This is a genomic window from Escherichia sp. TW09308, assembly GCF_000208565.1.
Taxonomy (GTDB): domain Bacteria; phylum Pseudomonadota; class Gammaproteobacteria; order Enterobacterales; family Enterobacteriaceae; genus Escherichia; species Escherichia marmotae.
Map to the genome: position 1 here is coordinate 4,425,361 of NZ_AEME01000001.1, position 113,953 is coordinate 4,539,313.

The following is a 113,953-nucleotide window of genomic DNA, read 5'->3' on the forward strand; positions in this document are numbered from 1 at the left end:
AAGTAAAAATAAGTGGTCGGATGAGTAGTAAAATTACACAAAAGGCGGTACTATTTTCATCAGATAAACGAATTCATTTTTCCGGTGTCATTCACCGGGTAGATACAAAAAAGGGGGAGAAAAGTATGGAACTCTATAAAGAATATCCTGCATGGCTTATCTTTTTACGCCGTACTTATGCGGTTGCAGCGGGCGTTCTGGCGCTGCCTTTCATGCTTTTCTGGAAAGACCGCGCCCGCTTTTACAGCTACCTGCACCGCGTCTGGTCGAAAACCAGCGATAAACCGGTGTGGATGGATCAAGCCGAAAAGGCAACCGGTGATTTTTACTGATTGCTAGCACATTTAAGCCAGCCTTGTATACGGGGCTGGCTTAGGCGTTCTGTATCAACGGATCTCATGACGCCTTCATTTCATCACTGTTTTATTTTCAAGTTTCGCTAGTACCCTTTTAAAAGGGTAATTCAGAATGCGGTTATCCTCATTGTCTCTCTAAGCGGCTCTATCGTCAGAAATCTCTGGTTAGGTTGGATACCCCATTACACTCTTTCCTGTAACTTCAGTGTAAAGTGAGAAAGTCGCTATCACTTTTGCTCACTCCAGCATCTAAATAAATTCCGAATTTTGCTATTAATATCGCTACTTCAATAAAAGTAGATAGTAAAGAGAGTAATATATACTTTATTGATATATTAAGAATAATTCATTGTTAATGAATCTAATGCGATAAGGTGTATTGGTGTTAATAAAAAGATATTGTGTTTTTAGTTGATAATTAAAAACACACAATATTTCAGCCTTTTCTATGTAAGAACTCAATTTTATAAGGTATCCATTTTTATATGGAGGCGGTAGCGTGTCTGTTGTTGGTGGTTTTATTTACACGCTGAATATAATTGAATTATCGAATATATAACTATGTATCCGTTCCAGTCGTCGTAACTATTGATAATTATTTGATATTCTTAGTGATTGTTGCTGGAAAGATAAAAGTGAGCGACAAAGCATGGTAATGATGCGGTTTATCCCCTTTCAGAGGACATGCACCACCAAATCCGGCATAGCCAAAATCATTTCGGCCTTGAACAGCACCTGTCGGCAGTTTTGTACCATCACGTCTTCCTGCATCAGCAGGCAAATATGTTACTGTTGCTGGAATATTAACAACAGTCCAGTGCCACCAACCACTACCAGTAGGTGCATCTGGATCATAAACAGTTACGGCAAAACTTTTAGTGCCCTCAGGGGCACCAGACCAGGTTAATGAGGGCGATATATTGCCACCTTCACACCCAAATCCGGAAAAGATATGAGACTTTGTAAGTTGTTTTCCTGTTTTTATTTCACTACTTGTGACCTGAAACTCTGCGGCCTGCGCAGAAAATGTGATGAATACCAATACACTTGAAACGATAAGTTTTTTCATAAAAACCTCTTTGTTATGACCTATCGTTATTTTATTTGATATTCCTTTATCTCATTATGCATAAAGACGCAATGTTCATGCAAAAGCAATCATAATTATAAAATAGACCCCAGCATTAGCCATAATATGCACGAATCATATTGATGTTATCTAAATAGATTTTAGGTTTATTATTAGTCATGCTGGCATAAGTTAGTATGATTTATAGACGGCTATTCTTGAACCAGAATACGCGCAATTTCACTGACAAGGATTTTTTGCATCTTGTTGAGTTTCCTAAGATGCCTCCTGTTGTACAACTCTTAAGTTGCCGTTAAATTCGCTAAGAAAATTTCATCCGATAAGTCAAGGCATGTAAAATATGAAAATTAACAAAATACTATCATCCGCAACATTATTGTATGGTATGTCAGTAGTCATGTCGGTCGGGAATTGTTCAACAACTGTCCAGACTAATCTTCCTGGTTACACCCCTGGTGCAGATGTCATTAATGTTTCATCGACCAGAAACCAGGTCGATCTTATTGGTGATGTTGTTTATTCCCAGATAAAAGGGACCCGTTCTGTCAGACAGCTTCACATGTCAGTTCTTGTCCCGCGAACAAATGATTTGAAACCAGCCATTATTTATTATCCTGGCGGCGGATTCATGTCTTCTGAACATGACAAATTTATTGAAATGAGAATGGCTCTGGCAGAAGCTGGTTTTGTTGTAGCCGCTGTAGAATACAGAACAATTCCTGATACATTTCCAGCGCCAGTTGAGGATGGAAAAGCTGCAATACGTTACCTGAGAGAGCATGCCAGCGATTATGGGGTTGATCCTCAAAGAATCGGAGTTCTGGGTGACTCTGCCGGTGGATGGCTTGCCCAGATGATGGGAACTACAAATGGTGACAAAACCTTTGATAAAGGTGACTTTCTTCAGCAATCATCAGATGTTCAGGCAGTTGCCACACTTTATGGGATTTCTGACTTGTTGAATATTGGTGAGGGGTTCCCTGAATCAGTGCAGGAGGTTCATCGATCTCCTGCCGTAACCGAAGCTTTAATGATCAATGGCCCTGCATTCAGAAGTTTTGCGGGAGCCCCCATCACAGCGTCAAAAGAAAAAGCGCTAAACGCCAGCCCAATCGGACATATGAAAGGAGTAAAACCCCCATTTCTTATTATGCATGGTAGCAAAGACACTCTGGTTTCACCGGAGCAAAGTGCCAAACTATTCAGAATGTTGAAAAAGAACGGCAATAATGCTGAGTACGTGCTGGTAGAAGGGGCTGAGCATGGAGATAATACATGGTATCAGCCAATTATTATAAACAGGGTTGTTGAGTGGTTTACTAAAAATCTGGAAGTCCCTATGAAAACCACCACCCAACAACAAAACCCAAACGCTAACCTGTAAAAAGCAGCCCGCATTTACATGCGGGCTGACATATTCCATTTGATTAAAAAGAAATTATTTTTAATGTGGTGCGCTTCGTGACAACAAGTTAATTACCAACACTCCGGCACAAATCAATATCATGCCTATAATGGCTGGCAGATCCAGACGCTGGCCGAAAAATCCCCAGGAAAGTAAACTAATCAGGACGATACCGACTCCTGACCAGATAGCATAAGCAATCCCTGTAGGAATATAAGCCAATGTTTGAGCTAATAACCAGAATGATGCACAGTAACAAATAATTGTACCAACAGAGGGCCATAGCCGTGTAAAGCCATCTGAATACTTCATTAAGGTTGTACCAATCACCTCTGCAAATATTGCACCACCAAGATAAATATAAGGATTCATAGCATAGTCTTTCCTGTTAATACCGGAGAGAATTGTACTACAGTTTGAACTTAACTCACCGGTTTCATCCCGGTGCATTCATTGATGTTCGTTTATATACCATCGATAACCTGAATTCCTGTCTGCGCCACTTTAGCCGCTGCCTGATTTATACTGGTTACTGAAACAGAAAGCCACAGAGCAGAAGGTGGCGTCATGGCACCGGACATTATCCTGCTGCGTACCGGGATCGACGTGAGGGCTGTCAAACAGGGAGATAATGCGTGGCACAAATTACGGCTCAGCGTCATTACCGCTTCTGAAATTCACAACGTGATAGCAAAACCCCGTTCAGGAAATAAGTAGCCTGACATGAGAAGTACATGCCGAGTTTTGACGAGATGGTGCCGGAGTTCATCGAAAAAATGGACGAGACATTGGCTGAAATTGGTTTTGTATTTGGGGAGCAATGGCGATGAAGCATACTCACGATAATATCCGCGTAGGCGCGATCACTTTCGTCAAACCGATCGTTATCATGATAATTGAGGTAAAGAATGGCGCAAAGTAGCGTTGTGAAAATTTAAACGTCTCAACGCCTCCTTGAATTTCTCACCCCACATGAAAAAGAACCAAACAGCCCGCTTTGAGCGAAAAACGAACTATGATATTAGCAAGAAAGCATCACTGTTAATATTCGAACAATTAATGCTCAGCTATTTCTCTATTATTTACAATCAGAAAGGACGTGTAATGGGTAAGGTTGATGAACTAAAGATGAAATATCCGGACGCGAATGCCTGGCAAATGGGCGACAGCCCTGAACTGGCTAACGAGCTTGCAGCACTTATAGAAAAAGGGATTAAAACGGCCTCCTGTGGCTCTTATGCCTCTTATCAGAAGGAAGAATTTGCCCCAAGGATTGGGAGCTATAACATCATCCTTGACGGCCAGGATGTACCGGTATGCGTGACCAGGCTGGTGTCGATGCAACTGGTGTGTTTTTGTGATGTTACTGCCGAGTTAGCTCGCAAGGAAGGTGAAGGCGATTTGAGCCTTGAATATTGGCAGAGAGAGCATCAACGATTTTTCACCCAGGAAGGTCATTTTTCTGAAGATATGGAGTTGATTATGGAAGAGTTTGAAGTTGTTGAGGTTCTGTAAGATGAGATAAACGAGCTGACGTTATATCAATTGGCATTTATAACAATGTCCGCACCTGACACATAGCGGATCTAAATATTAACGAGCGTCCACCAAATAGAGGAATGTCTAATAGGAACCTGGCAGTAGAACTGTCATCTGACTGACCAACCGACCCCAAACAACTAAGAGGTTTTGATAACTTATTTTGATAACCGTTAGCAAACTAACATAAAACAACGGGCGTGTTATACGCCCGTTACAATATTTAACACATGTAGTAATTACATGTTCTTGATGATCGTATCACCAAACTCTGAACATTTCAGCAGCTTAGCGCCTTCCATCAGACGTTCGAAGTCATAGGTTACGGTCTTAGCGTTAATTGCGCCTTCCATACCTTTAACAATCAGGTCTGCGGCTTCAGTCCAGCCCATATGGCGCAGCAGTATATAAAAACATTAAGTTCAATTCATTGATATTTAATGATAAAAATTATTTTATTGTCTTTTTATTAGCCAAAATCAACTTTATTCAACCGTTTGATTTCATTGACGTTCGTTTTTATTTTGGGGAAAGGTTTTATCTACCATTTATATCAAAATTACAAGCCTACATTTTATTAACATCTCAATACATGTGAGGCCTTGCAGACCTTTGTGAGGCCTTATGTGTCTCAGTTTTGTCCCTCTTTTTTGTACTAAAAAACATAGTAATTGAGGATAAACCTCATGCTATTTTCGCTTATATGCCTCTAAAGGCATGGCACTTAAATAGATAAAAGCACCACAAAATCATAAAAAAACCACACAGTAAAACCGCAATATGAAACAATAACAGATAATTAAACCAAAAACAGATAGCGCATTGTGATAATCATTCAATACTAAACAAAATATAAACAGTGGAGCAATATGTAATTGACTCATTAAGTTAGATATAAAAAATACATATTCAATCATTAAAACGATTGAATGGAGAACTTTTATGCGGGCGAAACTTCTGGGAATAGTCCTGACAACCCCTATTGCGATCAACTCTTTTGCTTCTACCGAGACTTTATCGTTTACTCCTGACAACATAAATGCGGACATTAGTCTTGGAACTCTGAGCGGAAAAACAAAAGAGCGTGTTTATCTAGCCGAAGAAGGAAGCCGAAAAGTCAGTCAACTTGACTGGAAATTCAATAACGCTGCAATTATTAAAGGTGCAATTAATTGGGATTTGATGCCTCAGATATCTATCGGGGCTGCTGGTTGGACAACACTCGGCAGCCGAGGTGGCAATATGGTCGATCAGGACTGGATGGATTCCAGTAACCCCGGAACCTGGACGGATGAAAGTAGACATCCTGATACACAACTCAATTATGCCAACGAATTTGATCTGAATATCAAAGGCTGGCTCCTCAACGAACCCAATTACCGCCTGGGACTCATGGCCGGATATCAGGAAAGCCGTTATAGCTTTACAGCCAGAGGTGGTTCCTATATCTACAGTTCTGAGGAGGGATTCAGAGATGATATCGGCTCCTTCCCGAATGGAGAAAGAGCAATCGGCTACAAACAACGTTTTAAAATGCCCTACATTGGCTTGACTGGAAGTTATCGTTATGAAGATTTTGAGCTAGGTGGCACATTTAAATACAGCGGCTGGGTGGAATCATCTGATAACGATGAACACTATGACCCGGGAAAAAGAATCACTTATCGCAGTAAGGTCAAAGACCAAAATTACTATTCTGTTGCAGTCAATGCAGGTTATTACGTCACACCTAACGCAAAAGTTTATGTTGAAGGCGCATGGAATCGGGTTACGAATAAAAAAGGTAATACTTCACTTTATGATCACAATAATAACACTTCAGACTACAGCAAAAATGGAGCAGGCATAGAAAACTATAACTTCATCACTACTGCTGGTCTTAAGTACACATTTTAAGAACGCCAACTAAAATTTCCCCGAGGTGAAAATCGCCCCGGGGAATAACTAGCCATTTCAATGTAACAATTAACCCTTAAAATAAACCCAGAAGGTTATTAACTAAATCACATAGAAAACCATCAATTATAGTGTGTATAAAATAGGCGACAGCAACCCAATTACAAATTAATGGTTCCAGAATATCACATCAAAAAACACGCTATATAATATTATAATTAACATGTAGACAACTTGTAATAAATATTATCAGTCAATTGTTTTGTTTATTCCATCTGTGACGCCGATTATTTTCTCAAAATAATGAGATGGCGTGACACCATAATAATCTTTAAATGCACATATGAAATATGAAGTACTGTTATAGCCACATTTCTGGGCTACGACATTGATAGAATAAGAGTTTGAAGTTATGAGTTTTTTTGCATACCTCATCCTAGTATCTCTCAATATTTCAGTAAATGACGTTCCTTCATCCCTTAATCTTTTTTTTATTAAACTTTCACTCGTATAAATCAATTCCGCAATATCTTTTAAATGCCATTGCCGCTCAATATTAAAACTGATTATTCCAGTAATTTTACAGGTAAATGTATTTATATTTGTTAGTATAAATGAATTTACACTTTCGCGTTTTTTGAACATGGCAAGTAAGGATATACATAGTCTTTCTTTTAACCAAAGGGAGTGTGAGTCTGCTATTTTAATCCCTTCAAACAGAGAAAAAACAAGCGATAATGGAGGTTCCTCTTCAGCAATATAGCCATTCTTATCAAGAGTAAATTTGCCAGGCAACTCATTATTCACGTCGATAAAAAAGGATAAACATGTTTTCTTATCTATATCAACAATTCTTAGTTTAGAGGGGCATACTGGTAACTCTCTTCTAATTTTGTCGCTTACAATAAACAATGAATTTTTTTTGAACGAGATAACTCTCCTGTTTATAATTAAATCAAATGATTGACAGATGAAAACTACGGAGCAAACATAATCCATCTTGCACCTATCATAAAATTAAAACAAGTTGATAGTAGTCAAATAACAACCAATTAAATACACAATCATAATCAGGATGATGTGCATTTATATTTTTATACACAAAATTATAGTTTGCAAATTTTAATAAATTTCATTTAAGATTAAATTATTATATGTATATTGTTTTTTATTTTAACGTATTTCAAAGTTACATTTTTTCAACGATTACCATGCTTTTTATTAACATAAACTCACTACAACGCACCTGAAACCTCTTGCTATATATATGTCAACCGTTTGAATTTAAAATAAAAAGAGTATCATTTTTACTTGCATTTCTTATCAAGTCACATTCAACAACAGTAAAAAAACATTATTAGAACCATTCAATTAACAAAAAACCAACATTCAGCTTGCTTAATTTTTCTTTATTAAACGATATTGAAAATCAATTGATAAAATACATCTAAACAACCTTTTGGGGCGCAAAAGCATAACATCAAACAAACAAATAACACACCGAAAAAACTCACAATTAATAACCTATGATATACATACTGTTTATTATGGTTGAATAAGCCACTCGATATCTGGTGCTACGGAAGTGTCCACACGGTTTAGCAACACCCGATACTTTTTCCTGGCTTCCAGCAACGGGGTTTCTTCCTCCGTTGCATATACAGCTCACCTTTTTTCACCCACGATTAACCAACAGCCAGACCAGCAGACACGCCACCACCGGCACAGCAAAATCCATCAGGCTTGCCACATCCCAAGCTCGCGGATCAAAACCGCCCCACCACGGCATATTCATACGCTTGCCATGTCCGAACATTTCAATCCAGCGATATTCTGCCTGGGTGTGTTCACGCGCAATGAAGAACGTACAACCAGCTATCGCTCCGTAAGCCCAGTTTCCGGTAAAAAGACCAACCAGTATCTGCGCAGCCACAGCACAAAGTGCATGAAGTAAGGGGCTTATATCCATTATTTCCTCCTTTCAGCTCCATTCCCGAAGCGGTGTTTCCAGCTCCACGACATAATCAGAGAATACAGAAACATCAAACAAGTCATCAAGAATGCGAATGTTGACAAAATAACCGTCATTCCGGATACAGACAGGTTCTCCCTCTTCAGTTACCCCTGTTTCTGTGTAGGTGAAACCAATTTCATCGACTAACAGTTTATTCTGGAGGTCTTCATCTTCCTCCCAGTCAAGAGATGACAGGAAGGATTTAAACTCTCTGTTTCCAGGAAATTTCAAAGTTAAATCTTTCATACTGCCTCCTTGATTTGCCTGTCATTTAATTCTTTAAACCAGACTCTGAAATTTCTGATGTGTCCAAACAAATGACGCGTTCCTGCTGCGGTCTGCCCACCAAACCGGTACGATGTTGCTGTAACTCCAAATATTTTACCATTAAGGTTTGTTGTATAATTACCATTGCATATTGCATTTACTGATAAATCAGATTTAGCTCTCACACCCACAATGAACCTTTCTCCATCTGAGGCAATTTGTGGCTGAACCATTCCTACGTTGGCGCTTATCTTTCCTGTTGAAACAAACCCCAGCGATAAATAATTATCATCAATACTGTGCCCTCCAACATCAAATATCCTTGGCGCAACATTGGGCGGTGTACTCCAGTTCCTGCTTACTTCGCACAATACCGTAAAAGGCCGTGTTGACAGGTTATTCTGCGATGGGATAGTAACCACATCACTTGCGCGTGTTGTTGGCATTGTAGTTACAATAAATGACGATGCCGTATTGCCCAGTTCAATTTGCGGCGTCGTCATGGTTAATGTTGAGTCATCATAGAATGGCTCATTACTTATTTTATTTGTCATATAAAAAGCACAGTTAACGGTATCAATGTCCGTATTAGCTGTATAAGTGGCCTCATAGTAGGTCCACTCGCCCTGTTGTTCAGCTTTGGCTGTTATAAGGGATGTATTACCGCTTACTGTTGCGATCCGGGTATCCAGATCAAGATAAGAGTCAGCAGAGAAGGTATCTGTTCCACCAATAATAACTGAAACTCTTAACCTGCATCGTGCTTTAGCGCCTTTAACCCGGCACGAAAAAGTGAAACATTCACCACTTGCCAGCGGGAATCTGTCTGCTGCAACCACACCATGCACAGTATAGCCACCTGTTGTTCCCACTATACTTTCCGTGGGTGTCACCGTGGCATAATTGAACCCCTGTTTATCAGTGCCAAATGTTTTATTCAGTGCGGAATGAACAGTCCATGAGTCTGGTTTATTTGAGTTCCTCAGATAATTTGTCCTCTGTCCTTCAATCAATAAGCCATCGCGCTCAAATCGCGGTTCATCAACTTCAGCAAGCTTGAGTTGGCCGGACTTATTAATATACGTTGCTGTTGAAGCACGTTTAAACTTAACAATCTTGTCGCCTGGCATTGTTATTTCATCGTCACCAATAACAATCTTTTTATATGATGGCGAAAACCCCGTAATCATATCCAGTGTATCGTTAAACGGTATCCATACATCAGGCAGCGGCGGCACTATATTCGCATAGGGCTCTGCAGTCACTTCCGCTGCGGCTTCTGCGCGGTCTGCCGCCTTTTCTGCTCGTGTCGCTGCCGACAGAGCCTCATCCTTTTTCTGCCCGGCCTTTGTTGCGTCTGCTGCGGCCTCCCGCGCTTTTGTGGTGGCGATTCCGGCATTTTCAGCGGCTGACTCTGCATTACGGCGGGAAGCCTCTTCACTGTCTGCGGAGGCTTCCTCTGACGCACGGGCATTTGTCTCTGAATGTTCTGCCGCTGTTGCTGCATTTTGTGCGGCTGTTTTTGAAGAAGCTGCCGCTTTCGCGCTGTTACCTGCATTCGTCTCTGATGTTTTCGCCGCGTTCCTGGACGATGCCGCTGCTGTTTCTGATTTCTTTGCTGCCGCTGCGCTCTGAGAGGCGGCTTCAGCGTTGCGTGCCGCCTCTTCCACCATCTTTTCAAAACGATACAGTGCCTCCGGACGAACATCATCTTCTGTTGCAGCGCCCAGAAAATCATTCAATGTCCCCGGCTTAGAATCCTCATACACGGTGATGGTCCCGGCATGTGAAGGCGGAAAACCTTCAACCAGCAGGGCGACGCTGTACTGGCCATACTCAACATCCATGCTGTAACGTCCGGCTTCATCCGGATTTTCTGAGGCCACCGTGTTCACCACAACTGTGGTGCTGTTACGTTTTGCTTTGAGCTGAATGGTGCAGTTCTGTATCGGTTTTCCTGCACCGTCTTTCAGCACACCTGAAATCTGTACTGCCATATTCACTCCACAAATAAAAAAGGCACCATTTCTGGTGCCCGAATTTGGGGTTTTAAAATTCAACTGATACTGATGCCGGCTGTTGATTTCTTCATCACGACAACAAGAAGGTCGCTGATACTGGTCGTTGGCGTCCAGTTATTTGCACCATATGAAGAAACATTGAAAGTCAGGGTGACATGGCCGTGTCCGGCAGGCATATCAATGACTGATGAAAATACCCTGCTGACATCCGTCGCGGGTTGCTGAAAGATTTCCTGTCCGTTCTTCAGCACCTGCAGCTTACAGGTTGAATACCAGTATGACTGTTGGTTGTTGCTGTTGAAGTTTTCATGCTTACCACCGCGAAACAGAACGGGGGGGATTACTATCTGACGGTCAAAAGCCTGGTCATCGTACACCGTGACCGTTATTGTACCGCTGGCATAACTGCTATTTCTCGGAAAGGCTTTTCCCACCGTTTTAACAATATCGCCTTCAATCTGGTTGGCTGACAGTTTTCCCAGAATCCGGCAGTTCTGATTAATCGTGACATTGTTGAGCGTCCCGGAGTTCGCGTTCACGTTACCGCTGATATCCGCATTTTTCGCCGTCAGCCGCCCGTCCGGTGTCAGGGAAAATGCCGGAGGATTACCGCCGCTGGTAATGGTGGGAGCCGTCAGATATTTCAGGAACACTTCATTCATAAATATCTGATCGCCCTGACCAACAAACATCGGCTTTGTATTGCCATTCGCAGGATTAATCATCGCAATCCTGTCCGCCGCCAGCAGCACCTGACTCTGCATACCGTCAGGGGTATTCTCAATACCGGCACCAATACCCGCGATATAAAGGCGTCCGTCCTGCATCTGCTGCAGCTTCACAGCCCACATGCTGTTCAGGTTATTATTTGTATCAACCTGAACCTTCTGTATCTGCTGGATCGCTGCACTCTGGTCTTCCAGTTTCTTATTGACGGTCTGCGTGATTTCATTGCTGACATCCGTAATGGACGTCCTGATTTCAGCCAGGTCAGGCGCAAGCTGACCGTTATCAATCTGCGTCCACAACTCCTGAGCCAGATGGGTTTTCCCTATCTCTCCTTTGAAAAAATCCAGATAGCCGGATGCATCATCACTCGGCTGGCCAACAGCCTCCACAAATGCCGATTTGCCAACGGTGTTCACACTGCGAATGTAAAAATAATAATCATGGCCCGGTTTGATATTGATACTAGCGGCTATCCAGTACAGCGCCGTACCAAGATAACGCGCGCTGGCTTCAACCTGCCTGATATCCGCAATCCGCTTTTCCGAGAACCAGAACTCAAACTGTACCGTCGGATCATAAACGGCAAGATGCGGCGTTGCGGTTATCTGAAAATAGCCCGGCGTCAGCTCAATCCGCGATGGCGCTGCCGGTGCGGCAATCCGGAACGATACCGACGCCGGATCCCCCTGCTGCCCCCACGCATTTACCGCCCGGACTGTCAGCCTGTAGTTCCCCAGCGCCAGTTGCCTGAAGCGGTATGTGGTTTCCGTCGTCCTGGCCGTGCTGACCAGAAGAAATGTCCGGTGAAATGCTGGTTCTGGTGCCGGAAAGGCTGGAGATGCTGAAGGTGTTGCGAAATACCTGCCCGGTGTACAGCGGATGCATACCTCTGTCGGACCTGGAAAGAACAGTCCGTATTACACTGAACAGAAACACAGCCCGTACCGGTAAATTCTGCCTGACGTCCGGACAACGACTGGCACTGAAGCGTCTTTCTGAGAGAGGAAGAGATCGTCCCCTGAACCTGAAACAAAGTGAGCGGGGGCTGTACTGGCATTATGCCCGGCTGGCAGAGAATGTGGGCGTCAGGGATTTCAGGATGCTGTTGATGACCGGGCTGGACCGGGAGGTTCATAAAATGGAAGACCGACAGTATGGACAGTGATTTTTTATCCGCAGAGAGACAGATGCATGCGTTCAGTAAGGGGAGCGTGGACCGTATTTTCTGTTGCTCTGTTGTTGTCTCTGACGAAAAAAACTCTGAACCGTGCGGTGATAGGGCGGGCTTTCGGAAGTTAAAGCTATGCTGCCTCGTGATTTCCGGTTTGCAGTGAACGTGACGATGGCCCTGCTGTCTGGATGTGATGGTACAACAACTATTTTACATGGGGAGTCAGACTGAAAGGATACTGAACCAGTTGATTGATACCGGTGCTGGATTTGACCAGGATGATTCTGGATCCGGATATTCTGTGTTGTTGTTCCTGAAGTGCTTCCCGAACAGTTATATAAAAATGGACAACAGTTTCACACAGGGCATTCTGAATAAAGATACACCCTGGTTGTTGTCGGACTGGCAGAGATGCAGGGTGTTACTATGGTAGGTGAAAGTGCGAAAATACAGGAATCAGTGAATTGTTTGTGTTTTCTGAAGGGAGATTGTCTGCAGGAATTTGAGAGAAGTCCGGAGAGGGGGAGTCCATTTTGTTGTAAATATAATTAAAGTCGATCATGTAATTAGTTGGTTATTGCTGAAAAAACGAAACTTGGTGTGTCTGGGTGATTCTTTGATTGCTATCAGTTAGTGTCATTTTTTCAAAAAAATATGAATTCATGTTGGCCGGGGCATAACGATAATATCCGGAGGCAGTGATGTAATCTTTGACGAGTGCATACATCAGGTTGTGTAAAATTGACAGAAAGATCGTTTGTTATACATGCCAGTCAGCACTCCTGATAATCCACTGACGTTGTTAGCGGATGATTTCTTACTGTGATAAAGTAAAATCAATTTTATTCTAAGGAGGAGCACTGGCGTGAAGAAGGTTTGTTCTATTATTCTTGTCAATATACCATTTTGTATTGCCGGAGCAGAAATAATTGAGCCTTTTAATAAAGGAGAGCTTTTGTTAATTGACTTCGTCGCGCGGGAGAGGTTTTTGCCATATATGAATTTTGTGTCAGAGATTTTTATCAGTGAGAAGTTATTGGCAAGTTACATGGAAAAACATGGTGACTTATCGGGAAAAGAAAGAGGGGGAAGTTCAGGGCTCATGCGTGTATCCTCTCCTGATTATGAGTTAATAAATTCTGTTTTTAGCTATATCAATACAAACTCCCTGCGTTCAGCTGCCTTTTATGAAATGATAATATTTTCATGTGTTTCTTTATTTTCAACGCAAAGAGGATTTGTTTCTTTTGTGTTAAAAACAGTGGGTTCAACAGTTCAAAAAGTGAAAAGAATTATATGCACGGATTTGTCAAAGGCATGGAAAATAAAAGAAGTGTGTGCGCTGATCCATATCAGTGAGAGCTTATTGAAGAAAAAACTGAAGGCAGAAAATTCGTCATTTTCCAGAATAATGTTAGACATGAGAATGCAGAAAGCACATTCTCTTATAAAAAGTGGTCACTCTGTTTCTCAAACCGCTGCTTTATGTGGCTATGCAAATGCATCGTATTTTATATGTCAGTTCAGAAAGTATTTTAAAACAACACCATTCAGATTCAGGGTTAAATTTGATAATAATAGTTTGAATGAGGAGTAATAAGTAATAACCGGATGCACGGATACTGATGTTGTTGGTTGCTTTTTATTGTCAGGTGTTTTTGTGACAGGTGAATTGTTTGCAGGGTATTCATTATCCTCCTGGTTCAGAGCGGGATACAAGGGGGGGGCTCCCTTTAACGATGAGAAAAAGTTAACCATTCTTTTTCTCTTGTTTGTTTTTCATGTAGGATACGGTAATTTATACACGGCATGTAAGATGATTGCGATAGCATTATCACTGAGAGACAGAATGAAGTTTAAAACTCAGACAACGTCAGGTTTTATGAGTTTTGTCACAATGATGGGACTCTGGTTTGTTGTATGGTTTGCTACTGGCTGGTTACATAATTATTATTAAGGATATTACAGGATAAGTATTTTATATCTGAATATATGTCGGGGACTATAATAAAAATCAGAACAGGTGAAAATGTTTTGTCAGCAACTATTCACCGCATTGAATGGCTGCTTGATACATTCCCTTCTGTCTGTTTGTCCTTTTCCGGAGGAAAGGACTCAACCGTACTCTTCCATCTTGTGGCGGATGTGGCCCGCAGGAAAAACCATCGTTTCTCTGTACTGTTCATTGACTGGGAAGCTCAGTACCAGTGCACCATTGAACATGTTCATAAGATGCGGGAAATGTACCGGGATGTGACAGATACCTTTTACTGGGTGGCCCTTCCCCTGACTACGGTAAACGGCGTCTCGCAGTTTCAGCCGGAGTGGATATGCTGGGAGCCAGGAGTGACCTGGGTTCGCCAGCCACCGGAAGAGGCCATTACAGACATGACGTATTTTCCCTTTTACCGGTATGCCATGACGTTTGAAGAATTTGTTCCGGCATTTTCTTCCTGGTTTGCCGGTAACCGGTGTGGAGTGGCAATACTGACTGGTGTCCGTGCTGATGAATCGCTCAATTGCTTTATGGGACTGGTATCTCAGCGCAAACTGAGATATGCAGATGATAAACCCTGGACCACAGCGTCGCCTGAAGGGTTTTATTACACCATGTATCCGTTATATGACTGGAAAGCCCGCGATATCTGGATATATAACGCCAGAACCTGTGCCATCTACAATCCTCTGTATGACCTGATGTACCGTGCCGGCGTGCCGTTACGCAACATGCGTGTCTGTGAACCTTTTGGTCCTGAACAGCGTAAGGGACTGTGGCTTTACCATGTTCTGGAGCCGGAAACCTGGGCCAGGATGTGTGAACGGGTGTCAGGGGCTGCCAGCGGGGCGCTTTATGCCAATGAGAGTGGTGCCTATTTTGCCCTGCGTAAGCGTATCACGAAGCCGCCTCATCATACCTGGCGTAGCTATGCGATGTTCCTGCTGGATGTGATGCCGGAAAGAACGGCAGAACATTACCGTAATAAAATTGCTGTCTACCTGCGCTGGTATCAGACGCGGGGCTTCCCGGATGACATCCCGGATGAACAGGAGAATGACCTGGGGAGCCGGGATATCCTGTCCTGGCGACGTATCTGTAAGACACTCATAAAGAATGATTTCTGGTGCCGGACCCTCTCCTTCAGTCCGAACAAACCCCGGCACTATGAACGTTATCTGCAGCGTATGAAAGAAAGAAGGAAGGAATGGGGGATTCTGTGACAGCGGAGATACTGGGTAACATGATTCGTCAGTATTTCAGTCAGGTACGAACTGAAGAAGAGACCATACAGGCTCTGAATCATCTGCGCAGGGTGCTTCATGAGGTCAGTCCTTTTGCACAGGAGCCTGTGGACTGTGTACTGTGGGTGAAAGCGGATGAGGTGGTGGCCAACGATTATAACCCCAATGTCATGGCACCGGGTGAGAAGAAACTGCTGAAGCAGTCACTGGAAAAAGATGGTTTCACACAGCCAGTGGTGGTGTCAGAGGAGAAGGAGCATTATCTGGTCGTGGATGGTTTTCATCGTCAATTACTGGGCAGGGAAGCAGATACGGGAAAACGTCTGAAGGGCTGGTTGCCAGTGACTTGTATTAATCCGGAAAGAAAGGGACAGGCCTCACGCATTGCTGCAACCATCCGACATAACCGGGCCAGGGGGAAACACCAGATAACCTCAATGTCTGACATTGTCAGGGACCTCTCGCGTCTGGGCTGGACAGATGAGCGTATTGGCACAGAGTTGGGTATGGACCAGGATGAAGTGCTGAGACTGAAACAGATTAGTGGGCTGACGGAGCTGTTTCATGGAGAGGATTTCAGCCCTGCATGGACTGTGTCGGATAAAACAAAAAGCTAAAGGATACAGGATTACATGTTGACAGATATCACGGTTCTTATTCTAAATATTATAGAAAAATGGGGTGTGCAAGGAATATTGGGAATAGTTCTTGTTTTTTTAGCATATCGCTGGATTAATTCTGGTAATATTTATTTTATTTTTCTGTTTTTTTCAGGGGTAAGAAAGAAAAACAGGCTGAAACATATCATGAATGAAAAACACACATCACCCGAAACCTATGCTCGGGTACTACTGGAATTAAGGCAGCAAGATAATATGTGGCTGACAGGGATGCAGACGCCGACGCTTGCAAATATTGCTATGGAGTTAACAAAGCAAAATAATCTGCGCACGCGTTATTTTTATAACTGGAGGCGGTGGTTAACAGAAAATAAAGGTGTCGTTGTTTTTGATGAGAAGAAATACAATAATGCACGAAAAGAACATTATGCAATGAGTTTTATCGGTATGTTAAATGCCTTGATAATAAGTCTGGAGATATATCTACGTTTTAAACTGTCTCTGGTATACATGCCTTATGTTGTGTTTGTTAATATCTTTATATTTATGGGGGTGATGGTTTTTATTTCATGGGTTCCCGGGGTGAAGTTTACAGTAAAAATGAAATCTTATATAGAAAAGTATAATTCAGTACTCTTGTCAGAGTTGAGTAAGAAGCCTGGTGAAACCAGCTTAAATTAATGATTGCATGGCTGCAAGAACATTCTTATTAAATAAAAGTTTTCCTTAGGTGGGCGTGTATTCGTATTATGCTATCAGGAGAAGAGAGGGTAAGCATTGTCACTATCGGTTATTTAGAATTCTGATCTGTCACTATGATCCTTTATATCGTTCTGTCGGATCTATTTGCTGACAAGATAGTATATCCATTATTATAATTGCAGACGGAATGCCTGGAGCACACAGGATACGGAGCCAGTTTCTTCCAGAGTGAGGCAAGTGGCGCGCAGGTTTGCGCTCGTATAAGCGCGGCTCCCGGGGATTGCTGATTATTTTTTACTATTTAATATTGCTGGCGCGGACACTTTATGTGTTACCGAAGTATGTGATCAGCAATTCTCGCAGAGAAGTAATAATGCCAGTTTTTCCACTCAGGTCTGGCATTATTACTGTCAGTTGTTTAACTCTTATATTTATCCTTTTTTGGTCCAGCCATACTTTTTGAATACAAGGGCTGCTTCATCAGTTTGCAACCATGCTGCAAACTGGCGTGTTCCCGCATCTGCATCCTGACGTACAGCAATATTCATATCTCGCCAGATAACATAGTCCGGTGATATTTCAACTACATCTCCAATATCCGGGTGACTGGCTGCCCAGTCTGCCCAGGTAATCCAGACATCTGCCTCGGGTTGAGTTTCCAGTGCCTTACGAGCTGTTCCGCTATTAGGTGCATATAAGATGATGTTTTTCCGGATACCAGCGACTGTTTCTATATTGCCTTTACGTCCGGCAATATCTTCCCAGACTCCTGTTCCTGATGTATTACTGGTGCCTCCGCCATCATTAACGATGACTCCAGTACCAGGTTTTGTCAGATCATCAATTCCCCGGATTTTTTTCGGATTACCTTTTTTTACCAGTAAGATACTTTTACGCAGGTAAAGCGGCTGAACATCCTTCTCACTGAATCTATCTTTATGCTCCCGAATAATCGCCAAAGCAGATTGCTCGGAAGATCCAAACAAAATGTCTGCATTTTTTTTGGCCTCTTCATTCCATTTTTTTTGTGGGCCATAATGAACATTAACCGTGACACCGGTTTTTTTAGTATAAAGTTTGGCAGCATCGAGCAGAGCAGTGTGTGGACCTCCTGGCCCATATAAGTTGATATCCGCATATGCAGCAGAAGACATAAAAATCAAAAATCCTGTCAGCATGTTTTTCATAAACAACACCCTTATTGGATATTATGTTCGTTGAAACATGTAAAACATTGCGTGTAAATCAATGTATATGCATTAACTAAACTTAATTGCTTCATAGCTGATAAATCCACATTGTTTAATTGTCCGCATGTTCTCCTTATTGAAACTTCATTAAAGATCGGATTTTTATATTGTATTCACACTCAAAATAAACAAACCTTACATTATGATTACATTTTTGTCATGATTCTGCCATTTACGCTTCATTGGCTGAATTCTTATCAAGAAAAAGATTAAGCCTACATATTAATATATGAGGGAAGGATATTCCCCTGCTGATTTACCGCCATGTATCTGGCCGTTTGGTTTAAAATAGAGGTATGAAATGTGGGTTAAGATTCGATGGTCAGTAGGGGCTGCCTTCACAAAGTCACAACGACAATCAGCAATAATCACGCAATGATGGTCATTGAGGATTTGAAGGTCAGCCAGAATCGCTGATTCTGTCTGTGTCATGGGATTTACTGCGAAAGTTTGTTAATGGAAAGGAAGCCGCCAAAGTTGCCGACGTTATTGCGAAACTTACAGCCGCTCAGGCATTTGCTGCATTTATCCTTCGTGATATCGGACGTCGGCTGGTCATATTCATCCGCGACTGCCGGACCGTGATAACCGCACTCATCGCCGCGATAGGTCCAGGTGCAGGTGTTGGCCAGCATGATACGTCCCGGAAAAACAGCGCCGTCCGTTTCCGTCGGCGTGGACAGTACAAAAGAGGCACTCACCGCGCTCAGTTCGCTGCACTGCTCGATGCGCCAGCGGCTGATCACCTCCTGCTCCGGATCGGCGTCACTGTTTCCGTTGACGAAGTTCACCGCATCCAGAAAACGGGCGTAAACCTTACGCCGGACCACCGTTCCGCCGACCAGACTCTGCAGATCTTCCGCCATCCCGGTGACCATACCGTACAGGTTAGAAACCGTCAGCGTGGGGCGCGTACTGGTGCCTTTGCCATTCAGTTCAAAACCACTCCCCTGAATGGGATACGGCTGATACTGTCGCCCCTGCCAGGTGACCGGCTCACCTTTTTCGTTCTGCTCATTACAGAAAAAATAACGTTCTCCACCGACCTCTGTCAGGTCGATTTCCCAGAGCACCACGCTGGCCGACTGCTCCGCACGAATGCATTCATTCAGCGTTTCCTGTTGTATGTCCTGCATCAGATCACCACTTCGTCAAACTGACACGAAAAATCGGTATAGGTGATATGTTCTGTCGCTGACCACGTTCGACACACCACTCTGATTTTTCTGTTAATACCCGGCGGGCGCCAAAAAAAAGATTTATAGCCTTCATGCCGGGCTAAAAATTTTTCAAATGAATCACGTTCATTCGCCTCAACTTTGAAATCACAGGTGAAAACGCGCAGAGAATGATTAAGTCCATTTGGACTTCGTTGCTCATAACCATCACCAAATCTTACAGTTTTTATCGATGGTTTATTTTCTGTTTTCATTCCATCCTCTGGTAACCAGTGAAATTCTTCCGTATTAGCCACTTAACATTCCCCCATCACGTCGCATATTTAACAGATTGCCCTGCACCCGCTGATCAACCATCCCCATAAGTGCTTTTATTGCCTGAGGGCCAATCTCTCCATTCTGGCCGTCATTTTGAATAGTGATTTGGTATACAGGGGCATAGGTAATATCTCCGCCTCCATTACCACTTTTACTATTAATAGCTCTGACACCAAGAGAACCATCGGAAGTTCGTGTTAATGGCATAATGGCTTCCGGTCCAGCCTCACCAAAAACACCAGCCCCTTTTGCAAAAGCAAAAAATTGCGGGGAATCATAAATACCGTTCGAATACGTGCTCAATGACGGAGACTCATAAACACCGCCCTTTGCATTCGGAATAAATTTACTAATAGCACTCCCGATAGTTCCTAAAATCCCCCCAGAAGAACTGTTACTAATGCTGTCGAAAATCCCAGTAATTGAAGCCTTTAATGCTATTCGACTAAGATCCGAAATCACGGAAGTAGCGAAAGAACGAAAATTTGCCTTGCCTGTCGTGACAAAATCACCCAGCGCATCGGTCATTCCATCAAACATCTGAGTCGTGGTTGATTTTATCTGCTCACTGATATCCTTAGTGTCATCCAGCCAGTTATTGAATCCCTGGGAGGCACCACTAACCCAGTCTCCTGCCTGAATATCGAGCTGCTCGTTTTTCTGTCTGACAATTTCTTTTTCCCGTTCCAGAGCATCATTCAGAGCCTGCATTTTCTCTTGAAAAACATGATCTGACATTCCACGGGATTTATCTGCATAGTCACGTTCAAGTTGCAGACGCTGATTGTTATATCCATGTTCAATCCGCAGTAATTCCTGCTGGCGTTGCTGATTTTTATCGCCAACCCCATAACCAGCAATCTGAATATCATACCCCTGCTGACGATTATCAATCGAAGCCTGCAATGAATCACGCCATGCTGTTATTTCGGCGGATTCCTTGATTAGCCTGTTATTTTTTTCAATCGCAACATTTTTCTCCATCAACGTGGTTATTTCTTCCCGGTGTAAGAGAAGCGATTTCTGATCCTGGGTTAATTTCGATGATGGTCGTGACTCTAGGTCGGCAATCCGCTGACGCCACTTAACCAGTTCCTGTTCAGAGGAACTTAATTTAACGGTCAACTCAGCTTGTGAACTTAGTAACGCATTCTGTTGATTCAGATGATCAATCATTCGTTGGGCTGCATCATCAGAATAATCTTTCGCCTTTGGTTGCTTTGGATCTTTATAACGCTCATTTATTTGAGCGATAAGATTATTATATTCTTCCTTTGAATACTGATTCTTTAGCTTTTCCAGTTTTGCAAGTTCACTAGCTCTCTGCTGCTCCCGGGTCTGATATTGTTTTGAAAAGGCATCTGCTCTCTGTCTGAGTTCAATTCCTTCCTGTTGTCGCTTGTTGTAATCGTTTATTGATGAATTTAGTACGTCCTGAGCAATTTTTTCTGCTTGAAGTACGCCCAATTGCTGCTTTAATCGTGCCAGCCTTTTATTTTGAGCTCCGCCATCTCCAATGCCACCTAACCCGAAAACTCCGGGTCGGGTATTTTTTTCTATTTCATCAATTTGACGGAGAACATCTGAGATTTTTTGATCAAGGGAGGCCTCACGGCCAATATCCAGCATGGAATCCCATGCCCATTTTGCGGAGTCTGCGACAGCTTTCCATGCAGTCTCAAGATAACCAAGATTTTCTTTAATCTGGTTGGTGCGCTGGATCATTGAGGATGAGTATTCTTCTGTCGCAATGCGGGCGGCCTCCTGCTGGTTCCCTTCATCCTGTAGCGCCTTAATCTGGTTATAAGTCGCAAGTGTCAGAAAATGGTACTGATCATTAAGTTTTGATATGGCACTGACAGGATCCTTTGCAATTTCATTGAAGTCATTAACCAGTTGTTCGGTTGATATTCCTGTTACTTCGCTCGTTTTTACTATCGCTGTCGTCACTTGCTCCAGCGAACTGCTCGCTACCTTTCCCGAACGCACAAGCTGATTTAATACTGCCGCCGCAGCACCAGTTGTCGAATCAGCCGCATTCCCGGCACGTTGAGCTATATCGCCCAATTGCCCGCTGGTTGTCCCCAACTGATTTCCGGTAAGAATAAGAGATTTATTAAATTCGTCCTGCTCCTGAGAGCCTTTATAGTAAGCCAGTCCTAAGACCCCAACGGCTGCTGCGGCCAGGGTAAAAGGATTAATTAATCCCAGCACATAAGAACCTACACCTTTGATCGCCGGGCCAATCCCACCGAACATATCTTTTAGCTGGCCGCCCTGCTGCATTAACACCATAAATGGCGACTGACCAGTGGACAACCCAACAACAATATCCGTCATTTGTGCAGGCAACATGCGCATAGCAAAAGCCGTTTGTTTTGCCGACATTCCGGTTTTGCTTAATTGTGATTGAGTAACCTCAAGCTCACTCCGCATAGCACGAAGTTTTCCAGAAAGCTCCTCATACATTTCAGGAGAAAGCATCCCCTTAGCTTTTGCTTCATTGAGCTGTTTCTGTTGTTCTACCAGACGATTAAAAGCAGTTCCGACAGGATCAAGTTGAGCAATCAGACGTTGCAAAGCAACAACCTGTTCATCATGCGCTTTTGCTGCTTCTCGCTCTGCCTGAGCCTCTCCAGTAAGCTCTCGCCGTGTTTCCTGTATTTTTCGGCTATAATTCTCAAACTGAGAACCATTTATTTTCCCGGATGCAAACGCAGCATTAAGTTCATCATGCTGTTGTTCAAGATTTCTTAGCGCCGCAGCCAGAGGGTCGATCTTGTCCAGCATTCTTTGAAAGGCCTGAGCCTGCGCTTCCTGCTGGGCGGCAGCAAGTTTTCCGGCCTTCTCGGCTTCTCTCTGCGCTTGCGCAACCCCGCTCAATTCCTCTGTGGTTTCATTAAGTTTACGGACAAGAAATTCATATTCTTCTTTATCAATAAGCCCTTTATCGAAAAATTTCTTTAATTCAGAATAGCGTCGACCGACAGTATCAATTGCGGCACCAACTGGATCAATAGCTGCTTTTAATTTTGCGAGCGCGTTCTTCTCATCTTCTGTTGCCTTAGTCACTTTCCCTGCGCTATTTGCAGCAGTTTCCCCAGCCTGCGTCATTTTGACTAATGAGGAGGTCAGATTGTCAGCATTATTTTTCGCTCCAGTGCTATCAATAATTATTGCGAGACGCGAGGTTTGCTCTGCCATTTATTAAAACTCCTGACAACAAAAAACCCACCGCGAAGTGGGTTTCAGGCGACATAATAGTAGATATAGCGATTACGAGGCCACGCAATGCTTTTCTCCAGGAGCATCATCGATTTAATTAAAGACACCATCACATCTCTGTAACAGAGTGTACGTAATTAACAACTACACACACTGCTCCTGAAAATACTGGTCATCCAGTGCAAAGATCACTGCTTCAAATTCATCGCGCTCAATCAATACCGGATGAGTGGCTAAATATTCATTTATCTCTGTCAGAGATAAAGGCAAAGGCACCCCAGCCATTCCAGCATAACGTCGGGCACGGGATATTACCGAATAGGCGTACAACAACTCCTTAAGCACCGGGTCTATTTCTGGTTCCGGTATCGGTGGCAACCTGAGTTTTTCCGCTTCCATCTTGCCTTTTCCCCCTTTCTCCCCCGAACTCCGATAACCACCGCTGGGCAGCTATGGCTTTTTTATCGTATCCTGCTTCTGCTGCTCTTTACCCTGGGCGATGCTGGCTGCTTCTGCAAGGATCTGCCAGTACAAATCTGGATTCTGCTTAAGCAGCGCGATCCCTCGTTCTGCCGTATATTCCAGTGCAACCTCAACACCATTAACCAGTTCACCAACCCCTTTCCAGTCTTTCAGCAGATAACGAGCGGCATTATCAATGAGTAAATCATCAACAGAATCCACCTCGGAAACCTTTGAAATATCAAACTCCTTCGTTCCGACGTGCAAACTGGCATCCATTTTCTCAATGTGGCGACGGATTAATGCATTACGGGAGCGATACTGATCGTTATCGCTGCTTGCCACCAACAGTTTTAACCCGTCTACAGGTTTTAAGTCCTTCATTGGCGTAAACCAGCGTTCTCCACCAATGAGAATTTTCTGATTAAGAATAAACATCCATAACCTCATTCAATGCGTCCCCCTGTAGGGCAGTACCACAGGAGGAATAACGGAAAATCAACTAATCGCCTCAGCACTGGCTTTTGCGATCACGGCAGCCGGGGAATTTTTTTTTCTGGTTATCGTAGGTGCTTCATCTGCTGCGGTAATGCTCAATTGAACCTGGATAATGTCGCTATTACCCCCATCAGGCCATTCACCTGACACCTGAACCTTCGGGAAACTGAAAGTGTATGCCCCCTCTCCATTCGAAAGCGTGAAGCTGAACGGAACTGTTTCTCCAGTCAGTGTTTTACTCCAGATTTCCCACGCGGCTTTAGACCATGAAAGCGTCACCGTACCGGACGGTGTAAAAGTAGTCGGAATATTTGCTCCTGCATAAGGCGAGCCAGTCCCGATACAACGCTGTGTCTGGAGTTTGTTATCGAACTGAATATCAAAACTGTCGATACAAAAACCGTTACCTCCGGCAACACCATTCAGGCTTACTGCTGAAACCTCCTTAAACGAATAACGTAGCTTTCCTGCACTATCCACAGGTTCGCCTTTGATAAAATTCGTATCATCGGCCTTTGATTCCCAGTCCAGTCCGGCAAAGGTTACGGTCGCTGTAATATCGCCGTCGTTAGGGATCTGCATTTTCCATGAGCCAACCTGCGCTCCTCTGACGACAGAGGCAATTCCGACATCGGACGCATAGGTCGCCAGAGAAAATGTTATTCGCTCATTCCCCATTGTCAGAGAATCGCCTGACCATTCCGCGCCGAAACAGGATGCAAGAAAATCATCATGTTGACCCCAGCGAAATTTGGTACCAACATCACCGCCGACATCCACAGTGCCAGGCGTCGCCCCCTGAGCCATCCGGGAGCCACCAATCTCATTATTTTCGCCTTTATTCTGGGTGGGTTTTACTCCCCAGCTTGTGCGTTTTAATAAACTCCAGTCACCACTTGCTGGCGTAGTGCCTGCAACCGTCTCCCGGATAAATGCCGAGATAACCTTTGCACCTGAACTCACAGGAGCCTCCTATGTCATTAATTGCGCTAGAGCGCGCGATATGGAATTTGAAGATTAAGCTGGAACCAGCCATTCTTTTCGCCAACGGCTATTGAGGAAACAGCCTGGTAACTGAGACGATCGTCATCCTGAAACTCAAACAGTTCCCGCAATTTATCGGCTGTCTCAGTAATGAGTTTTGAACCAGAACCTGCGGGGACAAATAACTGAATAATGATTATCCCCGTGCGATAAACAACCGGCCCCGCGCCAATTTCATTAACTCCAGCCTGCCCGGGAATATTACTTAACCGCGCCCAGATTAACTTACCGGAAGGATCGAACGTTGGCCCGTTCGGATACAATACATCTTTTCCATCAATAATCGTCTGTGCCGTCATTCTGGAAATAACCGTATTTCTGATTTCAGTAAACTTCATTTGTAAGCCTGTAAAACACCATGAAAAGCGTTGGCATACACGCCAGTTGGCGCTTGTTGTGAATGACCGTTTTCAAGAGCCTCTGCATAAGGAAGGTTATTCTGGATATAAATAACCCCGTAATTTGCAGCTTTCGAAATAACCCCGATCCCACGCTGAACAGCAATCGTACCATTCGGATCCACGTTATCAGATATACCAAAATCGGGATGCTGTAACGACACCAGGTTGTTATTTCTGAAACGTCCGGTATCAACCGGAGCAGCAATATCAATAACAGTAAGAATCTGCATAGCGATGTAGCGAATCTTCAGCCCTACATCTTCCTCAATCATCCCGGCAAATATTGACGGTTCTATATCCCATGCCTTTGCCATTTACGCTCTCCTTAACTGGATAGAGTAAACTGATGCTGAAGGATCTACACTTGCTGTAATTACCTCGTATCGTTGTAACTGCCTTGATACAGGATCATAAATCTCAATAATATGGTCGACAGCTGGTTTATCCGTAACCTCGCATACCAGAGCGGTTAATTTAAGGTCACCATGCAAAATATTAATCCCATCAATTCTGCCCAGCTTATAACGTGTCAACACGCCTCGCCCGGTATAGATTGCGGTGGATTCGCCGCCAGTTTCCGTCACAGGATCCCAGTGCCGGTGCGTAACGTAAGAACCAGAAAAATCACTCACGGCGTCCGCTAAATCCTCATCAAAAGCAGCGGCAACCTCTGACTGAATCTCTTCACGAAGCCCCATTATCCCCCCCCTCACAACCCTGACTTGTGAGCGACTAAGTCCGTACGGTTTCAGCAGTGCTATCGCAAGCTGTAAATCGGGTTCAAGCAATGCAGTGCTGTTTGCTGGCAACTCAGAAAATGATTTCGATACACTGACCCCGTCAGCCGACACGGCTTTACTGATAACAACGCCAGAATCATTTTTCTGCTGAAACAACTTACCGAATGAGGCAATTCTGGCTGCATATGCTCCCGCAAGTTTTACCTCTTCCGGAATACGGGATGGGTTAATTTTCAGGTTGAAGCCATTAAGCCAGGCATTAGCCATTAAAACAGCTTTATTTTTAGCGTTCTCACTCGTCCAGGCGTTCCCAAACGCATTATCAACGTCATCACAGGTCACGTAAGTGATCATGTGTTACTCCTGAGTTTTCCAGCCCATAGCCTTCCAGTTGTCAACTTCATCAGGATGAACATTAGCGATAGTTGGTGCGCCGGGAAACATCTGATAATCGGTCACCATAACCACTAACTCAATTTGCGTTTTTTGTGCGGCTTCACGCTGTGCTCTTTGCTCTTTAGTTAATCCGGCCATATGCCCCCCATTAAAAATGGGGCCGAAGCCCCGTTTGAATGTTTAACCAAGAATCAGACAACCATGTGCCGGCTTCACTGATGAAACACCCCATGCCAGTCCAACTTCATAGCGCACCTGGCGATACTGACGATACAGTGCAATCTGGAACGTAATCCCTGAAATCGGGTCCGTAACATTCATTACATCATCAGCATTATCGCCACCTTCCGGCATTGCCGGAGTACGGGATGCCAGCAGAAACGCGTTGCGATCAAACGCCATATTTGCAGTAAAGGCCCCAACAACTGTGATGGCAGTATCATCGGCCAGATCCTGACGCAGTCCGGGCGCTGCAAGAGTAATCAGATTGCTGGTCGCTGCTGCCACAACATACTGATTCGGATCACCAGCGAACGTAACAATCTGACCTGCAGAAATACTCCCCGAACCAGTATCAATGGAAATAAGAACATCGCCTTCTTTTTTCTCTCCATTCACGAGATAACCAGTTGCAGCAACCTTTGGCGCTCGTTTCACACCTGCCGAACTGTGAATATTGAATCCCTCCAGACGCCCCAACACGCCCTCACGCAGTAGCTGTTCAGTGCCGGATTCATTCACTTTAAACAATACAGACTGTTTTCCGCGCAAATTAGCAATGGCAGTGGAGCCAAGCACCATCTGCAGATCGGTTGTCGGTGCGCCGTTATCCTCCAGAACCTGACGAGCCAGAGCAGCATCAGAAAGATCATCTTTAACACCAAACGGCGTTGTCCCTGCGGTTCCCACGGCGCGGGAAGCACCGAAATACAACGCACCAAGATCAGCCTCAACCTCGTTTGCAAGGGCGCGAAAAGCCTGCTTGAACTGATCAGCCAGAATGGTGTTGTAAGTCCCTGAAGGGCCAAGAGCCAGTTGTTCTTCACCATTCCATTTAACCGGTGCCATTTTGGATTTAGTAATTTTTACATCAACAGTGCCAATATTTTGATCACCGGTATTCGGAGCTGACGGCCCCGGTACGATATCTTCGGTTTTCGCCTCAGGCGCAACTGGCGCGGTTACCGTCTGATCTTTTGCTGCGGCGTCAGCTTTTGCGTTTTTTGCTACCGCAGGGATAAAACCTACCTGCTCACGGGATACAACATCCAGGGCGGTATAAATAGTCGGGATCAACCCGGTCAGGGTATTTCCAGCCATAATTAAATATTCCTTAAAAATTTGCGTAATTGTGAATAGATGGAGTAATGAGCTATCCAGCCCTGACACCAGCTCCCATCCGGAAGCTGACAAATGTGTTAATCAACGATTGTGATACCGTCTTTCAATGCGTTTTGCTTACCTGCAACATCCAGTGCATCAAAAGCAGAGCGTTTCATCGTTTTCTGACCAATATCATGCTGTGTCGGACGGGAGCCGCCGCCATTGTTGCCACTGGCTTTCAGGATGTAGTCTTTCTGAGGGTAATTTTCGACAAGGAACTCCAGCGCCTCATCAAACTGCGCCAGTTCGCCAGGCTTCGCGCGGGAATAAATTTTGTTGCCGGAAGCGTCATAAGCAACGATCCTCCCTTCTTCCACTTTGAATGCCTGCCCGAAGCGGGCTTGTAATAAATCTGCCGGGATCGCAATTTTATCGGCAATATATTTTGAACCCGCAAAACTACCGCCAATCATAGAATCGTAAAGCTGCTTCTCCAGCATCTGAGAGCGTTGCTTTTCTTCATCTAATTGCTGCTGAAAATTTTTCGTAATTTCTGCCTTAACCTGGTCAACCTGTCCCGCATCGAGCAGCTTTTTCTGGTCGATTTTTGACAGCATTTCCAGTGCCTCGATCGCCTTCTTCGGGTCTTCGATAGCGGCAAACTTAGCCAGTTTTTCCTCTGCAGCTTCTTTAGCCAGGCGATGATTTTTTGCCTCGCCATTAAGCTCTGTAATTTTTTTTGTCGCCAGCGGTGCATCGAAGCCAATTTCTTTACCATCGTCGTGCACATAAACTGGCAGGCCAGCAGTATCAATTTCTGCGTATTGTTTTCCGTTAATCTCGACCGTTTTCAGTTTCATATTAGTACCTGGTTTAAGTCTTCCGACAGTTACGCTGCTCACCATCCGGATCGCAGCAATAAAAAAGGCCACCCGAAGGTAGCCTGTTGTAATAAATGATTTATTTAAATCCCTGCTTTTCTGAATACCTGTGCATCACGCTCACGGAGCTGCTTCAGCGTCAGCCATTCGCCTTTATCGGTGTAAAATTCATCTGGCGACATACCACCATCCCGAATCAGCTTTGCTCGGGTTTCCCCCACAATCTGTTTTTGTCTGGTGTAAGGCTGACGCAAAAACCATTCCCTGTAGGTTGTATCTCCGGCCACCACGCCATCCATGCTGGCCCGCTCAGCCGGGGAAATATCGCGAACATCAATACCCAGTTCCTTCGCTGATTTCAGAATGAACGTTTCCGTTGAGCGGCAGCAGAAATGAATTTTTCCCGGCCCCTGCAAATAAGGCACGCTGTGATCTACAGGTTTATTATTCAGCGTATATTTGAGGCGATCCCTGATTCGACATTGTGGCGTAGTACGATTATCAAGCGTTGATAACCATTGCTTACCCTTAATCAAATCATTATTCGCGCTGGCAAAACTCTCACGGGCAGTAGCAGCAAGATGTCCAACCGCTGTTTTTGCAATGCTGGCCGCATTAGCCCGGCTCATCTGCAATGCACCATCCTGAAATCCCTTACTGACATGTCCCCGAATTTTTCTTGCGATCTGCTCATTGGTATCCCCCAGCAAAAAACCCTGACGCACTGTATTTGTTATGCGTCTGAGCCGATCCGCCTCAAGATCTGAGGCCCACTCACTGAGCAGTCGTCCCTGGAATGGTCGCGCCATTGCAGCGGCATAAAGTGCATCAGGAGAGATACCAACCAGAGGGTGAACATCAGCAACAAAATCAGGTAGCATAGAATCAAACAGACTTAACTGATAACCAGCCTCATAAATTGCCAGCTCGTTCAGCTCTCCGGAGAGACTGGTAAACATGCTGTTAATAGCAGTGCGGTTAACCTTTCTGACGCTCGCCAGAAGTGACTCCAGGCGCTTAACGGTAAAATTACCTGGATCGAGGCTGTCCAGTGCTATCAGCAGGCGAGCAGTAAGTTCCGCATCGCTGTCATTCAGTATTTTCACCATTCTGGCAGCCACGCCAGTGCTATAGCGGGATATCCAGACTGCATGAGCAATTGATTCATCACGCAGCCGTTCATTCACGGTTTGCATCATTGATTTCCATCAGCATTACACTCTGATTTTTTAATTCATCGATCACTTCCTCTGGACGGGAATCCTGATCGATAAATTTCAACGCCTGCAACACCCGAACCGCATCAATCTGACGTATATCACCGCCCTGACGCAATGACTGAACAGCCAGCGCGGAGGATGAGTCAAACACCTGGGCAGATACATCCAGTTCAGTGCGCACATCCACATTGCCACCGCAACTCTCTCCGATCCATTCCGCCATTATCTGGAGAATATTATCGAGGGCATCTTCGAGGGAGTTCGCCATTGTATAAAGCGGCGAGTTTTCCTGCATTCGCTCTTCATTAGTCTGATCAACAGATTTGGTGGATGTATTTTCAGCACGCAGAAGTTTAGCGCCGGCATGACGCATCTGATTTTCCAGCTTCTCAAGTGATGTTTCGCCAGATTCTATCGCTGCGCCACTATGTTCAACATATTCGAGGCCATTTTTTGTTCTGTCCTCAAAAATCGTAGCGGTGGATGCACCAACCGTCAGTTCTTCATTCCTGTCCAGCCCGTAGGCCACCAGCAATGGAACGCGGGTAACATGAAGAATATTGTCCTGCTCGCTCTGGCTTTGCCAGTGCTTGATATTCAGCAAGCCAAGATTAAGCAATGGCGGTGTACCACGCATAAATCCTGTTTTCTTCGTGTACAGTGTTACCAGAGGAATATCATCACGGCTGGTATTCCATGACTCATGAAGCGTCCAGACAGATTCGCCATTAGTGCCTTCGCTACGTCGATAAATTTCAACTCGACGGGGCATAATATGGCGGATCTGCTCCACCTTCTTCTGCCCGAAATCATCACCATCAATAATGATGACCTCTTTTATACGCAAATCAGTGAGAACAACTTTCCCTTTTTCAACTTTCGATTTCCATCCAATAACCTGGCGTGGATTCAGCATCGTAACGTACGGACGACCACCGGTCGCGTTTTCATCGGCTTTTGTCCGAATCTCTTTCATATCCGTTCGTGGATAGTCCACCAGCGCATGTGCCACACCATACTGAAATGCGAGGCTGAAAAATTGCTGCGCCCACACATCCAGTCGGCTCCCCTCCATGTCGATATTTTCTGCATATTCCCTGATTTTTGCCGGCGTTTCCTCACTCAATACTGTCGGCTCTGCAAATATGCGCCCAATATTTTGCTTGATGCTTTCTTCATACACAGGAAGTAGCGTAGCCACAGACAGGCGTTTTTTATAAGCGTCTTCATCTTCGTTAGGCCATTTTGGGAGATAATTTTCCCCCTGCCTGCGCATTTCAAGCGTACCGCCCATCAGTGCGTCGTTAATATCCCACGCCTCCAGCATATCGTTATAGTCGAGGTTGGGTGTTGATATATCAGCCATAATTAAATCCGAAGTGATGTGACTCTTCCGGTCGGTTTGACAATAGGGAATTGCTTAACGATGAAATAACCTCCGGCATCATTCGGGTGATCATTGCCAGATTTTTTATCAGGCTCCCCCTTCTCATCCCAGACCTGTTGCTCCAGAGATTCGGCATATAACGGGCAACGCTTCACATTAACTTTATAGCGACGCTCACCATTGGCATTGCAGAACATTGCATTCATTGAGTTAACGCGATCTTTTACTGGCGGGTTCGAGCTGTTCACCACAACGTTAAAACCAGCCTGCTTAAGCTGGGCTATATCCGTCGTACTTGCGTTACTTGATTTTCTGGAATCCCCGGAAGCATCTGGATAAATATAAATTTCCCTCACTTTCCGGTAATCATTCCCATCATACAGCCAGAAGCGTTCTTTAATGATGCGGATCATATCCGGCGTATCGTAGGCATTGATGATTTCAGTTACCGCACATGGAAGCCCCAAACGCAGCACATGGACGATTCCCGCCATCTTTCCAACGTTAAAATCCATCCCAATATAAATCGGCTCCCCTGGCTGCTCCACTTCTTCGCAATTATTCAGTTTCCGGTCAAACTGATGGTAAACAGTACCACTTGTCAGGTTAGTAAACTGTCCTCGAAGATAGGCTTTAATCAGCTCTGGAGGGTATGATTCAAGAAGCGAAGGAATGTAATCTGCTGGCAGGTTCTTTTCATTATCGAAAGTAGATGCCTGCACCAGACCATACAGTGAGGCCAGCTCTGTTTTTTCACGCACGGCTTTAACAAACTGCTCGTAGACAAATTTGAATCCTTCCGGCGTGGTTGTAACGTCAATACCGTTGCGAAGTCCATCAATCTTATAACGCATACGTGCAATTATCTTGCGCCACGCCGTTCTGGCTTTTTCCTTCGGCAAAATGTCCAGTTCATCCACCAACGCATTACCAATTTTGAAACCGACGATCGTTTGTGGCTTCTCCATCGATCTGCAGATAGTGGTTCCCCGATACTGGCGTCCGTAATAAAAGTGAACCTCTTTATTTCCCTCATTAATTTTTACGTTCAATCCCCAGTCAGCAGCAACTTCTTCCACTGTAGGGTAAAAAATATCGCGAATTTGGGGATACGTTGGCGCAAAATATCCCTGATTTATACCTGGATGCTCCCAAATCCCCTTGCATATGCCGCCACACCCAACCCATGTTTTGCCCGAGCCAAAACCAGCAATATAGGCTTTAAATTTATGGGGCATTGAAAGAAATCGCGCCTGAGGCACATTAAGCGTCGGAGAGATCATCTTCATCACTCCTTACTCTGGCATCAACCACATTAATATTGATCGCCACAGGCTGGGGATGTTCATTATCTTCCACCGTTTCGATCTCTTTGCGCAGCTTCTGGTTTTCCATTCTGCGCCGTTCAATTTCCAGTTCCTGTAGCCGTTTATCTGCACATAAAGCCCCGCCAGCAGAAAACAAACGCAACAATTCACGCCGGGCGGCAGCCTTATCCTCCAGCAGGATCTCAACGCCGAATTTTCCGAATTTTGCCCCTGCATATAATTGCCGCGCATCCCCATCAAGCAGAGTGGTATCAGCCATATAAAGCTGTCCCGTTCCCTCACCGCAGCACTTCGGGCAGTCCGGATTGGGTATGGCGTTATCAACAAAGCCGAGGCCTCCATATTCCGGTTCGGGTTTGCCATCTCTGGAAGCCTGCGCCGCTGCCTTGTCGAATTCTGCTATATCGCGCCACTGGTAGAGATGATTCTCGCCCCAGCAATAACGGCAGTTAACACGGCGAAATTGTGCAAGCTGATTGGGGTCGGCCAGGACAATAGCCATCAACTGACTCACTAGTAAATCCAGGTCTGCGGTATAGCGTTTCTGGTACTGATTGCGGAAGTAGCTGATAGCGCGAAAAACCCTGGCATTTCTAAGCATACGACTGGCGTTGCTGTTAGCTGTCGCACCTTGCCCCTCATAACCGGCTAGTCGGTACGCCTCTGTCGGCTTTTTACCCTGAGCAACAAGCATCGCAAACTTAGCCTGCTGGTCAGAAATGCCGAATTCATCGGGACAGAACGAAAATTCCTCCGCGTCGCCCTCATTCAGGCCCGCATCGAATACTGGCTTTTTTTCCTGAGATTTTTCGTTCCGCTTTTGTGCAGTCTGCGCAGATTTTTTCTGCGCACTTTTTTGCGCAGTTTTGCACATTTCTGTCTGCGCATTTTTCGGAGTTTTTTTGATGTAACGACGGGCTGTTGCGTAATTCAGTCCCCTTGCTTCACACCATGCCACCGGAGATATACCGGAGCGGGTGTATTCAGCAATATACTCCTGCTGCAACGCCCCCCAGTCCGGTCTGCTCATCAGTTAGTCCTGATTTTTATCCACCCTGAGTAGTTCGCGCAGAGCAAAGGCATCCCCTTTTCTGGCAAGCTTAAACAATGCCGCTCGTAACTCGGCTTCACCTTTCGCTCTGCCCTTACGGATGGCCGCATAAAAATCTGTCATTGCTTCCCGATTTTCTTTCAGTCGGTTCAGATCAACATCCAGAACGTCAGCGATTTGTTGTGCAGTCATCCGGCACGCTGCCAGAGACTCGACTTTCGAATACGGAATCATTTGTCACCCCCATTGATATGCAGGGTGTCTTCTTCCTGTATTTTTCGTGAAGGATTTTTACTGCAGCGTTGTTCCAGGTGACCTGATGGTGAATGCGTTTATGGCTGGCACCCATCAGTGAGATTTTTACGCACGACGGCGCATACATGACGGAGTAAAAACTTTTAACGTAGGTTCCGGAATCCAGATACAGCTCGGTCATTCCGCCGCTGTTTTTCTGCGTCTGTTTCTGCCCTAACTGGACAGCACCGATCGTCATAAACAATTCACCACAGCGACCGAGATTCGTGTACGTATTCACATCCTCGTTAATGCGCCCCATGAATGAGAACGGTCGATCAACCGAACAGATAAAGCTGTTCATTGCCTTGCGTTTCACCCACGAAGCATGGCCGCCATTGTCACCAAGAAAATCCCCGCCCTGCGACATAGCGATGGAAAGAGCAGGTATTGATTCGTAGTACGCCAGCATTTCAGAAAGGATCGCATCCAGTTTCCTTATCGGAAAATAGGCCTGGTCATAGTTGCGATCCACCCGAAACTGGAACTCGTGATAATCATCATCGAGCTGAATGAAGTATTTACACCCGACCAGTTTTGCCAGGTCGAAACAGGCATTACGGGCGTAAAAAATTGAGCGGCGGTCACAGAAATTATCGGCTTCGTCAAAACGACTGGCGATATCGGCTTTGGAAAACACCAGCACCTGTTCACCAAATTCAGCCATGTACTGATGCCGTGTCTTATCTTCATCATCAACAACGATAAAAATTTTCCCGGTATAGCCAGCACGACGCAACGTCCGGTAAGTCAGAACTTTGTCCGGTCGCCCGTGAGTCAGAATAAAGGCGCAAAAATCATCACGCATATTCCTCCTCCTCACCACCATGCATGATCTCCACCATGCGCTGCGTCATCCGGACAAATCCATTTTCAATAGCCTGCTGATAATCAATGATCACCAGCGCCGACTCCTCGAAAAAACACTGAATTTCAGAGGGGGCGTGAGCGTAATAGTCCGCAATTCTGCTGAAATTAAACACCGTGTGACGTTCTGCCGCACACAGGAGGAATTTCTCAATATCAGGCTCAAGGGACGCCGAACGTATCCGGCTGATCAGCTCCTGAGTTTTCGTATCGTCGTACAGTTCACTGATATCCGGTTTACCGCCCGACGGCTCATAAACAGGCGTATCAATTTTCGTCGTATACGGCTCCTCCTCATTTCCTGTACCGGGCAAAACATCCGTCAACAGTTCATCAATTTCTGTCGGGATGAAGCCTGTCAGGGAGACATCAAAATCAGCATTGATTAGGTCCGACAGCTCCATCCGCAACAGATCTTCATCCCAGCCAGCATTCATCGGCAGGCGATTATCTGCCAGGCGGTACGCCTTTTTCTGCTCATCCGTCAGGCCAGACAGAACAATGACCGGAACAGAATCCATTTTGAGCATTTCAGCCGCCATAACACGACCGTGACCCGCAATAATTTCGCCCTTTTCGTCAATCAGCACCGGATTAGTCCAGCCGAATTGCTTAATACTTTCTACCAGTTGTGCCACCTGCTCAGTACTGTGCGTCCTGGCGTTGTGCGCATACGGTGACAATTCTTGTAATGGGCGATAGACTATCTTTAATTTCTCGCTCATACAGCCTTGCTTTATGAATAAAACGCACCCCAGCAGCCAGTGCTACTGGGGACGGAGGTGTTGCTGGTAAAGTTAGGTATTGGATCAATGAGTGAGTCAACATAATATTAAACTCACAATTATAAATCAGCCATATATTAGGAGCGCCAAAAAAAACCTGAAAACAATATAATAACAGGATAAATTTCAAGGCGACCAAGAATCATAGCTATGCACATTAAACATTTTGCAATGTCATTAAGTACTCCGAATGACGATGCAGTAGCCCCAAAACCTAATCCCATATTATTAATACATGCAGCCACTGTTGCAAATGATGTAAGAAAATCATATCCCATACCATTTAACACCAGTATAAAAAACACCGTAAAGAGAGTATAAAGAAAAAAGAAACTCCATACAGACCTCATTACACGATCTGTAACTATCTTCCCTCCTACATTTACACTCAACAACGCTCTGGGATGAGAAAGCTGATTTATCTCGTGTTTGCTTTGTTTGAAAAGTATAAGAAATCGAAGTGACTTAATTCCACCACAAGTTGAACCTATACATCCCCCAAAGAAACTTGACAACAGCAAAAATACTATCGTGTGCGTGGGCCAACTTGCATAATCCTGCGTAGCTAAACCATTATCAGTGAGCATGGAGCTGGCAAGAAAAAACGAATGAATAAAACTTCCATGCAAGTCATACATACCTATATGCCAGACCTGGAAAGAGGTAACAATGATCACCCCTAAGGCTATTAACAGAAAGAAACGAAGTTCAATATCTCTGATTAAAGGTTTTATCGTTTTCCTGCTAATAACAATATACCAAAGAGTGAAGTTGAAAGCCGATAGCAGGGAAAAAGAACCAGCCACCAGCTCAACCAAATAGTTATTAAAATATCCGATACTCTCGCTATGAGTTGAGAAACCACCAAGCGAAACTGTGGAAATCCCGTGACAAATAGCATCAAACAAAGGCATTCCTGCAAGTCTATAACAGACAATACAAGCAATACCTAATAAAGAATAAGTTATCCACAGTGTCCGTGACGTATCGGCCAGGCGGGGAGTGAGTTTGTCATCCTTAAATGGCCCCGGCATTTCTGACTGATAAAGCTTTGCACCACCAATACCCAATAATGGCAATACAGCAACCGCCAGAACAATAACTCCTAAACCACCTATAAAATTTAACTGTGACCGATAGTACAAATATGCCCGAGGTAATGAACTAACATCATCAATTACAGTTGCTCCTGTTGTTGTTATTCCAGAAACCCCTTCAAACAGAGCATCAATGAACGTTAAATTAAGTTCTGAGTCAATCCATAAAGGGAATGCACTAATAACAGAAAACAAAATCCAAAACATTACAATTATAATAAACCCATCACGGGTACGTAATTGAATGCCAGATTTCTTAGTTGTATACCACGCTCCGCCACCAATGCAAAAAAAATAACGAAAGTTATAAAGAAAACGAACAGGCTTTTTTCTTTATAAAACAATGCTACAACCATTGGTGGCAACATTGAAAGACTATAGAGCCAAACCAGGAACCCACACATATGAGTAACAACTCTTACATGAGATGTATTCATATCTAAATATTCTTTCAATTATAACCACCTTGCTGCAATATTATGATTATACTGTATAAAATTTAACTCCTCTTAGATCTTACTTCACTGTTCCTTATGAAACAATCATCAAAATGAATCATATTGTAGTTAAGATTTTACTTTAAACACTGCTCGGTTATGTATTGCTGAGCACCTTCAAGTTGGGCCTGCATCATTACCAGTCGTTCCCGGAGGGTGAAATAATCCCGTTCAGCGGTGTCTGCCAGTCGGGGGGAGGCTGCATTATCCACGCCGGAGGCGGTGGTGGCTTCACGCACTGACTGACAGACTGCTTTGATGTGCAACCGACGACGACCAGCGGCAACATCATCACGCAGAGCATCATTTTCAGCTTTCGCATCAGCTAACTCCTTCGTGTATTTTGCATCGAGCGCAGCAACATCACGCTGACGCATCTGCATGTCAGTAATTGCCGCGTTCGCCAGCTTCAGTTCTCTGGCATTTTTGTCGCGCTGTTCTTTGTAGGCGATGGCGTTATCACGGTAATGATTAACACCCCATGACAGGCAGACGACCGGTTCCATTCAACAGTCATAAGGAGTTTCATTTATGACAGTCAGTATTGTTTCACCTTCCGCAGCGACTGTAAAGCCCCGCCGTCATCCCCGTTTCAGACGCGAAGACATCCCCGCGCCGGAAATTGACCCCGTACTGAAAGCCTTCGGGCGACACATAGCCCGGAGTTTTCACCGGGGGCGTGGTGTACACATCCCCGCCATGAAAAACACGGCCTTCGGGCAGGTGCTCCGCACACTCGAACTGAAACGCGCTTTTAACTGATGAGGTGAGCCGCCCCGCGAGGGGCGGCAACAGACGGAAGGAGAACATTTTATGACATTAGCAGCAATCACCATGACCGCCCCGGAAGCCGCCAGTCCTGTGCAGATGTACCGCGCGACCTACTCACCGGATGATAACAAACTGCGCCTGTATGCCGCGTCACGTCTTGACCAGGAAACGTATAAAAAAGTGCATGATGCCGGTTTCCGCTGGGCACCCAAACAGGCGCTGTTTGTCGCGCCGGCCTGGACACCGGGCCGGGAAGACGTGCTCCTCTCACTTGCCGGAGAGATTGAGGATGAAGACAGCACGCTCGCTGAACGTCAGGAAGCACGGGCGGAGCGGTTTACCGGATACAGCGGAAAGCGGGCCAGTGAATCCGCACAGGCACTTGATGAAGTGGAAAGACTGGCCGCGATGATCCCGCCCGGTCAACCCATTCTTGTGGGGCATCACAGCGAACGCCGCGCCCGTCGTGATGCGCAGCGTATTGAAAACGGCATGAAACGTGCCGTGATGCTCTTTGAACGTGCGGAATACTGGGAAGAACGCGCGCGGTCGGCACTGCTTCACGCGAAGTATAAAGAACGTCCGGACGTTCGCTGGCGTCGTATCAAAAAAATCGAAGCTGATTTGCGCAAGGCTGAAAAGACCATCGCACAGTCGCAGAAATATCTGACGATGTGGCGGGCTGAATCGCTGGATCTGAATATGGCAAAACTCATCAGCAGTCATGACCATATCAGCGCCTGTTTCCCGCTGGATACGTATCCGCGCCCGGCAGAAAAAAGCCAGTATGAAGGAAGTCGATCGTTATGGTCGGCCCTGGATGATGACATCATCACCACGGAGCAGGCCCGCGAAATTGCGATCCGCTGTCATGAACGGCAGATCCAGCGTCAGCAACGCTGGGTTAACCACTATCAGAACCGCCTGATCTATGAGCGTGCCATGCTGGACGAAAGCGGCGGCGTGGTTACCCGGACACAGGATTTTGAGCCGGGCGGACAGGTTTTCAGCCGGGGCGAGTGGCTGACCATCATCCGTGTGAACAAAAGCAACGGGGCGGTGAGTTCAGTCACAACGCCAAATTACAGTTTTCTCGGGTACAGCGGCACGATGAAAGTGACGCCCGATCGCATCACGGACTACAAAGCACCATCGGCAGAAGAGGCTGCCGTCGCCAGTCAGGCCGCGAAGCGTCCGCCGGTAGTCAACTATCCGGGGGAAGGTTTCCGGGAAATGACAAAGGCACAGTGGGCCGCCCTGCCCCGGGACTGTAAGGCCGTGCGCAGTGTGGCAGAAGCAGAAGACCACGGGGCATACCGCTACCGCCGCACAATGGACAATAATTTCCGCCTGGTGAATGTGTATATCACCGACATGAAAATCACGGAAATCCCACAGAAATAAGGTATATCCCCCCGGGAAAATCCCCGGGGGATGACGGAGATAATGACATGCACAGTCAGTTAAGAGAACGTATCCGGCTGATGCGCGCAAGGCTGGATAACGCCGCGCCGGTTGCTGAAATCCGGGCTGAATCTCAGCTTTTTGTGACTCCTGCCCCGGTCTGTGATCGCCTGGTGACGCTGGCGGAGATCAGCAACCGTGATCACATTCTGGAACCCTCTGCCGGCACCGGGGCCATACTGCGGGCGATTCGGGATACCGCACCGGGGGCCATGTGTGATGCGGTGGAGATTAACAGCGGGCTGGTCCGGTATCTGCGGGACAATTTTAACGGTGTCAGGGTACAGTGTTGCGACTTCATGGAATGGCAGCCGGTGCAGTATTACAGCCGGATTATCATGAATCCGCCGTTCAGTCACGGGCAGGATATCCGGCATATCCTGCGGGCTTTTTCCCTGTTGCGTCCGGGGGGCGTGCTGGTTGCCGTCTGTCTGAACGGGCCGCGCCAGCAGGAGAAGCTGTTACCGTTTTCTGACGTCCGCGAGGAGCTGCCACGCGGCACGTTTGCTTATACCAGTGTTCCGACGATGATTATTCGTCTGCGTGCCTGATGACGCCGGGCAGGCGGGAGGATAAATGCCCGTCTGCCCGCGCCGGGAAAAACCGCGCGCCGGTGGCGCTGAAAGGGGCCGCGCTGACGCGCCGCCCCTTCCATTACGCGGATATTCTGATGGGGACTTCTGTCTTTTCAGACCTGTCATTTGTCTGTTACTGATGATGTTGTTGTTCCTGCTACTGCTACTGTTCTTCTTTTTTCTGATGCTCTCATTACTGTTTGTTTTGTTGTTCTCCTGCTTATGCCTTTTCCGGGCGCTCTTTAAAAATCTGGATCAAGCTGAAAATTGAAACACTGAACAACGAAAGTTGTTCGTGAGTCTCTCAAATTTTCGCAACACGATGATGGTTCGTAAGAAACATCTTCGGGTTGTGAGGTTAAGCGACTAAGCGTACACGGTGGATGCCCTGGCAGTCAGAGGCGATGAAGGACGTGCTAATCTGCGATAAGCGTCGGTAAGGTGATATGAACCGTTATAACCGGCGATTTCCGAATGGGGAAACCCAGTGTGATTCGTCACACTATCATTAACTGAATCCATAGGTTAATGAGGCGAACCGGGGGAACTGAAACATCTAAGTACCCCGAGGAAAAGAAATCAACCGAGATTCCCCCAGTAGCGGCGAGCGAACGGGGAGGAGCCCAGAGCCTGAATCAGTATGTGTGTTAGTGGAAGCGTCTGGAAAGGCGTGCGATACAGGGTGACAGCCCCGTACACAAAAATGCACATGCTGTGAGCTCGATGAGTAGGGCGGGACACGTGGTATCCTGTCTGAATATGGGGGGACCATCCTCCAAGGCTAAATACTCCTGACTGACCGATAGTGAACCAGTACCGTGAGGGAAAGGCGAAAAGAACCCCGGCGAGGGGAGTGAAAAAGAACCTGAAACCGTGTACGTACAAGCAGTGGGAGCCTCTTTAATGGGGTGACTGCGTACCTTTTGTATAATGGGTCAGCGACTTATATTCTGTAGCAAGGTTAACCGAATAGGGGAGCCGAAGGGAAACCGAGTCTTAACTGGGCGTTAAGTTGCAGGGTATAGACCCGAAACCCGGTGATCTAGCCATGGGCAGGTTGAAGGTTGGGTAACACTAACTGGAGGACCGAACCGACTAATGTTGAAAAATTAGCGGATGACTTGTGGCTGGGGGTGAAAGGCCAATCAAACCGGGAGATAGCTGGTTCTCCCCGAAAGCTATTTAGGTAGCGCCTCGTGAATTCATCTCCGGGGGTAGAGCACTGTTTCGGCAAGGGGGTCATCCCGACTTACCAACCCGATGCAAACTGCGAATACCGGAGAATGTTATCACGGGAGACACACGGCGGGTGCTAACGTCCGTCGTGAAGAGGGAAACAACCCAGACCGCCAGCTAAGGTCCCAAAGTCATGGTTAAGTGGGAAACGATGTGGGAAGGCCCAGACAGCCAGGATGTTGGCTTAGAAGCAGCCATCATTTAAAGAAAGCGTAATAGCTCACTGGTCGAGTCGGCCTGCGCGGAAGATGTAACGGGGCTAAACCATGCACCGAAGCTGCGGCAGCGACGCTTATGCGTTGTTGGGTAGGGGAGCGTTCTGTAAGCCGTTGAAGGTGGCCTGTGAGGGTTGCTGGAGGTATCAGAAGTGCGAATGCTGACATAAGTAACGATAAAGCGGGTGAAAAGCCCGCTCGCCGGAAGACCAAGGGTTCCTGTCCAACGTTAATCGGGGCAGGGTGAGTCGACCCCTAAGGCGAGGCCGAAAGGCGTAGTCGATGGGAAACAGGTTAATATTCCTGTACTTGGTGTTACTGCGAAGGGGGGACGGAGAAGGCTATGTTGGCCGGGCGACGGTTGTCCCGGTTTAAGCGTGTAGGCTGATTTTCCAGGCAAATCCGGAGAATCAAGGCTGAGGCGTGATGACGAGGCACTACGGTGCTGAAGCAACAAATGCCCTGCTTCCAGGAAAAGCCTCTAAGCATCAGGTAACATCAAATCGTACCCCAAACCGACACAGGTGGTCAGGTAGAGAATACCAAGGCGCTTGAGAGAACTCGGGTGAAGGAACTAGGCAAAATGGTGCCGTAACTTCGGGAGAAGGCACGCTGATGGTAGGTGAAGCGACTTGCTCGTGGAGCTGAAATCAGTCGAAGATACCAGCTGGCTGCAACTGTTTATTAAAAACACAGCACTGTGCAAACACGAAAGTGGACGTATACGGTGTGACGCCTGCCCGGTGCCGGAAGGTTAATTGATGGGGTCAGCCGCAAGGCGAAGCTCTTGATCGAAGCCCCGGTAAACGGCGGCCGTAACTATAACGGTCCTAAGGTAGCGAAATTCCTTGTCGGGTAAGTTCCGACCTGCACGAATGGCGTAATGATGGCCAGGCTGTCTCCACCCGAGACTCAGTGAAATTGAACTCGCTGTGAAGATGCAGTGTACCCGCGGCAAGACGGAAAGACCCCGTGAACCTTTACTATAGCTTGACACTGAACATTGAGCCTTGATGTGTAGGATAGGTGGGAGGCTTTGAAGTGTGGACGCCAGTCTGCATGGAGCCGACCTTGAAATACCACCCTTTAATGTTTGATGTTCTAACGTGGACCCGTGATCCGGGTTGCGGACAGTGTCTGGTGGGTAGTTTGACTGGGGCGGTCTCCTCCTAAAGAGTAACGGAGGAGCACGAAGGTTGGCTAATCCTGGTCGGACATCAGGAGGTTAGTGCAATGGCATAAGCCAGCTTGACTGCGAGCGTGACGGCGCGAGCAGGTGCGAAAGCAGGTCATAGTGATCCGGTGGTTCTGAATGGAAGGGCCATCGCTCAACGGATAAAAGGTACTCCGGGGATAACAGGCTGATACCGCCCAAGAGTTCATATCGACGGCGGTGTTTGGCACCTCGATGTCGGCTCATCACATCCTGGGGCTGAAGTAGGTCCCAAGGGTATGGCTGTTCGCCATTTAAAGTGGTACGCGAGCTGGGTTTAGAACGTCGTGAGACAGTTCGGTCCCTATCTGCCGTGGGCGCTGGAGAACTGAGGGGGGCTGCTCCTAGTACGAGAGGACCGGAGTGGACGCATCACTGGTGTTCGGGTTGTCATGCCAATGGCACTGCCCGGTAGCTAAATGCGGAAGAGATAAGTGCTGAAAGCATCTAAGCACGAAACTTGCCCCGAGATGAGTTCTCCCTGAGACTTTAAGTCTCCTGAAGGAACGTTGAAGACGACGACGTTGATAGGCCGGGTGTGTAAGCGCAGCGATGCGTTGAGCTAACCGGTACTAATGAACCGTGAGGCTTAACCTTACAACGCCGAAGATGTTTTGGCGGATGAGAGAAGATTTTCAGCCTGATACAGATTAGATTAACCGGCGATAAGCGGGTTAATAAACAGAATTTGCCTGGCGGAGATAGCGCGGTGGTCCCACCTGACCCCATGCCGAACTCAGAAGTGAAACGCCGTAGCGCCGATGGTAGTGTGGGGTCTCCCCATGCGAGAGTAGGGAACTGCCAGGCATCAAATTTCTTGCTAAAGCAACGTTATCCTCCCTGGTGCCTGCGGTTAGTACCGCCACCTCTTCGATACCTTCATCGCTGAAGGTTACGGAGAATATGGTGCATCCGGGAGGATTCGAACCTCCGACCGCTCGGTTCGTAGCCGAGTACTCTATCCAGCTGAGCTACGGATGCAAATGGCGGTGAGGCGGGGATTCGAACCCCGGATGCAGCTTTTGACCGCATACTCCCTTAGCAGGGGAGCGCCTTCAGCCTCTCGGCCACCTCACCACACGCCTCTTACGAGTGCTTCGAAGAACTTGTTTATCGCTCATCGTCGCTGCGTGGCGCACATATTACTTTCTGAGACTTATAAGTCAAACAATTTTTCCCACACTTTTATCGTTTGCACACTTCACGCTCAATTAGTCTGTAAAAACGCCAAAAAGAGTGTTTTATCAACAGAAAAACGGGCATCTGAAAGGTAGCGGTAATACAGAAAAAGGGAGACTAAAGATGAATGAACGGGTGTAACGCGAAAAGAAAATGAAGTGAAGGAGAAATTTTGAGGGTGCGTCTCACCGTTAAAGATGAGACGCGGAAAGATTAGTAACTGGACTGCTGGGATTTTTCAGCCTGGATACGCTGGTAGATCTCTTCACGGTGAACAGAAACTTCCTTCGGGGCATTTACGCCAATACGTACCTGGTTGCCCTTTACCCCTAAAACTGTCACGGTGACCTCATCCCCAATCATGAGGGTCTCACCAACTCGACGAGTCAGAATCAGCATTCTTTGCTCCTTGAAAGATTAAAAGAGTCGGGTCTCTCTGTATCCCGGCATTATCCATCATATAACGCCAAAAAGTAAGCAATGACAAACACATTACATGTAAGCAGTCATGGCATTACATTCTGTTAAACCTAAGTTTAGCCGATATACACAACTTCAACCTGACTTTATCGTTGTCGATAGCGTTGATGCGAATGCCGCAGACTCACTCTGCGGCATTGCCTGACGCTTATATTATTGCAATTTCGCGCTGACCCAGCCTTTCACACTGGCTAACGCTGCAGGTAAGGCCGCAGCATCCGTACCACCGGCTTGCGCCATGTCAGGACGTCCACCACCCTTGCCGCCCACCTGCTGAGCGACCATACCAATCAGTTCCCCTGCTTTCACACGATCTGTGACGTCCTTAGATACGCCTGCAATCAGAGAAACCTTACCTTCGGCTACCGTTGCCAGCACGATAATTGTCGACCCCAGCTGATTTTTTAAATCGTCAACCATGGTACGTAACATTTTCGGCTCAACACCGCTAAGCTCGCTAACCAACAGCTTAACACCATTAACATCAATTGCCTTACTGGAAAGATTCGCACTCTCCTGCGCAGCAGCCTGTTCTTTAAGCTGTTGTAACTCTTTTTCCAACTGACGCGTACGTTCCAGCACTGAACGCACTTTATCAATCAGATTGTTGCTATCGCCTTTCAGCAGATGCGCGACTTCGCTTAAGCGATCGCTGTCCGCATGAACAGTGGTGATAGCACCTTCTCCGGTTACCGCTTCGATACGGCGAACGCCTGCAGCAGTACCCGATTCAGAGATGATGCGGAACAGGCCGATATCACCGGTGCGGCTGGCGTGAGTACCGCCACACAGCTCGGTAGAGAAATCGCCCATGCTCAGCACACGTACGCGTTCATCATACTTCTCACCGAACAACGCCATCGCGCCTTTCGCTTTAGCCGCCTCAAGATCCATGATGTTGGTTTCGATCGGCAGGTTGCGACGAATCTGTGCGTTCACCAGGTCTTCGACCGCTCGAATCTCTTCAGGTTTCATCGCTTCGTTATGCGAGAAGTCGAAACGCAGCACTTTGTCGTTAACCAAAGAACCTTTCTGGGAGACATGAGTACCCAGAACCTGGCGCAATGCAGCGTGCATCAGGTGCGTTGCGGAGTGGTTCAGACGAATACGGGCGCGGCGCGCTTCATCAACATCAGCCTGCACCGCGTCGCCCACTTTCAGAGAACCCGCAGCAAGTTTACCGATGTGACCTATCGCCTGGCCGTATTTTTGAGTGTCTTCCACCGCAAAAGAGAAGCTTGCGCCTTTCAGTTCGCCTTTATCGCCAACCTGGCCGCCTGATTCTGCATAGAATGGCGTTTGATCCAGTACGACAACCGCTTCCTGGCCTGCATTGATTGCATCAACAGCTTTGCCATCAACAAACAGTGCAGTCACTTTGCCGTTCAGTTCCAGATGGTCATAGCCTTTAAATTCAGAAGCGCTATCAACACGGATCATCGCGTTGTAATCAGCGCCAAAACCACTGGCTTCACGTGCGCGACGGCGCTGCTCTTCCATTGCTGCTTCAAAACCGGCTTCATCGACTTTGATGTTGCGCTCACGACAAACGTCAGCCGTCAGGTCAACCGGGAAACCGTAGGTATCGTACAGACGGAAAGCCGTTTCGCCATCCAGCGTATCACCAGAAAGTTTCGCTAACTCTTCGTCCAACAACGCCAGACCGCGCTCCAAAGTACGCGCAAACTGCTCTTCTTCAGTTTTCAGCACCTGCTCAACCAGCGCCTGCTGGCGTTTCAGGTCTTCACCCGCAGAGCCCATAACGTCGATCAGCGGACCAACCAGTTTGTAGAAGAAGGTTTCTTTCGCGCCCAGCATATTGCCGTGACGTACCGCGCGACGAATGATACGACGCAGTACATAACCACGGTTTTCATTGGATGGCATGACACCATCTGCTATCAGGAATGCGCAGGAACGAATGTGGTCAGCGATAACACGCAGCGATTTGTTGCTCAGATCGGTCGCGCCAGTGACTTTTGCAACCGCCTGAATCAGCGTGCGGAACAGGTCAATGTCATAGTTAGAGTTAACGTGTTGCAGCACCGCAGCAATTCGCTCCAGCCCCATACCGGTATCAACAGACGGCTTCGGAAGCGGTTCCATAGTGCCATCGGCCTGGCGGTTGAACTGCATGAAGACGATGTTCCAGATCTCAATGTAACGGTCGCCGTCTTCTTCTGCGCTTCCCGGAGGGCCACCCCAGATATGGTCGCCGTGATCATAGAAAATTTCGGTGCACGGGCCGCACGGACCAGTGTCGCCCATCTGCCAGAAGTTGTCAGATGCGTATGGCGCACCTTTGTTATCACCGATGCGAATAATACGTTCGCGTGGGATCCCAACTTCTTTTTCCCAGATTTCGTAGGCTTCGTCGTCGCTTTCATAGACGGTAACCCACAGACGCTCTTTCGGCAGGGCAAACCAATTTTTCGCTGGTCAGCAATTCCCATGCAAACTGAATAGCATCGTGTTTGAAATAGTCACCGAAGCTGAAGTTGCCCAGCATTTCGAAGAAGGTGTGATGGCGTGCGGTGTAACCGACGTTTTCCAGGTCGTTGTGTTTACCACCCGCACGCACGCAGCGTTGGGAAGTGGTAGCGCGGGAATAATTACGCTTGTCGAGCCCAAGGAACACATCCTTGAACTGGTTCATCCCGGCGTTGGTAAACAACAAAGTTGGGTCGTTATGGGGAACCAGGGAACTGCTGGCAACTACCTGATGCCCCTTACTGTGGAAAAAGTCGAGAAACGCCTGACGGATCTCAGCGGTGCTCTTGCTCATAATTATCCTGAAATCAAGCTAAAGAAATATCGCTACCAGCAGCAACGTGTTGTTAACCGCCGGGCTGGTAACTGAAAAAGTGGGAATAAGATAAGTTTTCTTGACTGGGAAGTAAAATACCGTATGCGTTCAGTCGGCAAAATTTCGCCAAATCTCCTGGATATCTTCCATCAGATAGCCACGATAGAGCAGAAAACGCTGGATCTTAACTTTTTCTGAAAAGATGGTTGGCAAAGGTTCACCATATTTTCGCGTCGCTTGATCACGCGCCAGCGCGCACCAGTCGATGTCACATTCACGCATCGCTTTTTCTGTCGCCTCTCGGGAGATCCCTTTCTGGCTCAGTTCCTGACGAATACGTGCCGGTCCATATCCTTTGCGACTGCGACTGGCGATAAAGCGTGCAACAAAGCGGCTGTCATCGAGATAACCGTGTTCATGGCACCAGGCGATAACACGCTCATAATCTTCTGCCGTGGCATCAATCTCTTCCGGGCCATTTTTGCCCATAATCGGTGCGGCAAGTTTACGGCGCAGTTCCTGCTCACTGTGATCACGTACCGCCAGAATACGTACCGCGCGATCCAACAGGCGAGTATATATCGGGCGACGGGGCGTTAATTCGGTCATGGCATCCCCTTAAAACTTAAAAAGCAAAAGGGCCGCAGATGCGACCCTTATGTATCAAACAAGACGATTAAAAATCTTCGTTCGTTTCTGCTACACCTTCGCTGTCATCAACAGAGAAATCTGGCGTTGCATTTGGGTTGCTCAGCAGCAACTCACGCACTTTCTTCTCGATCTCTTTCGCAGTTTCCGGGTTGTCTTTCAGCCATGCTGTCGCATTTGCTTTACCCTGGCCGATCTTCTCGCCTTTATAGCTGTACCATGCACCCGCTTTCTCGATCAGCTTCTCTTTCACGCCCAGGTCAACCAGTTCGCCGTAGAAGTTGATGCCTTCGCCGTAGAGGATTTGGAATTCAGCCTGTTTAAACGGCGCAGCGATTTTGTTCTTCACAACTTTCACGCGAGTTTCGCTACCCACCACGTTTTCGCCCTCTTTCACCGCGCCAATACGGCGGATATCGAGACGAACAGAAGCGTAGAATTTCAGCGCATTACCACCGGTAGTGGTTTCAGGGTTACCGAACATCACGCCAATTTTCATACGGATCTGGTTGATGAAAATCAGCAACGTGTTGGATTGCTTCAGGTTACCCGCCAGCTTACGCATCGCCTGGCTCATCATACGTGCCGCAAGGCCCATATGAGAGTCACCAATTTCGCCTTCGATTTCTGCTTTCGGCGTCAGCGCCGCAACGGAGTCAACAACGATAACATCTACCGCGCCAGAACGTGCCAGAGCGTCACAGATTTCCAGAGCCTGCTCACCAGTGTCCGGTTGAGAGCACAGCAGATTATCAATATCGACGCCCAGTTTACGTGCATAGACTGGGTCCAGCGCGTGTTCAGCATCGATAAACGCACAGGTTTTACCTTCACGCTGCGCAGCGGCAATCACCTGTAGCGTCAGCGTAGTTTTACCGGTAAGATTCCGGCCCGTAGATTTCGACGATACGGCCCATCGGCAGACCACCTGCCCCAAGCGCGATATCCAGTGAAAGCGAACCGGTAGAGATGGTTTCCACATCCATGGAACGGTCTTCACCCAGGCGCATGATGGAGCCTTTACCAAATTGTTTCTCAATCTGGCCCAGTGCTGCCGCCAACGCTTTCTGTTTGTTTTCGTCGATAGCCATTTTTACTCCTGTCATGCCGGGTAATACCGGATAGTCAATATGTTCTGTTGAAGCAATTATACTGTATGCTCATACAGTATCAAGTGTTTTGTAGAAATTGTTGTCGCAACGTCTGTAATGCATAAGCCGTCGCCTGACGTCGTACTGCATCACGGTCACCGCTGAAGCATTCCCGGCGGGTAATGCCTTCGCCGCTGGCAGAAGCAAACGCAAACCAGACGGTGCCTACAGGCTTCTCTTCACTGCCGCCATCCGGTCCGGCAATGCCGCTGATAGACACGGCATAATCAGCTCGAGCCGCTTTCAGTGCACCAATTGCCATTTCCACCACGACGGGTTCACTCACCGCGCCATGCTGCGCCAGCGTCTCTTCACGTACGCCGATCATCTGCGCTTTAGCCTCGTTACTGTAGGTGACAAATCCGCGTTCAAACCAGGCGGAACTGCCAGCAATATCGGTAATAACTTTCGCGACCCAACCGCCGGTACAAGACTCAGCGGTTGTGACGGTTGCGCCACGGGCTTTCAGTGCCAGCCCGACCTGTTCACTCAATTGCATCAGTTCACTGTCAGTCATCACAACCTCTGTCAGTCAAAAATTTATGCCGGACAAGATAGCACTTTCCCGCAGAAGATGGGGACGAGCGATTCATTTTACGAGTCGCATTCCGAAATAAGACAGTTACGACCAACCGGTAAAGAAAAAAGGCTACCATGCCGCGTTCACATTGATATGTATTCACAGGGAGAGAAAAGCAATGGCAACAAAGAAAACGGATAACACCCCACAAAACGTGCTCAAACAGACCACGCAAATGCGCATGTGGGTCACCATTGGCGGCGTCAGCGCCCTGGTTGCAGTGGTATGTAAGATTTTATCTTCTGGCTATCTTGAACCTTTCGACTTCGGTCAGGCTGCATTAGGCGTTGTATGCCTGGGATATACGATATCGCTGTCGAAAAAAATCAAGCAATTACGTAATTCGAATAAACAGTAATAAAGCAGAGGGAAGTTTAAACTCCCCTCTTGTCAGTTGTTACTGTACGCGCGCCAGCGCCACAGCCTGTCCTAACTGCCAGACTGCCATTGCATAATGGGTGCTGTGGTTGTAACGAGTAATGGTGTAGAAGTTCGGCAGACCATACCAGTACTGGTAACCCGTCCCAACATCCAGACGCAGCAAGCTGGCCTGCTGATGATTCCCCAACGGCTGCTGCGGCGTCAAACCTGCCGCAGCAAGCTGCGAAACGCTGTACTTAGTTTTGAAACCATTTGGTAAACCTGGTGCCTGGCCGTTTGCCATCACCGCCACCAGGTCACCTTTCACCCAGCCGTGCGCTTTGAAATAGTTTGCCACACTACCAATAGCATCAACCGGATCCCACAGGTTGATATGACCATCACCGCTAAAGTCCACGGCGTATTGTTTGTAAGACGATGGCATAAACTGTCCATAGCCCATCGCTCCGGCAAAGGAACCTTTCAGATTGAGCGGATCATCCTGCTCATCGCGCGCCATTAGCAGGAAGGTTTCCAGTTCGCCAGAGAAATATTCCGCGCGGCGTGGGTAGTTAAATGACAGCGTTGCCAGCGCATCAAGGATGCGGGTTTTACCCATCACGCGTCCCCAGCGGGTTTCGACGCCAATAATTCCGACGATAATTTCTGGCGGTACACCATATACCTGCCACGCGCGATTCAGCGCATCTTCATATTGATTCCAGAAAACCACGCCGTTCTGCACGTTATCCGGAGTAATAAATTTTTTGCGATAACGCAGCCATGCACCGTTCGGGCCTGATGGCGGCTGCACCGATGTGGTCGGTGCCTGGTTATCCATCAACCGCAGTACCGAATCCAGACGTTTCGCCTGGGAAAGGATTTCTTGCAGTTGCTGACGATCGAAGCCGTGTTTGCTCACCATTTTATCGATGAACTGCTGGGCATTCGGGTTGTTGGCGAAGTCACCGCCCATCTGCATCACATTGTGCTGCGGCTCAAGCAGGAAGCCGCCAGACGGCGTTCCGGTGGTCGTTTCAGTCTCGGTAGGTTTTGGCTTGCTGCTGCAGGCGGCAAGCAACACAAAAAGGGGAAGCAATGTTACATAACGACGCTTGAACATGAGGAGTCCATTTAACAGATTCAACCTGGGGCAAGTATGGTAAAGCATCGCGCCCTGCACAAGGAAGCGGTAGTCGCTCCCCGATACGGACTTTACATAACTCAAATACCCTTCATCGACACACCTTCACCATAACTTTCAAATTAAAATATTTATCTTTCATTTTGCGATCAAAATAACACTTTTAAATCTTTCGATCTGATTAGATTAGGTTGCCGTTTGGTAATAAAACAATAAATTCTGAAGGAGAGAACAATGATAGAAACCATTACTCATGGCGCAGAGTGGTTCATCGGGCTGTTCCAGAAAGGTGGAGAGGTGTTTACCGGGATGGTGACCGGCATTCTTCCGCTGTTGATTAGCCTGCTGGTAATCATGAACGCACTGATTAATTTTATCGGTCAACATCGTATTGAACGATTTGCTCAACGTTGCGCCGGTAATCCTGTTTCCCGTTACCTGCTGCTACCGTGCATTGGTACGTTTGTCTTTTGTAACCCCATGACCTTAAGCCTCGGTCGCTTTATGCCGGAAAAGTACAAACCCAGCTACTATGCGGCGGCTTCTTATAGCTGCCACTCAATGAATGGCCTCTTCCCCCATATCAACCCCGGCGAATTGTTTGTTTATCTTGGAATTGCCAGCGGTCTGACAACGCTGAACCTGCCACTTGGCCCGCTGGCCGTCAGTTATCTGTTGGTAGGCCTGATCACTAACTTCTTCCGCGGTTGGGTGACCGACCTGACCACCGCCATTTTTGAGAAAAAGATGGGCATTCAACTTGAACAGAAAGTTCGTCTGGCAGGAGCAACATCATGACACGTATTCGGATCGAAAAAGGGACGGGTGGCTGGGGCGGCCCGCTGGAGCTGGAAGCCACTCCGGGGAAAAAAATCGTCTACATCACCGCCGGTACACGTCCTGCGATTGTCGACAAACTGGCACAGCTTACTGGCTGGCAGGCTATCGACGGATTTAAAGAAGGTGAACCCGCAGAAGCGGAAATCGGCGTCGCGGTAATCGACTGTGGCGGTACACTGCGCTGCGGCATCTATCCCAAGCGGCGTATTCCCACTATCAATATCCACTCAACGGGCAAGTCCGGTCCGCTGGCGCAATACATCGTGGAAGATATTTATGTCTCCGGTGTAAAAGAAGAAAACATCACTGTAGTGGGTGATGCTGCTCCACAATCCTCTACCGTAGGTCGTGACTACGATACCAGCAAGAAAATCACCGAACAAAGCGATGGCTTACTGGCGAAAGTAGGAATGGGCATGGGGTCTGCGGTTGCCGTGCTGTTCCAGTCTGGCCGCGACACCATCGACACCGTATTAAAAACCATCCTGCCGTTTATGGCGTTCGTCTCGGCGCTTATCGGCATCATTATGGCTTCCGGTCTTGGCGACTGGATAGCCCACGGTCTTGCTCCGCTGGCCAGTCATCCTCTGGGACTGGTGATGCTGGCACTCATCTGCTCCTTTCCGCTGCTTTCGCCTTTCCTCGGCCCTGGCGCGGTTATCGCGCAGGTTATCGGCGTATTGATTGGCGTGCAGATTGGTCTCGGCAATATTCCGCCGCATCTGGCTTTACCGGCGCTGTTTGCCATCAACGCGCAGGCGGCCTGCGATTTTATCCCGGTCGGTTTGTCTCTGGCGGAAGCCCGTCAGGACACGGTTCGCGTCGGTGTCCCTTCTGTACTGGTGAGCCGCTTTCTGACCGGCGCGCCTACCGTACTTATCGCCTGGTTTGTCTCCGGTTTTATCTATCAATAGAGGTTAAAACATGACCGTTATTTATCAGACCACCATCACCCGTATCGGCGCGAGTGCGACTGACGCTCTCAGCGATCAGATGCTCATCACCTTTCGTGAAGGCGCGCCTGCGGATCTCGAAGAGTATTGCTTCATTCATTGCCACGGCGAATTGAAAGGTGAACTCCATCCCGGTTTGCAATTTTCTCTCGGACAGCATCGCTATCCGGTAACCGCCGTTGGCAGCGTGGCGGAAGACAACCTTCGCGAACTGGGTCATGTCACCCTGCGCTTCGATGGTTTAAGCGAAGCGGAATTTCCGGGCTCTGTCCATGTGGCAGGCCCCGTACCCGACGATATCGCGCCGGGATCAGTTTTGAAGTTTGAATCTGTTAAGGAGTAAAAAATGAATCAGGTTGCTGTTGTCATCGGTGGTGGGCAAACCTTAGGCGCGTTCCTGTGCCACGGTCTGGCTGCCGAGGGGTATCGCGTGGCGGTTGTCGATATTCAGAGCGACAAAGCTGCAAATGTGGCGCAAGAAATTAATGCAGAATATGGCGAAGGCATGGCATATGGTTTTGGTGCTGATGCCACCAGCGAGCAGAGCGTACTGGCACTCTCTCGTGGGGTAGATGAGATCTTTGGTCGTGTGGATTTACTGGTCTACAGCGCCGGAATTGCTAAAGCAGCGTTTATCAGCGATTTCCAACTGGGGGATTTTGACCGCTCGCTACAGGTAAATCTGGTGGGCTACTTCCTTTGTGCGCGTGAATTTTCGCGCCTGATGATCCGCGACGGCATTCAGGGACGGATTATTCAGATCAACTCGAAATCAGGCAAAGTGGGCAGCAAACACAACTCTGGTTACAGCGCCGCGAAATTTGGCGGAGTCGGCCTTACCCAGTCACTGGCGTTGGATCTTGCGGAGTACGGCATTACGGTGCATTCACTGATGCTCGGTAACTTGCTGAAATCACCTATGTTCCAGTCACTATTGCCGCAATACGCCACTAAGCTGGGCATAAAACCGGATCAAGTCGAGCAATATTACATCGATAAAGTGCCACTTAAGCGCGGCTGTGATTATCAGGATGTACTGAATATGTTGTTGTTCTACGCCAGTCCCAAAGCGTCGTACTGCACCGGGCAGTCGATTAATGTCACTGGCGGTCAGGTCATGTTCTGATCAACAGCGGAGATCCTTTAAGGATCTCCGCGAGACTGCCTGATGCGCTACGCTTATCAGGCCTACGACACCCATACAACACATTGAATTAACAAAACTTTTAAGACCTAATAAGGCGTTCACGCCGCATCCGGCATGAATAAAGCACACACTGTAAACATTCTCAGCGGAAATCCTCCGCCACCACATATAAGGAGAAGTTATGGTATCCGCTCTCATCACCGTCGCCGTTATCGCCTGGTGTACACAACTGGCCTTAGGCGGCTGGCAAATTTCTCGTTTTAACCGTGCCTTCGATGCACTTTGCCAGCAAGGCCGCGTTGGCGTGGGCCGTTCCAGCGGGCGCTTTAAACCGCGGGTCGTAGTCGCCATCGCCCTGGACGATCAGCAGCGCATCGTCGACACCTTGTTTATGAAAGGACTGACCGTTTTCGCCCGACCGCAAAAAATTCCCGCCATTACGGGTATGCATTCTGCTGATTTACGGCCCGATGTGATCTTTCCCCATGATCCATTATCGCAGAATGCTCTATCATTGGCGCTTAAACTGAAACGTAGATAATTTCGTTGTGAATGCTACTTGCTTGCGAAGTTATCATTTTGAAACCTAAATCAGGTAATCACGCCTATGAAACCTCGTCAGCGTCAGGCCGCCATTCTGGAGTATCTGCAAAAGCAGGGGAAATGCTCGGTTGAAGAATTGGCGCAATACTTTGACACCACAGGCACAACCATTCGCAAAGATCTGGTCATTCTGGAACATGCCGGAACCGTCATTCGTACCTATGGCGGCGTGGTGTTAAATAAAGAGGAATCCGATCCGCCAATCGATCATAAAACGCTCATCAACACCCACAAAAAAGAGTTGATAGCGGAAGCCGCCGTCAGTTTTATCCACGATGGCGACTCAATCATTCTCGATGCTGGCAGTACCGTATTGCAGATGGTGCCAATGCTCTCGCGCTTTAATAACATCACAGTGATGACCAACAGTCTGCATATTGTCAATGCGCTATCCGAACTGGATAACGAGCAAACCATCCTGATGCCTGGCGGAACATTTCGCAAAAAATCGGCCTCATTTCACGGGCAACTTGCCGAGAATGCCTTCGAACATTTCAGCTTCGATAAATTGTTTATGGGCACCGACGGCATCGATCTGAATGCAGGCGTAACGACTTTCAACGAGGTCTACACCGTCAGTAAAGCGATGTGTAATGCTGCGCGCGAAGTTATTTTGATGGCTGACTCATCGAAGTTTGGTCGTAAAAGCCCCAATGTAGTTTGCAGTCTTGAAAGCGTCGATAAACTCATTACCGACGCAGGCATTTCTCCAGCGTTTCGTCAGGCGCTGGAAGAGAAAGGGATCGACGTGATCATCACCGGAGAAAGCAATGAGTGAAGCACTACTGAACGCGGGACGTCAGACGTTAATGCTGGAGTTGCAGGAAGCAAGCCGTTTACCTGAACGTCTGGGCGATGATTTTGTTCGCGCCGCCAATATCATCCTGCACTGCGAAGGCAAAGTGGTGGTTTCGGGAATTGGCAAATCGGGTCACATTGGTAAGAAAATCGCCGCAACGCTTGCCAGCACTGGCACGCCTGCTTTTTTTGTCCATCCGGCAGAGGCACTGCACGGCGATCTGGGGATGATTGAAAGCCGCGATGTAATGCTGTTTATCTCGTACTCCGGTGGCGCAAAGGAACTGGATCTGATTATTCCGCGTCTGGAAGACAAATCTATTGCTCTGCTGGCAATGACCGGTAAACCGACGTCACCGCTGGGTCTGGCGGCGAAAGCGGTGCTGGATATTTCCGTAGAACGCGAAGCCTGCCCGATGCACCTTGCGCCGACTTCCAGCACCGTCAATACCCTGATGATGGGCGATGCGCTGGCGATGGCGGTCATGCAGGCGCGTGGGTTTAATGAAGAAGATTTTGCCCGCTCCCATCCAGCCGGCGCGCTGGGCGCTCGCTTGCTGAACAAAGTGCATCATCTGATGCGTCGTGATGATGCTGTCCCGCAGGTGGCGTTAACCGCCAGCGTGATGGACACGATGCTGGAACTCAGCCGCACCGGGTTAGGGCTGGTGGCAGTGTGTGATGATCAACGACTGGTGAAAGGCGTCTTTACCGACGGCGATTTACGTCGCTGGCTGGTTGGCGGTGGTGCACTCACCACGCCCGTTAATGAAGCGATGACGGCTGGTGGCACCACATTACAGGCACAAAGCCGCGCCATTGACGCCAAAGAGATCCTGATGAAGCGCAAAATCACCGCCGCACCGGTGGTAGATGAAAACGGTAAACTCGCCGGCGCGATTAACCTGCAGGATTTCTATCAGGCCGGGATTATTTAATCCTTCAATCCCAGACGTTTCGCCAGCCGATGCAGGTTGGCGACGTCGATTTCCAGCATCCGCGCACAGGCGGCCCAATTGTGATTATTTTGTGCCAGCGCCTGGCGAATGGTTTCGCGCTGGAACTCTTCTGTCGCTTCACGCAGGTTTTGTTTAACGACGGGCACTGTCGTCACTTCTGGCGACGGCAACGTCACCTCAGGAAAAGCAAAATGTTGCGCCTCAAGAATCACTTCATCACCGCTGCGGGTCGCTCTCGCCAGCACTACCGCCCGATGAATAGCATGTTCCAGTTCGCGCACGTTTCCCGGAAAACGGTAGTGTTGCAATAAATTCCGCGCACTGGCGCTCAACACCACGCGAGAAAGTCCCAGTCGCAGACGGCACTGCTCGCAGAAATAACCCGCCAGCAAAATAACGTCATCGCCCCGCTCACGTAGCGGCGGCACGGAAAGCGGAAACACACTCAGGCGATGGAATAAATCGGCGCGAAATCGCCCTGCCAGTACTTCTTCGTGCAAGTCGCGGTTAGTCGCTGCCAGTACGCGCACATCCACCCGCAAACTGCGGTCATCGCCAACGCGCTGAATATCGCCATACTGCAACACCCGCAGTAGCTTGGCCTGCAATGCCAACGACAACTCACCGATCTCATCCAGAAACAGCGTACCGTTATCCGCCATTTCAAACTTACCACTGCGGTTACTGATAGCGCCGGTAAACGCCCCTTTCACATGCCCGAACAGCTCACTTTCCGCCACGCTTTCCGGCAGTGCGGCGCAGTTGAGATAAACCAGCGGATTCACCGCCCGCGGCGAGGCTTCATGAATCGCTTTCGCCACCAGCTCCTTACCTGTTCCCGTCTCACCGCTAATTAAGACGTTGAGATCGGACGCTGCCACAATCTCAATCTCTTTTTTCAGTTGCGTCATACCTGGCGACAGGCCAATCATCTGCATCTCTTTCACCGCTTCAAACGGCACGGCATGACCCGGCAACATATTCTGGCTTTCCAGTTGTTCAATCAGCAACGCATTGCTTAACGCCCCCGCCGCCAGCGCGGCAATCAGCCGTAACTCTTCATCGCTGAAAACATCGAACTGATCGGGCTGCATCCCGTCGAGCGTCAATGCGCCAATCAGGTTTTGCCCGGCAAACAATGGCAGACCAACACAGGCATGAACCTTCAGACTCTCCTGCCCGGGAATCAAACCGTCATAAGGATCGGGTAATTCGCTGTCTGCAGGAAAACGCACCACGTCCCCGGCACGGGCAATCGCTTCCAGCCGCGGATGCCCTTCCAGCGCAAAGCGTCTGCCGAGCACATCTTTTGCCAGCCCGTCGATGGCGAGCGGAATAAATTGCCGCGAGTCGTAGCGCAGCAACGCTGACGCATCACACTCCAGCACCTGACGCAGCGTGGTAATCAGGCGTTGAAAACGATCCTGATGGCCAATCCCGCGCTGCAATTCGATGGCGATATTCGCCAGCACATCAACGGAAAAACTCATCTTTGCCTCACTGTCAATTTGACTATAGATATTGTCATATCGACCATCTGATTAATAGTCATTTTGACTACTCATTAATGAGCATAAATTAATTTATAGAGTAAAAACAATTAGATAAAAAACTGGCACGCAATCTGCAATTAACAAGACATCTTTTTAGAACACGCTGAATAAATTGAGGTTGCTATGTCTATTGTGGTGAAAAATAACATTCATTGGGTTGGTCAACGTGACTGGGAAGTGCGTGATTTTCACGGCACAGAATATAAGACGCTGCGCGGCAGCAGCTACAACAGCTACCTCATTCGCGAAGAAAAAAACGTGCTAATCGACACTGTCGACCATAAATTCAGCCGCGAATTTGTGCAGAACCTGCGTAATGAAATCGATCTGGCAGATATCGATTACATCGTAATTAACCATGCAGAAGAAGACCACGCCGGGGCGCTGACCGAACTGATGGCGCAAATTCCGGATACGCCAATCTACTGTACTGCCAACGCCATCGACTCAATTAATGGTCATCACCATCATCCGGAGTGGAATTTCAACGTGGTGAAAACCGGCGACACGCTGGATATCGGTAACGGCAAACAGCTCATTTTTGTCGAAACACCAATGCTCCACTGGCCGGACAGCATGATGACTTACCTGACGGGCGATGCAGTGCTGTTCAGTAACGATGCCTTTGGTCAGCACTACTGCGACGAGCATCTGTTCAACGATGAAGTGGATCAGACCGAGCTTTTCGAACAGTGCCAGCGTTACTACGCCAATATCCTGACGCCGTTCAGCCGCCTGGTAACCCCCAAAATCACCGAGATTCTGGGCTTTAACTTGCCGGTCGATATGATTGCCACCTCTCACGGTGTGGTGTGGCGCGATAACCCGACGCAGATTGTCGAGCTGTACCTGAAATGGGCGGCGGATTATCAGGAAGACAGGATCACTATTTTCTACGACACCATGTCGAATAACACCCGCATGATGGCTGACGCTATCGCCCAGGGGATTGCAGAAACCGACCCGCGCGTAGCGGTGAAAATTTTCAACGTCGCCCGGAGCGATAAAAACGAAATCCTGACCAATGTCTTCCGCTCAAAAGGCGTACTGGTTGGGACTTCGACGATGAATAACGTAATGATGCCGAAAATCGCCGGGCTGGTGGAGGAGATGACCGGATTGCGCTTCCGTAACAAACGCGCCAGCGCTTTCGGCTCCCACGGCTGGAGCGGCGGTGCGGTTGATCGTCTTTCTACGCGCTTGCAGGATGCAGGCTTCGAAATGTCACTTAGTCTGAAAGCCAAATGGCGACCGGATCAGGACGCGCTGGAGTTATGTCGTGAACACGGTCGTGAAATCGCCCGTCAGTGGGCGCTCGCGCCGCTGCCGCAGAGCACAGTGAATACGGTGGTTAAAGAAGAAACCAGTGCCACCACAACAACCGACCTCGGCCCACGGATGCAGTGCAGCGTCTGCCAGTGGATTTACGATCCAGCAAAAGGCGAGCCAATGCAGGACGTCGCGCCGGGAACGCCGTGGAGTGAAGTTCCGGATAACTTCCTGTGCCCGGAATGTTCCCTCGGCAAAGACGTCTTTGATGAACTGGCATCGGAGGCAAAATGAGCAACGGTATTGTGATCATTGGTTCGGGCTTCGCCGCCCGCCAACTGGTGAAAAATATTCGCAAACAGGACGCCAGTATTCCATTAACCCTGATTGCTGCCGATAGCATGGATGAGTACAACAAACCTGATCTCAGCCATGTTATCAGTCAGGGACAACGTGCCGACGACCTTACCCGCCAGACGGCGGGAGAATTTGCCGAACAGTTTAATCTGCGCCTGTTTCCACAAACCTGGGTGACGGATATTGATGCCGAAGCCCATGTGGTGAAAAGCCAGAATAATCAGTGGCAGTACGACAAGTTAGTGCTGGCAACCGGTGCCAGCGCCTTCGTCCCGCCGGTGCCTGGGCGTGAGTTAATGCTTACTTTAAATAGTCAGCAAGAGTATCGCGCCTGTGAAACGCAACTACGGGAAGCGCAGCGCGTGTTGATTGTCGGTGGCGGCCTGATTGGTAGCGAACTGGCGATGGATTTTTGTCGGGCAGGCAAAGCAGTCACGCTGATCGACAACGCCGCCAGTATTCTGGCATCGTTAATGCCACCGGAAGTAAGCAGTCGCTTACAACATCGGTTGACGGAGATGGGCGTCCATCTGCTGTTGAAATCTCAGTTACTGGCGCTGGAAAAAACGGATTCTGGCATCCGTGCAACCCTGGACCGCCAGCGCAGCATCGAAGTGGATGCGGTGATTGCCGCCACCGGGCTGCGCCCGGAAACCGCCCTGGCACGACGCGCCGGGCTGACGATTAATCGCGGCGTTTGCGTCGATAGTTATCTGCAAACCAGCAATGTCGATATTTACGCGCTGGGCGATTGCGCGGAAATTAACGGTCAGGTATTGCCGTTTCTGCAGCCGATTCAACTTAGCGCAATGATGCTGGCAAAAAATCTGCTCGGCGCTAATACGCCTCTGAAACTACCGGCGATGCTGGTAAAAATCAAAACGCCGGAGTTACCACTGCATCTGGCAGGGGAAACCCAGCGTCGGGATTTACGCTGGCAGATTTGTGCCGAAAACCAGGGAATGGTGGCACGCGGTCTGGACGATACCGATCAGTTACGTGCCTTTGTGGTCAGTGAAGATCGGATGAAAGAGGCGTTTGGATTGTTGAAAACGTTACCGGTGTAGGCGCATCTGGCTACTGTGCCCAAAATGCCAGCGTCGCATCCGGCAACACGGTTGTCGGATGCGGCGCGAGCGCCTTATCCGACCTACGGAGAGCGCATATGTTGGTCACATAATACGTTCATGACGCATCCGCCTACTGTGCCCAAAATGTCGGATGCGACGCTGGCGCGCCTTATCCGACCTACGGAGAGCTCATATGTTGGTCACATAATGCGTTGCGGGGAGATTCATAAATTCCGCTGTGTGCCGTATCTCATCGGGCGGCGCTTTGAGCACGGGGTGACGGACTGTTACACGCTGTTCCGGGACGCTTACCATCTGGCGGGGATTGAGATGCCGGATTTTCACCGCGAGGATGACTGGTGGCGTAACGGTCAGAATCTCTATCTGGATAATCTGGAGGCCACAGGGCTGTATCAGGTGCCGTTGTCAGCGGCGCAGCCGGGCGATGTGCTGCTGTGCTGTTTTGGTTCATCGGTGCCGAATCATGCCGCCATTTACTGCGGCGACGGCGAGCTGTTGCACCATATTCCTGAACAACTGAGCAAACGAGAGAGGTATACCGACAAATGGCAGCGACGCACACACTCCCTCTGGCGTCACCGGGCATGGCACGCATCTGCCTTTACGGGGATTTACAACGATTTGGCCGCCGCATCGACCTTCGTGTGAAAACGGGGGCTGAAGCCATCCGCGCACTGGCCACACAGCTCCCGGTGTTTCGTCAGAAACTGAGCGACGGCTGGTATCAGGTACGGATTGCCGGGCGGGACGTCAGCACGTCCGGGTTAACGGCGCAGTTACATGAGACTCTGCCTGATGGCGCTGTGATTCATATTGTTCCCAGAGTCGCAGGGGCCAAGTCAGGTGGCGTATTCCAGATTGTCCTGGGGGCTGCCGCCATTGCCGGATCATTCTTTACCGCCGGAGCCACCCTTGCAGCATGGGGGGCAGCCATTGGGGCCGGTGGTATGACCGGCATCTTGTTTTCTCTCGGTGCCAGTATGGTGCTCGGTGGTGTGGCGCAGATGCTGGCACCGAAAGCCAGAACTCCCCGTACACAGACAACGGATAACGGCAAACAGAACACCTATTTCTCCTCACTGGATAACATGGTTGCCCTGGGCAATGTTCTGCCGGTTCTGTACGGTGAAATGAGCGTGGGGTCACGCGTGGTTTCTCAGGAGATCAGCACGGCAGACGAAGGGGATGGTGGTCAGATTGTGGTGATTGGTCGCTGATGCAAAATGTTTTATGTGAAACCGCCTCCGGGCGGTTTTATCGTTTATGGAGCATGACGAATGGGTAAAGGCAGCAGTAAGGGGCATATCCCGCGCGAAGCGAAGGACAACCTGAAGTCCACGCAGCTGCTGAGTGTGATCGATGCCATCAGCGGTAACGGGCGACGCGTCAGCGTGGCCCGCTTCCCTTCCGGCAGACGCCAGCCTGCCAGGTTTTTTCGCGCGGACTGACAGGCGGCCTACACCGCCCGCCCTGTATCACCTGTGTCTGCAGCCCTGAAGGATGTACTGACCGCCCAGGAAAACAGCATGCTGATTCGCCACAAAATCGCAGATTTCATCAACAATCTGCGCGGTGGTAAGCGGTTTCTGCCCCATTTCACGACGCCGCGCATTAATCACGGCTTTGTAATTGCGCAGAATTTCGCGGGTTTCCGTGCTGATATTCATGACATGTTCTCCCCGTCCAGCGCCTGTAACACAACGTCCATCGCTTCGCGTTCTTCCCTGACGAATGCGTCACCGTCGCCTCCGTTCTCACTCCCGACGGCATACAGGCGCTTCATTTCACTGCCTGCCAGCGCCATCACTTTTTCCGGCATCACCGCCGGGACTGTCACCTGACGGCTGGCGCGCTTTTCTTCCATCAGTTCACGAACAACGCTGACATCCGCACCATATTCAAAGGCATCGTCCAGCCGCTGCATGACGGTTTCCAGCTCATCGCCATATGGCTCCAGTCCTGAGCCATATGGCGCACATCCCCACGGGTCAGCACCACGGCAAAAACACATTCACTGTCCGGCACGTCTGTATCCAGCACTTCGCGGATAATTTCTTTAACAGTACATGTTCTCGTCGCCTTTACAGGGACGGCATTGCCGCCCCGTCCGTTAATCAGCAAAAAACCGCCTTTCCTCCTCGCCCAGTGCGGGCGGAGAGGAAAGGCGGAAAAGCCCTTCGGGCTTTAAAAAAAAATAATTACGGTGTTAGCATAAAAAGCCTGTATCAATGAGCAGTGACTATGTTAAGAGCAACAAAAGTACGTATATACCCCGCTCCTGAACAGGCAGAGTACCTCAATGCCCAGTTCGGTGCAGTGCGCTTTGCGTACAACAAAGCTCTTCACATCAAAAAACATGCTTACCAGAGACACGGAGTAAATTTAAGTCCGCGTAACGATCTGAAACCGTTGTTGTCTGTGGCCCAAAAGTCCCGCAGGTATGCCTGGCTCAAAGAGTTTGATTCAATGGCATTGCAACAGGCGGTAATTAATCTTGATGTGGCATTTTCCAACTTTTTTAATCCGAAGCGGAAAGCGCGGTTCCCGACGTTTAAACGTAAACACGGAAAACAATCGAGCTATCACTGTGTCGGAGTTAAGGTGCTGGATAATGCCATCAAAATTCCTAAACTGTCCCCAATAGAAGCACGCCTTCATCGTGAACTTCATGGAAAGCTGAAAAGCATCACTATCACCCGTTCAGCAACGGGGAAATACTATGCTTCAATTCTCTGTGATGATGGTCTGGAAGCTCCAGTAAAACCCACGTTGATATCAACAGTTACTGGCCTGGATATGGGGTTTGAGCACTACGCCATCAGGTCTGACGGAGCAAAAATTGCGAATCCCCGCCATCTCATCAATGCCAGCCGTAATCTGCGACGCAAACAAAAAGCGTTATCCCGCAAGCAAAAGGGAGGCGCGAATCGTAAAAAGGCCAGAATCCGTCTGGCAGCGTTACACGAACGGGTGGCTAATGCCCGTGCTGATTTTCAACACAAGCTCTCTCATACAATTGTTGACGAAAACCAAGCGGTAATTGTCGAGACGCTGAAAACAGCCAACATGATGAAAAACCACAATCTGGCAAGAGTGATAGGTGATGCAGGCTGGCATAGGTTCATCACAAGGCTGGAGTACAAGGCGGCGGAAAAAGGCGCTCACCTGGTAAAACTCGACCAGTGGTTTGCCAGTTCGAAAACGTGTCATTGTTGTGGTTACAAGATGTCGGAAATGCCACTTCATAAACGCATCTGGCGATGCCCTGAATGTGGTATTGAACATGACCGCGACATCAATGCGGCGCTCAACATCCGGCAAAAAGGAATACTGGAACTGAAGGCGGCGGGACTCGTCGTTTCTGCCCATGGAGGCCAGCGTAAATCTGTCGCACAGACGGTTGCGGCCTGAGAAGTGGGAAGCCTCGCCCGACAGGGCGGGGAGCTGGGGAGTGATTCATAAGTTCCGCTGTGTGCCGCATCTCACCGGGCGGCGTTTTGAGCACGGGGTGACAGACTGTTATACGCTGTTCCGCGATGCCTATCATCTTGCAGGTATCGATTTGCCGGATTTTTACCGACATGATGACTGGTGGAAATCAGGTCAGAATCTCTATCTGGATAATCTGGAGGCCACAGGGCTGTATCAGGTGCCGTTGTCAGCGGCGCAGCCGGGCGATGTGCTGCTGTGCTGTTTTGGTTCATCGGTGCCGAATCATGCCGCCATTTACTGTGGTGACGGCGAGCTGCTGCACCATATTCCTGAACAACTGAGCAAACGAGAGAGGTATACCGACAAATGGCAGCGACGCACACACTCCCTCTGGCGTCACCAGGCATGGCACGCATCTGCCTTTACGGGGATTTGCAACGATTTGGCCGCCGCATCGATCTGCGTGTGAAAACGGGGGCCGAAGCCATCCGGGCGCTGGCCATGCAGATCCCGGCGTTTCGTCAGAAGCTGAGCGACGGCTGGTATCAGGTACGCATTGCCGGGCGTGATACAGGTGAAACGGAATTATCAGCCCGTCTTAATGAACCGCTGGCAAATGGTGCTGTGATCCATATCGTGCCGCGTCTGGCAGGAGCCAAAAGTGGCGGTGTGTTTCAGGCTGTGCTGGGGGCGGCTGTTATGGCGGTTGCTATATGGATGCCGGGGGTAGGAATTATGGCGAGTAATCTGCTGTTTTCTCTCGGTGCCAGTATGACGCTTGGCGGTGTTGCACAGATGCTGGCCCCTAAACCCAAAACCCCCCGCACACAGACAACGGATAACGGCAAACAGAACACCTATTTCTCCTCACTGGATAACATGGTTGCCCAGGGCAATGTTCTGCCGGTTCTGTACGGTGAAATGCGCGTGGGGTCACGCGTGGTTTCTCAGGAGATCAGCACGGCAGACGAAGGGGATGGTGGTCAGGTTGTGGTGATTGGTCGTTGATGAAAAACGTTTTATGTGAAACCGCCTGCGGGCGGTTTTGTCGTTTCTGGAGCGTGAGGAATGGGTAAAGGCAGCAGTAAGGGGCATACCCCGCGCGAAGCGAAGGACAACCTGAAATCATCCCAGATGCTGAGCGTGATAGACGCCATCAGTGGAGGCGGGTTAAACCTCTACCAATATGCACTGAATCCGTTAAGCTGGATCGATCCCCTTGGATTAAAATGTGGCTTCGCGGAAAGGAATAATATAACCCAAAGATGGGTAAATAAATTAACAGGCAAAACTCCGGCTGAAATAGATTCTCTTTTAACTTCTAAAGGTTGGACCAAGATCTACCCACAAGCTGGTAGGCCTGATGCTATTCAACATATACAATATGTGAAAACAACAAAATCTGGTGCAACATATAAATTAGATTATCATCCTGGTGGTAATGCAAAACAACCGAATATTCATGGAAATGATTATTGGAAGGTTTACAGAACCAATAGTAAAGGTGAAGATGTTGTATATGGACGTATAGGTCATGATGGTTTTGAAAATTATGATCTAATAAAGGATTCTCCTGTTTATGTCGATGGTGTCTTAGTAAATGGTGGGATGTAAAATGTTTGATTTTTCCGCAGAAATAAAATCATTTCATTCATTGGGTAATGTGCTATTAAATACAAATATAGCTTCCTACTTTACTGAAATGTATGCTGATCATTGTGTTGAGTGCAAGGAATATCTTCTACCTGATGCGAGTAAGAGATTTGCCTATGTATTGGATGAAACTTTAACTATATCAACCGAACCTGATGGAAATATATTTTCTATTGGATGTAATCAAAATTACAAAGGGTTATACAAAAAAATATTATATGCAGGTCAAGAAATTGGTGAGATAAAAAAACTCACTTCTCGACAAAGAATATTTAATGGCTCTATTGTTATAGATGAGGATTTTGGCGTTTTATTTATATTACCACCACCATTTGATGAAATAGCTGACAGTATAGATGGTATTCCATTAAACTTAAAATTGAATGAAATATATATAGGTGATTATTCGTTTTGGAATCCATGTAAATAATGAAAATCCGGGAGGAAAAATCAAATTCCCCCGGCTTTTTTATTTAATTATCTTTCAGTACACCCTGCATCCCGCTTTTTATTCCCTTAACCACCTCAGGGAAAGATCACGTAACGCAGATTTTTTGTACTAAATAATTCGCACTAAATGTTCAATAATTGAGATATTCCTTATTACCTAAAGCTGTTTTTCATTGTTTATACATGATCAAATACTCCTTACATAATTAAGGAAAACAAAATGGAACTTAAAAAATTGATGGAACATATTTCTATTATCCCCGATTACAGACAAGCCTGGAAAGTGGAACATAAATTGTCTGATATTCTACTGTTGACTATTTGTGCCGTTATTTCTGGTGCAGAAGGTTGGGAAGATATAGAGGATTTCGGGGAAACACATCTCGATTTTTTGAAGCAATATGGTGAATTTGAAAATGGTATTCCTGTTCACGATACTATTGCCAGAGTTGTATCCTGTATCAGTCCTGTAAAATTTTATGAGTGCTTTATGTCACAATGATGCCTGCGGCATCGGCGCTGACCGTACGGTCAAACCAGTTTTCACCGTTGACCAGATGAAAACGGTCGCCATCCGGCATCATGTAACCGCCACCGTCCGGCAGGCGGATGAAGTGCCAGAATCCGCCTTCATATTCCGGCATCATTTTTTTCGCCAGCGCGTACACAGATGCCTCGGCATACAGAAAATCCAGGCCAAACAGGTAAGGCAGAAAGGAGAGACGGTCGCACTCTTCAACATTCAGAGTGACAGGTTTCGCATATTGCATGATGTTTTCCTCCGTTGTTCACATATTCCGCGACACCGGGCGGTGCCGTGCCTCCATAAAAGCCGGGCGATAAGGCGGGGATGCACAGGGCGCAAGGAAAGCCGCAGCCTGACGCACACGGCTGGCGGGAGTTGGAGGGTGAGACCGCGAAATCTGAGCGGGTGAACGACCGGAAAATCACGGCAGACGGGAAGGAGGGACCGGGTGACCGCAGCGGCGAAGCGTACCCTTGCATCCCTGCCAGCCCGGCTAAGATGGAGGCACGGCACAGCCCGCACACGACACGGCGGCCACATAACTGAAAATCCACAAGGCCATGCCCCGCATGGCCGGGTAAAGCGGAGCCGGCGGCGACTTCCTTTGTGCTCTTTCCGGTGACCGGCAGGAAAAAGGCGGGGATTTTCCCCGCCAGTGTCATCATTTCCGGATTTTTGCCAGAGCATCCGCCATGCTGCGGATTTCGGCCCTGGCTTCCCGGACCACCTCCCGCAGAATATCCCGGTCAAACCAGCGGCGGGGCGGTTCATCCGGTATACGCAGCACATCGCAGGACAGCCCACTGGACAGGATATGCTCAATACAATCGCTGACCAGATACATTTCCACCGCCGAAAAACGTGCGCCCCGGTTCAGGATGGCATCGAGCACCACAGGCAGGTTTTCGTCGTCTTCATCGAGCCAGCAGGGGTGATCGCTTTCCTTCACGACCAGGCGAAAGCGGCGCGTCTGGCGGGTCAGCAACGTCTGACCGCTTGTGGTCAGCGCCGCCCGGATACGCCGCGCATCTTCTGCCACCCGGCAACTGACACTGCATACTGCATCTCGCACCGCATCAAGAACTGCCCTGATTTCGTCTTCGGTCAGCCATTCTCCGGCATACGGGAAAGACACCTGCGTTCCGTCTGCCGGAAGTACCGGCAGCGACTGCCACTGACTGCCGGACAGTACCAGTTCCGCCCCGGTTCCGGTCAGTTTCTGAATGGCGGAGGCCAGGTGCGGCGGCAACACGCCATCGTGGCGGTTAACGAGTAACGTCGCCAGCCGGGGCGCATCCAGCCGCACGTAAATGCTGATCCAGCCCGGATGGTTCGGATTTCGCTGGTCAACATCCGTCTCTTCCGGCCAGCCCTGCGCCAGCAGCAGGTTACGGGCGTGGCGACAAATCAGTGCATTCAGCGTTTCGTTCATGATTCATGGTCTCCCTGAATCGCCGCCCGCAGGCGGCGATAACATCAGTCGTTTTCGTGTGTGTTGTTTTTCAGCAGGGTGCGGGCCTGATTAACCACCGCCTGACGGCGGGTGACGCATTCCGGGACGACGAGGCCGTTATCACGGGCGGCCCATTCACGCTTCCACAATGCCTGTTCAGCGGTCTGAATCAGGGACGCCAGCAGTTCAGCAGGGACGGTCACCTGGCGGTTTTCGCTCACGTTGCTGATGATCTCCATCGCCGCACCGGAAGAAATACCGGACTCAATCCGCTGGTCTTCCGGGATGTCCTCCAGGCGCGCCAGGATGGCCCTGATTTCATGATCGGTCAGAGAAATTTCCATACCGTCAGCCAGTGCCTGAATCTCTTCCGGGGACCAGACAACCAGCATCAACGGCGTGTCTCCCGGATACTTTGCTGCCAGCTCCCGGCAGAGCGTTTCGCATGTTCCGTACATACTCTCTCCCCTCAATCTCTGAAGCAGGAATCCAGTTCCAGAATTTCGGTATACGCCTCCATAAACAGGCGATTGGCGCGATACAGCGTCTGGCGTGTCAGGCGTTCAACAAGCACATCGGAATCAAAGCGACAGCGATGCTCCATATCGTTCAGCCTGGCCCGAAGGTCACACATGGTGTTGGCCACCTCCGCCACGTCGGCGCGAAGTTTTTCATGTCCGGCATAGTTCATTTACGCAGCCTCCGGCATAAACCAGTCATCATTTGCGGCCCCCTGCTGCATGGCCCGCTGTACGGCAGCCAGACGTTGCTGTCCGGCACGGTGATACTGCTCAAGCAGCTCGATACCGATATACCGGCGTCCGGACTGGAGGGCGGCGACGCAGGTTGAGCCGCTGCCTGCAAACGGGTCCAGCACAATCGCGTTCGGGTGTGTGAAGCTCTCAATCAGCGGTTGCAGGCTGGTAACGGGCTTTTCAGTCGGGTGATGACGATTGCCTGAATATTTCCAGCCCAGCACGTCGGGCAATGGCTTCTGAGGCAGCGCCGGACGGCCTTTTGCCAGGATGTAGGCGCATTCGTGGCGATAGCCCACATATGCGGCCTTCGATGTGTAGGTTTTGGTGAAGACCAGGTGGCCAACCACGCTGAATCCCGCATTTTTCCAGGCGGCCATAAAGCGATCGACACGGTTCCAGCCGTAGAAGCTGACCATCAGCGCGTCTTTTTTCAGCACGCGGTACATCTCATTACAGGCCGGTTGCAGCCATTCATCGGTTTTATCGCCGGCGATGGTACGCCCCTGACGGTCACGGAAACCGACGAGATATGGCGGGTCGGTGAGGATGAAATCAATGGCGTTATCAGGAATCGTGGCCATAACACGCACGCAGTCACCCAGGATAAAACGGGACATAACAGCTGTATGAACGCATCCCCGTTTAAACGAAGGGCGTGTTTCGCGGCGTCTTCCGGTAACGGCCTCTTCTGACACTGGCGTTGAATTATTACCTGTAGAGATAACGCCGGATGAGCAGAAAGAATCGGTGGCTCCCATTGCGCCGTCTTTATCCACTTCCACTCAGACCAGCGTCAGCGCCGGCTCCTGCAAGGTGGAGTTTCGTCACGGTAACATGACGCTGGAAAATCCTTCAACAGAGCTGCTCACGGTGTTGCTCCGTGAACTGACCGGGAGGGGAAGATGATCTCACTTCCATCAGGCATCCGCATCTGGCTCGTTGCCGGCGTTACCGATATGCGTAAATCCTTCAACGGTCTGGGAGAACTGATACAGCATGTGCTGGATGAGAACCCCTTCTCAGGCCACCTGTTTATCTTCCGTGGCCGACGGGGTGACACCATTAAAATTCTTTGGGCTGATGCTGATGGTCTGTGCCTGTTCACCAAACGCCTGGAGGAAGGCCAGTTTATCTGGCCTGCGGTGCGTGACGGTAAGGTATCCATTACCCGCTCGCAACTGGCAATGCTCCTCGATAAGCTGGACTGGCGTCAGCCAAAAACATCCCGCCTTAACGCACTGACAATGTTGTAAAAAACGCCGGGCCGGATTATAAAAACGGCCATGAGTCAGAAATACCTCATTCGCATCGCTGAGCTGGAAAGGCTGCTCTCTGAGCAGGCTGAAGCCCTCCGTCTGAAAGACCAGCAACTGAGTCTGGTTGGAGAGACGGAGGTCTTCCTGCGCTCTGCACTGGCACGTGCCGAAGAAAAGATCGAAGAAGATGAACGGGAAATAGAGCATCTGCGGGCTCAGATAGAAAAACTGCGCCGGATGCTGTTCGGTACCCGTTCTGAAAAACTGCGTCGTGAAGTTGAACAGGCTGAGGCCCTGCTGAAACAACGCGAACAGGACAGCGATCGTTACAGTGGGCGGGAAGACGATCCGCAGGTTCCCCGCCAGTTGCGACAGTCGCGCCATCGCCGTCCGTTGCCGGCACACCTTCCCCGTGAAATACACCGCCTGGAGCCTGAAGAAAGCTGTTGCCCGGAGTGTGGCGGTGAGCTGGATTATCTGGGGGAAGTCAGTGCAGAACAACTGGAACTGGTGAGCAGCGCCCTGAAAGTAATCCGCACAGAACGGGTAAAAAAAGCCTGTACAAAATGTGACTGCATCGTTGAAGCAGCGGCACCATCCCGTCCGATAGAGCGTGGTATCGCGGGCCCGGGGTTACTTGCCCGCGTGTTAACGGGAAAATACTGCGAACACCTGCCACTGTATCGTCAGAGAGAAATCTTTGCCCGACAGGGTGTCGAACTGAGCCGTGCATTACTCTCCAACTGGGTTGACGCGTGCTGCCAGTTAATGACGCCGCTGAATGATGCCCTGTACCGTTATGTGATGAATACCCGCAAGGTTCACACTGATGACACACCAGTAAAAGTACTGGCACCGGGCAGGAAGAAGGCGAAAACAGGATATATCTGGACGTATGTCCGGAATGACAGGAATGCCGGTTCGCCAGAACCTCCGGCGGTCTGGTTCGCCTACTCACCGGACCATCAGGGTAAACATCCGGAGCAACACCTTCGTCCCTTCCGGGGTATCCTGCAGGCAGATGCGTTTAATGGTTACGATCGGCTGTTCAGTGCCGAACGTGAAGGCGGCGCGTTGACGGAAGCAGGATGCTGGGCTCATGCGCGGCGCAAAATCCACGATGTATATATCAGTACCAAAAGCGCGACGGCGGAAGAAGCACTGAAACTAATCGGTGAACTGTACGCCATTGAGCACGAAATACGCGGGTTGCCGGTGTCTGAACGCCTGGCGGTCAGGCAAATGCAGAGTAAACCGCTACTGACTTCCCTGTATAAGCTGATGCAGGAGAAAGAATACACATTATCGAAAAAATGCCGTCTGAGAGATGCGTTCCGGTATATCAGAAAGCACTGGGTTGCGTTGTGCAACTTCAGTGATGATGGTCTGGCGGAGGCGGATAATAATGCCGCGGAAAGAGCGCTTCGTGCAGTCTGTCTCGGAAAGAAAAACTTTATGTTCTTCGGCAGCGATCACGGCGGCGAGCGTGGAGCACTGCTGTACGGGCTGATCGGCACTTGTCGTCTGAACGGTATCGATCCAGAAGCGTATCTGCGCCATATTCTGAGCGTACTGCCGGAATGGCCTTCCAACCGAGTTGACGAACTCCTGCCATGGAACGTAGCACTCACCAATAAATAAGCGTCAATACGGTACTCCGTTAACGCTTACCACTCAACACAAAAACATGAACAAAAGAATAAAAAACAAAAAAAGTCGAAGTTAAGAAGAAAAACTCTGCCGGAGTCTGAAAAATGCGATGTGGCACATCATTTGTCAGAAATAAAATGAAATTACTTAAATGTATTTAATTTTATTTTTCAGGAGTGACTTACTGATTACACAGCTGGCGTTACCTGTACTCACAACAAAATGTATCCACTTTTTCCGGTCTGCCGAAATAAAACCCCTGCAGATAATCCACCCCCATAGAGCACAGACAATTCACCTGCGCCTGTGTTTCCACACCTTCTGCCACCGTATCAATACCCAGTTTTCCTGCCAGCCCGACAATACTTTCCACGATATGCCGGGATGTCTTTTCACTCAGAATGTCCTGTGTGAAGCTTCTGTCCATTTTTATATAACTGACCGGGAAGTGCTTCAGGTACGACAGTACGGAACATCCGGTTCCGAAATCATCCAGCGCAAATGCCACTCCGGCATCACTCAGCCGGCTCAGTTTCTCTTCGGTCTGTCTGTCCATGTTAAACGGCTGCTGCTCCGTCAGCTCCAGAACCAGATGTATGCTGTCATGCCCTGCCAGCGCCAGACACATCTGAGTGAACTCACGCTCAGCCAGCAGGGCCGGCGTCACGTTCACGGCAAGCCGGAAACCACGCGGCAGCATGGCTTTAACCTCCGAAAGCCCTGCCACCGCACGGTTCAGGATTTTTTCCGTCACAGGCAACAACAGACCGGCAGATTCCACCCGGTTAATGAAATATGCCGGCGGAAGGATTTCTCCCGTCGGCATATGCCAGCGAACCAGAAGCTCTGCACCGGACATAGTAAGGTTGGATGCAGAAACCACCGGCTGGAGATACGGTTCAAACTCCCCGTTACTGAGCGCACGCATCAGTCTGTCTGCGGATACAAAATCACTGTCCATACTGTCGGTCTTCCATTTTATGAACCTCCCGGTCCAGCCCGGTCATCAACAGCATCCTGAAATCCCTGACGCCCACATTCTCTGCCAGCCGGGCATAATGCCAGTACAGCCCCCGTTCACTCTGTTTCAGATTCAGGGGACGGTCTCTTCCTCTCTCAGAAAGACGCTTCAGTGCCTGTCGTTGTCCGGACGTCAGGCGGAATTTACCGGTACGGGCTGTCTTTCTGTTCAGTGCCATGCGGACAGTTCTTTCCAGGCACGACTGCGACATGCATCCGCTGTACACCGGGCAGATATTTCGCAACACCTTCAGCATTTCCAGCCTTTCCGGTACCAGAACCAGCATTTCACCGGACATTTCTGCGCAGGGGGCGCTGACGACGTTCAGCGGCTACAACGCCGACAACCGGTTAAGCTGGCAGCGCAGCCTGCCAGGCGGCAGCCGGAGTCCGCAACAGGCCGGAAATCCCCCGACACAGAGCGACAGCGTGACGGGGCGGGATTACATCTGGAGCGCAGACGGTGAAGTCAGCGGCATTAACGACAAACTGCGTGGTTGCCTGGTGTTCAGCTATGACCGGAGCGGCTGGCTGACTGGTCGTACGGGGCAGATGTACGACCATGACCATTATTATTACGACAAAGCAGGCAACCTGCTGACGGATGAATATCAGGGAGCGGTGATGGACAACCGCCTGCCGGGCTACGGGCGTGACCGTTACCGCTATAACGAATGGGGTGAACTGACAGAGCGGCGAGAACAGCAACTGGAGTGGAACGCACAGGGTCAGTTAACGCGGGTCATCAGCAGCAACAGCGAGACGCGGTATCAGTACGATGCGCTGGGCAGGCGTATCAGCAAGGCGACGTATGGCCGCCATACGAACCAGCGGGAACAGCGGCGGACGACGTTTGTGTGGGAAGGATTCCGGCTGTTGCAGGAGACAACGTGGCAGGGAAAGCGGACGTACCTGTACGAAGGCGTATTCCCAGAAAGGCGATCGCGCGAATGCGGTGGTGAATCTGGAAAAAGCCCTCGCGCTGGACCCGCACAGCAGTAACAATGACAAGTGGAACAGCCTGTTGAAAGTGAACCGCTACTGGCTGGCGATCCAGCAGGGTGATGCTGCGCTGAAAGCCAATAATCCAGAGCAGGCCGAACGGTTGTTCCGGCAGGCGCGCAGTGTTGATAACGCCGACAGCTATGCAGTGCTGGGACTGGGTGATGTGGCAATGGCGCGCAAAGATTACCCCGCCGCGGAACGTTATTATCAGCAGACGCTGCGCATGGACAGCAGCAACACCAACGCCGTGCGCGGACTGGCGAATATTTATCGCCAGCAGTCACCGGAAAAAGCCGAAGCGTTTATTGCCTCGCTCCCGGCCAGCCAGCGGCGCAGCGTTGATGACATCGAACGCAGCCTGCAAAACGATCGTCTGGCACAGCAGGCGGAGGCACTGGAAAATCAGGGCAAATGGGCGCAGGCGGCAGCGCTTCAGCGGCAACGGCTGGCGCTGGATCCCGGCAGTGTATGGATTACTTACCGGCTGTCGCAGGATCTCTGGCAGGCCGGGCAACGTAGCCAGGCCGATACCCTGATGCGCAATCTGGCACAGCAGAAACCAGACGATCCGGAGCAGGTTTACGCTTACGGGCTGTATCTCTCCGGTCACGATCAGGAGCGGGCGGCGCTGGCGCATATCAACAACCTGCCGCGCGCGCAGTGGAACAGCAATATTCAGGAGCTGGTTAATCGGCTGCAAAGCGATCAGGTGCTGGAAACCGCTAACCGTCTGCGGGAAAGCGGCAAAGAGGCCGAAGCGGAAGCGATGCTGCGCCAGCAACCACCTTCCACGCGCATTGACCTCACGCTGGCCGACTGGGCGCAGCAACGGCGTGATTACACCGCCGCCCGCGCTGCGTATCAGAATGTCCTGACGCGCGAGCCGAATAACATTGACGCCATTCTTGGCCTGACGGAAGTGGATATTGCTGCAGGCGACAAAGCGGCAGCGCGCAGCCAACTGGCGAAACTGCCCGCCACCGATAACGCGTCGCTGAACACGCAACGGCGTGTGGCGCTGGTGCAGGCACAGCTTGGCGATACCGCGGCGGCGCAGCAGACGTTTAACAGGCTGATCCCACAGGCAAAATCTCAACCACCGTCGATGGAAAGCGCGATGGTACTGCGCGATGGCGCGAGTTTTGAAGCGCAGGCGGGGGAACCGCAGCAGGCGCTGGAAACCTACAAAGACGCAATGGTCGCATCCGGTGTGGCGACAACGCGTCCGCAGGATAACGACACCTTTACCCGTCTGACCCGCAATGACGAGAAGGACGACTGGCTGAAACGCGGCGTGCGCAGCGATGCGGCGGACCTCTATCGTCAGCAGGATCTTCAACGTCACCCTCGAACATGATTACTGGGGTTCGAGCGGTACTGGTGGCTATTCTGATCTGAAAGCGCACACCACCATGTTGCAGGTGGATGCGCCGTATTCCGACGGGCGAATGTTCTTCCGCAGTGATTTCGTCAATATGAACGTTGGCAGTTTCTCCGCCGACGCTGAGGGTAAATGGGATAACAACTGGGGCACCTGTACGTTACAGGATTGTAGCGGCAATCGCAGTCAGTCGGATTCCGGTGCCAGCGTTGCTGTCGGCTGGCGCAATGACGTCTGGAGCTGGGATATCGGCACCACGCCGATGGGCTTCAACGTGGTGGATGTCGTTGGCGGCATCAGTTACAGCGACGACGTGGGGCCGCTTGGTTACACCATTAACGCCCATCGTCGCCCCATCTCCAGTTCCTTGCTGGCCTTTGGCGGGCAAAAAGACTCCCCGGGCAACACCGGGAAAAAATGGGGCGGCGTGCGTGCTGATGGCGTGGGGCTAAGCCTGAGCTACGATAAAGGTGAAGCGAACGGCGTCTGGGCATCGCTTAGCGGCGACCAGTTAACCGGCAAAAATGTCGAAGATAACTGGCGCGTGCGCTGGATGACGGGCTATTACTATAAAGTCATCAACCAGAACAATCGCCGCGTCACCATTGGTCTGAACAATATGATCTGGCATTACGACAAAGACCTGAGTGGGTACTCACTCGGTCAGGGCGGTTACTACAGCCCGCAGGAATACCTGTCGTTTGCCGTACCGGTGATGTGGCGTGAGCGGACGGAAAACTGGTCGTGGGAGCTGGGGGCGTCTGGCTCGTGGTCGCATTCACGAACCAAAACCATGCCGCGTTATCCGCTGATGAACCTGATCCCGACTGACTGGAAAGACGATGCAGCCGGCCAGACCAACGACGGTGGCAGCAGTCAGGGCTTTGGCTACACGGCGCGGGCATTACTTGAACGCCGCGTCACATCCAACTGGTTTGTCGGTACGGCAATCGATATCCAGCAGGCGAAAGATTATGCGCCCAGCCATTTCCTGCTCTATGTACGGTATTCCGCCGCCGGATGGCAGGGCGACATGGATTTACCGCCGCAGCCGCTGATACCTTACGCCGACTGGTAAAGCGCGCAGTGCTTTCCCCGCCTCGCCCGCCCGCTTTGCAGGGCGGTTTTAATGCAGTTGCACAGTCACGCTCAGGCCGTGCCGGGCGTGGCCTGATCTGCAGAAAATGAGTCAGGAAAACGCATGCAAAGCCATGCACCTTATCGATGCATGGCTTTTTTCAGTAAAAATGGGCGGATTTTCGGGGAGTTTTACACAGACTGATGTGATGCCAGTTGCGCACTTTTGCGCGAAAAAATCATGTTCTGCGCAGGGGTGAATTTTTCACGGCTGTCATCCACCGAAGCCGCGTCAGGCCTGAATCCGATGGCCGTTAAAATGTCGCTATCCTGTGCGGAATAATTAATTTTTCCCCCTTCGCAAGCCAGGACAAAAGGGCTTCACGCAGGGCATCTGTGGCACGCTGTATGGCACAGTTTCGGGCAATGGCCGTCAGCTCACTGTAGCCCATCAGCTCCGGTGCCAGTGCCGCCGCCAGTGCTGTGCCGTGCTGCTGCATAAAATCATTCAGCCGGTCGCGGATGCTGATATGCTGAACGGCTTCATGCGAACGAATATAACGACCGGCGGCCTGATTCACCAGCCATTTTCTGACTTCGATAATATTGCGTAATTCGTCCGTTGTGGTGAATGCGGCTCTGCGCACGCGGGTTAAGGTTGAGGCTGACAGTCGACCTTCTGTGAATACCCACCCGTCTGGTGTGCAACCTTCGCCAGGCACCGGGAGGCACCCGGCACCACAACTTTATGCTGTGTGTAGTCCTGACGATACCAGTTTGTACCCTTGCTTCCGGCTGGTACCGTCCTTTTTACAAAACAGAGAAGAGCATCACCGGACAACGGGCTCATAACTCAATCCATCCGGGCGGCTGCCACCGCAGGTGTTCTTCTCTGTTTTGTGGAGAAACCAACCGACCTTGCAGGGTCGATATGATGAGGAGCAGCAAAATGGCTAGCGAACGCAGTACTGATGTGCAGGCATTTATCGGGGAGCTGGACGGCGGCGTATTTGAAACCAAAATCGGCGCAGTTCTCAGTGAAGTCGCTTCCGGTGTGATGAACACGAAAACCAAAGGGAAGGTCTCACTCAATCTGGAAATCGAACCGTTTGATGAGAACCGTGTGAAAATCAAACACAAACTCTCATATGTTCGCCCGACTAACCGCGGGAAAATTTCCGAAGAAGACACCACCGAAACGCCGATGTATGTCAATCGCGGTGGTCGCCTGACTATTCTGCAGGAAGACCAGGGACAATTACTGACTCTTGCCGGTGAACCTGACGGAAAACTCCGCGCAGCAGGTCATTAATATCGTTCTTAATTAACCGATTATTTATCTCATCACTGAATATCTTTATATAGTGAGGACTTATTATGTCTCAGAACTTAGACGCAACCGCAATTAATCAAATCCATGCCCTTATTTCTGCTCAGGGTGTTAATGAAATTATCAGTAAGATTGGTGCCCCGCGCTTGTCGTTCTTTGCTTTGAAGTCGTCAAACTTCTGCTGCAGCTCCTGCGCGACCTGTTCGACATCTTTAATATCAACCGCCATCGTATTTCTCCTGATTAGAAGTTCAGATTTTTCAGTGCATTCAGTGCAGAGCCCACATCCTCAGCGTCGCGCAGGGACAGTGCGCCATAGCCCCCGGCCATGAATGCTTTGGCCTGGGTACGGGAGAGTCCGACATCACGCAGGACTCTTTCGATTTTTTTCTGTTCGGGGATTTCCCCGCGGGCCAGTGCGTTCTTGACGTCGCTGATCCGCGCCTCGTCGTTAGACGGGAACGTCACCAGGCTGACTTCCCAGAGGTCGATTTCTTTCAGCAGAAAGGCTTCTTTGCTCCGGTCGTATTCCCAGTCTTTCAGGACGTACCCAATAGAAAGGCCGGTTAACGAACCGGCCTTCATGTGTGCATGTGCGCGTTTTGCCAGGGGATCATCATCAATGAGCAACCGCCCCCTGACGTAAAGCCCGACATCGTCTTCCTTCATTTCGGTGTAAACACCGATGGGCTCATCCATGCGGTGCTGCCAGAGCAGCGCAGGTAACGCTTTTCTGTCACTCCACACCCGCAGGGAAGCAGCAAATGCCCCGGACATCACCACATCATCGTGGCTGTCCTTTACACCAAAGACGGAGCCATACCCTTCAAACTCACCGGAGTCACTGACAGATTTCAGACTCAGCGGTACATCAAGACGTTGTTTCGTCTGCATTGGCGTTATCCTTCTGCTTACCGGCTTTACTGCCATCGGAGGGTTTCGTGGTCATGTTCATCGGTGTGAGATAGACATCACCACCGGGACGTGGATTCATATCTTCCAGGTCGCGGCAGTCATTGGGAGAGTAAATTCCCCAGTTGATCCCGGTGGCGTAGGCTTCAAAACGGGACTTCATATCCCCGCGCAGTAACGCCCCGGCGTTAAATTTGGCGTAATAAACGCCCTGCTTACTTTTTCGTACCAGTCCGGTGTTGATCCGCTGGGAACAGCCGTACACGCCGGTGGCGGCTGTCACGGGGCGCGGGGAAAGCCGGAAAATCTGGTATTACCACACGGACGTGACGGGCACGGTGCAGGAGGTGAGCGCAGCGGACGGAACGCTGGTATGGGTGGGCTACCAGGCGGGGTTTGGTGAAAACCGGGGCGACATCAGCAACAGCGGGGCGTACTTTGAACAGCCGCTGCGACTGCCGGGGCAGTACTTTGACGAAGAAACGGGACTGCATTACAATCTGTTCAGATATTATGCGCCGGAGTGTGGGCGGTTTATCAGCCAGGACCCGATAGGGCTAAGAGGCGGGTTAAACCTTTATGCTTACGTCAAAAATCCACTTACTTGGATCGATCCTTTAGGTCTTGCTGGTTGTAGTGCTCAATTTAAGTCGAGAAATGAAGCTTTCAGAGCTGCGAAAAGAGATGCTGGTATTCCAATGAATCAACAACCAGATAGAATATTTAATTCTAAAACTGGGTTTTATGGTGATCATAGAAATGTACCAATGACTGATTCCAGAAAAAATCCTATTTTTGATAGCAATGGTAATCAAGTCTGGACAAGGGAATATCAATTTACCAGAGCAGATGGAACTAAAATTATTATCCAAGATCATTCTGCTGGGCACTCTTATCCAAATGGAATAGGAAATCAAGGTCCTCATTTAAATGTGAGACCAATTGAAAATACTCGAACGGGTTCAGTTCCTGGTACATTTGATCATTATGAATTTTGAGGAGAGCGACATGTACTGGAATGATATTGATGGTAGTATATTATTTAACAAAGTTTTCACTAAATCTATTGAAGTAAATGAAATCGATGTCTTTGACATAAAAATAGATCGTGAAGCTGCTACAGTAATAATATCATTTGACTTGGTAAATGAATTACCAGATAACCCACCGCCGAAATGGGTTAAAGGTTATAATAGATGTAGGTGTGGTATAAATTGTAGCGGGGTTAAATATTTAAAAATAGATGGTATGTCTACAGATATGTTGGCAAAAATAGAAATACATACTGATAATAATGAAGTTATAATAAAGGGGACTGATATCCTTTTAAATCTAAAGTGTTCTCACATACAACTTATGGGGCCTTCGGTATATATTAGCCAATAAAATAAAAGCCGGGAAAGAAATTAAATCTTCCCGGCTTTTGTTTTTTTATGCTTCGTGCAGTACGCCAGATATCCCGTCCTTCATCCCCTTAACTACCTGTTTAACCTGATAAAGTTCCTCGCGCAACTCCTGCACTTCGTCGCTGTCAGCGATGATGGTCAGCCACCCAGTGGCATTAATGACAGGCTGCCTGGTGTTCAGCTATGACCGGAGCGGCTGGCTGACCGGTAGTATCGGGCAGAGGGAACAGCGGCGGACGACGTTTGTGTGGGAAGGATTCCGGCTGTTGCAGGAGACAACGTGGCAGGGAAAGCGGACGTACCTGTACGACGTGCTGGCAGTACGACGCGGCGGGAAATCTGCTGGGGAGGCGCGCGGGGGAAAGGGCCACGGCAGAAAACAGCGTGGTGCCGTTCAACCGGCTGCTGTCTTACCGTGGTGTGCACTATCGTTATGACGAACACGGCCGGGTGGTGGAAAAGCAGGGCCGGAGCGGAACGCAGAGTTACCGTTATGATGCGGAACACCGGATGGTGGAGGTGACGACAGCGCGGGAGACATACCGGTATGTGTACGATGCGCTGGGGAGGCGGACGGAAAAACAGCACATCAGTCCTGACGGTAAACCGTACAACCGGACAAAATTTTTATGGGACGGGATGCGGCTGGCGCAGGAGAGCAGGCCGGAGGGGATAAGCCGCCTGTATATCTACAGCGACCAGGGGAGTTATGAACCGCTGGCGCGGGTGGACAAGGCGGGGAAAGAGGGACCGAACCGGATACTGTATTTTCACACAGATGTGAACGGCGCGCCGGAAGAGATGACGGACAGCGACGGGAAAATCGTGTGGGAGACGGGGTATCAGGTCTGGGGTAACACGATACAGGAGAAGGACCACGGCAGGGTGGAACAGAACCTGCGTTACCAGGGACAGTACCTCGACAGGGAAACGGGGCTGCACTACAATCTGCACCGTTACTATGATCCGGATGTCGGGCGGTTCATAGTAACGGATCCGATAGGGCTGGCGGGGGGGATTAATCTTTATCAGTATGCACCGAATCCGTTGTCATGGATCGATCCACTCGGTCTATTGGCTGGGTGCTGGAGAAATAAACTTCGGAAAATAGACGATGCGGTGAAAGCTCCTGGAAATGCTGGTCTCAAAATGACACTTAGTCGAAGAGAGGCTAACCGTTTAGGTAAAGAGTTTGTTGGTGAAGGGTATTCAGTAGTACGAGGTAAAAAGGGAGAACTATGGTACATTTCTGCTGATGGAAAACGGATGTATAGAAGTCCTACCCCGAAAAGTTCTGATTATGCAAAAACAGGTAAGCAGGCGAATTTCCACGAACGAAGAAATGTAAATGACAACTGGTGGGATACTCAGCGGGTATCAAACGTACATGTGCATGTGGAATAGAATATGAGATTAGTTATTAAATTCGCATGTGTTGCTGATGGCGTAAATTTACGTGTATGGGAACCAGTGGATCGTAAAACCATAGCAGAGTTTATTTATCTTGAAATTGGTGAAAAAGGAACTAAAAAATCTGATGGGTTTACAATAAGAGTGGCAACACCACAAGGTCTAAAAAACATTTCAGCTAATGAAGGTATTATTGCAGAAAGACCTTTGGTTATTATGGATGAATATAATTTCTCTGAGTTATGGAAATGGCTTGAATGTATAGTTTCTTCTTGTGAGGGAGATACATGGCTTCAATGTGTAGAGTATCTTAGACGTTATTTTGATTGGGAGTATGATAATTATAAGCACAACTGATGTTTGTTCATTTTTTAGTAAAGATGTTAGGATTTTTTCTATTCATAAACGGCGTAGGAACTACTATCTGAAGATAGGTTAAAATATTTATCCTGACCCGATAGGACTGGCGGGTGGGTTAAACTTATACCAATATGCGCCAAATCCTCTCTCTTGGGTCGATCCTTTAGGGTTAGCTCTTACCGGTGCTGATTTTACGGGAAGCCCTGATTTATTCCCTGCTAAAGGTAATCAGTTAAATATTGTCGAAATAACGATGCAAGGTTCTCGTGGGAGAGATTTTACTGAAACGTTTAAAAAAGCTGGTATAACGAAAGCTGAGTCTACAGGTTATACATGGCATCATTTGAATGATTTTTATCCTACAACGGAAAAACAACTATGCAGTTAGTAAAAACTTCAGCTCATGAAGGTACTTTCCCCCATGCAGGCTCGGTTTCTCAGTTTGAAAAACATTTCAACTTGCCTTCTGGATCTTATGGAAGTTCAGATGCTATTGCTATATCTCCTTCTAAAGGATGGCTAGCTGGTCGTATTCCAAAAGTGTTAAAAAGAGGGTGTTCATAATGGATAATCCGTGCAAAAATTGCGAAAAAGATTGTTCTTTCAGATATTAAATCTGTGGAGCAGGATTTACATTATTGTTTTCCTGATGAATTTATATCGCATTATCTGTCCTTTAATGGTGGGGTGCCGTCCAGAACTTGGTGGTAAAGCAATGATGGTTTCGAACCATTGGAGGTTGCTTTTTTGAAACCATTTAAATATAACAAATTAACTAATGATGACCCGAAGTCTTTAATTGATGGCTGTTATCATGAGATGATTGCAAAGAATGTGATTCCGAAAAACATCATACCTTTTGGAAATGACTGGGGGGGTAATTATTTTTGCCTAAATAAGAATGATAGTAGTGTAGTCTTTTATGCGACAGATTCATTTGATCCAGAACTTTCTATGGATAAAAATCATGTGTTAGTACAAAAAAAACTAGCTTCTTCTTTCAAAGAATTTATGGACAAATTAGTTACCGAAGAGGATTTGGATTATCTATGTAATTAATTTCAAAAGCCGGAGACCTGCTGACGGATGAATATCAGGGAGCGGTGATAGACAACCGCCTGCCGGGCTACGGGCGTGACCGTTACCGCTATAACGAATGGGGTGAACTGACAGAGCGGCGAGAACAGCAACTGGAGTGGAACGCACAGGTCAGTTAACGCGGGTCATCAGCAGGGAAAGATCACGTAACGCTGTTTTTTTGTACTAAACAATTCGCACTAAATGTTCAATAATTGAGATATTCCTTATTACCTAAAGCTGTTTTTCATTGCTTATACATGATCAAATACTCCTTACATAATTAAGGAAAACAAAATGGAACTTAAAAAATTGATGGAACATATTTCTATTATCCCGGATTACAGACAAACCTGGAAAGTGGAACATAAATTATCTGATATTCTACTGTTGACTATTTGTGCCGTTATTTCTGGTGCAGAAGGTTGGGAAGATATAGAGGATTTCGGGGAAACACATCTCGATTTTTTGAAGCAATATGGTGAATTTGAAAATGGTATTCCTGTTCACGATACTATTGCCAGAGTTGTATCCTGTATCAGTCCTGTAAAATTTCATGAGTGCTTTATTAACTGGATGCGTGACTGCCATTCTTCAGATGATAAAGACATCATCGCAATTGATGGAAAAACGCTCCGGCACTCTTATGACAAGAGTCGCCGCAAGGGAGCGATTCATGTCATTAGTGCGTTCTCAATAATGCACAGGCTGGTCATCGGACAGATCAAGGCGGATGAGAAATCCAATGAGATCACAGCTATCCCTGAACTTCTTAACATGTTGGATATTAAAGGAAAAATTATCACAACTGATGCGATGGGGTGCCAGAAAGATATTGCAGAGAAGATACAAAAACAGGGAGGTGATTATTTATTCGCTGTAAAAGGAAATCAGGGTCGGCTTAATAAAGCCTTTGAGGAAAAAATTCCACTGAAAGAATTAAATAATCCAGAGCATGACAGTTACGCAATTAGTGAAAAGAGTCACGGCAGAGAAGAAATCCGTCTTCACATTGTTTGCGATGTCCCTGATGAACTTATTGATTTCACGTTTGAAAGAGCTGAAGAAATTATGCGTGGCAGTCTCCTTTCGGTCAATAATAGCAGAACAAAAGAAAGAGCCAGAAATGACGGTCAGATATTATATCAGTTCTGCTGATTTAACCGCAGAGAAGTTCGCCACAGCGATCCGAAATCACTGGCACGTGGAGAATAAGCTGCACTGGCGTCTGGACGTGGTAATGAATGAAGACGACTGCAAAATAAGAAGAGGAAATGCAGCAGAATTATTTTCAGGGATACGGCACATCGCTATTAATATTTTGACGAATGATAAGGTATTCAAGGCAGGGTTAAGACGTAAGATGCGAAAAGCAGCTATGGACAGAAACTATCTGGCGTCAGTCCTTGCGGGGAGCGGACTTTCGTAATTTCGCCCTGGGGGGGCGACTGACGTTTCTGCCTTCTCCTGACAGAAGCCGCAGGTATTCCTGTTCGGCCGCTGCCAGCTCATTTTTGCGTTGCAGCCATGCTGCTTTGTTATTCTGACAGGTGTCAAAGGCCTGCTGTAAGGCTGTGCTTTCCATCGTTATCTCTTTCTCATCATGCTGAAGAATAAAAATACGGTGTGCGGCGACGGCCGGGGTTAACCGGCAGCCCTCATTCCAGACGCAGCGAATATGATTGTGTTTTTAACCGTACTGGCGGCAGTTCCTGTTTTTCATGCAGGCGTTCTGCCAGTTCGTCCGGCGTGACCGGGCGGACAATGAAGCGGTTGATGGTCTGAAGCGTTTTAAACACCAGACCACAGCCCGGATCCGTGCACACATAAAAACGTTCAGTGACTTCCTGAGACAGACGCCGCGATGTTCTTGACAGTGCAAGGCCTTTACATCTCCGACAACAATATCCGGTAACAAGCATTCTTTTCGGGCGTTTCATACTGCCGGAGGCAGAAGTCAGTGAATCGCGGTATCTCTGTTTGCCTGAAATGTATTCCATTCCTGAATCTTTACAGTCAGAGAAAAAGCTTTCACTCGCTTCAAATGTCGCAGAGCAATAAATATTCCGGCACTGTGCAATCATTATCTTGGTGCCATCGTCCATGAAATGTGCGCGACGGGTATGAGCAACATGTCCACACGACGGGCAGTAAATCATGACAGCAGTCCTCTGGCCTTAAGCTCTGCTCCCTGCTGGTCTATTTTGTCCTGCCACACCTTGCGCTGTGCCGGTGTGCCTGCCACCTCATAATCCATGTGCGGGAGTGTTGCCGCTGACAGTCCGGTCAGCCGGAGAACCGGCTCGCCGGTGAGGCTGATTTGCATCTGTTTAATTTTCTGTTCCAGCGATGATTTCACCTGCTGCATGACAGCCTTATTCGGGTGCGACGTAGCCCTGATGGCCGGTGGTGTTGGCGAGCGGATTTTCCTGTACCAGAATGCTCAGATGCATTGCCCGGACAAGCGCCTCACAGGTTTCATTCAGGGCGTGTTCCAGCTCATGCTCTGCATACAGACTCAGAAGGTGATGATGTGCCTTCCGGTAGGCGGTGGCCGTGCTGTCACACGCCCCTTTCAGGCGTTCACGTTCAAAATTCAGCACTTAGCCCTATCGGATCCGTTACTATGAACCGCCCGACATCCGGATCATAGTACCTGTGCAGATTGTAGTGCAGCCCCGTTTCCCTGTCGAGGTACTGTCCCTGGTAACGCAGGTTCTGTTCCACCCTGCCGTGGTCCTTCTCCTGTATCGTGTTACCCCAGACCTGATACCCCGTCTCCCACACGATTTTCCCGTCACTGTCCGTCATCTCTTCCGGCGCGCCGTTCACATCTGTGTGAAAATACAGTATCCGGTTCGGTCCCTCTTTCCCCGCCTTATCCACCCGCGCCAGCGGTTCATAACTCCCCTGGTCACTGTAGATATACAGGCTGCTTGTTCCCTCCGGCCTGCTCTCCTTCGCCAGCCGCATCCCGTCCCATAAAAATTTTGTCCGGTTGTACGGTTTACCGTCAGGGCTGATGTGCTGTTTTTCTGTCCGCCTCCCCAGCGCATCGTACACATACCGGTATGTCTCCCGCGCTGTCGTCACCTCCACCATCCGGTGTTCCGCATCATAACGGTAACTCTGCGTTCCGCTCCGGCCCTGCTTTTCCACCACCCGGCCGTGTTCGTCATAACGATAGTACACACCACGGTAAGACAGCAGCCGGTTGAACGGCACCACGCTGTTTTCTGCCGTGACCCTTTCCCCCGCACGCCTCCCCAGCAGGTTTCCCGCCGCATCGTACTGCCAGCGCGTTATCTACCCAACCACAGCGACACGCCGGTGATCAAAATCAGCGCCAAATGGCTGAGAGAAGCGGGATTTGAGATCGGCACGGGCGTTACCGTGAAGATCCCGGAAGGTTGCCTGATCCTGCTTGCGGATAACAATGAAGTACAGGAACTGCGCAGGGAACTTTATCAGGTTAAACAGGCGGTTAAGGGGATGCGTGACGGGATGTTTAGTGTGCTGAACGAAAGTTAAAAAATAAAAAGCCGGGAAGATTTAATAACCGTCCCGGCTTTTGGCTATTTATTAGCTTTTCTAAATTCGTCTAAACCAAGTGATTTTGGAGAGAAATCATCCAGATACATTAAAATCGGTATATTGGTTTTGCTATTTATTTCAATCAGCCATTTACAAAAATTTTCAAAAATAATGTCATCGGCCTTATCTTGTTCTAAAAAACCACTACCCTCGGTATGAGAACATGACAACTCACTCAATGCGTAAACAAATTCCTTCTCATTTCTGATTATCCAGTCAATAGGTAAGCCAATCATAATATTTATAAGATTTAACTCGTCGCTATATCGCATAAATGATGGTTTATCTTTTAAAAAATCATAAAGTATATTATCGCACATAGACTAATAACCTGAGCCATCTAACGGAATATGGGCACCATCTTTATTGCTGCCAAATGTTCCCCACGTTCCATCAGTTCTATAGTTTTGATTGTTTGTAGTATTTTTAATACTAGTTGTTGGGCCGCTGGCTGAGTTAGATGTTGGCCATCTTGCTTGTGCAACAGGATCAACTCCGTGTCCATGAACTCGATATCCACCACCATCATATTTAAAACCACCACTAGGGAAACGGCTAGGATCAGCACCCCAAGTATTAGGTATTCCTCCTTGACTAGCCCAAGCATCTATATCAGCCTTGTCAATTCGGCCATTATGAACTAATTCCGAAGGATCTGTTGGTCGTTTTGTAAAACGACCTGTCTGCCTGTCATGCCAGCGATTAGACTTAGAATTAAAGTAACAACTTAAACCAAGGGGATCGATCCAGGATATTGGATTCGGAGCATAGAGGTTTATTCCCCCCGCCAGTCCTTTCCGCATTCATGATCTGGAAAAATTTAATTTAAATCGCTTCCGTTTCCGTGGTGCGCTTTCCACTGCCAGCATCGATGACTTTACCCGTTATTCTAAAGATCTTGCAGATGAAGGCACCCGCTGCTTTATCGATGCTGATAATATGCGTGCCGTCAGTGTGCTTAACCTGGGTACTATTGATGAACCAGGTCACGCAGATAACACCGCCACACTCAAACTGAAAAAGACAGCACCGTTCTCTGCTCTGTTGTCTGTTAACGGCGAGCGTAACTCCCAGAAGTCACTGGCAGAATGGATTGAAGACTGGGCCGACTATCTTGTGGGTTTTGATGCTAATGGTGACGCTATTCAGGCAACAAAAGCAGCTGCGGCTGTCCGTAAAATCACGATTGAAGCAAACCAGACCGCTGATTTTGAAGATAATGACTTCAGCGGCAAACGCTCCCTGATGGAGTCTGTCGAAGCGAAGACCAAAGACATTATGCCAGTGGCATTTGAATTTAAATGCGTTCCGTTTGAAGGTCTGAAAGAACGTCCGTTTAAATTACGCCTCAGTATTATCACTGGCGATCGTCCTGTACTGGTTCTGCGCATTATTCAGCTGGAGGCGGTGCAGGAAGAAATGGCTAACGAATTTCGTGATCTGCTTGTTGAGAAATTCAAGGACAGCAAAGTAGAAACCTTTATTGGTACTTTTACCGCCTGATTTCATTACTGCAAATGCCCCTGCGGGGGCATTTATGGAAACGTAATTGACTCAATAATCGCCGGATGGTGAGGGCTTTCTTTTACCAGAATTCAGCGCGGTGCAGCGCATATACGTGGAGAACAAAATGTCATTTATTAAAACTTTTTCCGGGAAGCATTTTTATTATGACAGGATAAATAAAGACGACATCGTTATTAACGATATCGCGGTTTCTCTTTCAAATATCTGTCGCTTTGCAGGACATCTTTCACATTTCTACAGCGTCGCCCAACATGCGGTGCTTTGCAGCCAACTGGTACCGCAGGAATTTGCTTTTGAAGCGTTAATGCATGATGCAACAGAAGCGTATTGCCAGGACATCCCGGCGCCACTGAAACGCCTTCTTCCTGACTATAAACGGATGGAAGAAAAAATAGACGCCGTAATCCGTGAGAAATACGGGTTACCCCCGTTATGAGTACGCCCGTGAAATATGCCGATCTCATCATGCTGGCAACCGAACGCCGCGATCTCGGGCTTGATGATGGCTCTTTCTGGCCTGTACTGGAAGGTATCCCGGCAACAGAGATGTTCAACGTGATTCCACTGGCACCGGGCCATGCCTACGGGATGTTTATGGAACGCTTTAACGAGTTAAGCCACCTGTACGCGACAGGTGGCAAAGTGGCATTAAAAGAGATATTTCATGCCCAGCATTCCCTGGGTATCGCTGTAACCGTTGTCACCCAACTGCTGGGCGACGTTGCCCCACAGTTGCAGACGCGGATTAAGCTGACCTTCCACCCCGACTTTTAACTCACCGATGTTACGCGCACCGATGATTTCATCGCTGATGCCATCCATCTTCACACTGTAATTGCGGGAGTTATAAATCCAGTTGGTTTCCACAAAAGGCTGGAAGGAACGCTCTTTATGATCATCAAGAGCATTATGGCTTTGCAGATACGCTTTCACCCCCAGACGCGTTTGCAGGTTGCCTTCGGTGCTGTCCTCAACCAGAGTGCCATTGTCTTCAGTATGATTGTCTGCCTTCACATCCATCCACGTCAGTTGCATTTTTGGCTGCAACCAGTAGCTGGTACGCGCATCGGCGCTTTCGCCAAGACGGAAGGTATAACCCGCTTCAATGGCGGCGGTGATGCCGTCAGAGTGATATTTCTCACCCGGCAGGTACTCGCCGGAGACGGTGTTATCAAACCAGTTATAGAGCAACCAGCTATCAACATAAGTCCCGGTTTTGTCCGCTTCGTTAGCGTACCAGGTGCCATACACCCCCACACTGTAGCCGTCGATTTGCCCACGTGAGCTGTATCCGGTCAGGTTGGAATGGGTGTGACTCTTGCTGTTGGCATAGCCAGCCATTAAGCCGAGATGCCAGCGATCAAGGTCATTACTGCTCCATTGTGCGAGGTCGCCGCCCAGTTGCAGAACATAACGGTTGCTCTGGGTGCTCAATTCATCCGAACGATCTTTAAAGCGATTATGCCCGCCAATGTTACGCATCCACAGGCTGGTTACTTTCTGCTCGCCGGTCAGCAGGTCGGTGTATTGTGTTTCCCCCAGACGGTCATGCAGTCGGGTATTAAACAGCGTATTTGCCGCCTGAATATTGGCCAGATAGCTGCCAATTTCCGGGCGATACAGATGTTTTCGTTCTGGTTGTGGAACAGATGGCGTAACAGGTGGCTCCGGTGTCACAGGCGGTTCTGGTGTTACAGGGGGTTTGCGGAACAGCCGTACACGCCGGTGGCGGCTGTCACGGGGCGCGGGGAAAGCCGGAAAATCTGGTATTACCACACGGACGTGACGGGCACGGTGCAGGAGGTGAGCGCAGCGGACGGAACGCTGGTATGGGCGGGCTACCAGGCGGGATTTGGTGAAAACCGGGGCGACATCAGCAACAGCGGGGCGTACTTTGAACAGCCGCTGCGACTGCCGGGGCAGTACTTTGACGAAGAAACGGGACTGCATTACAATCTGTTCAGATATTATGCGCCGGAGTGCGGGCGGTTTATCAGCCAGGATCCGATAGGGCTGAATGGAGGTATCAACCTCTATGCGTATGTCAAAAATCCGCTTACCTGGATAGATCCATTAGGATTAGCTGGATGTAATGCTCAACAACGTCGCAATATATCTGATCTCCGAAATGGTAAAGATGTCACGGTTAGAAGTGTTGACGAAGCAAGGGCATTATTAGATAACATGCCGGATCTTAGGCCTCATGTTGACAGTTTCCCTGCAAGGTCTGGTGAGCTTTATAGTGGCACCAAATTCAGTGATGTATGGAAACAACCAGCGGGAACATATCGGGGTGATTTATATAATGTGAAAAATCCATTGTCTGATGTTGTTCATAATTCTAAAAACCCATTACACGATAATAATCCGCACTATAATATTATCTTTGGTGATGGTACTAAAGCTGGGATAATTATCGTTCCTTAGTGAGGTTTACATGAGAAATACAATAGATAATAGGATGTTAGGCTCAATACCATTGGTGGAAAGGACAATTGAATCATCTGGAAATGAACTGTTTATTACATATACTATAATTGATGATTTAGATTTCGATATTACACTTAAGAAAACTTATCATTCTTATGAGCAATTGGGAAATTCAGTTGTAGTCTTTTTGTCTGATGAAAAAAAACACAATGAAGATATATTAAGCTGGAGTGATGACTTTTCCATTAAGCAGAAGAAAGCAAAAAAAGAATTGTTTTTAAGATTTGATTCCGGTCGATTATTCCTACCTGATAACGGAGAAGGATTTATTTTTGATGGAGATGTTAATTATATGAGAACGTGGATAGGTAAACTATAGAATCGTTTGCACTATTTATTTTCATAAGCCGGGGAGAAATTAAACCTTCCCGGCTTTTTTATTATCCAACTCTCGTTCATCACACTAAACATCCCGTCCCGCATCCCCTTAACCACCTGTTTAACCTGATAAAGTTCCTTCCTCAGTTCCTGCACTTCGTCGCTTTCTGCGATCAGGCTTAGGCATCCCTCCGAGATCTTCACGGTAAGGCCCGTGCCGATCTCAACTCCCGCTTCTCTCACCTATCTGGCGCTGATTTCACCACAACCTAAACTCATCCGCATCCTGCCATGCCGGGAATTTTTCGCGATACTCCCGTAACGCCACCATCGAAAGTTCAGCGTCTATACGCGTAGCCTGATGTGGTTCGGCGGTGGCGATAATCTCGCCTTGCGGATTAATCACCCGGCTGTCGCCGCGATAGTGGCAGCCGTTGCCATCGCTGCCGACGCGATTACATCCCGCGACATACGCCTGATTCTCAATCGCGCGGGCCGTCAGCAATGCTTGCCAGTGCAAAGAGCGCGGGGCAGGCCAGTTGGCAACGTAGATTGCGAGGTCATAATCATTGAGATTGCGCGACCACACCGGAAAGCGCAGGTCGTAGCACACCAGCGGCAAAATACGCCAGCCGCGCCATTGCACAATCACTCGCTCATTGCCTGCTTTATAATGCAGATGTTCATCCGCCATCCGGAACAGATGACGTTTATCATAAAAATGCACCGTGCCGCCTGGCTCTACCAGCAAAAATCGATTAACCGAACCAGCGTCCGTTTGCAATGCAACACTGCCTGCAATCAGCGCATTGCACTGTTGCGCTTTAGCGGTCATCCAGTTCACAACATCATCTTGCGCTAGCGATGAAACCGCAGCTTCCATGGCAAAGCCGCTGGTAAACATCTCCGGTAGAACGATCACATCGCGCCCGGTAATACCTTCCAGTTGACGATCAAAATGGCGCAGGTTGGCAGGACCATCCATCCACACCAACGGTTGCTGCAAAAGCGTAATCTTCAAACCAGGCACGGTGTACAACTCCTTTATTTGAGGGGTTTTATAACTTTAACACTTTATCGGGTTATTACCTTACTGCGGTAGAGATTGATAACAAATGCTGATATTGGAAATATCTTATTTGCAAATTACTGTGTTATAGCCAATCTTTAGGGCGTTAATAACATGGGCAGGATAAGCTCGGGAGGAATGATGTTTAAGGCAATAACGACAGTCGCCGCTTTGGTCATCGCCACCAGTGCAATGGCGCAGGATGATTTAACCATTAGCAGCCTGGCAAAGGGTGAAGCCACCAAAGCAGCGTTTAATCAGATGGTGGAAGGGCATAAGTTGCCCGCCTGGGTGATAAAAGGCGGTACTTATACCCCCGCGCAAACAGTGACGTTGGGAGATGAGACGTATCAGGTGATGAGTGCGTGCAAACCGCATGACTGCGGCTCGCAACGTATTGCGGTGATGTGGTCCGAGAAATCTAATCAGATGACGGGGTTGTTCTCGACCATTGATGAGAAAACGTCACAAGAGAAACTCACCTGGCTGAATGTGAACGATGCGCTTTCGATTGATGGTAAAACGGTGCTGTTCGCCGCGTTGACCGGCAGCCTGGAAAACCATCCGGATGGCTTTAATTTTAAATAATTAGCGGATAAAGAAACGGAGCCTTTCGGCTCCGTTCTGATTGTTGACAAAGTACGCGTTGTTCATGCCGGATGCGGCGTGAACGCCTTATCCGTCCTACAAAATCGTGAAAATTCAATATATTGCATGAATCACGTAGGCCTGATAAGCGTAGCGCATCAGGCAATCTTACGTTTGTCATCAGTCTCAAATGAAACCTTTCGGCATTACGCGGCTTCAACTTTCCGTACTTTCTCCGGCAACTTTACCGGCTTCGTCGCCAGCTCTTCCGGGTCAAAGTCATCAACGTTAATACTGCGCAGACGGCTCTCTTCTGCTTTTACCAGAATGGCGGCTTCATCTTTATCAATCAGCCCTTTCGCCAGCGCGTTGCGCGCCAGTTCATCCAGACGGGTAAATGGCAGGTTTTTACCCAGCTCTTTACAGATCCGCTGATGAATCGGGTCGGCGGCAATCACATCCACCAGTGCCTCTTCCAGCAAACCAACCGGATTATGCTCGCTCGGCGTCAGATACTGACCGCGGCCAATGCGTGAACGGGTGGCGTTTGGCACTTGTAAAATCTTCGCCACTTTATGATCCAGCTTGTCAGACGGTGCCAGATAATGACGTCCGGTCGGGAAGATCACCACATTCAGCAACCCGGCAACCACGCGGTTCGGGAAGTTTTGCAGTAAATCGTCCATCGCCTGTTCAGCCTGATACAGTGCATCCTGTACGCCCCAGTGCACCAGCGGCAGGTCAGCTTCATTGCGGCCTTCATCGTCATAACGCTTCAGAACGGCGGAGGCGAGGTAAAGCTGACTTAAAATATCCCCCAGACGTGCCGAGATACGTTCACGACGTTTCAGGCTGCCGCCCAGTACCGCCATCGAGACATCAGAAAGCAGGGCGAGGTTGGCGCTCAGGCGGTTCAGGTGCTGATAATAACGTTTAGTCGCATCGCCGGTTGGCGTGCTGCTGGTTAAACCGCGCGTCAAACCAAGCCAGAAGCTGCGAACTTTGTTGCTACCGACGTGACCGATATGTTTGAACAGCAACTTATCAAATGCGTTAACGTCATTATTTTTCGCCGCTTCCATCTCTTCCAGCACATACGGATGGCAACGAATCGCTCCCTGACCGAAGATCATCATGCTGCGGGTCAGAATGTTGGCACCTTCAACGGTGATGGCGATCGGCGCGCCCTGGTAAGCTCGTGCCAGGAAGTTGCTCTGCCCGAGCATAATGCCTTTACCGCCGGTGATATCCATCGCATCAATAATCGACTGCTGCCCGCGATGGGTACAGTGATACTTAACGATAGCCGACAGCACGGCGGGTTTTTCACCGAGCATAATGCCGTAGGTAATCAGCGATGCCGCAGCATCCATTACGTAGGCGTTCCCGGCAATACGCGCCAGCGGCTCTTCAATCCCTTCCATCTTACCGATAGAAATTTTGAACTGACGACGAATGTGAGCATACGCACCGGTTGCCAGAGCCACCGACTTCACGCCGCCGGTTGAGTTGGAAGGCAGGGTGATGCCACGGCCCACCGAGAGACACTCCACCAGCATCCGCCAGCCTTGCCCGGCCATTTTCGGGCCGCCGATAATGTAATCGATCGGTACGAAAACATCTTTGCCGCGTGTCGGTCCGTTCTGAAATGGCACGTTCAGCGGGAAGTGGCGACGACCAATTTCCACGCCCGGCGTGGTGGTTGGGATTAGTGCACAGGTAATACCTAAATCTTCATCACCGCCGAGCAGTTTTTCTGGATCAGAGAGCTTAAACGCCAGTCCGAGCACGGTCGCAATCGGTGCCAGCGTAATGTAGCGTTTGTTCCAGGTCAGACGCATTCCCAGCACCTGCTGACCCTGCCATTCCCCCATGCAGACAATCCCGGTATCTGGAATCGCACCCGCATCGGAACCCGCTTCCGGGCTGGTCAGTGCAAAGCAAGGGATCTCCTGACCACGCGCCAGACGTGGCAGATAGTGATTTTTCTGCTCGTCAGTACCGTAATGTTGCAGCAGTTCGCCCGGACCTAATGAGTTCGGCACGCCGACGGTAATCGCCAGGATCCCGCTCACGCCAGAGAGCTTTTGCAGCACGCGAGACTGGGCATAAGCCGAGAACTCCAGCCCGCCGTACTCTTTTTTGATGATCATCGCAAAGAAACGATGCTCTTTCAGATATGCCCACAGCTCCGGCGGCAGATCCGCCAGCTCATGCGTAATCTGGAAATCATTTGCCATCCGGCAGGCTTCTTCTACCGGACCGTCGATAAACGCTTGCTCTTCAGCAGTCAGGCGTGGTTGTGGATAGTTATGCAGCTTTTTCCAGTCCGGTTTGCCCTGGAACAAGTCACCTTCCCACCAGGTGGTGCCTGCATCAATCGCTTCTTTCTCGGTGCGCGACATCGGCGGCATCACCTTACGGAAACCACGAAACACCGGCGCAGAAATCATCGATTTACGCATAGGCGCAAAGTTAAACGGCACGAGGATAATGGCCAGAGGCACCAGTACCCACGCCGACCACAGACCTGCGACGCCGAGGGAGGCTGTCCAGGCGAGCAAAAGCAGACTGCTGAAAAATAAGCTCACGCGGTGATAAAACAACGCGCCGAGCAGGACAACCGTAGCGAGAATACTCAAAATCATCATAACGAAAAGCCCCTTACTTGTAGGAGGTCTGACCACTTGTGATGATATGGTTGTAGTAGATGTAAAAATATTTAGCAATGTATTTACAATATAATTACAACAAAGCTCACATTGTTGCTTGTTTTTATCCCCTACTTCAGGTCAAAAAGTCCTGGCCATTGCGCTGCCCTGGACTTCTCGCTTCTGGCGGTATCCGGTACACTGCATTTTGTCTATTTAATTTATGCTGAAGGATATCCTCATGTACCAGGATCTTATTCGTAACGAACTGAACGAAGCGGCGGAAACGCTGGCTAACTTTTTAAAAGATGACGCCAATATTCACGCCATTCAGCGCGCGGCGGTCCTGTTAGCAGACAGCTTTAAAGCCGGTGGTAAGGTGCTTTCCTGCGGCAACGGCGGCTCCCATTGCGATGCTATGCACTTTGCAGAAGAGTTGACCGGTCGTTACCGTGAAAACCGTCCGGGCTATCCGGCGATTGCCATTTCTGATGTCAGCCACATCACCTGCGTCGGTAACGATTTTGGATTTAACGATATTTTCTCCCGCTACGTTGAAGCGGTAGGTCGCGAAGGTGACGTGCTGCTGGGGATCTCCACTTCCGGTAACTCTGCAAACGTGATCAAAGCGATCGCGGCGGCGCGTGAGAAGGGGATGAAAGTGATCACCCTGACCGGTAAAGACGGCGGCAAAATGGCTGGCACAGCGGATATTGAAATTCGCGTTCCGCACTTTGGCTATGCCGACCGTATTCAGGAAATTCACATTAAAGTGATCCATATTCTGATCCAGTTAATCGAAAAAGAGATGGCTAAGTAAGTCTGGCGTAGGCCGGATAAGGCGTTTACGCCGCATCCGGCATTTGTGCGCTGATGCCTGATGCGACGCTGACGCGTCTTATCATGCCTACAAATCTGTACCCGAACTGTAGGCCGGATAAAACGTTTACGCCGCGTCCGGCCAGAAAATCCTTAAACCAATCTTCGCCGGGGGCATCCCCCTGCTGTTGTGGAGGTTACCGATGTGCGAACTGCTCGGGATGAGCGCCAACGTCCCAACCGATATCTGCTTTAGTTTCACTGGGCTTGTGCAGCGCGGTGGTGGAACCGGGCCGCATAAAGATGGCTGGGGGATCACTTTTTACGAAGGCAAAGGTTGTCGCACATTTAAAGATCCACAACCCAGCTTTAATTCCCCCATCGCCAAACTGGTTCAGGACTATCCGATAAAATCCTGCTCGGTAATCGCTCATATTCGCCAGGCGAATCGGGGCGAGGTGGCGCTGGAAAATACTCACCCGTTTACCCGTGAACTGTGGGGACGCAACTGGACGTATGCGCATAATGGGCAACTGACGGGCTATAAATCACTGGAAACCGGCAACTTTCGCCCGGTGGGCGAAACCGACAGCGAAAAAGCCTTCTGCTGGTTGTTGTATAAATTGACGCAGCGTTATCCGCGCACACCGGGCAACATGGTGGCGGTATTTAAATATATCGCCTCACTGGCGGATGAACTGCGGCAGAAGGGCGTCTTCAACATGCTGCTTTCGGACGGACGTTACGTGATGGCGTATTGTTCAACCAATCTGCACTGGATCACCCGCCGCGCGCCGTTTGGCGTGGCAACGTTGCTGGATCAGGATGTGGAAATCGACTTCAGCTCGCAGACCACACCGAATGATGTGGTCACGGTGATTGCAACTCAGCCGCTGACGGGCAATGAAACCTGGCAAAAGATTATGCCAGGCGAATGGCGCTTATTTTGCCTCGGGGAGCGTGTAGTTTGATGCCAGTTGTGGTTGCACCACTTCGTGGCTCAACGGCTTGCTGACCACGTAACGGCCATTGACGACAGAAACCGTCGGTGGCTTACGAGTCTGTTCAAAGTAGTCGTAGCCCGGCTTCAGTTGTTCCCAGAAGTCCTTAAAGTTGGAATACTTATGGCGCTTCATATTGGCGTCGGTCATGCGGAAAGGATAAATGCTCACCTGCACACTCGGCTGACCAAACACCAGTGCGCCAGTAACGAACTGGAAAATCTCATCAATACCCTGATTGGTCATCGCGTAGCAACCGATAGAAACACAATCGCCGTGAATCATCAGGTATTTCCCTTCGTAACCATGCGCGCGGTCATAGGCGTTGGGGAAACCAATATTAATTGCTTTGTAGTAACGGCTGTCTGGTTTTAATTGATTACGCTGAACGCTATAAAACCCTTCCGGACTTTTGAAATCGCCCTGACGCTGTTTGGGGCCTAACCCGCCGGAATATTTACAAATTTTGTAGCTGTCGAGTAATTGATATTGCTCGCCCATTTTGACGTAGAGATCGAGCGTGCGCTCTTCCTTGAAGATTTGGATGTAGACAGGGGATCCCATCAACTGCTGCTTATACTCTTTGCTCACTGGCGTGGTGGAACTACCGCTGCCCAGCAAACTGGCAAACGAAACGCACGGGATCAACAACATCGCAAGAATTAATGCGATTTTACGCATACTGCTTATTCCTTGATAAAACGGTTACACACGCCAGGGCGGCAAAATAGATCCCAAATCGGAATAGTCTGGATTTGGAAGGCTCACATTAGCACCAAAAGAGTTTTACGCAAGCCTGTCGGTGCTGGGTTTACAAATTTAGCATAAGGGGCGATTTTCAAAAGTCCGAAAAGCGGCTGTATAGCGGATTTATTACTTATTTCCTAAGGTTATGAAACTGCAATAGTAATATGCAAATAAGCGATTAATAATCCTATTTACCCACCCGCTCCTTTAAAATTATCACCTTCATTCAGCCAGTTTATATCCTTCATGTATTCGTTCTCTCACGGCAGATTTCTGCGCCTGGGCGTGTTTTCTTTGTCCCTTTGGCTTCCTATATTTGCCAACGCCACTCCCACATCACACACCTCCTTCAGTTACGCCGCCCGCCAGCGGATGCAAAACCGTGCGCGATTGCTAAAGCGATACCACGCGCATCTGAAAAAACGGCCAGCTACATTGTAGAAGGGAACGCACAAAGCAGAAGGGCGCTGCGCCAGCACAACCGCGAGCAGATAAAACGCATCCAGAATGGTTTCCTGCGCCGCTCAAGTCGAGTGACAGACGCTGGCAGGCGTTGGCAGAAAACCCCCATTTCTTAAGCAGCGACCACCTGCACAATATCACCGAAGTGGCGATTCACCGCCTGGAGCAACAGCTTGGTAAGCCTTACGTCTGGGGCGGCACGCGGCCTGATAAAGGCTTCGACTGCAGCGGGTTGGTTTTTTATGCCTACAACAAAATTCTCGAGGCGAAGCTCCCGCGCACGGCCAATGAGATGTATCACTACCATCGGGCAACGATTGTGGCGAATAACGACCTGCGCCGGGGAGATTTGCTGTTTTTCCATATCCACAGCCGCGAGATAGCCGATCATATGGGCGTGTATCTGGGCGATGGGCAATTTATCGAGTCGCCACGTACCGGCGAAACCATTCGGATAAGCCGGTTAGCTGAACCTTTCTGGCAGGACCATTTTTTAGGTGCTCGGCGGATTTTGACGGAAGAGACGATTTTGTAGGACGGATAAGGCGTTTACGCCGCATCCGGCAATTGTGCTCCGATGCCTGATGCGACGCTGGCGCGTCTTATCATGCCTACAAATCTGTGCATTTTTGCGAGCCGCTTTCCCGATATAACATAACCTCATTGTCGACTTTTCCTTTTCTTCTTACCGTTGAGAAAAAGGAGTCGCTATGTCTGAATATCGTCGTTATTACATCAAGGGGGGAACCTGGTTTTTCACGGTAAATTTACGGAATCGTCGAAGCCAGCTTTTGACCACCCAGTATCAGATGCTCCGTAACGCCATTGTTAAAGTTAAGCGAGCCAGACCTTTTGAAATTAACGCCTGGGTAGTTTTGCCGGAGCATATGCACTGTATCTGGACATTACCCGAGAGCGATGATGATTTTTCTTCTCGCTGGCGGGAGATTAAAAAGCAATTCACCCATGCTTGTGGATTGCAAAATATCTGGCAACCGCGTTTTTGGGAGCACGCCATCCGCAATACCAAAGACTATCGCCATCATGTTGATTATATTTATATAAATCCAGTAAAACATGGCTGGGTAAAGCAAGTAAGTGATTGGCCATTCTCAACGTTTCATCGCGATGTCACGAAAGGGTTATATCCCATCGATTGGGCGGGAGACGTAATGGATTTGAGTGCCGGGGAGCGTATCATTTTGTAATTGTGCGCTGGTGCCGGATGCACTTACGCTTATCCGGCCTACAAATTTGTGCCTTAACCGTAGGCCGGATAAGGCGTTCACGCCGCATCCGGCAATATGCACTGATGCCGGATGCGCTTATGCTTATCCGGCCTACAAATTTGTGCCTTAACCGTAGGCCGGATAAGGCGTTCACGCCGCATCCGGCAATTGTGCACCGATGCCGGATGCGCTTACGCTTATCCGGCCTACAAATTTGTGCCTTAACCGTAGGCCGGATAAGGCGTTCACGCCGCATCCGGCAATATGCACCGATGCCGGATTCTTACATCAACGCCCCCATAATCTTCAACTCCAGCTCATCCGGCACTTCGTTATACGACAGCACATGCAGCCCCGGCGCAAACAACCTTGCGTAGCGCGCCAGCAAAGGGCGTAACTGCGGCGGCACCAGCAGCACCGGGTCTTTCCCCGCCGCTTTCATCTGTTCCTTCACCTGCGGCATCGTACTCTGGAACTGGTTGAGCATATTCGGGTCAACCGGCACGCTGTCGAGCATCACTTTGCCGCCCTGTTGCGCCTGATTCACCACGTTGGTCAGCAGATTTTCCAGTTCATTATTCAGCGTATACACCGTCAGCTCCTGCTTGCGAACGAACGGATGGGTAATACTGCGCCGCAGCGCCAGGCGCACATCGGCCGCCAGCAGAATATGATCCTTGGTCACCGTGCTACTGGCGACCAGCACGGTGGCGATGGTGACGATATCGCGCAGGGAAACGCCTTCGGTCAACAGAGCCCGGTACACCTTCAGCAACTGGCTGTAGTTCAGCGCCGCGCTCAAATCTTCCGCCAGTCGCGGAGCCATCGACGACAGACGGTTATGCAACTGCGTGATGTCATCATAGTTAAATAAATCAGGAATATAGCTGCGCACAATCTTGTTCACATGGGTGGCAATCACGCTGGCGCTGTCGATCACCTGATACCCCATATTCAGCGCTTTCGCCTTCTGCGCAGGCTGTATCCAGGTCACCGGCATCCCATACGCCGGGTCGTTACCCAGAACGCCATCAATCTCGCCGTAGGTTTCGCTGGAGGGCAGGGCCATCAGTTTATCCGCCGGAATATCCGCTTCATCAGCCTTAATGCCATTGATGAAAATGGCGTACTGACTGGGCTTGAGGCGGAAATTTTCCCGAATGCGGATCTCCGGCAACAGCACGCCGTTGCCGTCGGAAATCACCTGCCGCACGCCGCGAATCCGCTGGGTGAGCGGGTTGCCCTGCGCTTTGTCCACCAGCGCCACCAGCTTGTAGCCGAGGCTTAAACTGATGGGCTCAATCAGCGGAATGGTTTCCCAACTGACCTGTTGATCGCTGGTTTCGGTGATGGTGCGGGTCAGCGTTTCGAGGCTTTTCTCTTCCGCCTCTGCCGCCTGCGGGCGTTTGCTCATTCGCCAGCCGGTATAGCCAAGCAGGGCGCTGAACATCAGGAACGGCAGGTGCGGCATTCCCGGCACCACCGCCAGCACAAACATAATTCCGGTGGCGGTGTAGAGCACCGACGGGCTTGCCAGGAGCTGGTTACGCACGTCATGGGCGATATCGCCGTTATCGCTGACGCGGGTGACGATAATCGCCGCCGCCGTGGAGAGCAGCAGGGAAGGGATCTGCGCCACCAGCCCGTCACCGATGGTCATCAGCACATACTGCTGGAAAGCGGCATCGGCGCTCAGGTTATATTTGAAAATCCCGATACAGACACCGCCGATCAGGTTGATCGCCAGAATCATCATCCCGGCGATGGCATCGCCACGCACAAACTTCGACGCCCCGTCCATCGCGCCGTAGAAATCGGCCTCGCTGGCAACGTCTTTACGCCGGGTTTGCGCCTGTGCCTGGTTGATCAATCCGGCGTTAAGATCGGCGTCAATCGCCATCTGCTTGCCGGGCATCGCGTCCAGGGTAAAGCGGGCAGAAACCTCGGAAATACGCTCGGCTCCTTTGGTGACGACGATAAAGTTGATTGTCAACAGCGTCAGTAAATCTGAGCGGGAAAGCATTATCGCCGCGCTGCACGGGCAGTCGATTTTCAACGGCGGTGGATTGTCGCCGTTAAATAAAATTAGCCCGACCCACCCGCCGAAACCCGCTACCGTGGCGGTGCCGGAAGAGACGGAGAAAAAAGTGCGCGATGTGAACGAGAAAACGGCGCTGCTTAAGAAGAAATCCGCCACCGAGCTTGGCGAACTGGCGACCGATATCAACATCATCGCCCGCGATGCGCATATGGAAGCGAATCTGGAGATGGAAATTGTCCCGCAGGGATTGCGCGTGCTGATTAAAGACGACCAGAACCGCAATATGTTTGAACGCGGCAGCGCGAAGATTATGCCGTTCTTTAAAACCCTGCTGGTGGAGCTCGCGCCGGTGTTCGACTCGCTCGATAACAAAATTATTATTACCGGGCATACCGATGCGATGGCCTATAAAAACAATATCTACAACAACTGGAACCTTTCGGGCGACCGCGCGCTTTCGGCTCGTCGCGTGCTGGAAGAAGCCGGAATGCCAGAAGATAAAGTGATGCAGGTGAGTGCGATGGCTGACCAGATGTTGCTGGATACCAAAAATCCGCAAAGCGCGGGTAACCGACGTATTGAGATTATGGTGCTGACCAAAAGCGCGTCCGATACGCTGTATCAATATTTTGGCCAGCATGGCGACAAAGTGGTGCAGCCGTTGGTACAAAAGCTGGATAAACAGCACGGGTAGCAAAAACTACCTCTTGTAGTCTGGACAAGACGTGCCAGCGTCGCATCCGGCGATAAGGGGGCAGATTGCTGAATCTTTACGCATTTCTCAAACCCTGAAAACACTGTATACTTTACCAGTATTGAGAGGTGAGCAATGCGTAAAATCATTCATGTGGATATGGACTGTTTTTTCGCAGCGGTGGAGATGCGCGACAATCCCGCCCTGCGCGATATCCCTATTGCTATTGGCGGCAGCCGCGAACGTCGGGGGGTGATCAGCACCGCTAATTATCCCGCGCGTAAATTTGGTGTACGCAGTGCAATGCCGACCGGTATGGCGCTCAAATTATGCCCACATCTTACGCTGCTTCCGGGGCGCTTTGACGCTTACAAAGAAGCCTCGAATCATATCCGCGAAATCTTCTCGCGCTACACTTCGCGCATTGAACCGCTGTCGCTGGATGAAGCCTATCTTGACGTCACCGACAGCGTACATTGCCACGGTTCTGCGACCCTCATTGCCCAGGAAATCCGCCAGACGATTTTTAACGAGTTGCAACTGACGGCGTCTGCGGGCGTCGCGCCGGTAAAGTTTCTCGCTAAAATCGCTTCTGACATGAATAAACCCAACGGTCAGTTTGTGATTACTCCGGCTGACGTTCCGGCATTTCTGCAAACCCTGCCGCTGGCGAAAATTCCCGGTGTCGGCAAAGTGTCGGCGGCAAAACTGGAAGCGATGGGGCTGCGAACCTGCGGCGATGTGCAAAAGTATGATCTGGTGATGTTGCTCAAACGTTTTGGCAAATTTGGCCACATTTTATGGGAGCGTAGTCAGGGCATCGATGAGCGCGATGTTAACAGCGAACGTCTGCGCAAATCCGTCGGCGTGGAACGCACGATGGCGGAAGATATTCATCACTGGTCTGAATGTGAAGCGATCATTGAGCGGCTATACCCGGAGCTGGAACGCCGTCTGGCGAAGGTAAAACCAGATTTGCTGATTGCTCGTCAGGGGGTGAAGTTAAAGTTCGACGATTTTCAGCAAACCACTCAGGAACATGTCTGGCCGCGATTGAATAAAGCTGACCTAATCGCCACCGCGCGTAAAACCTGGGATGAACGCCGCAGCGGGCGCGGTGTGCGGCTGGTGGGCTTGCATGTGACGTTGCTGGATCCGCAAATGGAAAGACAACTGGTGTTGGGGTTATGAATAACATATCAATAAGAGACTATCGGCCCGGAGATTTTCAGCACATATGCGCTATTTTCCTTAGAGCGGTTACGATGACGGCTAGCCAACATTATTCTCCGCAGCAAATTGCCGCTTGGGCGCAGATTGATGAAACACGCTGGAAGAAAAAAATCGCGCAATCACAAGTGCGGGTTGCGGTCATTGATGAGCAACCAGTCGGATTTATTACGCTAATTGACCGCTATATCGACTTATTATTTGTTGACCCGAAATACACCCGCCGCGGTGTCGCCAGCGCCTTGTTAAAACCATCGATTAAGTCTGAATCCGAACTTACAGTAAATGCCAGCATAACGGCGAAACCCTTTTTTGATCGTTATGGTTTTCAGGTAGTTAAGCAGCAGAACGTTGAATGCCGGGGAGAGTGGTTGACTAATTTTTATATGCGTTATCAGCAGCCAGATTAATTCCAGCTTGCAATGTAAATATTGCCTGCCTAGTATGTGCGCGTTTTCTTATTCCACAAACTGCAAGGAGGTCAATCATGACAAATTCTTTATCAATGACGCTTTGCAGACCTTTCCAGGATTAATTCTTTTTTTTGCCCTGGATTCGTCTGCCATTTTCTGATTTTTTAATTGTTACTCTTAATAATTTGAGTCGCAGCTCATGCAACTTGAAGTATGATGAGTATAAATGGAATGGTACATGGGCAAATATATTCGTCCTTTATCCGATGCGGTATTTACCATCGCATCCGATGACCTGTGGATCGAGAGTTCAGCGATCCCACAATTACACTCCACAGCAAAACTTCCCGATATGCAACGCGTAGTAGGGATGCCAGATTTACACCCCGGACGCGGCTACCCGATTGGCGCAGCCTTCTTCTCCGTTGGGCGTTTTTACCCGGCGCTGGTCGGCAATGATATCGGTTGCGGCATGGCGCTATGGCAAACAGATATCCTTGCCCGCAAATACAATGCCGATAAGTTTGAAAAGCGATTGTCTGCTCTGGATGATGTTGCCGAAGAAAGCTGGCTGGAGGAAAACCTGCCGTCAGCGTTTGCACAGCATCCGTGGCGCAGCTCGCTGGGTTCCATCGGCGGCGGCAATCACTTCGCTGAACTGCAACAGATTGATCAAATCATCAACGCTGAGTTGTTTGCACTAGCTGGTATGGATGCGCGGTATTTGCAACTGCTGGTTCATAGCGGCTCGCGTGGTTTGGGGCAGTCTATTTTACAGCGACATATTGCCTCGTTTTCTCATCATGGCTTGCCAGAAGTCTGTGACGACGCGCTACGTTATATCGCGGAGCATGACGATGCGTTGGCGTTTGCGCGTATGAATCGCCAGATGATTGCTTTGCGCATGATGCAGCAGGTGAAGGCGACGGGAAGTCTGGTTCTGGATGTGGCACATAACTTTATTACCGCGAGTCAAATTGGCGATCAACAAGGCTGGTTACATCGTAAAGGGGCAACGCCAGATGATAGCGGTCTGGTGGTTATCCCCGGCTCACGCGGTGATTTCTCGTGGCTGGTTCAGCCTGTCATTTGTGAAGAAACATTACATTCGCTGGCGCATGGGGCAGGACGCAAATGGGGACGTACCGAGTGTAAAGGGCGTCTGGCGGCGAAATACACCGTGACGCAACTCTCGCGTACTGAACTTGGCAGCCGGGTAATTTGCCGCGATAAACAACTCATCTTCGAAGAAGCGCCGCAGGCCTATAAATCAGCAGAAAGCGTGGTGCAATGCCTGGTACGGGCCGGTTTAGTTAATCCAGTCGCGCGGTTGCGTCCGGTACTGACGCTCAAAAACAGTGGAGGGAAAAAAGGATGATCTTGTTGCAACTCTCCTCTGCCCAGGGGCCAGAAGAATGCTGTCTTGCCGTCAAAAAGGCGCTGGACAGGCTGATTAAAGAAGCTACCCAACAGCGCGTCGCGGTAACGGTGCTGGAAACAGAAACGGGGCGCTACTCTGACACGCTGCGTTCGGCGCTGGTCTCTTTGGATGGCGATAATGCATGGGCATTAAGTGAACGCTGGTGTGGTACGATTCAGTGGATTTGCCCAAGCCCGTATCGACCTCATCATGGACGTAAAAACTGGTTTCTGGGCATTGGGCGTTTTACCGCTGATGAGCAGGAACAATCAGATGCGATCCGTTATGAGACGTTGCGCTCGTCGGGGCCGGGCGGTCAACATGTCAATAAAACCGACTCGGCGGTGCGTGCCACGCATCTGGCAAGTGGGATTTGTGTGAAGGTACAATCGGAACGTAGCCAGCATGCTAACAGACGGCTGGCGCGATTGCTGATTGCCTGGAAGCTGGAACAACAGCAACAGGAAAATAGCGCGGCGCTGAAATCGCAGCGGCGAATGTTCCATCATCAGATTGAACGTGGTAACCCGCGACGGACGTTTACAGGGATGGCTTTTATCGCTGTGTAATTCAGGAACATGTCCCGCCGTTTTCTCCGTGAAAGCAGCGGGTGAAAACGAAAGGAATCATCATGTTTATCGGTCATCTTCCGGCTGGATATTTAATAAATTGTACTTTAGTGAAACGCTTGCCGCTGATTGCTCGTCATGCGCGGAGAGTGATGGTTATTGGCTTAGTCGGGGCAGTTGCACCCGATTTTGATCTCTTCTGGTGCTATCTGATTGATAGCGGGCAACGTCATCATCATCTTTACCCGTCTCATTGGCCATTGCTATGGTTCACACTTTTGGCTGCGACGCTACTCTGGGCTGGCGTCGCGAAGAATAAACTTCCGCCGTGGTTGGGGGTGATATTTTGCCTGAATGGTATTGTGCATTTATTACTTGATACGCTGGTTGGGGATATCTGGTGGCTAATGCCTTTCGTTAATAAACCGTTTGCGCTATTTCATATTACGGCGGTACATCAGCCGTGGTGGCTAAATTTTTTATTACACTGGTCGTTTTTACTGGAGTTGATATTGGTAACGGCGGCTATTGCTGTGTGGTGCAAGCGTAATGTCAAAATGATGATTGTAAAACGCGTGAAAAAATTGTTCTGACGTCAGGCTGCGTAACATATTTCCTTGGGAAATTCTCTCGTGGTTAAATATGTTCTTCTGACTTTGCCCCAGGCTCTGAGCATAAAAAAACTCTGCTTTTCACCTTCAAGCTCTTTCACGGATTTCAGCGCGAAATTTTCTTTGGTGATCAAAAATTCCCCCCATGAAATATGGTCGCAGCTATACAAATATGCGACTTTTTCATGGGTTTCATAATGCTTTGTTATTTCAATGTAAATCGCCATACAATTCTGCCCTTCATCCTTGAACAGTCCACGCCCGCAGGCGTGGACGTTATCGTTATTACTTCACAGGAATTTCTTTCAGCAGTTCAGTCAGCAGTGTCCAGTAATGACCAACGCTTTCGATATGAACTTGCTCATCCGGAGAGTGTGGACCAGTGATGGTTGGCCCGATAGAAACCATGTCCATTTCCGGATACGGTTTTTTGAACAGACCACATTCCAGGCCCGCGTGGATAATCTGGATGTTCGGCGTCTTGTTGAACAGACGCTGATAGGTTTCCCGTACCAGATGCATCACCGGAGAGTTAGCGTCCGGCTGCCAGCCGGGATATGCGCCTTTCGCTTCGGTCTTCGCGCCTGCCAGTTTACCCAGTGAATCCAGCATGCTCACCACGTAGTCTTTACCGCTGTCGATCAGTGAACGGATCAGACAGTGAATTTCTACGTTGTTGTCGGTCATGGTCACCACACCGACGTTCAGTGAGGTTTCAACCACGCCTTTTGCCACGTCGGAGTTACGGATAACGCCGTTCGGGGTGGCGTTCAACAGGCGAATAAAGGTATCGCGAGATTTAGCAATTAGTGCAGCTTTATCGTTCGCTACAGAGTCAAGCAACAATGCCAGGTTTTTCTCTTTCTCTGCCAGCTCGTTTTTCAGGATATCCTGATAGGTATTCACCAGAGATTTCAGTGCATCGACTTTATCGGCTGCAACAGCGATGGTCGCAAAGGCTTCACGCGGAATGGCGTTACGCAGTGTGCCACCGTTGAAATCGATAAGGCGCAGATCCAGCTCTTCTGCATGACCTGCCAGGAAGCGTACCAACAGTTTGTTGGCATTACCCAGGCCAACGTGGATTTCACCGCCGGAGTGGCCGCCTTTCAGACCTTTTAAGGTTAACTTAAAGGTTTCAAAGCCACCCGGAACCGCTTCACGATCCAAATGCAGGTTAGAGGTGAAGTCGATACCACCCGCACAACCCATATAGATTTCACCTTCTTCTTCAGAGTCGGTGTTAATCAGAATGTCAGCCTGTAACCAGTTGCTCTGTAAGCCGAACGCGCCATCCATACCGGCTTCTTCGGTCATGGTCAGCAGCACTTCCAGCGGACCATGAACCACGTTGTCATCGGCAAGAACCGCCAGCGCAGAGGCCATACCAATACCGTTATCCGCGCCCAGCGTTGTGCCGCGTGCTTTAACCCATTCGCCATCAATATAAGGCTGGATAGGATCTTTAGTGAAGTCGTGCACGGTGTCGTTGTTTTTCTGTGGCACCATATCGAGGTGAGCCTGCAGGACGACCGGTTTACGGTTTTCCATACCTGCAGTGGCAGGTTTACGAATCAGGATATTCCCCACCTGATCGCGTTCGACATGGAAACCTTTCTCTTTTGCCCAACCTACAATGTATTCAGCAAGCTGCTCTTCGTGGTAGGACGGGTGAGGAATAGAACAGATTTTGGCAAAAATATCCCACAGCGGCTGTGGAGATAATTGAGACAGTTCAGACACGTTAAGTCTCCTTGTCGATCACCCGCAAAACAGTATTGCAGGTCACAGGGTTAGCAGAAAATGTTGTCAGCACAAGTCAGGCTTGCGAGATATGTTTGAGAATACCACTTTATCCAGCGACAGGTAGTAGCAGTGCGCAAAAAGACGCGGACTTATGTGAAATACTGGTTTTTAGTGCGTCAGATCTCTATAATCTCGCGCAACCTATTTTCCCCTCGAACACTTTTTAAGCCGTAGATAAACAGGCTGGGACACTTCACATGAGCGAAAAATACATCGTCACCTGGGACATGTTGCAGATTCATGCACGTAAACTGGCAAGCCGCCTGATGCCTTCAGAACAATGGAAAGGCATTATTGCCGTTAGCCGTGGCGGTCTGGTGCCCGGAGCCTTACTGGCGCGTGAACTGGGTATTCGTCATGTCGATACCGTATGTATTTCCAGCTACGATCACGACAACCAGCGTGAACTGAAAGTACTGAAACGCGCAGAAGGCGATGGTGAAGGCTTCATCGTCATTGATGACCTGGTAGATACCGGCGGTACTGCGGTGGCAATCCGTGAAATGTATCCAAAAGCGCACTTTGTCACCATCTTCGCTAAACCGGCTGGTCGTCCGCTGGTTGATGATTATGTTGTTGATATCCCGCAAAATACCTGGATTGAGCAGCCGTGGGATATGGGCGTGGTGTTCGTTCCGCCTATCTCTGGTCGCTAATCTTTTCAACGCCTGGCTTTGCCGGGCGTTGTTCTTTTTGACGTCAGGCAGGTTACAATAGCTTCCAGTAAGTATTCCTGGAGGCTGCATCCATGACACAGGCTAACCTGAGCGAAACCCTGTTCAAACCCCGCTTTAAACACCCTGAAACCTCGACGCTAGTCCGCCGTTTTAACCGCGGTACGCAACCGTCGGTGCAGTCGGCCCTCGATGGCAAAAATATTCCTCACTGGTATCGTATGATTAACCGCCTGATGTGGATCTGGCGTGGCGTTGATCCGCGTGAAATCCTCGATGTCCAGGCGCGTATTGTGATGAGCGATGCCGAACGCACCGACAATGATTTATACGATACGGTGATTGGCTACCGCGGTGGCAACTGGATTTATGAGTGGGCCACCCAGGCAATGCTGTGGCAACAGAAAGCCTGTGCGGAAGAAGACCCGCAAGTCAGCGGGCGTCACTGGCTGCACGCTGCTACGTTGTACAATATTGCCGCCTATCCGCACTTGAAGGGCGATGATCTGGCTGAACAGGTACAGGCGTTGTCAAATCGCGCGTATGAAGAAGCGGCGCAACGTCTGCCTGGCACCATGCGGCAGATGGAGTTTACTGTGCCGGGCGGCGCGCCCATCATTGGCTTTTTGCATATGCCAAAAGGCGATGGCCCATTCCCGACAGTATTAATGTGTGGTGGTTTGGATGCGATGCAAACAGACTATTACTCCCTTTATGAGCGCTATTTTGCACCGCGCGGCATTGCGATGCTGACTATTGATATGCCTTCGGTCGGTTTTTCCTCAAAATGGAAACTCACCCAGGATTCCAGCTTGCTGCACCAACATGTTTTAAAGGCGTTGCCAAACGTGCCGTGGGTGGATCACACACGCGTCGCAGCCTTTGGTTTCCGTTTTGGTGCTAACGTTGCCGTGCGCCTCGCATACCTTGAATCGCCGCGTCTGAAAGCCGTTGCCTGTCTTGGGCCGGTGGTTCACACCTTGTTGAGTGATTTTAAGTGCCAGCAACAGGTGCCGGAAATGTATCTTGACGTACTGGCCAGCCGTTTGGGGATGCATGATGCTTCCGACGAAGCGTTGCGCGTGGAGCTGAATCGCTATTCATTAAAAGTGCAAGGATTGTTGGGACGTCGTTGCCCAACGCCAATGTTATCAGGTTACTGGAAGAACGATCCGTTCAGCCCGGAAGAGGATTCCCGCTTAATCACTTCGTCATCTGCCGACGGTAAATTGTTAGAAATTCCATTTAATCCGGTGTATCGGAATTTTGACAAAGCGCTTCAGGAAATCACCGACTGGATCGAAAAACGATTGTGTTAAAAATTTGCTAAATTTTGTCAATTTGGTAAAACAGTTGCATCACAACAGGAGATCGCAATGACGTTACCGAGTGGACACCCGAAAAGCAGATTGATCAAAAAATTTACCGCACTTGGCCCGTATATTCGTGAAGGTAAGTGCGAAGATAATCGATTCTTTTTCGATTGTCTGGCTGTATGCGTCAACGTGAAACCCGCGCCGGAAGTGCGTGAGTTTTGGGGCTGGTGGATGGAACTGGAAGCGCAGGAGTCCCGTTTTACCTACAGTTATCAGTTCGGTCTGTTTGATAAAGCAGGTGACTGGACGAGTGTTCCGGTAAACGATGCAGAAGTGGTTGAGCGACTGGAGCATACTTTGCGTGAGTTTCATGAAAAGCTGCGTGAACTGCTGACGACGCTGAATTTTAAGCTGGAACCGGCGGATGATTTTCGCGATGAACCGGTGAAGTTAACGGCGTGAGTGAAATGTGCCGGATGCTTCGCATCCGGCAATATTAATTAAAACTGATACGTCATCCCAACCGCGACAATATCATCATTATTGATATTCAACTTATTATCGCTATCCAGTTGGTTGATTTTATAATCAACAAATGCTGACATGTTTTTGTTAAAATAATACGTGGCACCAACATCAATATAATTGACCAGATCCTCATCACCGATGCCTTCAATATCTTTCCCTTTTGATAATACGTAACCCAGGGATGGACGCAGACCAAAGTCGAACTGGTATTGTGCGACTGCTTCAAAGTTTTGCGTCTTATTGGCAAAGCCGCCAGAAATTGGCGTCATGTTACGCGTTTCAGAATAGAAGGTTGCCAGGTAAATATTATTAGCATCGTATTTAAGACCCGTAGCCCACGCTTCTGCGCGTTTACCCGTGCCACGGCTTTGCTGATTCTGCTCGTTGGTACGATCAGAGTTGGTATAGGCACCGCTGATAGCGAAATCACTGCCGCCAAAGTCATATGTCAGTGACGTACCGAAGCCATCGCCGTTCTGCTTTTTAACATCGCGGTTTTCGTTTTTTCCTTGATATTGCAAGGTCAGGTTCAGGCCATCAATAACGCCGAAGAAGTCGGTGTTACGATAAGTCGCCAGGCCGCTGGCGCGTTTAGTCATAAAGTTGTCGGTCTGGGCGGAGGAGTCGCCACCGAATTCCGGGAACATATCTGTCCAGGCTTCAACGTCATACAATGCGCCAAGGTTACGACCATAATCGAATGAACCTAAATCTTTATATTTCAATCCGGCAAAGGCGAGACGCGTTTTTTGCTGTGCGGTATCACTCTCCGCTTTATTTCCGGCAAACTCCGCTTCCCAACGACCATAACCGGTCAGTTGATCGTTAATTTGTGTTTCGCCTTTAAAACCAAAACGGATATAACTCTGATCGCCATCTTTACTCTCATTATCACTGATATAATGCATGGCTTTTACTTTGCCATAGACATCCAGTTTATTACCGTCTTTATTATATACTTCTGCAGCTTGTACGGATGCAGATGCCACAATGCCCATCACCACTAATGCCAGAGTGCTCTTTTTCATTTTCATTCCTGATTTTAATTAACGCACAAATATTCAGCGGGAGAGTCCCGTTGAAAACAGGAAAGTTTTTAACCTGAGATTGTTAAAGATATATTACAGATTAATAATATTCTTAAAATGTGGTAATTTATTAAATCTGTAATAAAAGCGTAAACAACGGCTGCTACGCTTGCTGATCCCGCGCAACAAAACGCCATGCTTTGCTCGCAGATGGTTGGCAACCGGCGACAGTCCTGCTAAAACGTTCGTTTGATATCATTTTTCCTAACATTGAATGGCAGAGAATCATGAGTGACAGCCAGACGCTGGTGGTAAAACTCGGCACCAGTGTGCTAACAGGCGGATCGCGCCGCCTGAACCGTGCCCATATTGTTGAACTTGTTCGCCAGTGCGCGCAGCTACATGCCGCCGGGCATCGGATTGTAATTGTGACGTCGGGCGCGATTGCCGCCGGACGTGAGCACCTGGGCTACCCGGAACTGCCAGCGACTATCGCCTCGAAACAACTCCTGGCGGCGGTAGGGCAGAGCCGACTGATTCAATTGTGGGAACAACTGTTTTCAATTTACGGTATTCACGTCGGGCAGATGCTGCTGACGCGTGCAGATATGGAAGATCGTGAACGCTTCCTGAACGCCCGCGATACCCTGCGTGCGTTGCTCGACAACAACATCGTTCCGGTAATTAATGAGAATGATGCTGTCGCTACGGCAGAGATTAAAGTTGGCGACAACGATAATCTCTCGGCGTTAGCGGCAATTCTGGCCGGTGCCGATAAACTGCTGCTGCTAACCGATCAAAAAGGTTTGTATACCGCAGACCCGCGCAGTAATCCTCAGGCGGAACTGATTAAAGATGTTTACGGTATTGATGATGCGCTGCGCGCGATTGCCGGTGACAGCGTTTCAGGCCTTGGAACCGGCGGCATGGGCACCAAGTTGCAGGCGGCTGACGTAGCCTGTCGTGCGGGTATCGATACCATTATTGCCGCGGGTAGCAAGCCAGGCGTCATTGGCGACGTGATGGAAGGTATCCCAGTTGGTACGTTGTTCCATGCCCAGGCTACTCCGCTTGAAAACCGCAAACGCTGGATTTTTGGCGCGCCGCCAGCGGGTGAAATTACTGTAGATGAAGGGGCGACCGCCGCTATTCTTGAACGCGGCAGTTCCCTGTTGCCGAAAGGCATTAAAAGCGTGAGTGGCAACTTCTCCCGCGGTGAAGTCATCCGCATTTGCAACCTCGAAGGTCGCGATATTGCTCACGGCGTTAGCCGCTATAACAGCGATGCATTGCGCCGTATTGCCGGACACCACTCGCAAGAAATTGATGCAATACTGGGATATGAATACGGCCCGGTTGCCGTTCACCGTGATGACATGATTACCCGTTAAGGAGCAGGCCGATGCTGGAACAAATGGGCATTGCTGCGAAGCAAGCCTCGTATAAATTAGCGCAACTCTCCAGCCGCGAAAAAAATCGCGTGCTGGAAAAGATCGCTGATGAGCTGGAAGCACAGAGCGAAAGCATCCTCGATGCTAACGCCCAGGATGTTGCTGACGCGCGTGCCAATGGCCTTAGCGAAGCGATGCTTGACCGTCTGGCGTTAACGCCCGCGCGCCTGAAAGGCATTGCCGACGATGTGCGGCAGGTGTGTAATCTTGCCGATCCGGTAGGGCAGGTGATTGATGGAGGTGTGCTGGACAGCGGCCTGCGTCTGGAGCGTCGCCGCGTGCCGCTGGGTGTTATAGGTGTAATTTATGAAGCGCGTCCGAACGTGACAGTTGATGTCGCTTCGCTGTGTTTGAAAACTGGTAACGCGGTGATCCTGCGCGGCGGCAAAGAAACCTGTCGCACTAACGCTGCAACGGTAGCGGTGATTCAGGACGCCCTGAAATCCTGCGGTTTACCGGCAGGCGCAGTGCAGGCGATTGATAATCCGGATCGCGCACTGGTGAGTGAAATGCTGCGCATGGATAAATACATCGACATGTTGATCCCGCGTGGTGGTGCTGGTTTGCATAAGCTGTGCCGCGAGCAGTCGACAATTCCGGTGATCACTGGCGGCATTGGCGTCTGCCATATTTACGTTGATGAAAGTGCTGACATTTCTGCAGCCCTGAAAGTGATCGTCAACGCGAAAACCCAGCGTCCGAGTACCTGCAATACGGTAGAAACGTTGCTGGTGAATAAAAACATCGCTGATAACTTCCTGCCTGCGTTAAGCAAGCAAATGGCGGAAAGCGGCGTGACGTTACACGCCGATGCTGCGGCACTGGCGCAGTTGCAGG

General features: G+C 49.1%; 97 protein-coding genes, 2 tRNA genes, 2 rRNA genes and 48 pseudogenes (1 of these 149 cut by a window edge). 77 read left to right on the forward strand and 72 right to left on the reverse strand.

Annotation, left to right across the window (positions count from 1 at the left end; all coding sequences use genetic code 11):
- Positions 1-125: 125 nt before the first annotated feature.
- Positions 126-332 carry a YbfA family protein gene (locus ESM_RS0121435; RefSeq protein WP_000424791.1) on the forward strand — a complete coding sequence of 69 codons (207 nt, stop codon included), beginning with the start codon at positions 126-128 and terminating at the stop codon, positions 330-332.
- A gap of 676 nt (positions 333-1,008) precedes the next feature.
- On the opposite strand, the pseudogene ESM_RS01000000125510 reads toward ESM_RS0121435, so the two are convergent.
- Positions 1,009-1,425, reverse strand: a pseudogene (locus tag ESM_RS01000000125510) (kinase inhibitor); the annotation flags it as partial.
- 361 nt (positions 1,426-1,786) lie between these two features.
- On the opposite strand from ESM_RS01000000125510, the gene ESM_RS0121445 reads away from it, so the two are divergent.
- The gene (locus ESM_RS0121445; RefSeq protein WP_000700206.1) at positions 1,787-2,830 is read left to right on the forward strand and encodes an alpha/beta hydrolase; all 1,044 of its coding nucleotides are present in this window, start codon (positions 1,787-1,789) and stop codon (positions 2,828-2,830) included.
- Between the two features lie 60 nt (positions 2,831-2,890).
- Here the strand turns inward: ESM_RS0121445 and emrE are convergent, their stop codons facing one another.
- Positions 2,891-3,223 carry a multidrug efflux SMR transporter EmrE gene (emrE, locus tag ESM_RS0121450; RefSeq protein ID WP_001070432.1) on the reverse strand — a complete coding sequence of 111 codons (333 nt, stop codon included), beginning with the start codon at positions 3,221-3,223 and terminating at the stop codon, positions 2,891-2,893.
- A 195-nt stretch (positions 3,224-3,418) separates the two neighbouring features.
- Here emrE and ESM_RS1000000129720 point away from each other — a divergent pair.
- The 3 genes and pseudogenes from ESM_RS1000000129720 to ESM_RS0121470 form a co-directional block, all read left to right on the forward strand.
- Positions 3,419-3,565 (forward strand): annotated as a pseudogene (locus tag ESM_RS1000000129720) (exonuclease); the annotation flags it as partial.
- Positions 3,566-3,677: 112 nt separating this feature from the next.
- Entirely contained in the window at positions 3,678-3,773 is a 96-nt protein-coding gene (locus ESM_RS1000000128620) for a DUF1317 family protein (protein ID WP_010380789.1), read from the forward strand.
- A 182-nt stretch (positions 3,774-3,955) separates the two neighbouring features.
- Positions 3,956-4,366: an ASCH domain-containing protein gene (locus tag ESM_RS0121470; protein WP_001516236.1), complete on the forward strand. Its 411-nt coding sequence runs from the start codon at positions 3,956-3,958 to the stop codon at positions 4,364-4,366.
- A gap of 263 nt (positions 4,367-4,629) precedes the next feature.
- Here ESM_RS0121470 and ESM_RS1000000127305 read toward each other — a convergent pair.
- Positions 4,630-4,797, reverse strand: a pseudogene (locus tag ESM_RS1000000127305) (NADP-dependent isocitrate dehydrogenase); the annotation flags it as partial.
- 535 nt (positions 4,798-5,332) lie between these two features.
- Here ESM_RS1000000127305 and ompT point away from each other — a divergent pair.
- Positions 5,333-6,286, forward strand: coding sequence for an omptin family outer membrane protease OmpT (ompT, locus tag ESM_RS0121480; RefSeq protein ID WP_001201818.1), 954 nt, complete (start codon positions 5,333-5,335; stop codon positions 6,284-6,286).
- 249 nt (positions 6,287-6,535) lie between these two features.
- Here the strand turns inward: ompT and appY are convergent, their stop codons facing one another.
- From appY to ESM_RS01000000125515, 7 genes and pseudogenes are all read right to left on the reverse strand, one after another.
- Entirely contained in the window at positions 6,536-7,285 is a 750-nt protein-coding gene (appY, locus tag ESM_RS0121485; protein ID WP_000386784.1) for a DNA-binding transcriptional activator AppY, read from the reverse strand.
- A gap of 546 nt (positions 7,286-7,831) precedes the next feature.
- Positions 7,832-7,942 (reverse strand): annotated as a pseudogene (locus tag ESM_RS1000000127310) (tail fiber assembly protein); the annotation flags it as partial.
- A 19-nt stretch (positions 7,943-7,961) separates the two neighbouring features.
- Positions 7,962-8,255: a hypothetical protein gene (locus ESM_RS0121490; RefSeq protein ID WP_000355360.1), complete on the reverse strand. Its 294-nt coding sequence runs from the start codon at positions 8,253-8,255 to the stop codon at positions 7,962-7,964.
- Between the two features lie 12 nt (positions 8,256-8,267).
- The gene (locus ESM_RS0121495; protein ID WP_000654170.1) at positions 8,268-8,546 is read right to left on the reverse strand and encodes a hypothetical protein; all 279 of its coding nucleotides are present in this window, start codon (positions 8,544-8,546) and stop codon (positions 8,268-8,270) included.
- Positions 8,543-9,757, reverse strand: coding sequence for a phage head spike fiber domain-containing protein (locus ESM_RS1000000129725; RefSeq protein WP_420315587.1), 1,215 nt, complete (start codon positions 9,755-9,757; stop codon positions 8,543-8,545). The genes ESM_RS0121495 and ESM_RS1000000129725 overlap by 4 nt, the downstream gene beginning before the upstream one ends.
- Positions 9,758-10,200: 443 nt before the next feature.
- A pseudogene (locus ESM_RS1000000129730) lies at positions 10,201-10,564 on the reverse strand (prophage tail fiber N-terminal domain-containing protein); the annotation flags it as partial.
- Positions 10,565-10,623: 59 nt separating this feature from the next.
- Positions 10,624-12,108: pseudogene (locus ESM_RS01000000125515) on the reverse strand (phage tail tip domain-containing protein); the annotation flags it as partial.
- 2 nt (positions 12,109-12,110) lie between these two features.
- Between ESM_RS01000000125515 and ESM_RS1000000129250 the strand changes: the two are divergent.
- The 6 genes and pseudogenes from ESM_RS1000000129250 to ESM_RS0121540 form a co-directional block, all read left to right on the forward strand.
- Positions 12,111-12,482, forward strand: a pseudogene (locus ESM_RS1000000129250) (hypothetical protein); the annotation flags it as partial.
- Between the two features lie 871 nt (positions 12,483-13,353).
- Positions 13,354-14,085 (forward strand): helix-turn-helix domain-containing protein, encoded by a 732-nt coding sequence (locus tag ESM_RS0121520; protein ID WP_000754865.1) that lies wholly within the window; start codon positions 13,354-13,356, stop codon positions 14,083-14,085.
- Positions 14,086-14,148: 63 nt separating this feature from the next.
- Entirely contained in the window at positions 14,149-14,445 is a 297-nt protein-coding gene (locus tag ESM_RS01000000125530; RefSeq protein ID WP_000145459.1) for a hypothetical protein, read from the forward strand.
- A gap of 35 nt (positions 14,446-14,480) precedes the next feature.
- Positions 14,481-15,707 carry a phosphoadenosine phosphosulfate reductase gene (locus tag ESM_RS0121530; protein ID WP_000017074.1) on the forward strand — a complete coding sequence of 409 codons (1,227 nt, stop codon included), beginning with the start codon at positions 14,481-14,483 and terminating at the stop codon, positions 15,705-15,707.
- Entirely contained in the window at positions 15,692-16,345 is a 654-nt protein-coding gene (locus ESM_RS0121535) for an IbrB-like domain-containing protein (RefSeq protein WP_000502832.1), read from the forward strand. The genes ESM_RS0121530 and ESM_RS0121535 overlap by 16 nt, the downstream gene beginning before the upstream one ends.
- Positions 16,346-16,360: 15 nt before the next feature.
- Positions 16,361-17,029 (forward strand): hypothetical protein, encoded by a 669-nt coding sequence (locus ESM_RS0121540; protein ID WP_000954496.1) that lies wholly within the window; start codon positions 16,361-16,363, stop codon positions 17,027-17,029.
- Positions 17,030-17,481: 452 nt separating this feature from the next.
- On the opposite strand, the gene ESM_RS0121545 is transcribed toward ESM_RS0121540, so the two are convergent.
- Entirely contained in the window at positions 17,482-18,237 is a 756-nt protein-coding gene (locus ESM_RS0121545; protein ID WP_000794180.1) for a substrate-binding domain-containing protein, read from the reverse strand.
- 384 nt (positions 18,238-18,621) lie between these two features.
- Between ESM_RS0121545 and ESM_RS1000000129735 the strand changes: the two are divergent.
- Positions 18,622-18,705: pseudogene (locus tag ESM_RS1000000129735) on the forward strand (hypothetical protein); the annotation flags it as partial.
- 32 nt (positions 18,706-18,737) lie between these two features.
- On the opposite strand, the gene ESM_RS0121550 reads toward ESM_RS1000000129735, so the two are convergent.
- The 22 genes and pseudogenes from ESM_RS0121550 to ESM_RS1000000129465 form a co-directional block, all read right to left on the reverse strand.
- Complete coding sequence (locus ESM_RS0121550) at positions 18,738-19,436, reverse strand: phage minor tail protein L (RefSeq protein WP_001152437.1); 699 nt, start codon at positions 19,434-19,436, stop codon at positions 18,738-18,740.
- Positions 19,436-19,774, reverse strand: a complete 339-nt coding sequence (locus tag ESM_RS0121555) for a phage tail protein (RefSeq protein WP_000024051.1) — start codon at positions 19,772-19,774, stop codon at positions 19,436-19,438. The genes ESM_RS0121550 and ESM_RS0121555 overlap by 1 nt, the downstream gene beginning before the upstream one ends.
- On the reverse strand, positions 19,767-23,000 hold the full coding sequence (locus ESM_RS0121560) for a phage tail tape measure protein (protein WP_000840616.1): 3,234 nt from the start codon (positions 22,998-23,000) through the stop codon (positions 19,767-19,769). Before ESM_RS0121560 ends, ESM_RS0121555 begins: the two co-directional genes overlap by 8 nt.
- Positions 23,001-23,165: 165 nt before the next feature.
- Complete coding sequence (locus ESM_RS01000000125535; RefSeq protein ID WP_000387022.1) at positions 23,166-23,420, reverse strand: hypothetical protein; 255 nt, start codon at positions 23,418-23,420, stop codon at positions 23,166-23,168.
- A 51-nt stretch (positions 23,421-23,471) separates the two neighbouring features.
- Positions 23,472-23,831 (reverse strand): protein YdaY, encoded by a 360-nt coding sequence (ydaY, locus tag ESM_RS0121570; RefSeq protein WP_123057779.1) that lies wholly within the window; start codon positions 23,829-23,831, stop codon positions 23,472-23,474.
- 150 nt (positions 23,832-23,981) lie between these two features.
- On the reverse strand, positions 23,982-24,944 hold the full coding sequence (locus ESM_RS0121575; RefSeq protein WP_000094292.1) for a phage tail tube protein: 963 nt from the start codon (positions 24,942-24,944) through the stop codon (positions 23,982-23,984).
- Between the two features lie 26 nt (positions 24,945-24,970).
- On the reverse strand, positions 24,971-25,363 hold the full coding sequence (locus ESM_RS0121580; protein ID WP_000673077.1) for a phage tail terminator-like protein: 393 nt from the start codon (positions 25,361-25,363) through the stop codon (positions 24,971-24,973).
- On the reverse strand, positions 25,360-25,740 hold the full coding sequence (locus ESM_RS0121585) for a hypothetical protein (protein WP_001029823.1): 381 nt from the start codon (positions 25,738-25,740) through the stop codon (positions 25,360-25,362). The genes ESM_RS0121580 and ESM_RS0121585 overlap by 4 nt, the downstream gene beginning before the upstream one ends.
- Entirely contained in the window at positions 25,741-26,124 is a 384-nt protein-coding gene (locus ESM_RS0121590) for a hypothetical protein (RefSeq protein ID WP_000524260.1), read from the reverse strand.
- A 3-nt stretch (positions 26,125-26,127) separates the two neighbouring features.
- Positions 26,128-26,520, reverse strand: a pseudogene (locus ESM_RS1000000129555) (protein singed); the annotation flags it as partial.
- Between the two features lie 3 nt (positions 26,521-26,523).
- Entirely contained in the window at positions 26,524-26,700 is a 177-nt protein-coding gene (locus ESM_RS1000000128870; RefSeq protein ID WP_000908084.1) for a hypothetical protein, read from the reverse strand.
- 42 nt (positions 26,701-26,742) lie between these two features.
- Entirely contained in the window at positions 26,743-27,882 is a 1,140-nt protein-coding gene (locus tag ESM_RS0121605) for a P22 phage major capsid protein family protein (protein ID WP_000918487.1), read from the reverse strand.
- A gap of 98 nt (positions 27,883-27,980) precedes the next feature.
- On the reverse strand, positions 27,981-28,745 hold the full coding sequence (locus tag ESM_RS0121610) for a DUF6651 domain-containing protein (protein WP_000770042.1): 765 nt from the start codon (positions 28,743-28,745) through the stop codon (positions 27,981-27,983).
- Positions 28,746-28,849: 104 nt separating this feature from the next.
- Positions 28,850-29,962 carry a phage minor head protein gene (locus ESM_RS0121615; protein ID WP_010380825.1) on the reverse strand — a complete coding sequence of 371 codons (1,113 nt, stop codon included), beginning with the start codon at positions 29,960-29,962 and terminating at the stop codon, positions 28,850-28,852.
- The gene (locus ESM_RS0121620) at positions 29,946-31,352 is read right to left on the reverse strand and encodes a DUF4055 domain-containing protein (RefSeq protein WP_000763704.1); all 1,407 of its coding nucleotides are present in this window, start codon (positions 31,350-31,352) and stop codon (positions 29,946-29,948) included. Before ESM_RS0121620 ends, ESM_RS0121615 begins: the two co-directional genes overlap by 17 nt.
- Positions 31,353-31,354: 2 nt before the next feature.
- Positions 31,355-32,656: a terminase large subunit domain-containing protein gene (locus ESM_RS0121625; RefSeq protein WP_000625348.1), complete on the reverse strand. Its 1,302-nt coding sequence runs from the start codon at positions 32,654-32,656 to the stop codon at positions 31,355-31,357.
- Positions 32,637-33,731 carry a terminase small subunit gene (locus tag ESM_RS0121630; protein ID WP_000089447.1) on the reverse strand — a complete coding sequence of 365 codons (1,095 nt, stop codon included), beginning with the start codon at positions 33,729-33,731 and terminating at the stop codon, positions 32,637-32,639. Before ESM_RS0121630 ends, ESM_RS0121625 begins: the two co-directional genes overlap by 20 nt.
- Before the next feature lie 3 nt (positions 33,732-33,734).
- Complete coding sequence (locus tag ESM_RS0121635; protein WP_000126788.1) at positions 33,735-33,944, reverse strand: hypothetical protein; 210 nt, start codon at positions 33,942-33,944, stop codon at positions 33,735-33,737.
- The gene (locus ESM_RS0121640; RefSeq protein ID WP_001204028.1) at positions 33,922-34,854 is read right to left on the reverse strand and encodes a hypothetical protein; all 933 of its coding nucleotides are present in this window, start codon (positions 34,852-34,854) and stop codon (positions 33,922-33,924) included. Before ESM_RS0121640 ends, ESM_RS0121635 begins: the two co-directional genes overlap by 23 nt.
- A gap of 526 nt (positions 34,855-35,380) precedes the next feature.
- Positions 35,381-35,638, reverse strand: a pseudogene (locus tag ESM_RS1000000129740) (ParB/Srx family N-terminal domain-containing protein); the annotation flags it as partial.
- A 137-nt stretch (positions 35,639-35,775) separates the two neighbouring features.
- Positions 35,776-37,232 (reverse strand): annotated as a pseudogene (gene trkG, locus ESM_RS0121650) (Trk system potassium transporter TrkG).
- Between the two features lie 137 nt (positions 37,233-37,369).
- Positions 37,370-37,798, reverse strand: a complete 429-nt coding sequence (locus ESM_RS1000000129465; protein WP_000433926.1) for a lysis protein — start codon at positions 37,796-37,798, stop codon at positions 37,370-37,372.
- Between the two features lie 25 nt (positions 37,799-37,823).
- On the opposite strand from ESM_RS1000000129465, the gene ESM_RS0121660 reads away from it, so the two are divergent.
- Genes ESM_RS0121660 through ESM_RS1000000129270 form a run of 4 tightly spaced genes read left to right on the forward strand, consistent with a single transcriptional unit; the run spans position 37,824 to position 40,242 of the window.
- The gene (locus tag ESM_RS0121660; RefSeq protein ID WP_000218651.1) at positions 37,824-38,054 is read left to right on the forward strand and encodes a hypothetical protein; all 231 of its coding nucleotides are present in this window, start codon (positions 37,824-37,826) and stop codon (positions 38,052-38,054) included.
- Between the two features lie 51 nt (positions 38,055-38,105).
- Complete coding sequence (locus ESM_RS0121665; RefSeq protein ID WP_000170703.1) at positions 38,106-39,467, forward strand: DUF3560 domain-containing protein; 1,362 nt, start codon at positions 38,106-38,108, stop codon at positions 39,465-39,467.
- Positions 39,468-39,514: 47 nt separating this feature from the next.
- Positions 39,515-40,078, forward strand: a complete 564-nt coding sequence (locus ESM_RS0121670; RefSeq protein ID WP_010380838.1) for a methyltransferase — start codon at positions 39,515-39,517, stop codon at positions 40,076-40,078.
- Entirely contained in the window at positions 40,078-40,242 is a 165-nt protein-coding gene (locus ESM_RS1000000129270; RefSeq protein WP_237708217.1) for a hypothetical protein, read from the forward strand. The genes ESM_RS0121670 and ESM_RS1000000129270 overlap by 1 nt, the downstream gene beginning before the upstream one ends.
- On the opposite strand, the pseudogene ESM_RS1000000129275 reads toward ESM_RS1000000129270, so the two are convergent.
- A pseudogene (locus ESM_RS1000000129275) lies at positions 40,166-40,339 on the reverse strand (hypothetical protein); the annotation flags it as partial. The gene ESM_RS1000000129270 and the pseudogene ESM_RS1000000129275 overlap by 77 nt on opposite strands.
- A gap of 119 nt (positions 40,340-40,458) precedes the next feature.
- On the opposite strand from ESM_RS1000000129275, the gene ESM_RS0121680 reads away from it, so the two are divergent.
- Both ESM_RS0121680 and rrf read left to right on the forward strand, forming a co-directional pair.
- A 23S ribosomal RNA gene (locus ESM_RS0121680) occupies positions 40,459-43,363 on the forward strand.
- A gap of 94 nt (positions 43,364-43,457) precedes the next feature.
- Positions 43,458-43,573 (forward strand): 5S ribosomal RNA (gene rrf, locus ESM_RS0121685).
- Between the two features lie 97 nt (positions 43,574-43,670).
- Here rrf and ESM_RS0121690 read toward each other — a convergent pair.
- From ESM_RS0121690 to pncC, 7 genes and pseudogenes are all read right to left on the reverse strand, one after another.
- Positions 43,671-43,747, reverse strand: a tRNA-Arg gene (locus ESM_RS0121690).
- A gap of 3 nt (positions 43,748-43,750) precedes the next feature.
- Positions 43,751-43,843 (reverse strand) — tRNA-Ser (locus ESM_RS0121695).
- A 315-nt stretch (positions 43,844-44,158) separates the two neighbouring features.
- On the reverse strand, positions 44,159-44,344 hold the full coding sequence (gene csrA, locus ESM_RS0121700) for a carbon storage regulator CsrA (RefSeq protein WP_000906486.1): 186 nt from the start codon (positions 44,342-44,344) through the stop codon (positions 44,159-44,161).
- 234 nt (positions 44,345-44,578) lie between these two features.
- Positions 44,579-47,210: pseudogene (gene alaS / locus ESM_RS01000000125550) on the reverse strand (alanine--tRNA ligase).
- A gap of 129 nt (positions 47,211-47,339) precedes the next feature.
- Positions 47,340-47,840, reverse strand: a complete 501-nt coding sequence (gene recX / locus ESM_RS0121710) for a recombination regulator RecX (RefSeq protein WP_000137971.1) — start codon at positions 47,838-47,840, stop codon at positions 47,340-47,342.
- Between the two features lie 67 nt (positions 47,841-47,907).
- Positions 47,908-48,970 (reverse strand): annotated as a pseudogene (gene recA / locus ESM_RS01000000125560) (recombinase RecA).
- 79 nt (positions 48,971-49,049) lie between these two features.
- Positions 49,050-49,547 (reverse strand): nicotinamide-nucleotide amidase, encoded by a 498-nt coding sequence (gene pncC / locus ESM_RS0121720; protein ID WP_000132228.1) that lies wholly within the window; start codon positions 49,545-49,547, stop codon positions 49,050-49,052.
- Between the two features lie 181 nt (positions 49,548-49,728).
- On the opposite strand from pncC, the gene ESM_RS0121725 reads away from it, so the two are divergent.
- Positions 49,729-49,968 carry a hypothetical protein gene (locus tag ESM_RS0121725; protein WP_000201680.1) on the forward strand — a complete coding sequence of 80 codons (240 nt, stop codon included), beginning with the start codon at positions 49,729-49,731 and terminating at the stop codon, positions 49,966-49,968.
- Positions 49,969-50,007: 39 nt separating this feature from the next.
- Here ESM_RS0121725 and mltB read toward each other — a convergent pair whose 3' ends face one another.
- A complete protein-coding gene (gene mltB, locus ESM_RS0121730; protein WP_010380861.1) occupies positions 50,008-51,093 on the reverse strand; it encodes a lytic murein transglycosylase B in 1,086 nt (361 codons plus the stop codon).
- A 255-nt stretch (positions 51,094-51,348) separates the two neighbouring features.
- Here mltB and srlA point away from each other — a divergent pair, with 255 nt between their 5' ends.
- From srlA to gutQ, 7 genes are all read left to right on the forward strand, one after another.
- Positions 51,349-51,912 carry a PTS glucitol/sorbitol transporter subunit IIC gene (gene srlA / locus ESM_RS0121735; RefSeq protein WP_000573320.1) on the forward strand — a complete coding sequence of 188 codons (564 nt, stop codon included), beginning with the start codon at positions 51,349-51,351 and terminating at the stop codon, positions 51,910-51,912.
- The gene (srlE, locus tag ESM_RS0121740; protein WP_000196931.1) at positions 51,909-52,868 is read left to right on the forward strand and encodes a PTS glucitol/sorbitol transporter subunit IIB; all 960 of its coding nucleotides are present in this window, start codon (positions 51,909-51,911) and stop codon (positions 52,866-52,868) included. The genes srlA and srlE overlap by 4 nt, the downstream gene beginning before the upstream one ends.
- A gap of 10 nt (positions 52,869-52,878) precedes the next feature.
- The gene (srlB, locus tag ESM_RS0121745; protein ID WP_000216214.1) at positions 52,879-53,250 is read left to right on the forward strand and encodes a PTS glucitol/sorbitol transporter subunit IIA; all 372 of its coding nucleotides are present in this window, start codon (positions 52,879-52,881) and stop codon (positions 53,248-53,250) included.
- A 3-nt stretch (positions 53,251-53,253) separates the two neighbouring features.
- Positions 53,254-54,033, forward strand: a complete 780-nt coding sequence (gene srlD, locus ESM_RS0121750) for a sorbitol-6-phosphate dehydrogenase (RefSeq protein WP_001077342.1) — start codon at positions 53,254-53,256, stop codon at positions 54,031-54,033.
- Positions 54,034-54,235: 202 nt separating this feature from the next.
- Positions 54,236-54,595: a transcriptional regulator GutM gene (gene gutM / locus ESM_RS0121755; RefSeq protein ID WP_000252920.1), complete on the forward strand. Its 360-nt coding sequence runs from the start codon at positions 54,236-54,238 to the stop codon at positions 54,593-54,595.
- Between the two features lie 66 nt (positions 54,596-54,661).
- Positions 54,662-55,435 (forward strand): glucitol operon DNA-binding transcriptional repressor SrlR, encoded by a 774-nt coding sequence (gene srlR, locus ESM_RS0121760; protein ID WP_000804554.1) that lies wholly within the window; start codon positions 54,662-54,664, stop codon positions 55,433-55,435.
- Complete coding sequence (gene gutQ / locus ESM_RS0121765; RefSeq protein ID WP_001287429.1) at positions 55,428-56,393, forward strand: arabinose-5-phosphate isomerase GutQ; 966 nt, start codon at positions 55,428-55,430, stop codon at positions 56,391-56,393. The genes srlR and gutQ overlap by 8 nt, the downstream gene beginning before the upstream one ends.
- Here the strand turns inward: gutQ and norR are convergent.
- Positions 56,390-57,904: a nitric oxide reductase transcriptional regulator NorR gene (gene norR, locus ESM_RS0121770; protein WP_000010765.1), complete on the reverse strand. Its 1,515-nt coding sequence runs from the start codon at positions 57,902-57,904 to the stop codon at positions 56,390-56,392. The two genes, gutQ and norR, sit on opposite strands and share 4 nt — an antisense overlap.
- A 186-nt stretch (positions 57,905-58,090) precedes the next feature.
- On the opposite strand from norR, the gene norV reads away from it, so the two are divergent.
- From norV to ESM_RS1000000129745, 5 genes and pseudogenes are all read left to right on the forward strand, one after another.
- A complete protein-coding gene (gene norV / locus ESM_RS0121775) occupies positions 58,091-59,530 on the forward strand; it encodes an anaerobic nitric oxide reductase flavorubredoxin (protein ID WP_000029627.1) in 1,440 nt (479 codons plus the stop codon).
- A complete protein-coding gene (norW, locus tag ESM_RS0121780) occupies positions 59,527-60,660 on the forward strand; it encodes an NADH:flavorubredoxin reductase NorW (RefSeq protein WP_000064723.1) in 1,134 nt (377 codons plus the stop codon). The genes norV and norW overlap by 4 nt, the downstream gene beginning before the upstream one ends.
- 216 nt (positions 60,661-60,876) lie before the next feature.
- Positions 60,877-61,332: pseudogene (locus ESM_RS0121785) on the forward strand (NlpC/P60 family protein); the annotation flags it as partial.
- Positions 61,329-61,901, forward strand: a complete 573-nt coding sequence (locus ESM_RS0121790; RefSeq protein ID WP_000847703.1) for a tail assembly protein — start codon at positions 61,329-61,331, stop codon at positions 61,899-61,901. The pseudogene ESM_RS0121785 and the gene ESM_RS0121790, both read left to right, overlap by 4 nt.
- Positions 61,902-61,961: 60 nt before the next feature.
- Positions 61,962-62,054: pseudogene (locus ESM_RS1000000129745) on the forward strand (homoserine acetyltransferase); the annotation flags it as partial.
- Between the two features lie 105 nt (positions 62,055-62,159).
- Here ESM_RS1000000129745 and ESM_RS0121800 read toward each other — a convergent pair.
- Both ESM_RS0121800 and ESM_RS01000000125565 read right to left on the reverse strand, forming a co-directional pair.
- Positions 62,160-62,351: a hypothetical protein gene (locus ESM_RS0121800; protein WP_001027487.1), complete on the reverse strand. Its 192-nt coding sequence runs from the start codon at positions 62,349-62,351 to the stop codon at positions 62,160-62,162.
- Positions 62,348-62,799: pseudogene (locus ESM_RS01000000125565) on the reverse strand (hypothetical protein). The gene ESM_RS0121800 and the pseudogene ESM_RS01000000125565 overlap by 4 nt, the downstream one beginning before the upstream one ends.
- A 126-nt stretch (positions 62,800-62,925) precedes the next feature.
- Here ESM_RS01000000125565 and ESM_RS0121810 point away from each other — a divergent pair.
- From ESM_RS0121810 to ESM_RS01000000125575, 6 genes and pseudogenes are all read left to right on the forward strand, one after another.
- Complete coding sequence (locus tag ESM_RS0121810) at positions 62,926-64,095, forward strand: RNA-guided endonuclease TnpB family protein (RefSeq protein ID WP_000942658.1); 1,170 nt, start codon at positions 62,926-62,928, stop codon at positions 64,093-64,095.
- 37 nt (positions 64,096-64,132) lie between these two features.
- Positions 64,133-64,585: pseudogene (locus ESM_RS01000000125570) on the forward strand (NlpC/P60 family protein); the annotation flags it as partial.
- On the forward strand, positions 64,549-65,124 hold the full coding sequence (locus ESM_RS0121820) for a tail assembly protein (RefSeq protein WP_231354053.1): 576 nt from the start codon (positions 64,549-64,551) through the stop codon (positions 65,122-65,124). The pseudogene ESM_RS01000000125570 and the gene ESM_RS0121820, both read left to right, overlap by 37 nt.
- A gap of 60 nt (positions 65,125-65,184) precedes the next feature.
- Positions 65,185-65,283: pseudogene (locus ESM_RS1000000129750) on the forward strand (homoserine acetyltransferase); the annotation flags it as partial.
- 448 nt (positions 65,284-65,731) lie between these two features.
- Entirely contained in the window at positions 65,732-66,199 is a 468-nt protein-coding gene (locus ESM_RS0121835; RefSeq protein ID WP_024257712.1) for a hypothetical protein, read from the forward strand.
- Positions 66,200-66,439: 240 nt separating this feature from the next.
- A pseudogene (locus tag ESM_RS01000000125575) lies at positions 66,440-66,715 on the forward strand (ISAs1 family transposase); the annotation flags it as partial.
- Here the strand turns inward: ESM_RS01000000125575 and ESM_RS01000000125580 are convergent.
- The 5 genes and pseudogenes from ESM_RS01000000125580 to ESM_RS0121865 all read right to left on the reverse strand — a co-directional run.
- Positions 66,711-66,989 (reverse strand): annotated as a pseudogene (locus ESM_RS01000000125580) (antirestriction protein); the annotation flags it as partial. The pseudogenes ESM_RS01000000125575 and ESM_RS01000000125580 overlap by 5 nt on opposite strands.
- A 417-nt stretch (positions 66,990-67,406) precedes the next feature.
- A complete protein-coding gene (locus ESM_RS1000000128875; protein WP_001006216.1) occupies positions 67,407-68,177 on the reverse strand; it encodes a hypothetical protein in 771 nt (256 codons plus the stop codon).
- 44 nt (positions 68,178-68,221) lie between these two features.
- Positions 68,222-68,738 (reverse strand): annotated as a pseudogene (locus ESM_RS0121855) (DUF1380 family protein).
- Positions 68,668-68,889 carry a hypothetical protein gene (locus ESM_RS0121860; protein ID WP_001104874.1) on the reverse strand — a complete coding sequence of 74 codons (222 nt, stop codon included), beginning with the start codon at positions 68,887-68,889 and terminating at the stop codon, positions 68,668-68,670. The pseudogene ESM_RS0121855 and the gene ESM_RS0121860 overlap by 71 nt, the downstream one beginning before the upstream one ends.
- Positions 68,890-69,573 (reverse strand): DNA methylase, encoded by a 684-nt coding sequence (locus ESM_RS0121865; RefSeq protein ID WP_010380907.1) that lies wholly within the window; start codon positions 69,571-69,573, stop codon positions 68,890-68,892.
- A 181-nt stretch (positions 69,574-69,754) separates the two neighbouring features.
- Between ESM_RS0121865 and ESM_RS1000000129560 the strand changes: the two are divergent.
- From ESM_RS1000000129560 to tnpC, 3 genes and pseudogenes are all read left to right on the forward strand, one after another.
- Positions 69,755-69,862 (forward strand): annotated as a pseudogene (locus ESM_RS1000000129560) (IS66-like element accessory protein TnpA); the annotation flags it as partial.
- Positions 69,859-70,209 (forward strand): IS66 family insertion sequence element accessory protein TnpB, encoded by a 351-nt coding sequence (gene tnpB / locus ESM_RS0121870; protein WP_000624653.1) that lies wholly within the window; start codon positions 69,859-69,861, stop codon positions 70,207-70,209. The pseudogene ESM_RS1000000129560 and the gene tnpB, both read left to right, overlap by 4 nt.
- 30 nt (positions 70,210-70,239) lie before the next feature.
- Positions 70,240-71,853, forward strand: coding sequence for an IS66 family transposase (gene tnpC, locus ESM_RS0121875; RefSeq protein WP_000080147.1), 1,614 nt, complete (start codon positions 70,240-70,242; stop codon positions 71,851-71,853).
- Between the two features lie 211 nt (positions 71,854-72,064).
- On the opposite strand, the gene ESM_RS0121880 is transcribed toward tnpC, so the two are convergent.
- Positions 72,065-72,823 (reverse strand): EAL domain-containing protein, encoded by a 759-nt coding sequence (locus ESM_RS0121880; RefSeq protein WP_000376561.1) that lies wholly within the window; start codon positions 72,821-72,823, stop codon positions 72,065-72,067.
- A pseudogene (locus ESM_RS01000000125595) lies at positions 72,813-73,187 on the reverse strand (hypothetical protein); the annotation flags it as partial. The pseudogene ESM_RS01000000125595 and the gene ESM_RS0121880, both read right to left, overlap by 11 nt.
- A gap of 1 nt (position 73,188) precedes the next feature.
- Between ESM_RS01000000125595 and ESM_RS01000000125600 the strand changes: the two are divergent.
- Together ESM_RS01000000125600 and bcsC are read left to right on the forward strand one after the other, a co-directional pair.
- Positions 73,189-73,815 (forward strand): annotated as a pseudogene (locus ESM_RS01000000125600) (RHS repeat protein); the annotation flags it as partial.
- Positions 73,802-76,346 (forward strand): annotated as a pseudogene (gene bcsC / locus ESM_RS1000000129285) (cellulose synthase complex outer membrane protein BcsC); the annotation flags it as partial. The pseudogenes ESM_RS01000000125600 and bcsC, both read left to right, overlap by 14 nt.
- Positions 76,347-76,537: 191 nt before the next feature.
- Here bcsC and ESM_RS01000000125610 read toward each other — a convergent pair.
- Positions 76,538-76,965 (reverse strand): annotated as a pseudogene (locus ESM_RS01000000125610) (phage polarity suppression protein); the annotation flags it as partial.
- Positions 76,966-76,969: 4 nt separating this feature from the next.
- On the opposite strand from ESM_RS01000000125610, the pseudogene ESM_RS1000000128630 reads away from it, so the two are divergent.
- The 3 genes and pseudogenes from ESM_RS1000000128630 to ESM_RS1000000129755 form a co-directional block, all read left to right on the forward strand.
- Positions 76,970-77,280: pseudogene (locus ESM_RS1000000128630) on the forward strand (hypothetical protein).
- A gap of 14 nt (positions 77,281-77,294) precedes the next feature.
- The gene (gene yfdP / locus ESM_RS0121910; RefSeq protein WP_000135680.1) at positions 77,295-77,657 is read left to right on the forward strand and encodes a protein YfdP; all 363 of its coding nucleotides are present in this window, start codon (positions 77,295-77,297) and stop codon (positions 77,655-77,657) included.
- Positions 77,658-77,722: 65 nt separating this feature from the next.
- Positions 77,723-77,815: pseudogene (locus ESM_RS1000000129755) on the forward strand (hypothetical protein); the annotation flags it as partial.
- 2 nt (positions 77,816-77,817) lie between these two features.
- On the opposite strand, the pseudogene ESM_RS1000000129760 reads toward ESM_RS1000000129755, so the two are convergent.
- The 3 genes and pseudogenes from ESM_RS1000000129760 to ESM_RS0121925 all read right to left on the reverse strand — a co-directional run.
- Positions 77,818-77,904: pseudogene (locus ESM_RS1000000129760) on the reverse strand (phage major capsid protein); the annotation flags it as partial.
- A gap of 14 nt (positions 77,905-77,918) precedes the next feature.
- Positions 77,919-78,569 (reverse strand): HK97 family phage prohead protease, encoded by a 651-nt coding sequence (locus ESM_RS0121920; RefSeq protein ID WP_001193640.1) that lies wholly within the window; start codon positions 78,567-78,569, stop codon positions 77,919-77,921.
- Positions 78,547-78,837, reverse strand: a pseudogene (locus ESM_RS0121925) (phage portal protein); the annotation flags it as partial. The gene ESM_RS0121920 and the pseudogene ESM_RS0121925, both read right to left, overlap by 23 nt.
- A gap of 1 nt (position 78,838) precedes the next feature.
- Between ESM_RS0121925 and ESM_RS1000000129470 the strand changes: the two are divergent.
- Positions 78,839-79,585, forward strand: a pseudogene (locus ESM_RS1000000129470) (HNH/endonuclease VII fold putative polymorphic toxin); the annotation flags it as partial.
- A 10-nt stretch (positions 79,586-79,595) separates the two neighbouring features.
- A complete protein-coding gene (locus ESM_RS0121935) occupies positions 79,596-79,973 on the forward strand; it encodes an Imm50 family immunity protein (protein ID WP_000289912.1) in 378 nt (125 codons plus the stop codon).
- Between the two features lie 45 nt (positions 79,974-80,018).
- Here the strand turns inward: ESM_RS0121935 and ESM_RS1000000129300 are convergent.
- Positions 80,019-80,141: pseudogene (locus ESM_RS1000000129300) on the reverse strand (SymE family type I addiction module toxin); the annotation flags it as partial.
- A gap of 85 nt (positions 80,142-80,226) precedes the next feature.
- Here ESM_RS1000000129300 and ESM_RS1000000129765 point away from each other — a divergent pair.
- The 8 genes and pseudogenes from ESM_RS1000000129765 to ESM_RS01000000125630 all read left to right on the forward strand — a co-directional run.
- Positions 80,227-80,304, forward strand: a pseudogene (locus ESM_RS1000000129765) (hypothetical protein); the annotation flags it as partial.
- A 4-nt stretch (positions 80,305-80,308) separates the two neighbouring features.
- A pseudogene (locus ESM_RS01000000125625) lies at positions 80,309-81,397 on the forward strand (RHS repeat domain-containing protein); the annotation flags it as partial.
- A 3-nt stretch (positions 81,398-81,400) separates the two neighbouring features.
- Positions 81,401-81,760 carry an Imm8 family immunity protein gene (locus ESM_RS0121950; RefSeq protein WP_001241528.1) on the forward strand — a complete coding sequence of 120 codons (360 nt, stop codon included), beginning with the start codon at positions 81,401-81,403 and terminating at the stop codon, positions 81,758-81,760.
- Positions 81,761-81,854: 94 nt separating this feature from the next.
- A pseudogene (locus ESM_RS1000000129770) lies at positions 81,855-81,945 on the forward strand (RHS repeat-associated core domain-containing protein); the annotation flags it as partial.
- A 196-nt stretch (positions 81,946-82,141) separates the two neighbouring features.
- Positions 82,142-82,327 carry an HNH endonuclease gene (locus ESM_RS1000000129775; RefSeq protein ID WP_373467492.1) on the forward strand — a complete coding sequence of 62 codons (186 nt, stop codon included), beginning with the start codon at positions 82,142-82,144 and terminating at the stop codon, positions 82,325-82,327.
- Positions 82,327-82,822, forward strand: a pseudogene (locus ESM_RS1000000129305) (SMI1/KNR4 family protein). The gene ESM_RS1000000129775 and the pseudogene ESM_RS1000000129305 overlap by 1 nt, the downstream one beginning before the upstream one ends.
- A 5-nt stretch (positions 82,823-82,827) precedes the next feature.
- Positions 82,828-82,994: pseudogene (locus ESM_RS1000000129780) on the forward strand (hypothetical protein); the annotation flags it as partial.
- A 161-nt stretch (positions 82,995-83,155) separates the two neighbouring features.
- A pseudogene (locus ESM_RS01000000125630) lies at positions 83,156-84,269 on the forward strand (ISAs1 family transposase).
- A gap of 15 nt (positions 84,270-84,284) precedes the next feature.
- Here the strand turns inward: ESM_RS01000000125630 and ESM_RS1000000127355 are convergent.
- The 4 genes and pseudogenes from ESM_RS1000000127355 to ESM_RS1000000128180 form a co-directional block, all read right to left on the reverse strand.
- Positions 84,285-84,425 (reverse strand): annotated as a pseudogene (locus tag ESM_RS1000000127355) (phage polarity suppression protein); the annotation flags it as partial.
- 73 nt (positions 84,426-84,498) lie between these two features.
- A complete protein-coding gene (locus tag ESM_RS0121975) occupies positions 84,499-84,999 on the reverse strand; it encodes an ogr/Delta-like zinc finger family protein (protein WP_000638628.1) in 501 nt (166 codons plus the stop codon).
- Positions 84,996-85,443, reverse strand: a pseudogene (locus ESM_RS1000000129310) (glycoprotein 3); the annotation flags it as partial. The pseudogene ESM_RS1000000129310 and the gene ESM_RS0121975, both read right to left, overlap by 4 nt.
- 1 nt (position 85,444) lies before the next feature.
- Positions 85,445-86,146: pseudogene (locus ESM_RS1000000128180) on the reverse strand (RHS repeat-associated core domain-containing protein); the annotation flags it as partial.
- Here ESM_RS1000000128180 and ESM_RS0121995 point away from each other — a divergent pair.
- Complete coding sequence (locus ESM_RS0121995; protein WP_071985647.1) at positions 86,126-86,371, forward strand: SymE family type I addiction module toxin; 246 nt, start codon at positions 86,126-86,128, stop codon at positions 86,369-86,371. The pseudogene ESM_RS1000000128180 and the gene ESM_RS0121995 sit on opposite strands and share 21 nt — an antisense overlap.
- A gap of 44 nt (positions 86,372-86,415) precedes the next feature.
- Here ESM_RS0121995 and ESM_RS0122000 read toward each other — a convergent pair whose 3' ends face one another.
- The gene (locus ESM_RS0122000) at positions 86,416-86,754 is read right to left on the reverse strand and encodes a hypothetical protein (protein ID WP_000332874.1); all 339 of its coding nucleotides are present in this window, start codon (positions 86,752-86,754) and stop codon (positions 86,416-86,418) included.
- A 401-nt stretch (positions 86,755-87,155) separates the two neighbouring features.
- Positions 87,156-87,228 (reverse strand): annotated as a pseudogene (locus ESM_RS1000000129785) (RHS repeat-associated core domain-containing protein); the annotation flags it as partial.
- On the opposite strand from ESM_RS1000000129785, the gene ESM_RS0122010 reads away from it, so the two are divergent.
- Together ESM_RS0122010 and yfdR are read left to right on the forward strand one after the other, a co-directional pair.
- A complete protein-coding gene (locus tag ESM_RS0122010) occupies positions 87,212-87,937 on the forward strand; it encodes a YfdQ family protein (RefSeq protein ID WP_029329891.1) in 726 nt (241 codons plus the stop codon). The pseudogene ESM_RS1000000129785 and the gene ESM_RS0122010 overlap by 17 nt on opposite strands.
- Positions 87,938-88,064: 127 nt before the next feature.
- Positions 88,065-88,585 (forward strand): annotated as a pseudogene (gene yfdR / locus ESM_RS01000000125640) (5'-deoxynucleotidase); the annotation flags it as partial.
- Positions 88,586-88,609: 24 nt separating this feature from the next.
- On the opposite strand, the pseudogene ESM_RS1000000127375 reads toward yfdR, so the two are convergent.
- Positions 88,610-89,665, reverse strand: a pseudogene (locus tag ESM_RS1000000127375) (autotransporter outer membrane beta-barrel domain-containing protein); the annotation flags it as partial.
- Here ESM_RS1000000127375 and ESM_RS1000000129475 point away from each other — a divergent pair.
- Positions 89,660-90,043 (forward strand): annotated as a pseudogene (locus tag ESM_RS1000000129475) (RHS repeat-associated core domain-containing protein); the annotation flags it as partial. The pseudogenes ESM_RS1000000127375 and ESM_RS1000000129475 overlap by 6 nt on opposite strands.
- A 355-nt stretch (positions 90,044-90,398) precedes the next feature.
- Positions 90,399-90,770, forward strand: a complete 372-nt coding sequence (locus ESM_RS0122030; RefSeq protein ID WP_001246251.1) for a hypothetical protein — start codon at positions 90,399-90,401, stop codon at positions 90,768-90,770.
- A gap of 11 nt (positions 90,771-90,781) precedes the next feature.
- Here ESM_RS0122030 and ESM_RS1000000129315 read toward each other — a convergent pair whose 3' ends face one another.
- Positions 90,782-91,012, reverse strand: a complete 231-nt coding sequence (locus tag ESM_RS1000000129315; RefSeq protein ID WP_001206203.1) for a hypothetical protein — start codon at positions 91,010-91,012, stop codon at positions 90,782-90,784.
- A gap of 16 nt (positions 91,013-91,028) precedes the next feature.
- A complete protein-coding gene (gene yafV, locus ESM_RS0122040) occupies positions 91,029-91,799 on the reverse strand; it encodes a 2-oxoglutaramate amidase (protein ID WP_001118059.1) in 771 nt (256 codons plus the stop codon).
- Positions 91,800-91,979: 180 nt separating this feature from the next.
- Between yafV and ivy the strand changes: the two genes are divergently transcribed.
- Positions 91,980-92,426, forward strand: coding sequence for an Ivy family C-type lysozyme inhibitor (gene ivy / locus ESM_RS0122045; protein ID WP_016248344.1), 447 nt, complete (start codon positions 91,980-91,982; stop codon positions 92,424-92,426).
- A gap of 206 nt (positions 92,427-92,632) precedes the next feature.
- On the opposite strand, the gene fadE is transcribed toward ivy, so the two are convergent.
- Positions 92,633-95,077, reverse strand: coding sequence for an acyl-CoA dehydrogenase FadE (gene fadE / locus ESM_RS0122050; protein WP_000973058.1), 2,445 nt, complete (start codon positions 95,075-95,077; stop codon positions 92,633-92,635).
- Positions 95,078-95,318: 241 nt separating this feature from the next.
- Here fadE and lpcA point away from each other — a divergent pair, with 241 nt between their 5' ends.
- Both lpcA and ESM_RS0122060 read left to right on the forward strand, forming a co-directional pair.
- The gene (gene lpcA, locus ESM_RS0122055; RefSeq protein WP_000284053.1) at positions 95,319-95,897 is read left to right on the forward strand and encodes a D-sedoheptulose 7-phosphate isomerase; all 579 of its coding nucleotides are present in this window, start codon (positions 95,319-95,321) and stop codon (positions 95,895-95,897) included.
- A gap of 202 nt (positions 95,898-96,099) precedes the next feature.
- Positions 96,100-96,867 carry a class II glutamine amidotransferase gene (locus ESM_RS0122060; RefSeq protein WP_001515775.1) on the forward strand — a complete coding sequence of 256 codons (768 nt, stop codon included), beginning with the start codon at positions 96,100-96,102 and terminating at the stop codon, positions 96,865-96,867.
- Here ESM_RS0122060 and dpaA read toward each other — a convergent pair.
- Positions 96,838-97,578: a peptidoglycan meso-diaminopimelic acid protein amidase gene (gene dpaA / locus ESM_RS0122065; RefSeq protein ID WP_001225687.1), complete on the reverse strand. Its 741-nt coding sequence runs from the start codon at positions 97,576-97,578 to the stop codon at positions 96,838-96,840. The two genes, ESM_RS0122060 and dpaA, sit on opposite strands and share 30 nt — an antisense overlap.
- A 312-nt stretch (positions 97,579-97,890) precedes the next feature.
- Between dpaA and ESM_RS01000000125655 the strand changes: the two are divergent.
- Both ESM_RS01000000125655 and rayT read left to right on the forward strand, forming a co-directional pair.
- A pseudogene (locus ESM_RS01000000125655) lies at positions 97,891-98,641 on the forward strand (C40 family peptidase).
- Between the two features lie 175 nt (positions 98,642-98,816).
- The gene (gene rayT / locus ESM_RS0122075; RefSeq protein ID WP_000006262.1) at positions 98,817-99,314 is read left to right on the forward strand and encodes an REP-associated tyrosine transposase RayT; all 498 of its coding nucleotides are present in this window, start codon (positions 98,817-98,819) and stop codon (positions 99,312-99,314) included.
- A gap of 304 nt (positions 99,315-99,618) precedes the next feature.
- On the opposite strand, the pseudogene ESM_RS0122080 reads toward rayT, so the two are convergent.
- A pseudogene (locus tag ESM_RS0122080) lies at positions 99,619-101,337 on the reverse strand (flagellar biosynthesis protein FlhA); the annotation flags it as partial.
- Between ESM_RS0122080 and lafU the strand changes: the two are divergent.
- The 6 genes from lafU to ESM_RS0122110 all read left to right on the forward strand — a co-directional run bounded on the left by lafU (position 101,303) and on the right by ESM_RS0122110 (position 106,295).
- Positions 101,303-102,070, forward strand: coding sequence for a putative lateral flagellar export/assembly protein LafU (gene lafU / locus ESM_RS0122085; RefSeq protein WP_000207585.1), 768 nt, complete (start codon positions 101,303-101,305; stop codon positions 102,068-102,070). The pseudogene ESM_RS0122080 and the gene lafU overlap by 35 nt on opposite strands.
- Positions 102,071-102,205: 135 nt before the next feature.
- Positions 102,206-103,261, forward strand: a complete 1,056-nt coding sequence (dinB, locus tag ESM_RS0122090; RefSeq protein WP_001226159.1) for a DNA polymerase IV — start codon at positions 102,206-102,208, stop codon at positions 103,259-103,261.
- Positions 103,258-103,710 (forward strand): GNAT family N-acetyltransferase, encoded by a 453-nt coding sequence (locus tag ESM_RS0122095; RefSeq protein WP_010380997.1) that lies wholly within the window; start codon positions 103,258-103,260, stop codon positions 103,708-103,710. Before dinB ends, ESM_RS0122095 begins: the two co-directional genes overlap by 4 nt.
- A 241-nt stretch (positions 103,711-103,951) precedes the next feature.
- The gene (locus ESM_RS0122100) at positions 103,952-105,091 is read left to right on the forward strand and encodes an RNA ligase RtcB family protein (protein WP_000521569.1); all 1,140 of its coding nucleotides are present in this window, start codon (positions 103,952-103,954) and stop codon (positions 105,089-105,091) included.
- Positions 105,088-105,702, forward strand: a complete 615-nt coding sequence (gene prfH, locus ESM_RS0122105) for a peptide chain release factor H (protein ID WP_000602119.1) — start codon at positions 105,088-105,090, stop codon at positions 105,700-105,702. Before ESM_RS0122100 ends, prfH begins: the two co-directional genes overlap by 4 nt.
- A gap of 62 nt (positions 105,703-105,764) precedes the next feature.
- The gene (locus ESM_RS0122110) at positions 105,765-106,295 is read left to right on the forward strand and encodes a metal-dependent hydrolase (protein WP_000469790.1); all 531 of its coding nucleotides are present in this window, start codon (positions 105,765-105,767) and stop codon (positions 106,293-106,295) included.
- Positions 106,296-106,297: 2 nt separating this feature from the next.
- On the opposite strand, the gene ESM_RS0122115 is transcribed toward ESM_RS0122110, so the two are convergent.
- Complete coding sequence (locus tag ESM_RS0122115) at positions 106,298-106,540, reverse strand: hypothetical protein (RefSeq protein WP_001029360.1); 243 nt, start codon at positions 106,538-106,540, stop codon at positions 106,298-106,300.
- 58 nt (positions 106,541-106,598) lie between these two features.
- The gene (pepD, locus tag ESM_RS0122120) at positions 106,599-108,056 is read right to left on the reverse strand and encodes a cytosol nonspecific dipeptidase (protein WP_001292988.1); all 1,458 of its coding nucleotides are present in this window, start codon (positions 108,054-108,056) and stop codon (positions 106,599-106,601) included.
- A gap of 260 nt (positions 108,057-108,316) precedes the next feature.
- Between pepD and gpt the strand changes: the two genes are divergently transcribed.
- The 3 genes from gpt to crl all read left to right on the forward strand — a co-directional run bounded on the left by gpt (position 108,317) and on the right by crl (position 110,571).
- Complete coding sequence (gpt, locus tag ESM_RS0122125; RefSeq protein WP_001291991.1) at positions 108,317-108,775, forward strand: xanthine phosphoribosyltransferase; 459 nt, start codon at positions 108,317-108,319, stop codon at positions 108,773-108,775.
- A 92-nt stretch (positions 108,776-108,867) separates the two neighbouring features.
- Complete coding sequence (gene frsA, locus ESM_RS0122130; RefSeq protein ID WP_000189571.1) at positions 108,868-110,112, forward strand: esterase FrsA; 1,245 nt, start codon at positions 108,868-108,870, stop codon at positions 110,110-110,112.
- 57 nt (positions 110,113-110,169) lie between these two features.
- The gene (crl, locus tag ESM_RS0122135; RefSeq protein WP_000174683.1) at positions 110,170-110,571 is read left to right on the forward strand and encodes a sigma factor-binding protein Crl; all 402 of its coding nucleotides are present in this window, start codon (positions 110,170-110,172) and stop codon (positions 110,569-110,571) included.
- Between the two features lie 38 nt (positions 110,572-110,609).
- Here crl and phoE read toward each other — a convergent pair whose 3' ends face one another.
- Entirely contained in the window at positions 110,610-111,665 is a 1,056-nt protein-coding gene (gene phoE, locus ESM_RS0122140) for a phosphoporin PhoE (RefSeq protein WP_001515788.1), read from the reverse strand.
- A gap of 287 nt (positions 111,666-111,952) precedes the next feature.
- Here phoE and proB point away from each other — a divergent pair, with 287 nt between their 5' ends.
- Positions 111,953-113,056: a glutamate 5-kinase gene (proB, locus tag ESM_RS0122145; protein ID WP_001285282.1), complete on the forward strand. Its 1,104-nt coding sequence runs from the start codon at positions 111,953-111,955 to the stop codon at positions 113,054-113,056.
- Positions 113,057-113,067: 11 nt separating this feature from the next.
- On the forward strand, positions 113,068-113,953 hold the 5' portion of the coding sequence (gene proA / locus ESM_RS0122150) for a glutamate-5-semialdehyde dehydrogenase (RefSeq protein ID WP_000893291.1). Its footprint extends 368 nt past the window's final position; 886 of the gene's 1,254 nt are visible here — the first part of the coding sequence; its start codon is at positions 113,068-113,070; its stop codon lies off the right edge, out of view.

Coding starts and splice junctions, on each gene's coding strand:
- ESM_RS0121435 (WP_000424791.1), top strand. CDS start 126: ATGGAACTCTATAAAGAATATCCTGCATGGCTTATCTTTTTACGCCGT.
- ESM_RS0121445 (WP_000700206.1), top strand. CDS start 1,787: ATGAAAATTAACAAAATACTATCATCCGCAACATTATTGTATGGTATG.
- emrE (WP_001070432.1), bottom strand. CDS start 3,223: ATGAATCCTTATATTTATCTTGGTGGTGCAATATTTGCAGAGGTGATT.
- ESM_RS1000000128620 (WP_010380789.1), top strand. CDS start 3,678: ATGAAGCATACTCACGATAATATCCGCGTAGGCGCGATCACTTTCGTC.
- ESM_RS0121470 (WP_001516236.1), top strand. CDS start 3,956: ATGGGTAAGGTTGATGAACTAAAGATGAAATATCCGGACGCGAATGCC.
- ompT (WP_001201818.1), top strand. CDS start 5,333: ATGCGGGCGAAACTTCTGGGAATAGTCCTGACAACCCCTATTGCGATC.
- appY (WP_000386784.1), bottom strand. CDS start 7,285: ATGGATTATGTTTGCTCCGTAGTTTTCATCTGTCAATCATTTGATTTA.
- ESM_RS0121490 (WP_000355360.1), bottom strand. CDS start 8,255: ATGGATATAAGCCCCTTACTTCATGCACTTTGTGCTGTGGCTGCGCAG.
- ESM_RS0121495 (WP_000654170.1), bottom strand. CDS start 8,546: ATGAAAGATTTAACTTTGAAATTTCCTGGAAACAGAGAGTTTAAATCC.
- ESM_RS1000000129725 (WP_420315587.1), bottom strand. CDS start 9,757: ATGATTACGGGGTTTTCGCCATCATATAAAAAGATTGTTATTGGTGAC.
- ESM_RS0121530 (WP_000017074.1), top strand. CDS start 14,481: ATGTCGGGGACTATAATAAAAATCAGAACAGGTGAAAATGTTTTGTCA.
- ESM_RS0121535 (WP_000502832.1), top strand. CDS start 15,692: ATGGGGGATTCTGTGACAGCGGAGATACTGGGTAACATGATTCGTCAG.
- ESM_RS0121540 (WP_000954496.1), top strand. CDS start 16,361: ATGTTGACAGATATCACGGTTCTTATTCTAAATATTATAGAAAAATGG.
- ESM_RS0121545 (WP_000794180.1), bottom strand. CDS start 18,237: ATGAAAAACATGCTGACAGGATTTTTGATTTTTATGTCTTCTGCTGCA.
- ESM_RS0121550 (WP_001152437.1), bottom strand. CDS start 19,436: ATGCAGGACATACAACAGGAAACGCTGAATGAATGCATTCGTGCGGAG.
- ESM_RS0121560 (WP_000840616.1), bottom strand. CDS start 23,000: ATGGCAGAGCAAACCTCGCGTCTCGCAATAATTATTGATAGCACTGGA.
- ESM_RS01000000125535 (WP_000387022.1), bottom strand. CDS start 23,420: ATGGAAGCGGAAAAACTCAGGTTGCCACCGATACCGGAACCAGAAATA.
- ESM_RS0121580 (WP_000673077.1), bottom strand. CDS start 25,363: ATGAAGTTTACTGAAATCAGAAATACGGTTATTTCCAGAATGACGGCA.
- ESM_RS0121585 (WP_001029823.1), bottom strand. CDS start 25,740: ATGGCAAAGGCATGGGATATAGAACCGTCAATATTTGCCGGGATGATT.
- ESM_RS0121590 (WP_000524260.1), bottom strand. CDS start 26,124: ATGGGGCTTCGTGAAGAGATTCAGTCAGAGGTTGCCGCTGCTTTTGAT.
- ESM_RS1000000128870 (WP_000908084.1), bottom strand. CDS start 26,700: ATGGCCGGATTAACTAAAGAGCAAAGAGCACAGCGTGAAGCCGCACAA.
- ESM_RS0121605 (WP_000918487.1), bottom strand. CDS start 27,882: ATGGCTGGAAATACCCTGACCGGGTTGATCCCGACTATTTATACCGCC.
- ESM_RS0121610 (WP_000770042.1), bottom strand. CDS start 28,745: ATGAAACTGAAAACGGTCGAGATTAACGGAAAACAATACGCAGAAATT.
- ESM_RS0121615 (WP_010380825.1), bottom strand. CDS start 29,962: ATGCAAACCGTGAATGAACGGCTGCGTGATGAATCAATTGCTCATGCA.
- ESM_RS0121620 (WP_000763704.1), bottom strand. CDS start 31,352: ATGGCTGATATATCAACACCCAACCTCGACTATAACGATATGCTGGAG.
- ESM_RS0121625 (WP_000625348.1), bottom strand. CDS start 32,656: ATGATCTCTCCGACGCTTAATGTGCCTCAGGCGCGATTTCTTTCAATG.
- ESM_RS0121630 (WP_000089447.1), bottom strand. CDS start 33,731: ATGAGCAGACCGGACTGGGGGGCGTTGCAGCAGGAGTATATTGCTGAA.
- ESM_RS0121635 (WP_000126788.1), bottom strand. CDS start 33,944: ATGACTGCACAACAAATCGCTGACGTTCTGGATGTTGATCTGAACCGA.
- ESM_RS0121640 (WP_001204028.1), bottom strand. CDS start 34,854: ATGCGTGATGATTTTTGCGCCTTTATTCTGACTCACGGGCGACCGGAC.
- ESM_RS1000000129465 (WP_000433926.1), bottom strand. CDS start 37,798: ATGGAACCGGTCGTCTGCCTGTCATGGGGTGTTAATCATTACCGTGAT.
- ESM_RS0121660 (WP_000218651.1), top strand. CDS start 37,824: ATGACAGTCAGTATTGTTTCACCTTCCGCAGCGACTGTAAAGCCCCGC.
- ESM_RS0121665 (WP_000170703.1), top strand. CDS start 38,106: ATGACATTAGCAGCAATCACCATGACCGCCCCGGAAGCCGCCAGTCCT.
- ESM_RS0121670 (WP_010380838.1), top strand. CDS start 39,515: ATGCACAGTCAGTTAAGAGAACGTATCCGGCTGATGCGCGCAAGGCTG.
- ESM_RS1000000129270 (WP_237708217.1), top strand. CDS start 40,078: ATGACGCCGGGCAGGCGGGAGGATAAATGCCCGTCTGCCCGCGCCGGG.
- csrA (WP_000906486.1), bottom strand. CDS start 44,344: ATGCTGATTCTGACTCGTCGAGTTGGTGAGACCCTCATGATTGGGGAT.
- recX (WP_000137971.1), bottom strand. CDS start 47,840: ATGACCGAATTAACGCCCCGTCGCCCGATATATACTCGCCTGTTGGAT.
- pncC (WP_000132228.1), bottom strand. CDS start 49,547: ATGACTGACAGTGAACTGATGCAATTGAGTGAACAGGTCGGGCTGGCA.
- ESM_RS0121725 (WP_000201680.1), top strand. CDS start 49,729: ATGGCAACAAAGAAAACGGATAACACCCCACAAAACGTGCTCAAACAG.
- mltB (WP_010380861.1), bottom strand. CDS start 51,093: ATGTTCAAGCGTCGTTATGTAACATTGCTTCCCCTTTTTGTGTTGCTT.
- srlA (WP_000573320.1), top strand. CDS start 51,349: ATGATAGAAACCATTACTCATGGCGCAGAGTGGTTCATCGGGCTGTTC.
- srlE (WP_000196931.1), top strand. CDS start 51,909: ATGACACGTATTCGGATCGAAAAAGGGACGGGTGGCTGGGGCGGCCCG.
- srlB (WP_000216214.1), top strand. CDS start 52,879: ATGACCGTTATTTATCAGACCACCATCACCCGTATCGGCGCGAGTGCG.
- srlD (WP_001077342.1), top strand. CDS start 53,254: ATGAATCAGGTTGCTGTTGTCATCGGTGGTGGGCAAACCTTAGGCGCG.
- gutM (WP_000252920.1), top strand. CDS start 54,236: ATGGTATCCGCTCTCATCACCGTCGCCGTTATCGCCTGGTGTACACAA.
- srlR (WP_000804554.1), top strand. CDS start 54,662: ATGAAACCTCGTCAGCGTCAGGCCGCCATTCTGGAGTATCTGCAAAAG.
- gutQ (WP_001287429.1), top strand. CDS start 55,428: ATGAGTGAAGCACTACTGAACGCGGGACGTCAGACGTTAATGCTGGAG.
- norR (WP_000010765.1), bottom strand. CDS start 57,904: ATGAGTTTTTCCGTTGATGTGCTGGCGAATATCGCCATCGAATTGCAG.
- norV (WP_000029627.1), top strand. CDS start 58,091: ATGTCTATTGTGGTGAAAAATAACATTCATTGGGTTGGTCAACGTGAC.
- norW (WP_000064723.1), top strand. CDS start 59,527: ATGAGCAACGGTATTGTGATCATTGGTTCGGGCTTCGCCGCCCGCCAA.
- ESM_RS0121800 (WP_001027487.1), bottom strand. CDS start 62,351: ATGAATATCAGCACGGAAACCCGCGAAATTCTGCGCAATTACAAAGCC.
- ESM_RS0121810 (WP_000942658.1), top strand. CDS start 62,926: ATGTTAAGAGCAACAAAAGTACGTATATACCCCGCTCCTGAACAGGCA.
- ESM_RS0121835 (WP_024257712.1), top strand. CDS start 65,732: ATGTTTGATTTTTCCGCAGAAATAAAATCATTTCATTCATTGGGTAAT.
- ESM_RS1000000128875 (WP_001006216.1), bottom strand. CDS start 68,177: ATGAACGAAACGCTGAATGCACTGATTTGTCGCCACGCCCGTAACCTG.
- ESM_RS0121860 (WP_001104874.1), bottom strand. CDS start 68,889: ATGAACTATGCCGGACATGAAAAACTTCGCGCCGACGTGGCGGAGGTG.
- ESM_RS0121865 (WP_010380907.1), bottom strand. CDS start 69,573: ATGTCCCGTTTTATCCTGGGTGACTGCGTGCGTGTTATGGCCACGATT.
- tnpB (WP_000624653.1), top strand. CDS start 69,859: ATGATCTCACTTCCATCAGGCATCCGCATCTGGCTCGTTGCCGGCGTT.
- tnpC (WP_000080147.1), top strand. CDS start 70,240: ATGAGTCAGAAATACCTCATTCGCATCGCTGAGCTGGAAAGGCTGCTC.
- ESM_RS0121880 (WP_000376561.1), bottom strand. CDS start 72,823: ATGGACAGTGATTTTGTATCCGCAGACAGACTGATGCGTGCGCTCAGT.
- yfdP (WP_000135680.1), top strand. CDS start 77,295: ATGGCTAGCGAACGCAGTACTGATGTGCAGGCATTTATCGGGGAGCTG.
- ESM_RS0121920 (WP_001193640.1), bottom strand. CDS start 78,569: ATGCAGACGAAACAACGTCTTGATGTACCGCTGAGTCTGAAATCTGTC.
- ESM_RS0121935 (WP_000289912.1), top strand. CDS start 79,596: ATGTACTGGAATGATATTGATGGTAGTATATTATTTAACAAAGTTTTC.
- ESM_RS0121950 (WP_001241528.1), top strand. CDS start 81,401: ATGAGATTAGTTATTAAATTCGCATGTGTTGCTGATGGCGTAAATTTA.
- ESM_RS1000000129775 (WP_373467492.1), top strand. CDS start 82,142: ATGCAGTTAGTAAAAACTTCAGCTCATGAAGGTACTTTCCCCCATGCA.
- ESM_RS0121975 (WP_000638628.1), bottom strand. CDS start 84,999: ATGATTTACTGCCCGTCGTGTGGACATGTTGCTCATACCCGTCGCGCA.
- ESM_RS0122000 (WP_000332874.1), bottom strand. CDS start 86,754: ATGTGCGATAATATACTTTATGATTTTTTAAAAGATAAACCATCATTT.
- ESM_RS0122030 (WP_001246251.1), top strand. CDS start 90,399: ATGAGAAATACAATAGATAATAGGATGTTAGGCTCAATACCATTGGTG.
- ivy (WP_016248344.1), top strand. CDS start 91,980: ATGTTTAAGGCAATAACGACAGTCGCCGCTTTGGTCATCGCCACCAGT.
- fadE (WP_000973058.1), bottom strand. CDS start 95,077: ATGATGATTTTGAGTATTCTCGCTACGGTTGTCCTGCTCGGCGCGTTG.
- lpcA (WP_000284053.1), top strand. CDS start 95,319: ATGTACCAGGATCTTATTCGTAACGAACTGAACGAAGCGGCGGAAACG.
- ESM_RS0122060 (WP_001515775.1), top strand. CDS start 96,100: ATGTGCGAACTGCTCGGGATGAGCGCCAACGTCCCAACCGATATCTGC.
- dpaA (WP_001225687.1), bottom strand. CDS start 97,578: ATGCGTAAAATCGCATTAATTCTTGCGATGTTGTTGATCCCGTGCGTT.
- rayT (WP_000006262.1), top strand. CDS start 98,817: ATGTCTGAATATCGTCGTTATTACATCAAGGGGGGAACCTGGTTTTTC.
- dinB (WP_001226159.1), top strand. CDS start 102,206: ATGCGTAAAATCATTCATGTGGATATGGACTGTTTTTTCGCAGCGGTG.
- ESM_RS0122095 (WP_010380997.1), top strand. CDS start 103,258: ATGAATAACATATCAATAAGAGACTATCGGCCCGGAGATTTTCAGCAC.
- ESM_RS0122100 (WP_000521569.1), top strand. CDS start 103,952: ATGGGCAAATATATTCGTCCTTTATCCGATGCGGTATTTACCATCGCA.
- prfH (WP_000602119.1), top strand. CDS start 105,088: ATGATCTTGTTGCAACTCTCCTCTGCCCAGGGGCCAGAAGAATGCTGT.
- ESM_RS0122110 (WP_000469790.1), top strand. CDS start 105,765: ATGTTTATCGGTCATCTTCCGGCTGGATATTTAATAAATTGTACTTTA.
- ESM_RS0122115 (WP_001029360.1), bottom strand. CDS start 106,540: ATGGCGATTTACATTGAAATAACAAAGCATTATGAAACCCATGAAAAA.
- gpt (WP_001291991.1), top strand. CDS start 108,317: ATGAGCGAAAAATACATCGTCACCTGGGACATGTTGCAGATTCATGCA.
- frsA (WP_000189571.1), top strand. CDS start 108,868: ATGACACAGGCTAACCTGAGCGAAACCCTGTTCAAACCCCGCTTTAAA.
- crl (WP_000174683.1), top strand. CDS start 110,170: ATGACGTTACCGAGTGGACACCCGAAAAGCAGATTGATCAAAAAATTT.
- phoE (WP_001515788.1), bottom strand. CDS start 111,665: ATGAAAAAGAGCACTCTGGCATTAGTGGTGATGGGCATTGTGGCATCT.
- proB (WP_001285282.1), top strand. CDS start 111,953: ATGAGTGACAGCCAGACGCTGGTGGTAAAACTCGGCACCAGTGTGCTA.